The 110,801-nt window shown below is 59.8% G+C and carries 117 protein-coding genes, 1 tRNA gene, 1 other RNA gene and 1 pseudogene; 74 read left to right on the plus strand and 46 right to left on the minus strand.

Annotated features, from left to right (window positions below; genetic code table 11):
- Positions 1-153: 153 nt before the first annotated feature.
- Both Q1A07_RS13050 and Q1A07_RS13055 read right to left on the minus strand, forming a co-directional pair.
- Positions 154-756: a dihydroxyacetone kinase subunit L gene (locus Q1A07_RS13050; protein ID WP_299782002.1), complete on the minus strand. Its 603-nt coding sequence runs from the start codon at positions 754-756 to the stop codon at positions 154-156.
- A 2-nt stretch (positions 757-758) separates the two neighbouring features.
- Complete coding sequence (locus Q1A07_RS13055; protein WP_299782003.1) at positions 759-1,754, minus strand: dihydroxyacetone kinase subunit DhaK; 996 nt, start codon at positions 1,752-1,754, stop codon at positions 759-761.
- A 165-nt stretch (positions 1,755-1,919) separates the two neighbouring features.
- Between Q1A07_RS13055 and Q1A07_RS13060 the strand changes: the two genes are divergently transcribed.
- The 12 genes and pseudogenes from Q1A07_RS13060 (at position 1,920) to Q1A07_RS13115 (ending at position 11,465) form a co-directional block, all read left to right on the plus strand.
- Positions 1,920-2,687: an IclR family transcriptional regulator gene (locus Q1A07_RS13060; RefSeq protein WP_299782005.1), complete on the plus strand. Its 768-nt coding sequence runs from the start codon at positions 1,920-1,922 to the stop codon at positions 2,685-2,687.
- A gap of 122 nt (positions 2,688-2,809) precedes the next feature.
- The gene (locus tag Q1A07_RS13065; RefSeq protein ID WP_299782007.1) at positions 2,810-4,126 is read left to right on the plus strand and encodes an FAD-binding oxidoreductase; all 1,317 of its coding nucleotides are present in this window, start codon (positions 2,810-2,812) and stop codon (positions 4,124-4,126) included.
- Position 4,127: 1 nt separating this feature from the next.
- Complete coding sequence (locus Q1A07_RS13070) at positions 4,128-4,475, plus strand: cupin domain-containing protein (protein WP_299782010.1); 348 nt, start codon at positions 4,128-4,130, stop codon at positions 4,473-4,475.
- A 25-nt stretch (positions 4,476-4,500) separates the two neighbouring features.
- Positions 4,501-5,517 (plus strand): sterol desaturase family protein, encoded by a 1,017-nt coding sequence (locus tag Q1A07_RS13075; RefSeq protein WP_299782012.1) that lies wholly within the window; start codon positions 4,501-4,503, stop codon positions 5,515-5,517.
- A gap of 8 nt (positions 5,518-5,525) precedes the next feature.
- A complete protein-coding gene (locus Q1A07_RS13080; protein WP_299782014.1) occupies positions 5,526-6,314 on the plus strand; it encodes a 3-methyl-2-oxobutanoate hydroxymethyltransferase in 789 nt (262 codons plus the stop codon).
- A 58-nt stretch (positions 6,315-6,372) separates the two neighbouring features.
- Complete coding sequence (locus tag Q1A07_RS13085; RefSeq protein ID WP_299782016.1) at positions 6,373-7,332, plus strand: PDR/VanB family oxidoreductase; 960 nt, start codon at positions 6,373-6,375, stop codon at positions 7,330-7,332.
- A gap of 102 nt (positions 7,333-7,434) precedes the next feature.
- Positions 7,435-7,569: pseudogene (locus Q1A07_RS13090) on the plus strand (transposase); the annotation flags it as partial.
- Positions 7,570-7,593: 24 nt separating this feature from the next.
- A complete protein-coding gene (locus tag Q1A07_RS13095) occupies positions 7,594-8,013 on the plus strand; it encodes a hypothetical protein (RefSeq protein ID WP_299782018.1) in 420 nt (139 codons plus the stop codon).
- Positions 8,014-8,874: 861 nt separating this feature from the next.
- Complete coding sequence (locus Q1A07_RS13100) at positions 8,875-9,519, plus strand: 1-acyl-sn-glycerol-3-phosphate acyltransferase (RefSeq protein WP_299782020.1); 645 nt, start codon at positions 8,875-8,877, stop codon at positions 9,517-9,519.
- Positions 9,516-10,463: a phosphatidate cytidylyltransferase gene (locus Q1A07_RS13105; protein ID WP_299782022.1), complete on the plus strand. Its 948-nt coding sequence runs from the start codon at positions 9,516-9,518 to the stop codon at positions 10,461-10,463. The genes Q1A07_RS13100 and Q1A07_RS13105 overlap by 4 nt, the downstream gene beginning before the upstream one ends.
- On the plus strand, positions 10,460-10,828 hold the full coding sequence (locus tag Q1A07_RS13110; protein ID WP_299782024.1) for a hypothetical protein: 369 nt from the start codon (positions 10,460-10,462) through the stop codon (positions 10,826-10,828). The genes Q1A07_RS13105 and Q1A07_RS13110 overlap by 4 nt, the downstream gene beginning before the upstream one ends.
- Positions 10,821-11,465, plus strand: a complete 645-nt coding sequence (locus Q1A07_RS13115) for a CDP-alcohol phosphatidyltransferase family protein (protein WP_299782027.1) — start codon at positions 10,821-10,823, stop codon at positions 11,463-11,465. Before Q1A07_RS13110 ends, Q1A07_RS13115 begins: the two co-directional genes overlap by 8 nt.
- Positions 11,466-11,890: 425 nt before the next feature.
- On the opposite strand, the gene Q1A07_RS13120 is transcribed toward Q1A07_RS13115, so the two are convergent.
- The 7 genes from Q1A07_RS13120 to Q1A07_RS13150 form a co-directional block, all read right to left on the minus strand.
- The gene (locus Q1A07_RS13120; RefSeq protein ID WP_299782029.1) at positions 11,891-12,793 is read right to left on the minus strand and encodes a sulfurtransferase; all 903 of its coding nucleotides are present in this window, start codon (positions 12,791-12,793) and stop codon (positions 11,891-11,893) included.
- 17 nt (positions 12,794-12,810) lie between these two features.
- Positions 12,811-13,467, minus strand: coding sequence for a peroxiredoxin (locus Q1A07_RS13125; protein WP_299782031.1), 657 nt, complete (start codon positions 13,465-13,467; stop codon positions 12,811-12,813).
- 127 nt (positions 13,468-13,594) lie between these two features.
- Positions 13,595-14,791, minus strand: coding sequence for a winged helix-turn-helix domain-containing protein (locus tag Q1A07_RS13130; RefSeq protein ID WP_299782033.1), 1,197 nt, complete (start codon positions 14,789-14,791; stop codon positions 13,595-13,597).
- A 278-nt stretch (positions 14,792-15,069) separates the two neighbouring features.
- Positions 15,070-15,480, minus strand: coding sequence for a glutathione S-transferase family protein (locus Q1A07_RS13135; protein WP_299782035.1), 411 nt, complete (start codon positions 15,478-15,480; stop codon positions 15,070-15,072).
- 40 nt (positions 15,481-15,520) lie between these two features.
- Positions 15,521-15,772 (minus strand): glutathione S-transferase family protein, encoded by a 252-nt coding sequence (locus Q1A07_RS13140; protein WP_299782037.1) that lies wholly within the window; start codon positions 15,770-15,772, stop codon positions 15,521-15,523.
- Entirely contained in the window at positions 15,769-16,206 is a 438-nt protein-coding gene (locus tag Q1A07_RS13145; protein ID WP_299782039.1) for a DoxX family protein, read from the minus strand. Before Q1A07_RS13145 ends, Q1A07_RS13140 begins: the two co-directional genes overlap by 4 nt.
- Before the next feature lie 144 nt (positions 16,207-16,350).
- On the minus strand, positions 16,351-16,782 hold the full coding sequence (locus Q1A07_RS13150) for a MarR family winged helix-turn-helix transcriptional regulator (RefSeq protein ID WP_299782041.1): 432 nt from the start codon (positions 16,780-16,782) through the stop codon (positions 16,351-16,353).
- Positions 16,783-17,289: 507 nt separating this feature from the next.
- Here Q1A07_RS13150 and Q1A07_RS13155 point away from each other — a divergent pair.
- From Q1A07_RS13155 to Q1A07_RS13215, 13 genes are all read left to right on the plus strand, one after another.
- On the plus strand, positions 17,290-17,493 hold the full coding sequence (locus Q1A07_RS13155) for a hypothetical protein (RefSeq protein ID WP_299782044.1): 204 nt from the start codon (positions 17,290-17,292) through the stop codon (positions 17,491-17,493).
- A 20-nt stretch (positions 17,494-17,513) separates the two neighbouring features.
- A complete protein-coding gene (locus tag Q1A07_RS13160) occupies positions 17,514-18,173 on the plus strand; it encodes a hypothetical protein (RefSeq protein WP_299782046.1) in 660 nt (219 codons plus the stop codon).
- Positions 18,174-19,352: 1,179 nt separating this feature from the next.
- Positions 19,353-20,243, plus strand: coding sequence for an SMP-30/gluconolactonase/LRE family protein (locus Q1A07_RS13165; RefSeq protein WP_299782048.1), 891 nt, complete (start codon positions 19,353-19,355; stop codon positions 20,241-20,243).
- Between the two features lie 22 nt (positions 20,244-20,265).
- A complete protein-coding gene (locus Q1A07_RS13170) occupies positions 20,266-21,114 on the plus strand; it encodes an FAD binding domain-containing protein (RefSeq protein WP_299782050.1) in 849 nt (282 codons plus the stop codon).
- 32 nt (positions 21,115-21,146) lie between these two features.
- On the plus strand, positions 21,147-21,650 hold the full coding sequence (locus Q1A07_RS13175) for a (2Fe-2S)-binding protein (protein ID WP_299782052.1): 504 nt from the start codon (positions 21,147-21,149) through the stop codon (positions 21,648-21,650).
- Between the two features lie 18 nt (positions 21,651-21,668).
- Positions 21,669-24,149: a xanthine dehydrogenase family protein molybdopterin-binding subunit gene (locus Q1A07_RS13180; RefSeq protein ID WP_299782054.1), complete on the plus strand. Its 2,481-nt coding sequence runs from the start codon at positions 21,669-21,671 to the stop codon at positions 24,147-24,149.
- A gap of 8 nt (positions 24,150-24,157) precedes the next feature.
- Entirely contained in the window at positions 24,158-25,084 is a 927-nt protein-coding gene (locus Q1A07_RS13185; protein WP_299782056.1) for a 3-keto-5-aminohexanoate cleavage protein, read from the plus strand.
- 2 nt (positions 25,085-25,086) lie between these two features.
- The gene (locus Q1A07_RS13190; protein WP_299782058.1) at positions 25,087-25,791 is read left to right on the plus strand and encodes a TetR/AcrR family transcriptional regulator; all 705 of its coding nucleotides are present in this window, start codon (positions 25,087-25,089) and stop codon (positions 25,789-25,791) included.
- 17 nt (positions 25,792-25,808) lie between these two features.
- Entirely contained in the window at positions 25,809-26,210 is a 402-nt protein-coding gene (locus Q1A07_RS13195; protein WP_299782060.1) for a hypothetical protein, read from the plus strand.
- Positions 26,207-28,600 (plus strand): transketolase, encoded by a 2,394-nt coding sequence (locus tag Q1A07_RS13200; protein WP_299782061.1) that lies wholly within the window; start codon positions 26,207-26,209, stop codon positions 28,598-28,600. The genes Q1A07_RS13195 and Q1A07_RS13200 overlap by 4 nt, the downstream gene beginning before the upstream one ends.
- Before the next feature lie 531 nt (positions 28,601-29,131).
- Positions 29,132-29,205, plus strand: a tRNA-Gly gene (locus tag Q1A07_RS13205).
- 133 nt (positions 29,206-29,338) lie between these two features.
- Positions 29,339-31,150, plus strand: a complete 1,812-nt coding sequence (locus Q1A07_RS13210) for an ABC transporter transmembrane domain-containing protein (protein ID WP_299782063.1) — start codon at positions 29,339-29,341, stop codon at positions 31,148-31,150.
- A gap of 177 nt (positions 31,151-31,327) precedes the next feature.
- Complete coding sequence (locus Q1A07_RS13215; protein WP_299782065.1) at positions 31,328-33,223, plus strand: acyl-CoA synthetase; 1,896 nt, start codon at positions 31,328-31,330, stop codon at positions 33,221-33,223.
- Here Q1A07_RS13215 and Q1A07_RS13220 read toward each other — a convergent pair whose 3' ends face one another.
- Both Q1A07_RS13220 and Q1A07_RS13225 read right to left on the minus strand, forming a co-directional pair.
- Entirely contained in the window at positions 33,224-34,060 is an 837-nt protein-coding gene (locus tag Q1A07_RS13220; RefSeq protein WP_299782067.1) for an alkaline phosphatase family protein, read from the minus strand.
- Positions 34,061-34,141: 81 nt separating this feature from the next.
- Positions 34,142-34,276: a hypothetical protein gene (locus Q1A07_RS13225; protein ID WP_299782069.1), complete on the minus strand. Its 135-nt coding sequence runs from the start codon at positions 34,274-34,276 to the stop codon at positions 34,142-34,144.
- Between the two features lie 230 nt (positions 34,277-34,506).
- On the opposite strand from Q1A07_RS13225, the gene Q1A07_RS13230 reads away from it, so the two are divergent.
- The gene (locus Q1A07_RS13230; RefSeq protein WP_299782071.1) at positions 34,507-35,115 is read left to right on the plus strand and encodes a hypothetical protein; all 609 of its coding nucleotides are present in this window, start codon (positions 34,507-34,509) and stop codon (positions 35,113-35,115) included.
- Positions 35,116-35,302: 187 nt separating this feature from the next.
- Positions 35,303-35,950, plus strand: a complete 648-nt coding sequence (locus Q1A07_RS13235) for a VPLPA-CTERM sorting domain-containing protein (RefSeq protein WP_299782073.1) — start codon at positions 35,303-35,305, stop codon at positions 35,948-35,950.
- A gap of 68 nt (positions 35,951-36,018) precedes the next feature.
- Here the strand turns inward: Q1A07_RS13235 and Q1A07_RS13240 are convergent, their stop codons facing one another.
- The 16 genes from Q1A07_RS13240 to Q1A07_RS13315 all read right to left on the minus strand — a co-directional run bounded on the left by Q1A07_RS13240 (position 36,019) and on the right by Q1A07_RS13315 (position 53,148).
- A complete protein-coding gene (locus Q1A07_RS13240) occupies positions 36,019-37,656 on the minus strand; it encodes an ABC transporter ATP-binding protein (RefSeq protein WP_299782075.1) in 1,638 nt (545 codons plus the stop codon).
- A 151-nt stretch (positions 37,657-37,807) separates the two neighbouring features.
- Positions 37,808-38,620 carry an ABC transporter permease gene (locus tag Q1A07_RS13245; RefSeq protein ID WP_299782077.1) on the minus strand — a complete coding sequence of 271 codons (813 nt, stop codon included), beginning with the start codon at positions 38,618-38,620 and terminating at the stop codon, positions 37,808-37,810.
- A 175-nt stretch (positions 38,621-38,795) separates the two neighbouring features.
- Positions 38,796-39,815: an ABC transporter permease gene (locus Q1A07_RS13250; protein WP_299782079.1), complete on the minus strand. Its 1,020-nt coding sequence runs from the start codon at positions 39,813-39,815 to the stop codon at positions 38,796-38,798.
- A 16-nt stretch (positions 39,816-39,831) separates the two neighbouring features.
- Positions 39,832-41,427 carry an ABC transporter substrate-binding protein gene (locus Q1A07_RS13255; protein WP_299782081.1) on the minus strand — a complete coding sequence of 532 codons (1,596 nt, stop codon included), beginning with the start codon at positions 41,425-41,427 and terminating at the stop codon, positions 39,832-39,834.
- Positions 41,428-41,545: 118 nt separating this feature from the next.
- On the minus strand, positions 41,546-43,537 hold the full coding sequence (locus tag Q1A07_RS13260) for a CocE/NonD family hydrolase (protein WP_299782083.1): 1,992 nt from the start codon (positions 43,535-43,537) through the stop codon (positions 41,546-41,548).
- Between the two features lie 115 nt (positions 43,538-43,652).
- Positions 43,653-44,753, minus strand: coding sequence for a DUF4147 domain-containing protein (locus Q1A07_RS13265; RefSeq protein WP_299782084.1), 1,101 nt, complete (start codon positions 44,751-44,753; stop codon positions 43,653-43,655).
- On the minus strand, positions 44,750-45,196 hold the full coding sequence (gene dtd, locus Q1A07_RS13270) for a D-aminoacyl-tRNA deacylase (protein WP_299782085.1): 447 nt from the start codon (positions 45,194-45,196) through the stop codon (positions 44,750-44,752). The genes Q1A07_RS13265 and dtd overlap by 4 nt, the downstream gene beginning before the upstream one ends.
- The gene (locus tag Q1A07_RS13275) at positions 45,193-45,864 is read right to left on the minus strand and encodes a nitroreductase (RefSeq protein WP_299782086.1); all 672 of its coding nucleotides are present in this window, start codon (positions 45,862-45,864) and stop codon (positions 45,193-45,195) included. Before Q1A07_RS13275 ends, dtd begins: the two co-directional genes overlap by 4 nt.
- Positions 45,861-46,967, minus strand: coding sequence for a TFIIB-type zinc finger domain-containing protein (locus Q1A07_RS13280; RefSeq protein ID WP_299782087.1), 1,107 nt, complete (start codon positions 46,965-46,967; stop codon positions 45,861-45,863). The genes Q1A07_RS13275 and Q1A07_RS13280 overlap by 4 nt, the downstream gene beginning before the upstream one ends.
- A complete protein-coding gene (locus tag Q1A07_RS13285) occupies positions 46,964-47,386 on the minus strand; it encodes a hypothetical protein (RefSeq protein ID WP_299782089.1) in 423 nt (140 codons plus the stop codon). The genes Q1A07_RS13280 and Q1A07_RS13285 overlap by 4 nt, the downstream gene beginning before the upstream one ends.
- A 1-nt stretch (position 47,387) precedes the next feature.
- On the minus strand, positions 47,388-47,789 hold the full coding sequence (locus Q1A07_RS13290; RefSeq protein ID WP_299782091.1) for a Rid family hydrolase: 402 nt from the start codon (positions 47,787-47,789) through the stop codon (positions 47,388-47,390).
- A gap of 1 nt (position 47,790) precedes the next feature.
- Positions 47,791-48,891 carry an SPFH domain-containing protein gene (locus Q1A07_RS13295; RefSeq protein ID WP_299782093.1) on the minus strand — a complete coding sequence of 367 codons (1,101 nt, stop codon included), beginning with the start codon at positions 48,889-48,891 and terminating at the stop codon, positions 47,791-47,793.
- A gap of 26 nt (positions 48,892-48,917) precedes the next feature.
- The gene (locus Q1A07_RS13300) at positions 48,918-49,865 is read right to left on the minus strand and encodes a DUF2927 domain-containing protein (protein WP_299782095.1); all 948 of its coding nucleotides are present in this window, start codon (positions 49,863-49,865) and stop codon (positions 48,918-48,920) included.
- Positions 49,866-49,871: 6 nt separating this feature from the next.
- A complete protein-coding gene (locus Q1A07_RS13305; protein ID WP_195818456.1) occupies positions 49,872-51,068 on the minus strand; it encodes a toxic anion resistance protein in 1,197 nt (398 codons plus the stop codon).
- 29 nt (positions 51,069-51,097) lie between these two features.
- On the minus strand, positions 51,098-51,985 hold the full coding sequence (locus Q1A07_RS13310; protein WP_299782098.1) for a 5-bromo-4-chloroindolyl phosphate hydrolysis family protein: 888 nt from the start codon (positions 51,983-51,985) through the stop codon (positions 51,098-51,100).
- A gap of 287 nt (positions 51,986-52,272) precedes the next feature.
- A complete protein-coding gene (locus Q1A07_RS13315) occupies positions 52,273-53,148 on the minus strand; it encodes a pseudouridine synthase (protein ID WP_299782100.1) in 876 nt (291 codons plus the stop codon).
- 63 nt (positions 53,149-53,211) lie between these two features.
- Between Q1A07_RS13315 and Q1A07_RS13320 the strand changes: the two genes are divergently transcribed.
- The 10 genes from Q1A07_RS13320 (at position 53,212) to rpmG (ending at position 60,537) form a co-directional block, all read left to right on the plus strand.
- Positions 53,212-53,661 carry a nucleoside deaminase gene (locus Q1A07_RS13320; protein WP_299782102.1) on the plus strand — a complete coding sequence of 150 codons (450 nt, stop codon included), beginning with the start codon at positions 53,212-53,214 and terminating at the stop codon, positions 53,659-53,661.
- Positions 53,662-53,710: 49 nt separating this feature from the next.
- Positions 53,711-54,367: a ceramidase domain-containing protein gene (locus Q1A07_RS13325; protein ID WP_299782104.1), complete on the plus strand. Its 657-nt coding sequence runs from the start codon at positions 53,711-53,713 to the stop codon at positions 54,365-54,367.
- Between the two features lie 30 nt (positions 54,368-54,397).
- Positions 54,398-54,685 carry an Asp-tRNA(Asn)/Glu-tRNA(Gln) amidotransferase subunit GatC gene (gene gatC, locus Q1A07_RS13330; protein ID WP_299782106.1) on the plus strand — a complete coding sequence of 96 codons (288 nt, stop codon included), beginning with the start codon at positions 54,398-54,400 and terminating at the stop codon, positions 54,683-54,685.
- Positions 54,685-56,172 (plus strand): Asp-tRNA(Asn)/Glu-tRNA(Gln) amidotransferase subunit GatA, encoded by a 1,488-nt coding sequence (gene gatA, locus Q1A07_RS13335; protein WP_299782109.1) that lies wholly within the window; start codon positions 54,685-54,687, stop codon positions 56,170-56,172. Before gatC ends, gatA begins: the two co-directional genes overlap by 1 nt.
- Positions 56,173-56,207: 35 nt before the next feature.
- Positions 56,208-56,927: a hypothetical protein gene (locus Q1A07_RS13340; protein ID WP_299782111.1), complete on the plus strand. Its 720-nt coding sequence runs from the start codon at positions 56,208-56,210 to the stop codon at positions 56,925-56,927.
- A 6-nt stretch (positions 56,928-56,933) separates the two neighbouring features.
- A complete protein-coding gene (locus Q1A07_RS13345) occupies positions 56,934-57,593 on the plus strand; it encodes an N-acetylmuramoyl-L-alanine amidase (RefSeq protein ID WP_299782113.1) in 660 nt (219 codons plus the stop codon).
- 97 nt (positions 57,594-57,690) lie between these two features.
- An RNA gene (rnpB, locus tag Q1A07_RS13350) (RNase P RNA component class A) lies at positions 57,691-58,090 on the plus strand.
- A gap of 22 nt (positions 58,091-58,112) precedes the next feature.
- Positions 58,113-58,820 (plus strand): SDR family oxidoreductase, encoded by a 708-nt coding sequence (locus tag Q1A07_RS13355; protein ID WP_299782116.1) that lies wholly within the window; start codon positions 58,113-58,115, stop codon positions 58,818-58,820.
- A 182-nt stretch (positions 58,821-59,002) separates the two neighbouring features.
- The gene (locus Q1A07_RS13360) at positions 59,003-60,184 is read left to right on the plus strand and encodes an ammonium transporter (protein WP_299782119.1); all 1,182 of its coding nucleotides are present in this window, start codon (positions 59,003-59,005) and stop codon (positions 60,182-60,184) included.
- A 185-nt stretch (positions 60,185-60,369) separates the two neighbouring features.
- A complete protein-coding gene (rpmG, locus tag Q1A07_RS13365; RefSeq protein ID WP_011454349.1) occupies positions 60,370-60,537 on the plus strand; it encodes a 50S ribosomal protein L33 in 168 nt (55 codons plus the stop codon).
- 70 nt (positions 60,538-60,607) lie between these two features.
- Here the strand turns inward: rpmG and Q1A07_RS13370 are convergent, their stop codons facing one another.
- The 3 genes from Q1A07_RS13370 to Q1A07_RS13380 form a co-directional block, all read right to left on the minus strand.
- Positions 60,608-61,069, minus strand: coding sequence for a cupin domain-containing protein (locus tag Q1A07_RS13370; RefSeq protein ID WP_299782121.1), 462 nt, complete (start codon positions 61,067-61,069; stop codon positions 60,608-60,610).
- A 113-nt stretch (positions 61,070-61,182) separates the two neighbouring features.
- Entirely contained in the window at positions 61,183-61,920 is a 738-nt protein-coding gene (locus Q1A07_RS13375) for a Bax inhibitor-1/YccA family protein (protein WP_299782123.1), read from the minus strand.
- A 173-nt stretch (positions 61,921-62,093) separates the two neighbouring features.
- Entirely contained in the window at positions 62,094-62,309 is a 216-nt protein-coding gene (locus tag Q1A07_RS13380) for a DUF1127 domain-containing protein (protein WP_299782126.1), read from the minus strand.
- 116 nt (positions 62,310-62,425) lie between these two features.
- Between Q1A07_RS13380 and Q1A07_RS13385 the strand changes: the two genes are divergently transcribed.
- The 5 genes from Q1A07_RS13385 to Q1A07_RS13405 all read left to right on the plus strand — a co-directional run bounded on the left by Q1A07_RS13385 (position 62,426) and on the right by Q1A07_RS13405 (position 66,865).
- A complete protein-coding gene (locus Q1A07_RS13385; RefSeq protein WP_299782128.1) occupies positions 62,426-63,301 on the plus strand; it encodes a LysR family transcriptional regulator in 876 nt (291 codons plus the stop codon).
- A gap of 520 nt (positions 63,302-63,821) precedes the next feature.
- The gene (locus Q1A07_RS13390) at positions 63,822-64,193 is read left to right on the plus strand and encodes a helix-turn-helix transcriptional regulator (RefSeq protein ID WP_299782130.1); all 372 of its coding nucleotides are present in this window, start codon (positions 63,822-63,824) and stop codon (positions 64,191-64,193) included.
- A gap of 100 nt (positions 64,194-64,293) precedes the next feature.
- Positions 64,294-65,106, plus strand: coding sequence for a histidinol-phosphatase (hisN, locus tag Q1A07_RS13395; protein ID WP_299782132.1), 813 nt, complete (start codon positions 64,294-64,296; stop codon positions 65,104-65,106).
- Positions 65,103-66,443, plus strand: coding sequence for an 8-oxoguanine deaminase (locus Q1A07_RS13400; protein WP_299782134.1), 1,341 nt, complete (start codon positions 65,103-65,105; stop codon positions 66,441-66,443). Before hisN ends, Q1A07_RS13400 begins: the two co-directional genes overlap by 4 nt.
- A complete protein-coding gene (locus tag Q1A07_RS13405) occupies positions 66,440-66,865 on the plus strand; it encodes a CAP domain-containing protein (RefSeq protein WP_299782136.1) in 426 nt (141 codons plus the stop codon). Before Q1A07_RS13400 ends, Q1A07_RS13405 begins: the two co-directional genes overlap by 4 nt.
- A gap of 45 nt (positions 66,866-66,910) precedes the next feature.
- Here the strand turns inward: Q1A07_RS13405 and guaD are convergent, their stop codons facing one another.
- Positions 66,911-68,215, minus strand: a complete 1,305-nt coding sequence (gene guaD, locus Q1A07_RS13410; protein ID WP_299782138.1) for a guanine deaminase — start codon at positions 68,213-68,215, stop codon at positions 66,911-66,913.
- A 108-nt stretch (positions 68,216-68,323) separates the two neighbouring features.
- On the opposite strand from guaD, the gene mgtE reads away from it, so the two are divergent.
- Both mgtE and Q1A07_RS13420 read left to right on the plus strand, forming a co-directional pair.
- A complete protein-coding gene (gene mgtE / locus Q1A07_RS13415) occupies positions 68,324-69,715 on the plus strand; it encodes a magnesium transporter (RefSeq protein ID WP_299782140.1) in 1,392 nt (463 codons plus the stop codon).
- Positions 69,712-70,272, plus strand: a complete 561-nt coding sequence (locus Q1A07_RS13420; RefSeq protein WP_299782142.1) for a 5-formyltetrahydrofolate cyclo-ligase — start codon at positions 69,712-69,714, stop codon at positions 70,270-70,272. The genes mgtE and Q1A07_RS13420 overlap by 4 nt, the downstream gene beginning before the upstream one ends.
- Here Q1A07_RS13420 and Q1A07_RS13425 read toward each other — a convergent pair.
- The 3 genes from Q1A07_RS13425 to Q1A07_RS13435 all read right to left on the minus strand — a co-directional run bounded on the left by Q1A07_RS13425 (position 70,269) and on the right by Q1A07_RS13435 (position 72,083).
- Positions 70,269-70,454: a helix-turn-helix transcriptional regulator gene (locus Q1A07_RS13425; protein WP_299783538.1), complete on the minus strand. Its 186-nt coding sequence runs from the start codon at positions 70,452-70,454 to the stop codon at positions 70,269-70,271. The two genes, Q1A07_RS13420 and Q1A07_RS13425, sit on opposite strands and share 4 nt — an antisense overlap.
- A 46-nt stretch (positions 70,455-70,500) precedes the next feature.
- A complete protein-coding gene (locus tag Q1A07_RS13430; RefSeq protein WP_299782144.1) occupies positions 70,501-71,064 on the minus strand; it encodes a DUF2975 domain-containing protein in 564 nt (187 codons plus the stop codon).
- 185 nt (positions 71,065-71,249) lie between these two features.
- The gene (locus Q1A07_RS13435; protein ID WP_299782146.1) at positions 71,250-72,083 is read right to left on the minus strand and encodes an SDR family NAD(P)-dependent oxidoreductase; all 834 of its coding nucleotides are present in this window, start codon (positions 72,081-72,083) and stop codon (positions 71,250-71,252) included.
- A gap of 126 nt (positions 72,084-72,209) precedes the next feature.
- On the opposite strand from Q1A07_RS13435, the gene Q1A07_RS13440 reads away from it, so the two are divergent.
- From Q1A07_RS13440 to Q1A07_RS13455, 4 genes are all read left to right on the plus strand, one after another.
- Positions 72,210-73,022, plus strand: coding sequence for a TIGR00282 family metallophosphoesterase (locus Q1A07_RS13440; RefSeq protein WP_299782148.1), 813 nt, complete (start codon positions 72,210-72,212; stop codon positions 73,020-73,022).
- Positions 73,019-73,930 (plus strand): DMT family transporter, encoded by a 912-nt coding sequence (locus Q1A07_RS13445; RefSeq protein ID WP_299782150.1) that lies wholly within the window; start codon positions 73,019-73,021, stop codon positions 73,928-73,930. The genes Q1A07_RS13440 and Q1A07_RS13445 overlap by 4 nt, the downstream gene beginning before the upstream one ends.
- Positions 73,931-74,047: 117 nt before the next feature.
- Complete coding sequence (locus Q1A07_RS13450; protein WP_366944111.1) at positions 74,048-75,763, plus strand: SLC13 family permease; 1,716 nt, start codon at positions 74,048-74,050, stop codon at positions 75,761-75,763.
- A 120-nt stretch (positions 75,764-75,883) separates the two neighbouring features.
- Positions 75,884-76,048: a hypothetical protein gene (locus tag Q1A07_RS13455; protein WP_299782152.1), complete on the plus strand. Its 165-nt coding sequence runs from the start codon at positions 75,884-75,886 to the stop codon at positions 76,046-76,048.
- 102 nt (positions 76,049-76,150) lie between these two features.
- On the opposite strand, the gene Q1A07_RS13460 is transcribed toward Q1A07_RS13455, so the two are convergent.
- Positions 76,151-76,399, minus strand: coding sequence for a hypothetical protein (locus Q1A07_RS13460; RefSeq protein WP_299782154.1), 249 nt, complete (start codon positions 76,397-76,399; stop codon positions 76,151-76,153).
- Positions 76,400-76,491: 92 nt separating this feature from the next.
- Here Q1A07_RS13460 and Q1A07_RS13465 point away from each other — a divergent pair, with 92 nt between their 5' ends.
- Positions 76,492-76,878, plus strand: a complete 387-nt coding sequence (locus Q1A07_RS13465) for a hypothetical protein (protein ID WP_299782157.1) — start codon at positions 76,492-76,494, stop codon at positions 76,876-76,878.
- A gap of 34 nt (positions 76,879-76,912) precedes the next feature.
- Here Q1A07_RS13465 and Q1A07_RS13470 read toward each other — a convergent pair whose 3' ends face one another.
- From Q1A07_RS13470 to Q1A07_RS13485, 4 genes are all read right to left on the minus strand, one after another.
- Positions 76,913-78,109: a PQQ-dependent sugar dehydrogenase gene (locus Q1A07_RS13470; RefSeq protein ID WP_299782159.1), complete on the minus strand. Its 1,197-nt coding sequence runs from the start codon at positions 78,107-78,109 to the stop codon at positions 76,913-76,915.
- 263 nt (positions 78,110-78,372) lie between these two features.
- Complete coding sequence (locus tag Q1A07_RS13475) at positions 78,373-78,744, minus strand: c-type cytochrome (protein ID WP_299782161.1); 372 nt, start codon at positions 78,742-78,744, stop codon at positions 78,373-78,375.
- 377 nt (positions 78,745-79,121) lie between these two features.
- A complete protein-coding gene (locus Q1A07_RS13480; protein WP_299782163.1) occupies positions 79,122-79,835 on the minus strand; it encodes a response regulator in 714 nt (237 codons plus the stop codon).
- A complete protein-coding gene (locus Q1A07_RS13485; protein ID WP_299782165.1) occupies positions 79,828-82,059 on the minus strand; it encodes an ATP-binding protein in 2,232 nt (743 codons plus the stop codon). The genes Q1A07_RS13480 and Q1A07_RS13485 overlap by 8 nt, the downstream gene beginning before the upstream one ends.
- Positions 82,060-82,318: 259 nt before the next feature.
- Here Q1A07_RS13485 and Q1A07_RS13490 point away from each other — a divergent pair, with 259 nt between their 5' ends.
- From Q1A07_RS13490 to Q1A07_RS13505, 4 genes are all read left to right on the plus strand, one after another.
- Positions 82,319-83,158 (plus strand): alpha/beta hydrolase, encoded by an 840-nt coding sequence (locus Q1A07_RS13490; RefSeq protein ID WP_299782167.1) that lies wholly within the window; start codon positions 82,319-82,321, stop codon positions 83,156-83,158.
- A 44-nt stretch (positions 83,159-83,202) separates the two neighbouring features.
- Entirely contained in the window at positions 83,203-84,063 is an 861-nt protein-coding gene (locus Q1A07_RS13495) for a class I SAM-dependent methyltransferase (protein WP_299782169.1), read from the plus strand.
- 156 nt (positions 84,064-84,219) lie between these two features.
- Entirely contained in the window at positions 84,220-84,579 is a 360-nt protein-coding gene (locus Q1A07_RS13500) for a group 1 truncated hemoglobin (protein ID WP_299782171.1), read from the plus strand.
- Positions 84,580-84,582: 3 nt separating this feature from the next.
- Positions 84,583-85,605, plus strand: a complete 1,023-nt coding sequence (locus Q1A07_RS13505; protein ID WP_299782173.1) for an adenylate/guanylate cyclase domain-containing protein — start codon at positions 84,583-84,585, stop codon at positions 85,603-85,605.
- A gap of 227 nt (positions 85,606-85,832) precedes the next feature.
- Here the strand turns inward: Q1A07_RS13505 and Q1A07_RS13510 are convergent, their stop codons facing one another.
- Complete coding sequence (locus Q1A07_RS13510) at positions 85,833-86,714, minus strand: LysR family transcriptional regulator (protein ID WP_299782175.1); 882 nt, start codon at positions 86,712-86,714, stop codon at positions 85,833-85,835.
- 93 nt (positions 86,715-86,807) lie between these two features.
- Between Q1A07_RS13510 and Q1A07_RS13515 the strand changes: the two genes are divergently transcribed.
- Positions 86,808-87,641 (plus strand): alpha/beta hydrolase, encoded by an 834-nt coding sequence (locus tag Q1A07_RS13515; RefSeq protein ID WP_299782177.1) that lies wholly within the window; start codon positions 86,808-86,810, stop codon positions 87,639-87,641.
- A gap of 152 nt (positions 87,642-87,793) precedes the next feature.
- On the opposite strand, the gene Q1A07_RS13520 is transcribed toward Q1A07_RS13515, so the two are convergent.
- A complete protein-coding gene (locus Q1A07_RS13520) occupies positions 87,794-89,566 on the minus strand; it encodes an SLC13 family permease (RefSeq protein WP_299782179.1) in 1,773 nt (590 codons plus the stop codon).
- Positions 89,567-89,620: 54 nt separating this feature from the next.
- On the opposite strand from Q1A07_RS13520, the gene Q1A07_RS13525 reads away from it, so the two are divergent.
- The 4 genes from Q1A07_RS13525 (at position 89,621) to Q1A07_RS13540 (ending at position 91,692) form a co-directional block, all read left to right on the plus strand.
- A complete protein-coding gene (locus Q1A07_RS13525) occupies positions 89,621-90,127 on the plus strand; it encodes a hypothetical protein (protein ID WP_299782181.1) in 507 nt (168 codons plus the stop codon).
- 82 nt (positions 90,128-90,209) lie between these two features.
- The gene (locus Q1A07_RS13530; protein ID WP_299782183.1) at positions 90,210-90,614 is read left to right on the plus strand and encodes a helix-turn-helix transcriptional regulator; all 405 of its coding nucleotides are present in this window, start codon (positions 90,210-90,212) and stop codon (positions 90,612-90,614) included.
- Positions 90,611-90,880, plus strand: a complete 270-nt coding sequence (locus Q1A07_RS13535; RefSeq protein ID WP_299782185.1) for a hypothetical protein — start codon at positions 90,611-90,613, stop codon at positions 90,878-90,880. The genes Q1A07_RS13530 and Q1A07_RS13535 overlap by 4 nt, the downstream gene beginning before the upstream one ends.
- A 71-nt stretch (positions 90,881-90,951) precedes the next feature.
- Positions 90,952-91,692 (plus strand): YebC/PmpR family DNA-binding transcriptional regulator, encoded by a 741-nt coding sequence (locus Q1A07_RS13540; protein ID WP_299782187.1) that lies wholly within the window; start codon positions 90,952-90,954, stop codon positions 91,690-91,692.
- Positions 91,693-91,767: 75 nt separating this feature from the next.
- Here the strand turns inward: Q1A07_RS13540 and Q1A07_RS13545 are convergent, their stop codons facing one another.
- Together Q1A07_RS13545 and Q1A07_RS13550 are read right to left on the minus strand one after the other, a co-directional pair.
- Entirely contained in the window at positions 91,768-92,037 is a 270-nt protein-coding gene (locus Q1A07_RS13545; protein WP_299782189.1) for a hypothetical protein, read from the minus strand.
- A 90-nt stretch (positions 92,038-92,127) separates the two neighbouring features.
- Positions 92,128-93,030, minus strand: coding sequence for a LysR family transcriptional regulator ArgP (locus Q1A07_RS13550; protein WP_299782191.1), 903 nt, complete (start codon positions 93,028-93,030; stop codon positions 92,128-92,130).
- A gap of 89 nt (positions 93,031-93,119) precedes the next feature.
- Here Q1A07_RS13550 and Q1A07_RS13555 point away from each other — a divergent pair, with 89 nt between their 5' ends.
- The 8 genes from Q1A07_RS13555 to Q1A07_RS13590 all read left to right on the plus strand — a co-directional run bounded on the left by Q1A07_RS13555 (position 93,120) and on the right by Q1A07_RS13590 (position 100,968).
- The gene (locus Q1A07_RS13555; protein ID WP_299782193.1) at positions 93,120-93,719 is read left to right on the plus strand and encodes a LysE/ArgO family amino acid transporter; all 600 of its coding nucleotides are present in this window, start codon (positions 93,120-93,122) and stop codon (positions 93,717-93,719) included.
- A 39-nt stretch (positions 93,720-93,758) separates the two neighbouring features.
- A complete protein-coding gene (locus Q1A07_RS13560; RefSeq protein ID WP_299782194.1) occupies positions 93,759-94,664 on the plus strand; it encodes a DMT family transporter in 906 nt (301 codons plus the stop codon).
- Between the two features lie 77 nt (positions 94,665-94,741).
- Positions 94,742-95,314, plus strand: coding sequence for a transcriptional regulator BetI (betI, locus tag Q1A07_RS13565; RefSeq protein WP_299782196.1), 573 nt, complete (start codon positions 94,742-94,744; stop codon positions 95,312-95,314).
- The gene (betC, locus tag Q1A07_RS13570) at positions 95,314-96,822 is read left to right on the plus strand and encodes a choline-sulfatase (protein ID WP_299782198.1); all 1,509 of its coding nucleotides are present in this window, start codon (positions 95,314-95,316) and stop codon (positions 96,820-96,822) included. Before betI ends, betC begins: the two co-directional genes overlap by 1 nt.
- A 40-nt stretch (positions 96,823-96,862) precedes the next feature.
- Positions 96,863-98,320, plus strand: a complete 1,458-nt coding sequence (gene betB, locus Q1A07_RS13575) for a betaine-aldehyde dehydrogenase (protein ID WP_299782200.1) — start codon at positions 96,863-96,865, stop codon at positions 98,318-98,320.
- Positions 98,320-98,565: a DUF6552 family protein gene (locus Q1A07_RS13580; protein ID WP_299782202.1), complete on the plus strand. Its 246-nt coding sequence runs from the start codon at positions 98,320-98,322 to the stop codon at positions 98,563-98,565. Before betB ends, Q1A07_RS13580 begins: the two co-directional genes overlap by 1 nt.
- A 13-nt stretch (positions 98,566-98,578) precedes the next feature.
- Positions 98,579-100,237 (plus strand): choline dehydrogenase, encoded by a 1,659-nt coding sequence (gene betA, locus Q1A07_RS13585; RefSeq protein WP_299782204.1) that lies wholly within the window; start codon positions 98,579-98,581, stop codon positions 100,235-100,237.
- Between the two features lie 65 nt (positions 100,238-100,302).
- Positions 100,303-100,968 carry a thermonuclease family protein gene (locus tag Q1A07_RS13590; protein ID WP_299782206.1) on the plus strand — a complete coding sequence of 222 codons (666 nt, stop codon included), beginning with the start codon at positions 100,303-100,305 and terminating at the stop codon, positions 100,966-100,968.
- Between the two features lie 49 nt (positions 100,969-101,017).
- Here Q1A07_RS13590 and Q1A07_RS13595 read toward each other — a convergent pair whose 3' ends face one another.
- Together Q1A07_RS13595 and Q1A07_RS13600 are read right to left on the minus strand one after the other, a co-directional pair.
- Entirely contained in the window at positions 101,018-102,418 is a 1,401-nt protein-coding gene (locus Q1A07_RS13595) for a short-chain fatty acyl-CoA regulator family protein (protein WP_299782208.1), read from the minus strand.
- A gap of 267 nt (positions 102,419-102,685) precedes the next feature.
- A complete protein-coding gene (locus Q1A07_RS13600) occupies positions 102,686-103,915 on the minus strand; it encodes a multidrug effflux MFS transporter (RefSeq protein WP_299782210.1) in 1,230 nt (409 codons plus the stop codon).
- A 180-nt stretch (positions 103,916-104,095) separates the two neighbouring features.
- Between Q1A07_RS13600 and Q1A07_RS13605 the strand changes: the two genes are divergently transcribed.
- The 8 genes from Q1A07_RS13605 to Q1A07_RS13640 all read left to right on the plus strand — a co-directional run bounded on the left by Q1A07_RS13605 (position 104,096) and on the right by Q1A07_RS13640 (position 110,241).
- On the plus strand, positions 104,096-105,628 hold the full coding sequence (locus Q1A07_RS13605; protein ID WP_299782212.1) for an acyl-CoA carboxylase subunit beta: 1,533 nt from the start codon (positions 104,096-104,098) through the stop codon (positions 105,626-105,628).
- Between the two features lie 12 nt (positions 105,629-105,640).
- Complete coding sequence (locus Q1A07_RS13610) at positions 105,641-106,039, plus strand: RidA family protein (protein ID WP_299782214.1); 399 nt, start codon at positions 105,641-105,643, stop codon at positions 106,037-106,039.
- Positions 106,036-106,434, plus strand: coding sequence for a cupin domain-containing protein (locus Q1A07_RS13615; RefSeq protein ID WP_299782216.1), 399 nt, complete (start codon positions 106,036-106,038; stop codon positions 106,432-106,434). The genes Q1A07_RS13610 and Q1A07_RS13615 overlap by 4 nt, the downstream gene beginning before the upstream one ends.
- Positions 106,435-106,439: 5 nt before the next feature.
- Positions 106,440-106,811 carry a DUF6497 family protein gene (locus tag Q1A07_RS13620; protein WP_299782218.1) on the plus strand — a complete coding sequence of 124 codons (372 nt, stop codon included), beginning with the start codon at positions 106,440-106,442 and terminating at the stop codon, positions 106,809-106,811.
- Between the two features lie 214 nt (positions 106,812-107,025).
- Entirely contained in the window at positions 107,026-107,166 is a 141-nt protein-coding gene (locus tag Q1A07_RS13625) for a hypothetical protein (protein WP_299782220.1), read from the plus strand.
- Between the two features lie 66 nt (positions 107,167-107,232).
- Complete coding sequence (locus Q1A07_RS13630; protein ID WP_299782222.1) at positions 107,233-107,589, plus strand: hypothetical protein; 357 nt, start codon at positions 107,233-107,235, stop codon at positions 107,587-107,589.
- A 289-nt stretch (positions 107,590-107,878) separates the two neighbouring features.
- Positions 107,879-108,085: a hypothetical protein gene (locus tag Q1A07_RS13635; RefSeq protein WP_299782224.1), complete on the plus strand. Its 207-nt coding sequence runs from the start codon at positions 107,879-107,881 to the stop codon at positions 108,083-108,085.
- 110 nt (positions 108,086-108,195) lie between these two features.
- Positions 108,196-110,241, plus strand: a complete 2,046-nt coding sequence (locus tag Q1A07_RS13640; protein ID WP_299782226.1) for an acetyl/propionyl/methylcrotonyl-CoA carboxylase subunit alpha — start codon at positions 108,196-108,198, stop codon at positions 110,239-110,241.
- A 34-nt stretch (positions 110,242-110,275) separates the two neighbouring features.
- On the opposite strand, the gene Q1A07_RS13645 is transcribed toward Q1A07_RS13640, so the two are convergent.
- Positions 110,276-110,731 (minus strand): DUF4174 domain-containing protein, encoded by a 456-nt coding sequence (locus Q1A07_RS13645; protein WP_299782227.1) that lies wholly within the window; start codon positions 110,729-110,731, stop codon positions 110,276-110,278.
- Between the last annotated feature and the right edge of the window lie 70 nt (positions 110,732-110,801).

The raw sequence follows: 110,801 nt of genomic DNA on the forward strand, positions 1-110,801 counted from the left end.
GCGTGATCGGCTTCGGCATCGACATGCTCATGCGATGGGCCGAGCGCCTCCTCGTCCCATGGAAGGGAAAAGGGTGACGAAAAATAGATCTCCCCGAAGTCCCAGATGGGGCTTTGGATCAAACTGGCCGCGCGTTATGCGCGGCCTTTTTTCTTAGTCAAAGCAATCAATCATGCGGGCGATGGCCATCATGCCTGGGTCGTCCAATCCGATGGATTTCTCTGCGTAAACCCGCGCGCGTCCGATTTTGTTGGGCTGGTCGCGGAAGGTTTTGAGCGTTTGCGCAGCGGCACTCTGCGCCGCTGCCAGCATCTCCTCCGGGGTCTGCTTGCCGCTCAGTGTGCTGATCAGGCTGTCCATCATGTCCAGCATGGTCTTGTCGCCAAGGTTGGCGCCGCCGCGTGCGATCATGGCCTCCTGTGCGGCTTGTAACAGCGCACGTACCTCGGACCATTCAACCTCCTCTTTGTCCTTGACCTGTTTGCCCGCCGCCATCAGTGCCGTGGCCAGCAATGTGCCGAAGCTTGAACCGGATACTGCCGTCACCGCCTTGGCCATGGCAAAGAACGCACGGCCCAGATCATCCGGCAGATCGTCCTTGATGCCCTTAAGGTTGTTGAACCCGTTGACCAGCGTCACGCCCAGATCGCCATCGCCCAACTGTCCGTCGAGGCGGTTCATTTCCGCGCCAATAGGGTCGATGCGATCCGCTATGCGCTCAATCGCCATTTTGAGAGTTTCTTTGCTAAAGCGCATGGTCATACCTTCCAGAAGGGGCAGTTTGCCGAGGCTTTCACCAGCGCTTCAAGGTCATCGTCCAGATGCAGAACGGTGAGGGAGGCCCCGGCCATTTCCATTGATGTGGCATAGTTGCCGACCATGTACTGCGCGATCACGGCACCAGCGGCTTCGAGGCGGGCCTTTGCCTGACGAAACACCAGATAAAGCTCTTCCACTGGTGTGGCCCCCAGACCGTTGACCAGCAGGGCGATCCGGCTGCCATTGCTGACCGGCTTGTCGGCAAGCAGCATGTCGACCATCTCGTCGGTGACCTCATCGACCGGGCGCAGCTTGCCACGGCGCACGCCGGGCTCGCCGTGGATACCCATGCCGATCTCCATCTCGTCATCTGCGATGTCAAATGTGGGCTGGCCCGCCTGGGGCACCGTGCAGGACGACAGCGCAACGCCGACGGAGCGCACGTTATCCGCCGCACGCTGGGTGACGGTTTCGACCTCATCAAGCGACTGACCGGCCGCTGCGGCTGCCCCAGCGACCTTGGTGACAAAGACAAATCCTGCCACACCGCGCCGTTTTTCGGCCTCTTCCCGGCCCGCCGCGGCCACGTCGTCAGACACGATCACCTTGCGCGCGACGATGTCGTCCATCTCGGCCATTTCACAAGCCATGTCGAAATTCATCCGATCGCCGCCATAATTACCCACGACGCAGAGCACACCCTTGCCCTGATCGGCGAATTGGATCGAGTCCAGCATCGGATTCATATCGGGCGAGGCGAAGACATCGCCTACGGCGCAGGCATCCAGGAGACCGTCGCCAACATAGCCCACAAAGACGGGGATATGGCCAAAGCCACCCCCCGACACCACGCCGACCTTGCCAGCAACCGGCTTGGGCCGGTGCAGCATGCGCCCCGTGGCCCCGCCGACCTGATAGGTCTCGGGGTGTGCTGCCTGCATGCCCGCTAGCACCTCGTCCACGTAGTTTTCCGGTTTGTTGATCAGCTTCTTCATTTGTTTCGTCCTCCCGCTTTGTTTGCATTCCAGAATCCCGAAATACAAAACTATGATTTCATAATGCGAGATATTTGCCGACTGGACGACTGTCAACATTGCGGTTGCTGCGCAGTTGAAAAGTCTGTCACATAGAGCCGGTGAGCGGATGAGGAGATCATAGGAATGTCGCGCGAGGTCCAAAGCTCGATCGTTCAGAAAAGCGTCACGGTGATCAATCTGTTGGCCAATCACAAAGGGCGGCTGTCCCAGACGGAAATCGCACAGGCGACCGGGTTCAACAAAAGCTCTACGCACCGCATCCTGTCCATTCTGATGGGTCAGGAGCTGGTCGAATATGACGAACGCGACCGTACTTATTCCACCGGGCCGCTTCTGATCAGCTGGGCACGTGCGGCTTGGGAAAAGATGGATCTGAGCCTCGTCAAGGATCAGGATCTGCGTGATCTCGCGACGGAGACCGGCATGAACGTCGCCCTTGGGGTGCGCATCGAACATACCGTGACCTTCATCCGCACCAATATTCCGCATCCCTATCGGCTGGCCGTCAAAGAGGGTGGGCAATCGGAGCTGCACAACACTGCCGTGGGCAAGGTGTTCCTTGCGCATATGACCAAAGAGGAGCGGGACGCCTATTTTAAAGTGGCCGAGTTGGAGAAGTTCACCGAGACGACCCTGACAAAAAGGCGGGATATCGAGGCAGTTCTTGAGGATATCCGGTCGAAGGGGTTCGCAGTTTCAGATCGGGAGGAGTTCTATCAGGTTGTCGGCATCGCCGCCCCGATCTTTGATCACGATGGCCGGATCCTGGCGGCAATCAGCCTCTGGATTCCCCTGCGCGTCTCTTCGCTGGACGATTTGCTGGCCTGCGCGCCGATCTTGCTGAACAAGACCAACGAGGTATCTGCCCGGTTCGGTCAACTCACCGGGTAAGGGCAGGACATACTCCGCCACGCATCTTTGGAAAAAGTTGTGTATTGTGGAACTAGAATTTTGTATTACAATCACATGAAGGGCGCGGTCTCGCGCTGAGTCTGTTATCCAAGGACCTGCATGTGATACCCGAAGACATCCATTGGCACCGTACCGCGCCGCCGCCTCCAACCTGTCACAAAGTGCAAGGTGATCTGACGGCCGATGTGGTGATCGTCGGGGCGGGGCTGACCGGCCTGCGTACCGCGATCACGCTGGCGGAGGCAGGCGTGGATACGGTGGTGCTGGATGCGGAGAAGATCGGCTTCGGGTCTTCCGGGCGCAGCGGCGGGCAGTGCAATCCAATCTGGAGGGCAACGCCGGATGATCTGCGCAAGAAGTTTGGCGCAGCGCAGGCCGAGCGGCTGATCAGGACAACGCTGACAGCGGCGGACGACCTTTTTGATGATATCCGGCGTTACAACGTCGATTGTGAAGCGGAGCAGAACGGCTGGATACAAGCGGCCCACACCCGCAGTGCAGCGGACGACTTGCGGCACCTGCACGCCGCCTGGGCCGAGGTCGGGGCGGATATCCGCGTGATGTCGACAGCCGAGACGCATCAGGCTGTGGGCTCTGACGCCTATGATTTCGCATTGCACCATGGCAGAGGCGGCTTTGTGCAACCGATGGCGCTGACGCGGGGTTACGCCAAGGCCGCAAAGGCCGCAGGTGCGCGGCTTTTTGAACAGGCCCCAGCGCAGAAGATCACGCAGCACGGCCAAAAGTGGCAGATCGAGACACCGCAGGGCATTGTGACCGCCGATCAGGTGATCCTGACCACCAATGCCTATACCGATGATCTCTGGCCGGGTCTGCGCCAGACGATGCTGCCGATGTATTCGATCTCGCTCGCCACGGCCCCATTAACGCCAGAGCAGCAGGCCAGTGCTTTGCCGGGGCGTAAGACGATCTCCGACACACGGCTGGCGATCTTTTATGCGCGCTATGATGCAGGCAACCGGCTGATCTTTGGCTGCGTCGGCAGCAATAACAGCGCGCGCACGCTGGGCGGCGTCGGGCGTCTCTTGAACGGGTTGCATACGGTGTTTCCGCAACTCAAGGGCATTGCCATTGAATGCACCTGGGCGGGCCGTATTGGTGTGACGCAGGACATGATGCCCCGCATGCATGAACCCGCCGCCGGTGTGCTGGCAGGTGTGGGGTTCAGCGGGCGCGGCATTGCCATGACCTCTGTCATGGGCCGCAGTCTCGCGCGCAAGGTTTTGGGCGGGCACAACGATGATTTGCCCTTCCCGGTGTCCATGATCAAACCCATTCCGTTTCACGAGGTGTCCCGACGGATGGTGCCCCTGATGGCTCCGTCCATGTCCCTGAAGGACCGCGCCAGTGTGGTCTGGGACCGCATGACCCCCGCCGCCTCCAAGAAAGAGACCTGATATGCAACTCGTCAACTTTGCCGAGCTCGATACGGAGCCTTTCAAAAAGGAGTTCCGGGACGACATCATCGACGGCACCCCGGAGCAAAACGTCTGGAGCCACTTTGTGGGGGCCAATGGCACCTTCAAATCCGGCATGTGGGACAGCACAGCGGGCGTCTTTCGCGGGCCCATGAACGATCAGATCGAGTTCTGTCACATCCTTGAAGGCGAAGCGCGGATCGAGACAGCGGATGGCGCGTCGCGCACCGTCAGAGCGGGTGATGCCTTTGTCATGGACAACGGGCTGCAGCCGGTCTGGCACGTCGAGACCTACATCCGCAAACACTACGTCATCGTCTCAGTCTGAAGCAGCGGCGCGAGGAGAGTTGCAGATGGCCAAGAGCGACACGAACACAGACATTGAGGTGCCCGCAGGCGCAAACCGTGCATGGAATTTTCACCCAAAGCTGCCCATCGCCATGTCGCCGGTCTTTGACATTCCGCCGCGGCCCAAGGCGGCTCTGACCTGGCTGATCGGAACCTGGTTTAAACTGGCCCCACCGCTGAGCCACATCCTTCTGGCAGTGATTACGGTGGCCTTTTTGCTGCCCGCCATGTCGGCGATGCAAACGCTGGACGCGAGCTGGATGCTGCAGATTGCCGCGATCAACTTCGGTTCGGCAATCCTTTTGGGGACCGCGCTGCATCTCTACCTCTATGTCTTTTCCGGTCAGCAGACGCGGCTGAAATTCGATATACGACCGATGGAGAAATCCAGCCGTTTCACCTTTGGTTGTCAGGTCTGGGATAACATCTTCTGGAGCCTGGCCTCATCGGTCGTGTTCTGGACGCTCTGGACTCTCCTCTATTTCCACGTGGCCGCGAACGGTTGGGTGCCGAAGATGCAGAGCATCGGCCAGTCGCCCATATGGTTCGTGCTCTTCTTCTTTATCCTCCGCTTCTGGCAGTCGTTCCATTTCTACTGGATCCACCGCCTGATCCACATGCCCTTGCTCTTCAAACACGTGCATTCGCTGCACCACCGGAATGTGAATGTCGGCCCATGGTCCGGCCTGGCCATGCATCCGGTTGAAGGATTCCTGTATTTCTCGGGCATCCTGATCCACTTTGTGCTGCCCTCGCACCCCATCCATGTGATCTTTCACATGTATTCTCTCAGCCTCGGCGCGCTCTATTCGCACGCGGGCTTTGACAAGCTGATCTTCCGCGACACCGAAGCGATGAAGGCGGGATCTTTCCACCATCAGCTGCACCACCGATATTTCGAATGCAACTACGGGTCCGAAGAAATGCCGCTCGACCGCTGGTTCGGCAGTTTCCATGACGGGACGGAAGCTGCCACCAAACGCATCCGCGCGCGCAAGAAGCTTATCTTTGCGCCGAAATAGGACGGGACATGAAACGTATCTACACTTATGGCGGTGCGCCCGCCACGCGGCATCTGACAGTGGGCTGTATCCTCAAGAACAAGGCAGCGGGCACGCGGATGACGCAGGTGACGGCCTTTGACGCTGAGGAAGCCGCCGCCGCCGCTGAGGCGCAGATCGACACGCTGACCGTGGGGTGTGACACGGTTGAGATGATCCGCGCGGCGGCCCCACATATCTTCATCACGGCTGCCCAGGCGATGCGCGAACATGTGACCGAGGATCACGCGCTGGCCGGGGCGATTGAGGCGATGGTGAAGGGGGCGGATGCGGTCTACACACCTCGATCTCTGCGCCACATTGAACGCATCGCGCGCGAAGGGATCAGCGTGCAGGGTCATTCCGGTCTGTTCCCGGCGCGCGCCACTCAGTTTGGCGGCCTTCGGACAGTGGGCAAGACCGCGCAAGAGGCGCTTGATCTGATGCGTTACTTTCGTCAATTGGAAGATGCAGGCGCTTACGCCGTCGAGGCGGAATGTGTGGCAGAGCAAGCTCTGGCCGAGATCAGCAAGCATTCCAATCTTGTGACCGTGACCATCGGGGGCGGTTCATCGGGTGACATCATCCTGTCCTACATGTCTGACCTCAGCGGCGACACCGACACCCCACCGCGCCACGCCCGTGCCTTTGGCGACGTGGGTCGCATCCGCAAAGAGCTCCGTGCCGAGCGGGCAAAGGCGCTGCAAGGCTACCGCGCGGCAGTCATGGACAGGTCATTCCCCCGACGCCGAAACCACGGTTTTCATGGCCGACAATGAGCTTGAACGGCTGCGCGAAGGTCTCGACAAGCTGCAACCGGTACACAGGTAGGCCGCGATGGTGCTGATCAACGTTGAGGTCAAGAAAATCACGCAGGAAGCGGAAGGCATACGGTCCTTTCTGTTGGCCAAAAAAGGGCTCTTCAGACTGCCAGCCTACACGCCCGGTGCGCATATCGATGTGCACTGTGGCGAGGGGATCATCCGGCAGTATTCACTCTGCGGCGATCCGACAGATCGGCGACATCTGTTGATCGCAGTGCGGCAGGTTGATCCGTCGCGAGGTGGGTCCGAACTGATGCACCGCGTCGTGCAGGAGGGCGATCGGCTTGAGATCGGCGCGCCGCGCAACACCTTTCCGCTGGATGAGACGGCCGCGCACAGTGTGCTGCTGGCCGCTGGCATCGGGATCACGCCCATCATTGCCATGGCCGACCGGCTGCATGCTTTGGGCCGATCATTCGAATTGCATTATTTCTCGCGTGCGCCCGAGCACACCGCATTTCGCGCCCGTCTGACGCAAGGCTCATTTGTGGGTAAGGTCACGCTCTACGAAGGGCTTGATGGGGCGGCAACAGGTCGGGCCCTTGAGGATATTTTGGCGCGGCCCGTCGCAGGCGGCAAAGTCTACATGTGTGGCCCCGGCCCCTTCATGGACCGCGCTGTGGCTGCCGCGCAGGTGCGCTGGCCACAAGACGCAATCAACCTCGAACGCTTCGCCGCCAAACCTGCCCTAGCGGGCGCGCCCACAAAGCCGTTCGATGTCGAGTTGGCGCGCACAGGGGTTACACTAAACGTCTGCGCAGAAGAAACCATCCTCGACGTGCTCGAAACCAACGAGATCGACGCGGCCTTCTCATGTGAACAGGGGGTCTGCGGCACCTGCGTCACGGATGTTCTGAGCGGCACGCCTGAACACCGCGACAGTTTCCTTTCCGCAGGTCAGCGGACCTCCGGGAACGTAATGTGCATTTGCGTGTCCCGGGCGGTAGGCGAAAAACTGGTGCTTGACCTCTAAGTTGAACGGTTGCGGTGGATATCCGCAGTGTCGATGAAACACCAGCAAACGCCGTGTACCCTCCCGCACTTGCTCCGATGGCAGCAACGAGGCCAAATTACTGGATACTGCGAAAGCTTCAATGCCAGGCTTCGGGATGAAATGCTGAACGGTGAGGTCTTCTACTCGCTAAGGGAAGCCCAAATCCTGATTAAAGAGTGGAGAAAACACTACAACACCAAGCGACCGAATAGTGCTTAGGGCTACCCCTCAGAAATGAGAATGGGGGACGCACTGATGTGGAGTGAGAAAGTTGAATATGACGATCCACAACCGTTTCTCAGAGATGAAAATGCGGCTTCCATAGAGCGCTTGCTGAAGCACGATATACCGCCCGCCCTTATCCAAACAGTGTTCCCGGCTGATCGAGAGGGTTACTTCGATCTGGACTCAAATTCCATGACAATGGAGATGAAGCCGCCCGGCCCCCATCAAAGTGCCCTACCATCTGTCGTGCGAATGACGAAGGAACAATACGACACTCTCTGTAGGCTGTCATATGGGCAAAACGAGCAAAGGGAGATGCTGGAGCGGCTACGAAGCCATGCCCAGGAAAACGAAGAACACATACTCGTGCAAGTCCTCTCAACCGATAGAGCCATCATCGATCAAGCGATCGAAAGAAATGAGGATGGGGAGTAGCAAAATCTATTCCGAGAAGTAATCAAGCCACCCGAAGAAAGTGGATCACAGTAAACCGTTGGTGGTGTTGCTCACTTCTCGAGCGAAGTACACCAAGCTGCCTTTCGAACCCATAGTTCGTGGACGCTTATCTCGCGTCTGACCAAGGTGTTTCGGAATGCAAGGAGGATGGCGCCGTCGTAAAAGGTTCGGGCCTAGACGATCTCGCCTCGAACTTCGTCAATTCCATTGTAGGCATCTCGGCGCTGCTGCGGGAAAACGCGACACCGGATCATTTGTGTGCTGCGGGCCGAAGCGCAACAAGCCTGCTTGTTGCTCGCTAGCCCGAAGGAAGCAGCCTAAAAGCCGATACGTCTGGATGCATCCATTAATATTTTGACCTTTGGCGCTCGCAGCGAATGGCAGCAAAGCGGGCTGCAACCGCGGCATCCGAGAGAGGGGTTGAGAGTCCGCTAAGGGCCGCGCATGACGGGGATCGGTGTCTGCCACTATCCGCATACTTCAGGTCGTGACGCGACCCGGCAAAGAAGCGGAGTTTGGACGCTTCTTCCACGAAACGGCAATCCCGTTAACTAGCAAAATCAACCTTTTTGTACATGTTGTCCAAGTGCAAACATTCGAGCAGCCGCAGCGAGAGGCTGCTTGGTCCGCGAACTCTGAGTTCTAACGGCCTTCTTCTTTGCAAGCGCAGCGAATGGCCGCAAGGCGGGCTGTGACAGCAGCATTCCGGACCAAGGTCGAACGGCAGGAATGGGCCGTCGTTATCGCCAGCCGGGTACTAAAAACCTGATGCACATAGGTTTTACTTTTCGGGTAAGTTTGGCAGTCTTGGCTCAGCATGCAGCATCCTCAGGACCAAGAATGACCGCCAACTCAGTTTTTGCCAACGTATCGGCCAATGTGATTGCGCTATTTGCGCGGCTTGTGACCGCCGTTCGGGCAATTTGGGATGGCGTTGAGCCTGTCCCATCCAAACGTGTCTACTTCGCAAATCACACCAGTAACGGTGATTTCGTTTTGATCTGGGCGGTCTTGCCGCCGAGCATCCGTCGGCGGACCCGGCCAGTGGCGGGAAGCGACTATTGGCTGACATCAAAACTAAAGACCTTTATTGGTCGCGATGTGTTCAATGCGGTTTTGATAGATCGTAACCCAGAGTCGCGTGAAGACGACCCGATTGCCCAAATGGCTGAAGCGCTGGACGGTGGAAGCTCGTTGATCCTTTTCCCGGAAGGCACACGAAACACGGGGGATGACCCACTTTTGCCCTTCAAGACAGGCCTATATCATCTGGCATCGCAAAGGCCCGATGTGGACTTGGTTCCGGTGTGGATTGAAAATCTCAATCAGGTCATGCCCAAAGGCGAAATCCTCCCGATCCCGTTGATCTGTACCGTGCGCTTTGGCGAAGCCTTGCGTCTGGAGGCAGGCGAAATCAAAGACGCATTTCTAGAGCGAAGTCATGCGGCCCTTCTTGCTCTGAAAGATTGCGGAGACGCCGCATGAGCGCGCCTTTCGAATTCATTTTGCTTTTGGGCGGCGTGTTTTGTGTGCTGATCCTTGCATCATTTGTTGCGTCGATTTTGAAAAAGCGCGTGAGCCCGGACGACACGGACCCCGTCATCGAAAACCTTGCTGCACGCATCAACGCCTGGTGGGCGATGGTTGCGCTATTGGCCATCGCAATGCTCTTTGGGCGGGCGGGAGCCGTGATCCTGTTTGGGCTACTGTCCTTTGCTGCGATGCGCGAGTTCCTGACGCTGACTGCAAAGTCCCGCGCCGATCACTATGCCTTGGCCGCTGCCTTTTTTGTTGTGCTGCCTGTTCAATACTACCTGGTCTGGATCGACTGGTACGGTCTCTATTCGATCTTCATACCCGTCTACGCTTTTTTGCTCCTACCGATCATTTCTGCGCTCCGAGGGGAAACAGAGAACTTCTTGACCCGCGTCTCAGAAACGCAATGGGGCCTGATGATCTGCGTCTTTGCGGCCAGTCACGTTCCGGCTCTGCTCACTCTGCAAATCCCCGGGTATGAGGGCAAGTCGATCTTGCTGATCGCGTTCCTGGTTGTGGTTGTCCAGGGATCGGATGTTCTGCAGTACGTCTTCGGCAAGCTTTTTGGGCGTCACAAGATCGCGCCAGTGTTGTCGCCGTCGAAAACCTGGGAAGGGTTTCTGGGCGGTGTCTTGTCTGCCAGCATTCTTGGCGCGTTTCTTTGGTGGATGACGCCCTTTGCTTTCTGGCAGGCCTTCCTTGTGTCCTTGTTAATTGCAGTCATGGGTTTCTTTGGCGGTTTGGTGATGTCGGCCATCAAGCGCGACAAGGGTGTCAAGGATTGGGGGCACCTCATTGCCGGGCACGGCGGCTTTGTTGACCGGCTCGACTCGGTTGTGTTCTCGGCCCCGATTTTCTTTCACGTCTTGCGCTACTTCTGGTCGACCGTATGAGCCTCTTGCAAAGCAAAGCCGTTCACGGGCTCGGAGGTTTTATGCTGATGGGAGGATGGGCCTTTTTTGCCAATCGCGCACATGAGATGCCAGCTCCGCTTGTTGCCGGTATTGTCCAGGGGCTGTTAACCGCCTCGATCACGCTTTTTCTGAAGCGAACGATTGAGAGCATCTTCCATCGCACAGCAGGATGGCTGCGTATAGTGTTGCCGCCACTCGCGGCTTTTCTGATCTCCCTTGTTTTACTGACATTGATCCACAGGCTTGCCGGAACGCCCGCACTGCTTGCCACGATCTCGGTTCCTCTCACCGTTTCGACGCTTTACGCGTTCCTCTACACAATTACACTGAGCCGCCATGCCTGAACGTCGCCCTATCGCCAGCCGAAATTCGAAACTCGCCGCACGCGTTGCCAAAGCACTGGCTGAGCGCGGCATCTCGCCCAATCTTATCTCCCAGTTCTCCATGGTTTTTGCGGCGCTGGCAGGGATGGCATTCTGGCTGTCGGGCACGACCAGCGGTTTCTTGTACGTGGCGTGCCTTGTCGGCGCGGCAATTGGATGCCAGTTCCGGCTGCTATGCAATCTCTTCGACGGGATGGTTGCGGTTGAGGGCGGAAGAGGTGCGCCTGACGGCCCGTTCTGGAACGAGGCGCCAGACCGAGGGGCAGACGCCCTCATCCTGGTGGGGCTTGGGTTGGGAACGGGACATCCTGGCCTGGGATGGGCAGCCGCCGCTTCTGCGATTGGAACCGCTTACGTTCGCGAACTTGGCAGCGCTCAGGGATTGGATGCAGATTTTCGCGGCCCAATGGCTAAGCCACAGCGCATGGCAGTCGCGACCGGGGCCGCGATACTTGCCATTTTTGTTCCGGAGATACTGGGGTGGTCCGTACTGCACCTTGCCCTGTGGATCATTGTTTTGGGCTCGGTGGTAACGATGCTTCGCCGCAGCCGGGGCATGATCACGTCACTCAAGTCCGCTTCGAAAGGCGATGAGTAATTGCTGGAAGGTTCGCGCGCAGCGATTTCGGGCTTTGTTGACTCGAAACGAACCGATCCGCCGGACCTCGCGACAATAAGTGTGAATTCGTAAATACAGCGAAGACCGGCTTCAACTGGCTAGGCTGCCGCAGGCGCTTGGCTGATTGCGCGGCAACTTTGGACCCATTTTGTAAGCTCACCTACACTAAAATATTGCCGACGATCTGCTCGCGTATTCGCTCTTGTGATTCCGTTCTTCGTTTTTCCCATGACCCAGTGTCCTTACTTCTGGATCTCCGGCAAACAAGGGGCGGTTCGCCGCGGTGCAACTTTCGCATTGTAGCCGTCCATGCACTGTTCGGCGTTCAGGACTGTAGATATGGGCGGACCGGGGATAAGTCGGCGAGGAGCAGTTCTCCGCGCCGACACTTCCGAAGATGGCGTTCAGCCTGTGGCGATCGGCAAGTCATCCGCCGATCCCCATTCCGCCCAGGAGCGGTGGTAAACCCGCACGCGCGGCACGTCGAGCAGGCGCAACGCGACGTAGCTGTGGGACGATGCAAGCCCGTTCTGGCAATGCATGATCACGTCGCTTTTTTGCGTAATACCATGGCGCTCGAAATGTGCGGCCAGTTCGCCTTCCGACCGAAAGCGGCCGCCCTCGTCGAGATTCTGGGACCACGGCACGTTGATCGCCCAGGGAATATGGCCCGCCGCGAAAAGTTTGGGAGGGCGGACATCGATCAGCACGGCGTCGGGCTGGCCCTTGTGGGCAAGCACATCCTGCGCGCTGGCATACCGGCGGGGCGTCACCGTGGCCTCGAAGCGGGCAGGTTTGACGCGTCCAAGATCGCGCGTGACCGTCCCGCCCGCCTCCAGCCAGCCTGACCACCCGCCGTTCAGAACCGAGACGTTTCGATGGCCAAAGTATTCCAGAAGCCAGAGCATCCGCGCGGCGTGGAATCCGCCGCGATCATCGTAGAAGACCACACGCTCGCCTTGGGCGATGCCCAACCGGCCAAGCATCGCCTCGATGTCTGCCACGGGGCGCAGCGCGCCCGCAACCGCACCATGTTCGGCAGCGACGGCGTCAGGCGGCAGATGCCGCGCCCCGGGGATGTGCCCGGCGGCAAACTCCGCTTCAGGACGCAGGTCGATCAGGGTGCTCTGGCGCAAGACAGCGCCCATTGCCTTGATCGTCATGTCCGACAACAAGCTTTGCGGCTCTTTCAGGAGCTGCGGATTCTGATATTCGTCCGACAATGCAAAGCTGATACTCGGTATGCAGGTCGCCGCAACGCCGAGTGCAAGCGTCAGAATGGAACGGCGTGAGAGGGTCGTGTTCATTTGATTTTTCCTTTCGTTCACGCTGGCATCTCAACGAGCCGCAGGTAGGGAACCGGCGCGTCCCAGCCGTCCGGAAAACGTTTGCGCGCGTCTTCATCTGAGACGGAAGAAGCGATCACCACCTCTTCGCCGTATTTCCAGTTCGCCGGTGTCGCAAGTTGCTGGCGCGCTGTCAGCTGCAGGCTGTCGATCGCGCGCAGGACCTCGTTAAAATCGCGCCCCGTCGTCATCGGATAGGACAGCGTGAGCTTGATCTTCTTGTCCGGCCCGATGACGAAGAGCGTCCGCGCCGTTGCGTTGTCCATGGCGGTGCGCGCTTCGGTGTCATCCGCATCTGCGGGCAACATGTCATAGAGTTTGGCCACTCGCAGGTCGACATCGCCGATCAGCGGATAGTTTGGGGCGTGTCCCGTGGCGGTGCGGATATCCTCCAACCAGCGGTTATGATCTTCGACCTTGTCGAGGGATAACCCGATGATCTTCACCCCCCGACGCTCGAACTCGGGCTTCATCCGCGCCATCACACCCATTTCCGTCGTGCAGACCGGGGTGAAATCCTTGGGATGCGAGAAGAGAACGCACCAGGCGTCCCCGATCCAGTTGTGAAACCAGATCATACCGTGCGTGCTGTGCGCCTTGAAATCGGGCGCGGTGCTGTTGATGGCTAATGGCATCTCAAATCCTTTTGTTGAATGCTACTTGGCACACCGCCGACCTTGGCAAGGGGCGGTGTATGAAGCAGTTTACAAAGCGTCAGCCGGGCGATCCTGAACGTCTTGTGAAACAGTTCTGAAAACCGCGTCAGGCGGACAGCAGCTCGCTGTGAAGACGCCTGAAACGCGCATCCGTCCGGGCTGCGCGGAAGCCTTCGTCGGCGGTGATGCTGAAATAGCCGCGCCAGCCGTGCGATGATAGGAAGGTAATCCGCTCCAGTGCTGCAGTGACATCACCGATACGGGCGAATCCGACCGCGCGGTAATATTCCAGCGGGCTATTGTGATGCGGCACCGCCTCAAGCGCGGCGCGTGCTGCATGTGCATCACCAAGCTGTGCCAGAAGCGGACCGAGTGCATAAAGCGCGCGCAGCGCGTTGGGGTCGATCTCCAGCTCGGTACGCACCGTGCGCAACGCACGCTCCGCATGAACGCGGGCACGGTCAGGTTCATCCCGTTCCAGATAGCGGGCGGCCAGCTGGTCACCGCGGAACCCGGTAGCTGCCAGCTCGGCCGCGCGGAGCGCCAATGCCGCTGCGCTCCGCCGGTCACCGGCAGCCATCACCCGCATGGCGGCCTCCAGATGCAATCCGGCATCGCCTCGCGCCAGCGACAGCGCCCTGGCGATCGCGCGAAGACCGGCGTCTTTCATGCCGGCCTCGATGCGCGCAGCTCCATCCGCAAGCAACGTCTCGGCATTGTCCGGGTTCACTGTGACGGCTTTTTCCGCTTCAGTTAGCGCCGCGTCCAACAAAGTGGACCCCTCGGACCAATAGATATGCTGTTTGAGCAACGCTGTTGCGTAAAATGCTCTGATCTCAGCATCCTCCGGGGCCCGCGCGACGGCCTGCGCTGCCAGCGCGGCGAAGGTACGCAGCGCGCCTTCATCGCCGCGCACGAGACAAGAGCGCGCTTCAAGAAACAGCGCGTAGGCATCGATCGGAAGAGAACCGTCCGGGCCATGGCTCGGCCCCGCTCCATTGGCAAGATCGCGCAAGATCGGCACGGTGAGCCGGTATCCGCCACGCGGGATCGTGGCGATCAGATCCTTACTTGCCAGCTTGCGCCGCAGTTCCGCCACCACCTGCGACAGGCTTTCATCGCTGACCGTGACATCGGGCCAGACCCGGTCCAAGAGCGTTTCGCGCGGGATCGTATCTCCGGGTGCCTCGGCAACGACCTGCAGGAACCGTATCGCGCGCGGCGAGAGCCGCACGCTCTGATCGCGGCGCTCCGCGCTCCGGGCGGGCACATCGATACGCCATCCATCCACGATCAAAATCATATTACGCGACCTGAAACTCGTAATCTACGTGCGACATTACTACGCAACCTGCATATCGCTGGCAAAGATCCACACCGGAGTGCACGGAAAAGTGAGAGCGGAAAATGCCCTCGACCGCGCGGCCGATGGCCAGCTCTTATCACAGGTTCAATCGAAAAAGCAGCTTCCAGAATAATTGTCCGTGAAGCTTGGCGGTGTCCATGTGCCGTTATGCATGTCCGTGTCCACTTGTGATCAACCACAGTACATCAGACCGGGCGCATAATCGGTCCGTGCGATCACGCCTCCAAAGGCTGTCCGGTGGCCCCGCCTGACGGTTCGCCGGTCCCGGCAGCGATCTTCCGGGCGAGGTGGCTCTTGCGCCGGGACAAGAATGCCATGAGCCGTTCCGGGTAGTCGGCACCAACAGCCGCGGCCACGGAGGGACGCACCGCCAGAGCCGCTCGCCACGCCGCGAGCTTCGGGCGCCCCGCGAGGATGCCGAACTCACCGATTTCATCGAACGTGTCAAAATACCGGAAGACCGGCCCGAGTACGGCATCGACGAGGCTGAAGGTCTCGTCCGCAAAGTAAGGTCCCTGCCGGAGTTCGCCCTCCAGCCGGTCGGCTTTGGCAGAGAGCGACGCAGTCTTTGCATCAAACGCCGCCGCATCGGGCGCGTTGTAGAATCCCGCGATGTCGTTCAGCATTGCTGATCCGAATTCTATCCACGCCCGGTGCTGTGCGCGCTCAAGCGGGATGCAGCGGATGTGGCTGCGTCTCTTCGAGATATTCGAGTATCGGCACTGATTCGAAGATCGGCTGACCGACTGAGATCAGCACCGGGGTCTTGCCCAGGGGCGAGATCTGCAGGAACCAGTCCGGCTTGTTCGCAAGGTCAATATCGGTGCGGTCGAAGAGAGCGCCTTTTTCGGTCAGTGAAATGACGGCCCGCTGGACGTAGGGGCAGAGCGCATGGCTCATCAGTTGAAGGTTGCTCATATGAACCGGCCTCCGACCCGCGGCATACGCACACTCTTCGCTAACCCGCTGAGGGCATAGGCCCCGTCTCCGAGCAGCGCCTGAACCAGAGCCAGGAGCGATAGATACGCCGGATACTCCCAACCACCATCAGGATAACCAAACATCCAACCATTGCCCGAATTGGCCCAGGTCGCGCCGACAAGGATTGGCAAACTTGCGAGTGCAGCCCATCTGGTCTGCACACCAAGGACCAGCAGGACCCCCACCAAAGCTTCGACGGCGAAGACGACGTAGGCCAGGATGCCGGGCAGGCCGATGCCGACGAAGAATTGTGCGGTGCCGGGCAAGGTGAAGATGAAGAGCTTGAGGATGACACAGTGGGCGAGAAACATCACGCCAAGGGCAATCCTCAGAAGAAACGTTGCGAATTCCGTACTTGATGGTCGTGTCATATCGGCGCCTCCAGGAACATGTAGTTGCATCTATTCACGCATTCTGTGAGTAGATGCAGTTACATATACCTGCCTTGATTCGTGCCGTGGAGTCAAATTAAATGCAGGTGCATGTTCCGGGCTGATAGGTCCAGCCCGATGCCTCTACGCCAGTTTTCTCAGGAGATCGCGCAGCGCGACGGCGTCTGTCTCGGACAACACGCCGCCAATGCGATCGGCCAGAAACCCGGCGTAAACCACCCAGATACGGTCACGCATGGCCTTGCCCTCGGGCGTCAGGAAAACACTTTGCCCGCGGCGGTCGTCACCAAATGTTTCGCGCTGGATCAAACCGGCCGTGTCCATACGGTCGAGCAGCCGCGACATGCCGTATTGCGGCAGCAAAAGACGTTCCTGTAACTCGAAGGGCCGGATGCCATCCTTGCCGGCCTTCTCGATTTCGAGGAGAACATCATACCAGGCAAGCGGGGCAAGATCCGCCGCCTTCAGGTCGCGCTCAATGCTTTCAACGAGAGATTTGCTGACGGACAGCAGCGCGCGCCATGCAGCCTGCGTTTCCTTTGACGGGGTTTTCACAAACGCCTCCCAATATGATGCAGGTGCATCTATATGCTGAATTGAGAGGGAGTTCCACCGGAAGGCCGAGCTTTTTTCCTAGAAAGGTGGTCTTGCGGTTGCCACGATAGATCGGATCCGGCAGATCGCTGGTCACCGACATACCCAGCAAAGCAATTGCGGCGATCTTCGCGCAACGCGAGGAGGCTCCACCGCTCTCTGATGAGCACATCTCGGTTGATGGCGCGCCGACCAATGAGGGGACCCCTAGGATAAGGTTTCAGCCGACGTGCTATGCGTCTTTAGCCGCTGTTCGGAGACTGCCAAAATCGTGCGGCGTGGGCCGGCGCGACTCGTGGCAAAGGAGACCACGATCTCTTTCAGTAAGGTTTCGGAATGATTTCAGGATCGCCCGCGCGCGGGGTGTTACCAGGCAAATTAGGCATAGTCGCACCACTGTATTTCCTTGAGGAATGACACCATGCCCACAATTCGAAACAGCGCACGTCCTTTGTCACAATTTTGGCCATGACCGCCCCGGCATCCTTCGCTGTCCTCGTCAACCTGACCGCGCCAGACTTGGACGTCACGCGCAAAGCTCGCGAGACCTCGACCCGATTTTTCCAGACGCAGGGTGGCTTTGTCAGTCAGAGCGGTCAGCGGGCGCAGACCGAGGGTTTCGGCGACCTCTCCAGCGGCATGCTGCGGCCAGTCCCGGCGCCGACCGTCTGACGGAATCGGCCCAGGCCAGCGTGTTCCTGAATGACCGCCTTACCTTCAGCTATTTTCGTGCTGGTCCGGCGCCGACGACCATTCCGGTGACATGGGTTTTCGATATCGACCGGTTTTTGAACGACGGTACCGTCGGCGAAGAGTGGAGCCAGAACGTGATCGACTTCAGCATCGGGAGTTCGAACATATTCGACGAACTACAGTTCGGCGTGAACCACACGCGCGAAACCAACGCCATGGTCTATAACAATGTTGAAACCGATAACTGCGGTATTCCGGGCGCCGCCCGGGAAGCCTTTCTACGCAAGGATGCCTCCGGCCATGAAGCCCGACTCCTGGTCACATTCGAATACATCCCTGGCGTGGCTTATGACACCACTCTGATGCTGATCGCCGCTGCTAACGAATCCCTCAGCTCAGGAGGCGCCGGCGCGAACGACCCGTTCACCAGCACCGATTACCGCAATACGGTCTACACCAGCCTGTTCCTGCCGGATGATGTGGCGATGTCGTCGGCCTCGGGTCAGTTTCTGGCGGGCACCTCGACACTCATAAGCCCCGTGCCGCTAAACTCCAGCCTGCTCATGCTTATTGCTGCCTTGGCGACACTCGGTGCGTTTGGTCTACGGCGGGCCAACCTAAACCACCGGTTTCGACCAACTGAGATCATGAAGTCTTGACTGTAGTCACATGCGCCCGTTGCATTAAGCCGACCCAGACAGTTGCAAGAGTTCCATATACCAATAAAATCTCAATCCTTCTGCACTGAAGTCTTGAGCGAGATTTAATGTCTTGAAAAAGTCCGCACACGCATGAAGGCACTGCGGATCAAGGGTAGTAGAAAGGTAGGCGTTGGGTTGCAGGCTCAACCTGACTCAACACTTCGGGAACGCGCGTTGACGGTGGTTTGCCCGGAATTCATTGTCACTGTTGCTCCTCCTTGCTGCTGGATTTACCCCCACAATGCATGAAAAGAATCTGCCCGCCTTTCACTTTACGAAATGCCATGTGCTGATTTTCGCCGTTTGGGAGAGGTGCAGCGAATTCGGACTTTGGCCTGCATCTTACAAGTTCAGGCACCATTCGGCGAAAGTACTGTTCGGGTGAAGCCACTGCAACCTTTCGACAATGACTGCTTCCGCGACTTAGGCTGCGCTGCAGCGTATAGCTCGCGGCAAATGCAAAGTGATGCTGCGTAAGCAAAGTTCGATAGTCCGAGGTCGGCTTAGTACCGCGTTACTTAAGTTCGCAGCACCCAAACATTGCACTCGCAGCGAATGTCCGCAAAGCGGCTGACCGCAGCATCGACGCGGCAGGCTGAAAGTCGGCAATGGGCCGTCTACATCGGCGTGCGCCGCCGTAATCTCAAGGATGCTGCGTTTGCTCAGACGACAGCTCAGAGCCCAACGGGGTCACTGCATTTTTTCGCTGCAAGCGTACGGAACGTGGAAAATGCGGCGGGAGCAAAAAGTGCAGGCTGCCTTGCAACAGAAGAACCAAGCATTCGTGTGAGCCGCAGCATGGAGCGAACTCGAATTCTCAGGCTGCGGGAGGTTCCGGTAGTTTGTCTGCCTTAGCTGTCATCCAATCCTGTTTTTCGACTGTGACGTCAGCGGGGCGCTGATGGCTGGGTTTAAAGAGGGGATCGGAGGAAAAACTATACCAAAAGGTCTAACCACCCGCTGTCACCCCGACACCTAGGTCAGCACGCATTTCAAGCGACAGCTTCATGAAGTGAGCAAGAAATTAACTATATTTATTTGTACGTATGTATAATTTAATGTATCTTAAGTCAGTAAGCGATTCTCTTAAGCCACAAGGATTTTGATGTGAACGCGGAATTCACGATTGAATGTCTATTGAACTGCGAAAATCATCTGGGTGAAGGCCCGGTTTGGGATGTTCAATCAGGGCTGCTCTATTGGGTGGACAGCACCGGCCCACGGGTCGGCAAGGACGCGATCTGGCGGCTGAATCCGGAGACGGGTGCGGTAAAAACTTGGACTCTAGACCAAGACGTGGGCGCAATGGCGCTGCGCAAAGATGGCGGTGCAGTGCTGGCGCTGAGCGATGGGTTTTACACCTTTGATTTCGACAGCGGCAAAACCGAGTTGATCGCGGCGGTGGACGATGATCCATCCCGCGCGCGGCTTAACGACGGCAAATGTGATCGCCACGGGCGTTTCTTTGCAGGCGGGATGGACGACAAAGAAGAGCTGGGCATTTGTGGGTTGTGGCGGCTGGACCCGGACCTGAGCCTGCGTAAAATCGAAGACGGGATCATCTGTTCCAACGGTCCGTGCTGGAGCCCCGACGACGCGACATTCTACTTCGCTGATACTTTCAAGAACGAGATTTGGGCCTATGACTACGATCTGGCCAGCGGAACACCCACCAACAAGCGGGTGTTCGCCTCGACCAAAAAAGACACGGGATTTGCAGATGGATCGACGGTGGATGCTGAAGGTTATCTGTGGAACGCGCAGGTCATTTCGGGCGATTTGATCCGTTACGCGCCCGACGGCAGCGTGAACCGCAAAATCTCGATGCCGGTGCGCAACATCACCTCCGTGATGTTCGGCGGTCCTGAACTGGAGGACATCTACGTCACGTCGATGGCGCGGGTGTCGCATCCCGCCACACATGACGGTTTTGAAAAACAGACAAAACCACAATTCGCCGCCGGCGGCCTGTTTCGCATTCGCGGACTGGGCATTCGCGGTGTGCCCGAGCCGCGTTTCGCGGGCTGAGGGCATCAAGGGAGGACACCATATGAAACCATCTGCATTCCGCTACGAACGACCCACTGATTTGCAAGCCGCCCTTGCGCTTTTGGCGACGGGCGGGGACGCACGTATCCTTGCGGGCGGCCAAAGCCTTGTTCCCATGATGAACTACCGTTTGGCGCAGCCTGCGTGCCTGATCGACATCAACCGGGTGTCGGATCTTGACTACATCCGCGAGGACGGCGACGTGATTGCCATTGGTGCGCTGGCGCGCCACGGGGCGATCAAATCCTCGGATCTGATCAAGGCCCATCTGCCCATCGTTGCCGAAGCCTATGACTGGATTGCACATGCCGCCGTGCGCAACCGGGGCACGCTGTGTGGCAACTTGTGTCATGCGGATGCGGCGTCCGAGATGCCAGCGATCATGCAAATACTGGAGGCGGAGTTGGTGCTGGCCAAGGTGGGGACCACACGGACGGTCGCGGCCACAGAGTTTTTCGTCGGAACCTATGAGACCGCGATTGCCGAGGATGAGATGCTGACCGAGGTGCGCATTCGCAAACCCGCTGCCGGGACCGGTTGGGGGTTTGAGGAAGTGGCGATGCGGCGCGGCGATTACGCGTGGTGCACGGTCGTGGCGACGCTTGAGATCAGCGACGGCAATATCGTCGCACCGCGCATTGCCATAGCGGGGGTCAACGATTGTGCCGCGCGTTTGGGGACTGTGGAGGGCGCCCTGACCGGCAAGAAACCCGACGCGTCTCTGTTCGCGGACGTCGCGGCGACTGCGGCCGAGGCGGCAACGCCGACCGAAAACGCGGCCTACAAACGCGACCTCATCCGGGCGTTGTTGCCACGGGTGCTCAACGATGCGGTGGAACGCGCGGGATAACGCGCAACCCCAACCACAGATGGAGGAAAAACATGACCAAGGTATCTTTTCAACTGACCGTCAACGGGCGCGTGCGGGAGGCGAGCGTGCCGCCGCGGATGCTTTTGTCGGATTTCATCCGTCACGAACTCGCCATGCCCGGCACGCATGTAGGATGTGAGCACGGGGTCTGTGGATCTTGCAACGTGATGTTGGACGGCAAGGCCGTGCGGTCATGTCTGATGTTTGCGATTCAGGCCGAGGGGTCAGAGATCACCACGGTTGAGGGCCTGGCAACGGGCGATGATTTGCATCCGATCCAACAGGCATTCTGGGAAGAGCACGGGCTGCAATGCGGCTTTTGCACGCCGGGCATGCTGGCCACGGCGCAGGAATTGCTTGCCGAGAACTCCGATCCCACGGACGACGAAATTCGCGAGGCGATTTCGGGGAACTTGTGTCGCTGTACCGGATACGAATTCGTCATCAGCGCCATTCGCTCCGCCTCCGTCAAGCTGCGCGCGGCTCAGGCCGAAACCACGCTTCAGCCCGTCTGACCCAGAAGGGAATCTCCCATGTCCAACCATCTCAAAAGCAACGTCATCCCTCCCAGCCGTCAGCGCGAGGCGCCACGTGCCGGGATGACCTGGATCGGCCAGAGCATGAAGCGCGTCGAAGACCCGCGCATCCTGTCCGGCAAGGGTGGCTATATCGACGATATCGCGGTGCCCGGTATGGCCCACGCCGCGATGGTATCAAGCCCCCATGCCCACGCGCGCATCGTCAGCATCGATACTTCCAAGGCCGAGAAGCTGCCCGGTGTGATTGGCGTCTACACAGGCGAAGACATGGCGCGCGTCGTGGACCCGTGTCCGAGCTTTGCGTCCCCTCCGATCACGCAGAACGCGATGTCCGTGGGCAAGGTACGCCATGTCGGCGAAGTCGTCGCCGCGGTCGTGGCAGAGGATCGCTATGTCGCCGAAGACGCCGCCGAACTGGTCGAGATGGAGTGGGACATCCTGCCTGCCTGCGTTGATCTGGAAGCCTCTGCCGCCGCAACCGGGGAGGCCGTGCTGCACCCCGATGACCGGGACGGCAATGTCGCACTGGATGAGAGTTTCAGCTTTGGCGATGTGGATGAGCATTTCGATGAAGCGCATACCATCGTGAAACGCCGACTGCGCTGGCGGCGGTCCTCGGCTCAAGCGATTGAAACCTGCGGTGTCGTCGCCCAGTTCGATCCGTTCAAGGGTGGCTACACGATCCATTCCAATTCAAACTTTTACAACTTTATCCCCTTCGTCATCGGTGGATCGCTGCGCGTCTCGCCCGGCGAATTGCGGATCATTCCCGTGCTGACAGGGGGCAGCTTTGGCTCCAAGGTGTTCAGCCACAAAATCATCATTCTGACGGCGGGCCTTGCCCGGCTGGCGGGCGTACCGGTCAAGTACATCGAAGACAGGCTGGAGCATTTCACCAACTCCGACAGCCACGGGTCGGACCGCCTTTATGATGCCGAGTTGGCAGTGACCGAGGATGGCACCTTTACCTCCCTGCGGTTCACGGTGATGGATGACTACGGCGCCTATTTGCAATTCGGGGTCGGCACCCATGGCAACGCCATGGCGCAGGTCACCGGACCCTACCAAATCCAGAGCTTTGGCATGCGGGTGATGGCGGTGCTGACAAACAAGACGCAACAGGGCCCTTATCGGGGATTTGGCTCTGAAGTCACCAATTGGGTGATGGAGCGCATGGTGGACGCCGCCGCCGAGGAATTGGGCCGCGACCCGGTTGAATTGCGCGTGCAGAACATGATCCAGCCGGATCAGTTCCCTTACATGATCCCGACGGGAAACATCTATGACAGCGGCAACTTCCAAAAAGTTCTGTCCGAGGCACAAACGATGTTTGATTTCGACGGCTGGCGCGACAAGGCGCGTGCGATGCGCGCCGAGGGGCGCTGTGTCGGGGTTGGCCTTGCCACCTGCATGGAACGCAGCGTCTACGGCCCAACCGAATGGTGGTCGCTCAACAACAAGGAGACGCCCGGTTTCACGCTGACCTCGACACCCGAAGGGATCACCGTACGGCTTGATCCGTCGGGCAAGATGTTTGTGACGCTGAACTCTCCCATGGTGGGCAATTCGCCCGAAACGGTGGTGGCGCAAATCCTTGCGGAGCGCCTGACCATCGCGCCCGAAGACATCGTGTTCAACTATTCCGACAGCCAGTCCGGTTTCAACGGGGTGGGGCCCCAAGGTAGCCGCTTCACGGCGATGATCGCGGGGGCCTGCGTCAGCGCGTCGATCAAGCTTGAGGAAAAGCTGAAGCGCTTTGGCGCGCATATGCTGCAACGCCGCCCCGAGGATGTGGAGTTGCGCAATGGGACGGTCGCTGTCAAAGGTCTGAAAGATCAGGAAAAACCCTTTGGTGAGATCGCGCTGACGTCCAGCTTCTTCCGGTTGAGCTTCCCTGATGGCGAGGAATTCGACAGCGGGATCGAGACAACGGCGGTCTACGATCACCCGCTGTCGACGGACCCGGCGGAAGATCGCAGCCATCTGGGGATTTTCTATCCCATCGTTGGCCATATCTGCCACATCGTGGCGGTCGAGGTTGATGCCGGCACGGGCAAAGTCGAAATCCTCGACTATGCTGCTGTGCATGACAACGGCACCATGGTGAACCCCCGCACGCTGGCGGGGCAGGTCTGGGGTGGGACGGCCAATGGCATTGGCACGACACTCAGCGAGGTGTTCAACTACGATGATGAGGGACAATTTACGAACCCCAACTTCGCCGAGTTCGCCATGCCCACAGCCAATGAAATGCCCCGCAATTTCAAGCTCGGCCATGTCGAAACCCCATCGCCCTTTACGGAATACGGGATCAAGGGTGGCGGCGAAGGGGGCAGACTTGGCGCGCCCTCCGCGTTGACCAGCGCGATCGAGGATGCATTGTCGGATCGTGGCGTTAAGATAACATCACTGCCTGTGACGCCACCGATCCTGCGTGGATTGATCCGTACGGCAGAACAGACGGCGGCAGAGTAGGAGCAAAAGTGTCGAAACGTCGTCCCGTCATTATCACCTGCGCGATCACCGGGGCTATTCACACGCCCTCGATGTCGCCGCATTTGCCCGCAACATCTGAGGCTATTGTCGCCTCGGCTGTGGCGGCTGCGCATGCGGGCGCGGCGATCCTGCATCTGCACGCGCGCAATGACGAGACCGGGCAGCCGGATCAAAGCGTCAAAGGCTTTGGCCGGATCGTGCCCCAGATCGCGGCACGCACAGATGCCGTGTTGAACCTGACCACGGGCGGTAGTCCCTACATGACCGTTGAAGAACGCGTGCGCCCGGCGGCGGAATTTGCACCGGAACTCGCCTCGCTCAACATGGGGTCGATGAATATGGGGCTGTTCCCGATGCAACAGCGCTTTCCCCAGTTGCCAGAGTGGGAACACGCCCATCTTGAAGGCTCAAAAGACCTGGTTTTCCGCAACAGCTACAAAGACATAGACTACGTTCTGGATACCTGCCGCAGCAACGGCACGCGGTTTGAGTTTGAGTGTTATGACACCGCGCATCTCTACAATCTCGCGCATTTTGCGGACAAGGGCGCGGTTGAGCCGCCGTTTTTCGTGCAAACGGTGTTTGGATTGCTGGGCGGAATAGGCGCGCATCCCGATGACGTTGCGCATATGCGCCGCACCGCGTTGCGGTTGTTTGGCGGTGACATGGTGTGGTCCGCGCTTGGCGCGGGCGCGCACCAGATGCGGGTCGCCGCCACTGTTGTTGCGGGGGGCGGTCATGTACGTGTGGGCCTTGAGGATTCACTCTGGGCCGGACCGGGCGAGCTGTCCGTGTCCAACGCCGATCAGGTGCAGGCGGCCAAAACCCTGATCGAAACGCTGGGCTGCCGAGTGGCCACACCAGATGAGGCGCGCAGGCTTTTGCAATTGGACCTCAAGCAGAAGGCGGTGTGACGATGCGACAGCAATTACGCAGTCTGACCCTGATCCAGGGCTCAGATATCAACCGCAAACCCGGACGCCCCAAAGGCGGCAAGTCAGAGCAGACCCGCGAGCGCATTCTTGACGCCGCAGAACAACTGTTTGCCGACCGGGGCTATGACGGTGCCTCAATCCGCGACGTGGCGGCGGCGGCGGGGCTGCAAATCCATTCCATCAGCTATCACTTCGGTCCTAAAGAACAGCTTTTTGATGCGGTGGTCGCGCGGCGTGCCGATATTATGACCGGGCTGCGCGGCGCGGCGCTGGAAACGGCGCGCCAGCAGGCAGGCGCGGCGGCGATCCCGATCAAGCAGCTGGTGCGGGACTACGCCAGCCCCTTCATTCAATCCGCCAGCCATGGCGATGTGGGTTGGCGAAACTACGCGGCCCTTATGGGACGGCTTGCCAATTCCCCTTTGGGCACGGAGATCATCGCGCGCCACTACGATGACATGGCACGCGAATACATCACTGAGTTGCAAAGGGCCCTGGCGGGGGCGGACCCGGAAGACGTGGTCGAAGGGTTCTCGGCCATGGTCGCCGCGATGCTTGGGATTTGTGCGGCTACGGGGCGTCCCGAACGGTTGTCAGGGCGCAACGCGCAACGCCCGCCCGAGGAGAGCTTTGAGGCGCTGGTGCGCTTTCACACCGCAGGATTTCTCGCGCTGACAATCGCTTAAGCGGAAAGGATGGCTACATGGGACAGACGCTGGAAAGCGGCGCAACATACGCATTGCGCGCAAAAGTCGATGATACACGCACTGCCGCATCATTGGCAGATATCGGTGAGGTTCTGCCGCCCGTGTTTGGAACACCGTTCATGATCGCCGATATGGAACGCGCTTGCGCGGCGTTACTGACGCCGCTCCTGCCAGAAGGTTGGGTTTCTGTCGGCGCAAAGATTGAAGTGTCCCATCTTGCGCCAACACCCGTGGGGGGCGAGGTCACAGCCACCGCGCAGTTCACGGCACAAGAGGGTCCGCTCTATTGGTTCGATGTCTGGGCAGAGGACGCAAGCGGACGCATCGGCAAGGGGCGCATTGCGCGCGCGATCGTGGATCAGAAGGCGCTCTTGGACAAAGCCGAGGGGCGCGCATGACCGATCTCAAGATGCTGAAAGAACTCGAGAAAAAAGTGCTCTGGCTGGCGTGCTGGACGATCCATAACGCCAATCACCTGCGCGAAAGCGATGAGATCAAGGTCGGTGGGCATCAGGCCTCCTCGGCCTCCATGGTGTCGATCATGACCGCGCTCTATTTCTCTGTTTTACGCCCCGAAGACCGTATCGCGGTCAAACCTCACGCCGGGCCGGTTTTCCACGCGATCCAGTATTTGATGGGCAACCAGACCCGCGAGAAGCTGGAGAATTTTCGCGGGTATGGCGGCGTGCAAAGCTATCCAAGCCGGACCAAGGACATCGATGATGTGGATTTCTCCACTGGCTCGGTTGGTCTTGGCGTGGCGATCACTGCTTTTGCCGCGATGGTGCAGGATTTTCTGATCGCCAAGGAATGGTCAGGTGTGGAGACACCGGGGCGCATGATATCCCTTATGGGGGATGCCGAACTGGATGAGGGAAATATCTACGAGTGCCTCCAAGAGGGCTGGAAGCATGGGCTACGCAATACATGGTGGATCATTGATTACAACCGGCAGAGCCTTGATGGCATCGTGCACGAAGGTCTCAAGGACCGGATCGTGGGCATATTCGAGGCGTTCGGTTGGCGGGTTGAGATGCTCAAGCACGGTGCGCTGCAGCGTGCGGCCTTCGCTGAGCCGGGGGGTGACGCATTGCGGGTCTGGATCGACACCTGCCCGAACTCGATCTACTCCGCGTTGACCTATCAGGGGGGTGGCGCGTGGCGCGCGCGGCTGCTCGATGAGATTGGCGATCAGGGCGACGTGACCGCGTTGATTGAACGCCGCAGCGACGATGAGCTTGCCAACCTGATGACCAATCTGGGCGGGCATTGTCTTGAAACCCTGACAACGGCATTCAACGGAGTTGCGGACGACACGCCCACCGCCTTCATTGCCTACACCGTAAAAGGCTGGGGAACACCGTTGGCCGGGCACAAAGACAACCACGCGGGCCTGATGACCAAGGACCAGATGGCGGCCTTTCAGAAGAAAATGCGCGTGCGCAACGGGTATGAGTGGGACCCGTTTGAGGGAATGGCAGACACGCCCGAAACGCTCAAGGAAGCCTTCGCACGCATCCCCTTCTTTGCCAAAGGGCCACGGCGCGCGTCCTCGGCCCATGTTGACGTGCCAAAGCTTCCGCCGGTGGGCGACAAGGCGATCTCGACGCAGGCGGCGTTTGGCAAGATCCTTGACGCATTGGCGAAGGGAGACACGGGCCTCGCGCAGCGCATTGTTACCATGTCGCCTGATGTCACAGTCTCGACCAACCTTGGCCCTTGGGTGAACCGGCGCGGTTTGTTTGGCCGCGCCGAAGTGGCTGATACCTTCCGTGCAGAACAGATCCCAAGCACGCAGAAATGGCGGTTCTCTCCGCAAGGTCAGCACATCGAGCTGGGCATCGCGGAGATGAATCTGTGCCTTTTGCTGGGTGCCGCAGGGCTGAGCCATTCGCTGTTTGGCGAGCGGCTTTTGCCGATTGGCACGCTTTACGATCCGTTTGTCAGTCGCGCGCTCGATGCGCTGAACTATGCCTGCTATCAGGACGCGCGTTTTTTGCTGGTAGGAACGCCTTCGGGGGTCAGTCTTGCCTCCGAAGGGGGCGCGCATCAGTCCATTGCGTCGCCTCTGATCGGGATGAGCCAGGACGGGCTGGCAAGCTTTGAGCCTGCGTTTGCCGATGAACTTGCGGTCATGATGGAGTGGGCATTTGATTACATACAGCGCGACGGTGACGCTGTACAGGATGAGCGTACGTGGCTGCGCGATGAAACGGGTGGGGCGGTCTATCTGCGCTTGTCCACCCGCCCGCTGGAACAGCCGGGGCGCGCGCTTGACCCGGAGTTGCGGCAAGGCATCGTTGATGGGGCCTATTGGCTTCGCCCACCGGGTCCGAATTGTGATCTGGTGATCGCGTATCAGGGCACCATCGCAACCGAAGCGATTGTCGCCGCTGGCCTATTGGCCAGCACCCGGCGCGACATTGGGGTGCTCGCCGTGACTTCGGCGGATCGGCTGAACGCGGGATGGCAGGCGGCACAGCGGGTGCGATCGCGCGGGGATGCTGGTGCCAAGGCATATGTCGAGCGGCTGCTTGGTGACGTGCCGCGCCATGCCATTATCGTGACAGTGATTGACGGACACCCTGCAACGCTCAGCTGGCTGGGTGGTGTTGCAGGGCACCAGACAGCGGGTCTTGGCGTTGAGCATTTTGGTCAAACCGGAACGGTACAGGACCTCTACCGGCATTTTGGCATCGACGCAGAGGCCATCGCCCGCACCGCCAGCGGCCTGTCACCGGGGCGTCCGTTTGGGCTACCCGAACTCAAACTCGACGCTGCCTCTTAGCCGAGCTACGGCTCGCTGATCGCTTGGCGAGAAGGGAGCCTGGCCTTGAACAGACAGATTTCAGAACGCTGGGTATGGCTCACCAAAAACGCAGACTTTATAGGAAACTGTGTATTTCGTCCCGAGTGTCGAAAGAGAAAGTAGCAGGTTTTGCGCAAGTCGCTCCCGCGAAGTGGTGCTGAGCGAACGTAATCCGAAATCAAAGCGTTAGTTTTGTTCGCGTCATACTTGTCCGGCCCGGGTGCCGTGAAAGCGCGCTATTGGTCCTTGGCAAAGTAGCGCCCATGAATGACAGCATCGACGACACACGCTGATGCACAACACGCACGTGCTGTAACAGCGAAAAATTGCTGCATCAGCAAGGACTGAAGACCGAATGTCGGCAATGCGGGCTGCGACCGCAGCATCCAGAACACCCGGTGAATGTCGGCTTTGGGCCGAATTCGTTGCCACTTGCTTCAGCCGTCAATGCCATTTGGCTGGATCTACTTGACGCTCATATGGGTATGAAATAGTACCTGATTTTGTTGAGCGGGCGTTGTGTAGTGGTAAGACCTTAGCCTTCCAAGCTAATGACGCGGGTTCGATTCCCGCCGCCCGCTCCATCTTTTCCATGGACATTTGCAATCCGTCGTTGGGACGCGGCATTTTGGCCCTATCGAGCCCTGAGACGGCGCGATCTCTTGACCCTTGCGGCGCAGGTCGCCATGACAGTGGGCAGACGACGAAGGATACGACATGGCCCGTGGCACGCCCCCGGCTCCCGCAGCGCCGGGGCAGACAGAAGAACGCGCAAAGTCGAAAAAGATCGGTGCGCTTACAGCCTTATTGCCTTTCATCTGGCCGTACCGGAGGCTGATGTTTGCGGCGGTCGCCGCATTGGTCATGACCGCCGTTATCTCGCTCACGCTTCCTTTGGCGGTGCGGCGTGTTGTCGACAATTTCGATACGGAAAACGCCTATATCCTTGACCAATATTTCGCTGCCGCCTTGGGTATCGCGGCGTTGCTCGCCGTTGGTACCGGGCTTCGGTACATGCTGGTGACCCGGCTGGGTGAACGCGTGGTGGCAGACATACGCAAGGCCGTCTTTGACCGCGTCATCGCGATGAGCCCGGCGTTTTATGAACAGGTGATGACCGGTGAGGTGCTCAGCCGCATCACGACGGATACCACGCTGATCCTGTCGGTTATCGGGTCCTCCGTGTCGATTGCCCTGCGCAATTTGCTGATCTTTGTGGGTGGCCTTGCCCTGATGCTGCTGACATCCGCGAAACTCACCGGACTGGTGCTATTGATCGTGCCAGCGGTCATCGTGCCGATCCTTGTGCTGGGACGCAGGCTGCGGGTGCTCAGTCGGGAAAATCAGGACTGGATTGCGGCCTCCTCCGGGAATGCCTCCGAAACCCTGAGCGCGGTTCAGACCGTTCAGGCTTTCACCCATGAAGCTGCAAGCCGCACGCAGTTTTCGGACGTAACAGAGCTGTCCTACGATGCGGCCCGTCGCCGGATATCCACACGGGCGCTGATGACTGTGATCGTTATTTTTCTGGTCTTTGCTGGCATCGTCGGCGTGCTCTGGATCGGGGCGCGGGATGTGCGCGCCGGCGACATGACCCAAGGCGCTTTGGTCCAGTTCGTGATCTACGCCGTGATGGTCGCCGGTGGCGTGGCCGCGCTGTCGGAAATCTGGGGCGAATTGCAACGTGCTGCAGGGGCGACGGAACGTCTGGTGGAACTGCTGCAAACCGAAGACACGGTCAAGGATCCTGACACCGTTCTCGACCTGCCGGAGCCCGTGACCGGGCGCATCGGCTTCGAGGATGTGACCTTCGCCTATCCGGCGCGCCCGGGGATCAACGCGCTGGAGCAGGTGACCCTTGAGATTGAACCCGGGGAAACCGTGGCCTTTGTCGGCCCGTCAGGTGCAGGCAAGACCACGATCATCCAGATGATCCTGCGGTTCTACGACCCGGATTCAGGGCGCATTACCCTCGATGGCGTGGACCTGTCGCACCTGCGGCGGGATGTGTTCCGCAAGGTCGTGGCGCTGGTGCCGCAGGACCCGGTGATCTTTGCCGCTTCTGCCAGGGACAACATTCGATTTGGCCGACCCGATGCGTCGGATGCCGAGATTGAGGCCGCTGCCAAGGCCGCGGCGGCGCATGAGTTCATCGAAAAGCTGCCTGACGGATATGACGCCTATCTGGGGGAGCGGGGCGTCATGCTGTCCGGCGGACAGAAACAACGGATCGCCATTGCCCGCGCGATCCTGCGGGATGCGCCCGTGCTCTTGCTGGACGAGGCCACCAGCGCGCTGGATGCGGAAAGCGAACGTGCAGTGCAAGCCGCCGTCGATACGCTCAGCAAAGGACGCACCACGCTGATCGTTGCGCACCGGCTGGCCACAGTCAAAAAGGCCGACCGGATTGTCGTGCTGGATCAGGGCAGGGTGGTGGCCAGCGGTCCCCATGACAAGCTGGTGGCCGAAGACGGGCTTTACGCCCGGCTGGCGCGGTTGCAGTTCACAGATGGCATCGCTGCAGAATAACCTGTGATTGCAGAGCTGCTGCGGCTACAGTTTCTTCGTGTCCTTACGTCACATGATTTGACGCAGCGTTCCGAAAGGCGCGCGACTGCCGGGAAAGCTTGCACAATCGGGTATTTGGCTCCATCTTTCTTGCCACTGAGAATAAGCTCGAAAATGGGCGTTTTGGGAGGAAACTGAATGACTTTTGCCGGGATCGAAGATCGCGATGCCATCGAGGCTGCAATGCCATGGGCGGACCGTCCGCTGCCGAATACCCTCTATGGTTTGCTGAGTGAAACGGCAGGGAAATTCCCCAACCACAACGCGGTGAGCTACCAGATCTTTTCCGGCCCGAAGGACAAGGCGGAAACCATCACTTGGTCGACGCTCAAGGATCAGGTCACCCAGACCGCCAATCTTTTCCGCTCCCTGGGCGTCAAGGAGACGGATGTCGTCGCCTATGTCCTGCCGAATGCCAATGAAACAGTGCTGACCTTCATGGGCGGGGCCGTGGCCGGGATCGTCAACCCGATCAACCCGCTGCTGGACGCGGAGCAGATCGGCTCCATCCTGCGCGAAACCAATGCCAAGGTGGTGGTGACCCTGCGCCCGTTCCCCAAAACGGATGTGGCTGATAAGACCGCCGAAGCGGTGGCTCTGGCTCCCAATGTGACCACCGTTTTGGAAGTCGATCTGCTGCGTTACCTGACGCCGCCGAAGTCCTGGATTGTGCCGCTCATCCGCCCCAAGCGCAGCGTGCAGAACCACGCGAAGTATCTGAATTTCCGCGAGGAGGTGGCCAAGCAACCGAAAACGCTCAGCTTTGAGGATATCGATGAGGATCGCGTTGCCTGCTATTTCCACACCGGTGGCACCACGGGCATGCCCAAGGTGGCGCAGCACCGCTATTCGGGGATGATCTACAACGGCTGGATCGGCACGGAACTACTCTTTAGCGAAGAAGACAACATCATGTGTCCGCTGCCGCTGTTTCACGTCTTTGCCTGCCATGTGATCTTCATGGCGGCGGTGACCTCTGGCGCACATGTCATCTTTCCCACCCCGCAGGGCTATCGCGGCGAAGGTGTGATGGATAATTTCTGGCAATTGGTGGAGCGGTGGAAAATCACCTTCATCATCACGGTGCCCACGGCGATTTCCGCCAAGATGCAGCGCCCGATCAACGCCGATGTCAGCACGGTGAAGACAGCGTTTTCCGGCTCCGCACCGCTGCCGCTGGAGCTGTTCCGCCGGTTCGAAAAGGCCACGGGCGTGACGCTGGTCGAAGGCTATGGGCTGACCGAGGCGACCTGCCTTGTCTCCTGCAACCCGGTGGACGGGGAAAAGAAGGTGGGCAGCATTGGCGTGCCCTTTCCCTATTGCAAAGTGAAGATCTACAAGACCACCAATGACGGCCCGGTCGAGGCGGATGTGGATGAAATCGGTGAGATTTGCGTGTCCAATCCGGGCGTTTTTGTCGGCCATACCTATACCGAGGCGGAGAAGAACAAGGACCTCTACTATGGCGACTACCTGCGCACGGGCGATCTGGGCCGCGTGGATCCCGATGGCTATCTGTGGATCACGGGCCGAGCCAAGGATTTGATCATTCGTGGCGGTCATAACATTGATCCAGCGGAGATCGAGGAAGCCTTGCTGCACCATGAGGCCGTTGCCTTTGCCGGCGCCATTGGCCAGCCTGATGCGCATTCGGGCGAGGTGCCCTGCGCCTTTGTCGAGCTGGTGGACGGCGCGAGTGTGACCGAGGAAGAACTGTTGGCTTTCTGCAAGGAACATGTGCACGAGCGCGCCGCACAACCCAAGCACATGACCATCATGGATGAGCTGCCCAAGACCGCCGTGGGCAAGATATTCAAGCCCGACCTGCGCAAGATGGCGATCACCCGCATTTACAATCAGGCGCTGGAGCAGGCCGGGGTTGCCGCGCGTGTTGTCTCGGTCGTCGATGACAAGAAGCGCGGGCTGGTCGCGCAGATCGACGCGAACGGGGCAGGGGAAGACGCCATCGCCCACGCGCTCAGTGCCTTTGTACGCCCTTGGGTCTTGGCCAGCACTGCTGTGGCGGCGGAATAATCAGCGCAGGAAGGCGCGTGCCTTCATGGTATCGGCAACTGGTGCCCCGAGACGTGTCAGGATCGTGGGCGCCAGTTGCAACTGGTCGATCACCGTGTCCGGGTCTGGCCCTTCCGCCGGGCCAAAGTAGTAAAGTGCGGCCTCTTGCTGCAGCGGGTCCCGCCCGCCGTGATGGCCGCGCGCGTCTTGCCCGTGATCAGCGGTCACGATCACCTCGTATCCAGCCTGACGCCAGCGGGTGATGTAGGGGGCCAGCATCTCGTCCAGCTTGAAACAGGCGTGATCCATCTCCTGGCACTCGTGGAAGAACCGGTGCCCCATACTGTCGAGCGTACAGCTGTGCAGCATGCCGTAGTCAAGGTGGTAGGTCTCGCACAGGCGGGTCAGCGTCGCAAAGAGGTCAGCATCCGACGGCGTCATCTGATTGGTCAATCCGTAGCCTGACATGGTGTGGAACCGCCCGTGGTTGATCGTGTCGCTCTCTGGTTCATCATATTCGATGTCCCGCACCGGGTCGAAGGGCGCCCGGTTGAAAAATTCCGACCAGTACGAATGCGCTACGGCGCCTGTGATGCCGCCGACCTTGCGGATTTGCCCAAACACATCTGGCTGACCCAGGCGAAAGACGTTGTCATTGCCGGTACAGCCATGCACGGCAGGGGCCACTCCGGTGTGGATCGAGGCATAGCAGCTGGCCGAGGTTGAGGGCAGCACCGAGCGGATTTTCCAGACACGGGCATCGCCACTATCCACCCAACCCTCCAGATTGCCAAATAGCCGACGCCAATTGCGCCAGGGCACGCCGTCGATGATGATCAGAAGTAGTTTGTTGTCCATAATTCGCTCCGTTCCGGCAGCTACTATCAGTAGCTGCTCGAAAGCTGTCTGCAACGAAGATTGCGACCTACTATGAAAAATTCACACCCGGCGTGTCAGCCGCTCGATTTCGGGCAAAACTCTTCCGTATGCGGACACGACAACGCGGGACATGATCGTCGCCTCAGCATCTACCAATGCACCAGATGATGTCGCGCCGACCAGATCACTGGTCACCGGCCAAGCGAAATCTGTTCAAGCATTCTGGAATTGGCATTTTTGAGCACTTGATCGTTCATCCGCACTGCAGCGATTTTAATACGTCATGTGCGCAGGCGACAATGTGCATCTCCTGCATTGACCACACTAAACCCACGGGATTGTGAAAGCCATTTCTTGGGAAAGTTTTTGCACGAGCTGTCGGGCACCCTCTAGGTTTCGCGTATTGGAACCGGAAGGAGCAGCACGTGAGCAAATCCCGCAAGTCACAGAAGCGAAAATCGAAAACCGGAACAACCATTACCACGGCGATGGCGGGGCCTTCTCGCCGGGATATGCTGAAACTGCTGCGCAATGGTGGCATTGGTGCGGTGATCCTTGCCGGGGGTGGTTATTTCGGGGTTGGATCATACCGGGCCTATGCCGCCGAACATGATCTTGGCCGTCTGGGGCAGGGCAAGCCAGTCGTCGTCCAGGTGCACGACCCGCAATGTCCGACCTGCACAGCGCTCCAAAAGCAGACACGCAAGGCCCTGAAGGAATTTGGTGAATGTGATCTGGTCTACCTGATCGCCGATATCAATGTCCAGGTGCACGACCCGCAATGTCCGACCTGCACAGCGCTCCAAAAGCAGACACGCAAGGCCCTGAAGGAATTTGGTGAATGTGATCTGGTCTACCTGATCGCCGATATCAATACGCCGGAAGGTCAGGCATTTGCCGTTCGGCATGGGGTTGGCAATGTGACCCTGCTTCTTTTTGACGGCGAAGGCGGGTTGCGTCACACGGTGCAGGGCATGCAGTCAAAGGACCAGCTTGTGCCGCTTTTTCGCGGGCACCATGAGATGGCTGGTTGAGTCGACACAATCAGGAGATGGGCGGATGACGTCTTGAGTGTGTCAGCTTAAAAAATCGGCGGTCGGCGAGATGATTCCTACGGGCGCCAATTTATGGCAGGATTCCCCCTATGGTAGAAATTTTGCAGGCAAGCGGATCGTTTCACTCTATTCTGACACCTGAAGTCACTATGAAACAGGAGTCACGATGTCCAAATTTGCGTTTTCTCTTGCGACCGCGACGCTGATCGCGGGTTCCGCCTCCGCCGCTACCTTTGATGTCTTTACTGATCGCGCTCTTTTTGAGGCGGCCCTGACTGGTCCGGTCACCCTTGAGACATTTGATGCGATAACCGAAGACGTCTCGTTTGCGGGCGGGTCAGCGACCGTAGGGGGGCTGACCATCATTGCCGATGATGATGGCTCCTTTGGGAACAGCATTATCGATGCGCCCCCCGTGCAATCCGAGATTGACGGAAACGGCACCACGGCACTGAACATTTTCACCTCTTCGGTGTTCGATGCGGCGATTGAGTTTGCATCGCCTATTCTGGCTGTTGGTGCGGATTTTTTCAACTTCAACGATGGGCAGCTGCGCACGGAAATCAATATTCTCGGCGAGACTTTCACACCGGACATCACGGCTGCAGGCAGTTTGAACTTCTTTGGTGTTATCTCAGATACGCCCTTCACCCGAGTTGATTTCGAAGGGGTCAACAATGATGTTTTCGGGATAGATAATGTGACATCTGCACAGGCAACGGATGTCCCAACCGTTGTGCCGCTGCCGGCGTCGCTGCCGTTCCTGGTACTGGGTGTTGTCGGGTTTGGACTCTTGCGCAGACGCAAATCCTGACAATGTGGGTAATGATGCGAAAGCTCCCGGCCTGAACGTCGGGGGCTTTTGTTTCTGCGGAAGCCGGATCAGTTCCCTGCGCTCTCCATCTTGCGATGGGCAAGCACGTCTTCCAGCCACCCCAATTTCATTTCCGGAACAGAACTCAGCAAGAGATCGGTGTAGTCGTCAAAAGGCGGGCTAAGCACTTGCGATTTAGGCCCGTAGCGCACCACAGAGCCCTGATACATTACCGCGATACTATCGGCGATGGCGCGCACGGTTGCGAGATCGTGTGTGATGAAGAGGTAAGCCACGTCTTCGATTTTCTGTAGTTCCAGCAATAGCTTGAGGATGCCGTCGGCCACCAGCGGGTCGAGCGCGGAGGTGACCTCGTCGCAGATGATCATCTTGGGTTTGGCGGCGAGTGCACGGGCGATGCAGACGCGCTGTTTTTGGCCACCGGAGAGTTCGGCCGGGTAGCGGTCCTGGAAGCCCTCGCCCAGTTCGATCTCGTCGAGCAACTCCTGGATGCGGCGTTGCTTTTCCGCGCCCTTGAGACCGAAGTAGAATTCCAGCGGGCGGCCGATGATGGTGCCCACGGTCTGGCGCGGGTTCATTGCGGTGTCGGCCATCTGGTAGATCATCTGCAGCTCGCGCAGGTCTTCGAGAGGGCGGGTGGCTAGGTCGGGTGTGAGAGGACGCCCATCGAAGGTGATGGAGCCTTGGCTTGGCGGCAGGAGCCCGGTGATAACGCGGGCGAGGGTGGATTTTCCGGAGCCGGATTCGCCCACCACCGCGAGGGTCTGGCCGGGGTGCAGCTCGACGTTGATGTCTTTCAGAACGTCGAAGTTGGTGCCGCTGTAGCGCGCGGTGATATTTTCGACCTTGAGGACCGGTGTGGCGGTGGGCTTCTTTTCCTCGTGGGTGATTGAGCGCACGGAGACCAGCGCCTTGGTGTAGTCTTCCTGCGGGTCATTGATGATCTGGTCGGTGGTGCCGTATTCGACCATGGCGCCCTGCTGCAGCACCATGATGTGGTCGGAGACCTGGGCCACGACGGCGAGGTCGTGGGTGATGTAGAGGGCGGCGACCCCGGTGTCGCGGATCGCCTCCTTGATCGCGGCGAGCACGTCAATCTGGGTGGTGACGTCGAGGGCGGTTGTGGGCTCGTCAAAGACCACGAGATCAGGCTCGGGGCAGAGGGCGAGCGCGGTCATGCAGCGTTGCAACTGGCCACCGGAGACCTGGTGGGGGTAGCGCGCGCCGATATTCTCGGGATCGGGCAGGCCAAGCTTTCGGAAGAGCTCCACCGCGCGGGCCTCGGCCTCGGCCTTGGAGAATTTGTTCTGGAAGATGGCCGCTTCGGTGACCTGCTCCATGATCTGTTTGGCGGGGTTGAAGGAGGCGGCGGCGGATTGGCTGACGTAGGTGACTTCGGCGCCGCGCAGGCGGCGCACATCGCGTAGACCGGATTGCAGGATGTCACGGCCGTTGACCTCGACTGTGCCGCCGGTGATTTCCACGCCGCCGCGCCCGTAGGCCATGGAGGCAAGGCCGATGGTGGATTTGCCAGCGCCGGATTCACCGATGAGGCCGAGGACCTTGCCCGGTTCCAGATCGAAGTCGACACCATGTACGATTTCGATGTCGCGGGATTTTTCGCCGGGCGGGTAGATCGTGGCGCCGATCTTGAGGCCGCGGACTTTCAGGAGGGGGTCTGTCATGGTCTGTCCTGTGATGTGTCGGCGGCTGGTCTGTTTGGCTGCGCCAAAGGCGCCCGCCCGCCGACCCTTTGGCCAGTAATGTGGCGACGGCCCCTCTCGCACAGTGCTGCGCACTGCACTGCCGGGCGTCGTTTGCGGGCAAGCGACGCGATCATCCGCGGCCTCCTTTCAGCGAGGTTGTACGGTTGAGGACCCAGTCGGCCACGAGGTTGATCGAGATGCAGAGCACCGCGATGGCATAGGCGGGGTAGAGGGCGGCGGAGATGCCGTAGTTGATGCCTTCCTTGTTCTCTTTCACGATGCCGCCCCAGTCCGCTTGCGGCGGCTGTACGCCGAGGCCGAGGAAGCTGAGCGTGGAGACGAAGAGCACGGCGAAGATGAAGCGCAGGCCCATTTCGGCCACCAGCGGCGAGAGCGCGTTGGGCAGGGTTTCGCGGAAGATGATCCAGCCGATTTTTTCGCCGCGGAGCCGCGCGGCCTCGACGTAGTCCATCACCGTGATGTCGACGGCCACGGCGCGGGCGAGGCGATAGACGCGGGTTGAGTCCAGCAGGCCCATGAGCACGATCAGGATGGTGATGGTGGTGGGCATCACCGAGAGCACGACAAGCGCGAAGATGAGGGTGGGGATCGACATGATCAGGTCGACGAAGCGGCTGATGCTCTGGTCGATCCAGCCGCCGGAGACGGCGGCGAAGAAGCCCAGCACGGAGCCGATCACGAAGCTGAGGATCGTTGCCGCGGTGGCGATGAAGATGGTGGTTTGACCGCCGTAGATCATGCGGCTGAGCAGATCGCGCCCGATACTGTCAGTGCCTAGCAGGAATTGGTCGGAAGGGGGCTCCCAGACATCGCCCACCACTTCGGCCATGCCGTATGGGGCGATCAGCGGGGCGAAAATTGCCAGTGCAAAGAAGAGGCCCGTGAAGAAGAGGCCGATGAGGGCGGCGAGGGGGATTCTCATGTCAGCGGCTTTCGGGGATGGCTGGATGGTGTTGTCGCGCTGGCGCGCAAGGCGCCGCGCCCGCTGGCTTGTGGTCGGTGCACTATCTGCGGCGGGGCATCAGCCTCCGCAAGTCTGTTTTGCAAACCCGCTCTGTCAGCGCGGAATGACCAGGTAAAATCGGAGACTTGTCTAGTCATTTCGGATGCCTCAATCTTGGATTGGCCAGGATCGAGACGATATCGGCGATCAGGTTTAGCCCGATATACACAGCAGCAAAGATCAGCCCGCAGGCCTGCACCACCGGTACGTCACGTTTGCTCACGTGGTCGACCAGGTACTGCCCCATGCCGGGGTATGCGAAGACGACCTCAACAACTACGACGCCCACCACCAGATAGGCGAGGTTCAGCATCACCACGTTCACGATGGGGGCGATGGCGTTGGGAAATGCGTGTTTACGGATGATTTTGAGCATGCCGAGGCCCTTGAGTTCGGCGGTTTCGATGTAGGCTGATTGCATCACGTTCAGGATGGCGGCGCGGGTCATACGCATCATGTGCGCCAGCACCACCAGTGTCAGCACCATGATCGGCAGGGTGATGGACTTGATCTTTTCTATCAGCGTCATGCTGTCGTTCATCAACGCAACGGAGGAAAACCGCAGGTTCGACAGCAGCCAGGACTGCAGGCCATCGGGTAGGAATTCCATGCCGCCGATCAGAAGCGGCAACTGGATCGATAAAAAGAAAATCAGGAGGTAGCCGATCATGAACTCGGGGATGGAGATGGTCGTCAGGGTGATTGCGGAGATCAGCTTGTCGGGCCAACGATCCTTGTAGCGCACCGCTAGCAGCCCCAGCGTGATCGCCAGCGGGACGGCGATGAGCGCGGCCCAGAAGGCGAGGAACAGCGTGTTGCCCAAACGGGTGCTGAGGCTTTCGGCGATGTCACGGCCATTGGTGAGCGCTGTGCCCAGATCGCCTTGCAGCACGCCCCCCAGCCAGCTGAAGTACCGGGTGATCGCGGGTTGATCCACGCCCAGTTCGGCGCGCAGATTGGCGAGCGCCTCAGGCGTTGCGGATTGGCCGAGGATGGATTGCGCCACGTCGCCGGGCAGGATCGCCGTGCCAACAAAGATCAGAATCGAAGCGGCGAAGAGCAGCAGGAGGCCCAACGCGAGGCGTTGGGCAACCAGTTTCAGGATCGGGTGCATCTGCCGGACCTACGCGTTACGCGTCTGTCAGCCAGCATTTGATCGGGGCCTTGTTGTTCATCAGTGGGCCGTTCGGATCATCCACCCAGCCGCCGACATTGGCGGCGATCGCACCGACAAAATCGTTGAACATCGGCAGGATCAGGCCGCCTTCGTCGCGCAGCATGACCGCCATCTTGGAGTAGATCTCCTTGCGCTTGACCTCATCGATCTCGGCGCGCGCGGCCAGCAGCATCTCGTCGAACTCGGGCCGCTTGAAGCGGGTGTCGTTCCAGTCCGCGGTGGAGAGATAGGCGGTGGAATACATCTGGTCTTGCACTGGGCGTCCGCCCCAGTAGGAGGCGCAGAAGGGCTGGACGTTCCAGACCTCGGACCAATATCCATCGTTGGGCTCGCGCTTGATTTCCAGCGGGATGCCCGCGGCCTGCGCGGATTGCTGGAAGAGCGCCGCGGCATCGACCGCACCCGGGAAAGCGCCATCGGCTGTGCGCAAGATGATCGGCGATCCATCATGGCCGGATTTCTTGTAATGCTCCGCCGCCTTGGCCAGATCATGGGCGCGCTGCGCGATCGAGGTGTCAAAGAGTGGATAGCCGGCGTTGATCGGGAAGTCGTTGCCGATCGAGCCATAGCCGCGCAGGATCTTGTCGACCATCTCCTGCCGGTTGATCGCGTATTTCAGCGCAAGGCGCAGTTCGTTGTTGTCGAAGGGGGCGGTGTCCACATGCATGATGAACACATAGTGGCCGCGCCCGGCGGTGGATTTCACGCTGAGGTTCGGCGCGCGGTCCAGCAGGCTCGCGACCTTGGGGTCGACCCGGTTGATCATGTGCACCTGGCCCGATTGCAGCGCCGCCGTCCGCGCGGTGGCGTCATTCAGCACCAGCTGTTCGGAGAATTCGGCAAAGCCGCGGTTCTCGGCGTCCCAGTAATCCTCGCGACGCTTGAAGCCGTGGCGCACGCCGGGTTCGTCGAATTCGATGGTGTAAGGGCCGGTGCCGATACCTGCGCCGGGATCGTCCATGCCGCCGCCGGGCTGGATCATCAGGTGGTAATCGGCCATCAGGTAGGGCAGGTCGGCGTTGCCGGTGCTGAGGTTCACGATGAAGTTGTCGCCATCGACCTTCATGTCTTCGATGCCGCGCATGATGCCGAGCGCGCCGGACTGGCTGTCCTCATTTGAGTGGCGCTGCATGGTCATCAGCACGTCTTCGGGTGTCATGTCCTTGCCGTTGGAGAAGGGCACGCCCTTGCGGATCTTGAACACCCACTGCTTGGCATCGGCGGAGCCTTCGACGCTTTCGGCCATGCGGTATTCGATATTGCCGTCCGCGCCCACGTCGACCAGCGTCTCGCCCCAGTGGCGCAGGTTGTAGAGCGGTACCTCGGAGGCGGTGAGGGCGGGGTCTTGTGTATTCGTGCTTTCGCCACCCGAGGCGCCGAGCTTGAGCGTGCCGCCGCGTACAGGGCCTGCAGCCTTGGCCGCACTTGCCAGCATCGAGTTTGCCACAGCGGCGGTGACGCCGAGGGCCGCGGCCCGGCCGACGAATTCGCGGCGGGTCATCAGGCCCTTGGTCACTTTTTCACTGAGGTGTTTGAGTTGATCGGTCATGTGGGTCTCCCGGTTGGAATCGTGCGTCTGAAGCGCATCTTTGTTCTGGTGATGCGTAAGGCTTGCGCATTTCGGGGCCTGTCGCAAGGTCTTTTGATCACATTCTGTAACGCCAGATTCACAGGTGATCGCGCTCGATTCTGTCGGAATGGTCGCGTTCGTAGATTAAGACGTCGTTTTCATAGGCTTCCAGCCGCGCGGTGAGGTGGAAATGCGTTGCATCTGCCCACATCCGGCAGCGGGTTTCAGTGCGCAGGCGGACGTCGTCCCGCTCCAATTCATCGGTCCAGTGACACGCACCGGTTGCGGAAAGCGGATCATCCGGGTGGATCGCCCATTCCTCACGCGCGACAGAGCCATTGATCAGCCCGTGGTCGCTGTCGCGGATCTTGCCGAAATCGTCTTCGATGCGCAGGGTGACAACCCCGCTGGCCATATCGACCTCGCGGGTGCGGGTGTTACTGGCATCGCGCAGGGTCTCGGTTTGCCAAGGGTCCGCAGCCGTGGGCGGCGGAAAGCTGACCTCGTCCTGGCGCGCTGTACGGCGCACGGGCAGGTGCAGGCTTCCGCCCAGCAGGGTGACGGTGGCGGCTTTCGGCGCGGGCCACAGCAGCGGCCAGTAGCTGGTGGAGACCGCGAGGCGCAGGCGGTGCCCTTTGGGCAGGCGGTAGGCGATGGTGTCGAGCCAGAGTTCGACCGGCACGGGCGCGTTAATGGGCATCGGCACCGGCTCCTCGGCGTCCTCGCGATGGCTGAGGTTCAGCACGCCGTAGGTTATGCGGGTGGAGGACCCGTCGGGATGCACGTCGCAGAGGCGCACCGCGATTCGCGCCTGCGCCTGATCCGAGGAGAGCTGCAGTCGCACCTTGGGCGCGCCAAAGATATCGGTGTCATGGTCTGCGGCCGCCGTGTCGAAACAGGCTGACATCGCATCATCGCCGCGCTGGTCGCCGGGCATCTCCGGGCCAAGCCAGATGGCGCAATACTCTCCGGCCTCCGCCCCGCAGTCCTGTGGTGAGTTGACCGGCACCGAAATCGGGCCGCGCCCGTCCGACAGCCCGTGTTTGGACAGGTACAGCGTGCGGTGCGGGATATGGCTGATTGCGCCATCGGCTTCGGCCACCCAGCGCCCTGGGCGCTCTGTGTACCAGCGCGCGGGCGGAACGGAGTCCATCAGGTAGGCGCGATAGTCGGGATCATCCGGCACGCCGGTGTCGATGCCCTTGAGCCAGTGATCCCACCACCGCAGCGCCTCCTGCAAAAAACCGATGCGCGGTTCCGGCACGGCGAAATGCGGGTATTTGTGCACCCAGGGGCCGACGATCCCCTTGGCCCCCGGCAGCGCCTGCACCAGTTGCGGCACGGCGTTTTTATACGCATCCCCCCAGCCGCCAATGGCCAGCACCTTGGCCTTGATCGCGCTGTAGTCCTCGATCACCGACCCGTGCCGCCAATACGCATCCCGGCGCTGGTGGCGCAACCAGACGGAGGGCAGGAAGGGCTCGTTTTCAAGGCGTTGCAACCAGAGCTCGCGCCAGTTTTCCCGCAAGGCCGGGTCGGGCGCGCGGGAGGAATAGGACCACATGGTTGCCCCCCAGCCGAGGTTCTCATTCAGCAGACAGCCGCCCTTGTAGTGGATGTCATCGGCAAAGCGGTCGACGGTGGAGCAGAGCGTGATGACGGCTTTCAGCGGCTCCGGCGCCAAGGCCGCCACTTGCAACCCGTTGAACCCGCCCCAGCTGATTCCCATCATGCCGACGGTGCCGGAACACCAGGGCTCCGCCGCCAGCATTTCGATCACCTCCACAGCGTCAGAGAGCTCCTGAGGCGTGTACTCATCCGCCATCACACCTTCGCTATCGCCATTGCCGCGCATGTCGACGCGCACGCAGGCGTAGCCCCGCGCGGCAAACCACGGGTGTGTCAGCGCGTCACGGGCGCAGGTGCCGTCGCGCTTGCGATAGGGCAGGTATTCCAGGATCACCGGCACCGGATCATCACCTGCATCCACTGGGCGCCAGACCCGGGCAGACAGGCGGCATCCATCGCCGAGGGTGAGGCCGAAATCCGGCACTTCTTCGATGTCGCGGAGGGTGTTATCGAGCGTCATGCGCAGACGGTTGCCCTGACGGCGAAAGTTGTCAAGCGGCAGCAACCCCGGATATATGCCGGAACTTCTGGATTGGCAGGTAGGGTGGGCTTTCAGGCCACCTTTTCTGCGATGCTCATGATTTCCGCGCGATCACCAGATCCATCACATTGGTGCCCGTGGGCCCGGTTTTCAGCAAAGCGCCGCGCGCTTGCAACCATGCACCAGCATCCGCGCGATCCAGCGCCTCCTGCCCGGAGGCCTCCCAGGTTGCACCGTCGATGATGGCCCCAGCCGCATCCGTGGGCCCATCCGTGCCATCTGTGCCCGCTACCAGGATTTGCAGACCGCTGACGCCCGCAATTTCCCGCGCCAGCAGGAGGGCCAGCGCCTGGTTGCGCCCGCCCTGACCGGGGTCGGGGGGCAGAACGACCGTGGGTTCACCGCCAAAAAGGTGTATCCCCGGTTCCGCGTCTTTCAGAGCGGCGGCAATCCGCCGCGCAACTACGTTCACGTCAGCATAGAGCGTTTCTTCATCGTGCCCCACGGCCAGCCCCGCATCGCTGGCCGTCTGGCGCACAGCGGCGCGGGCGATGGCATTGCTCGCCACGATGCGCGCCTCAAAGGTAAACGCAGACTCGACGGGGGCTGCGCCGATGCCGGAGCCGATCACCTGCAGGCTGTCGCCCTCCACGTCGGAAATCGCCAGTGTGGTCACACGTGCACCGCCGAATGCGCCCAGCAGTTTACCACCCTTGACCCGGCTGGTTTTTGTCCGCGCCGCGTTCATCGCGTGGATATCAGCGCCCGAGGCCAGCATCTGCTGCGCGCGGCTTTTCAGATCATCCAGGCTCAACCCACCCGCCGGAGCTTCAGCCAGCGCGGAGGCCCCGCCTGAGACCAGCAGCATCAGGTGGCTGCCTGCAGCCATATTCTGCACGGCCTCCAGGACCCGCGTGCCTGCGCTGATGCTGTTTTCATCAAGCACGGGATGCGCTGCTTCGATAACCTCCGCCGCCGCGGGGGCACCGTCTGCATGGTGGTACTTCGTCACGATCAACAGGGGCGTTTCAGGAAAGAGCACATGCGCGGCACGAGCCATTGCGGTCGCGGCCTTGCCCACGGCGATGATCCTATCCGGTGCCGCAACAGGCTTTGTCGCAAGGCTGGCCGTGACGGAGTTGTCACCGCGCACGGCAGCCACCCCGGCATCAAAGAGCGTTCGAAGGTCAGTCATGGTGTATCGGTATCCAGCCAGAGGGTCACGGGGCCGTCATTGGTCAATTGCACCTGCATCTCGGCTCCGAAACGGCCGGTTTCGGTGGCAATGCCAAGCCCCTTCAATGTGTCAGCGAAATGCAGATAGAGCGCCTCGGCGACATCCGGTTTGGCCGCGCCGGAAAAGCCGGGGCGGTTGCCCCGCGAGGTATCCGCCGCCAAGGTGAACTGGCTGACAACCAGCGCACCGCCGCCGGTCTGCGTAAGGCTGAGGTTCATCTTGCCCGCCTCATCTCTGAAAATCCGCAATTTCGAGATCTTGGTGGCGAGGGCGGTGGCGACTTCTTCATCATCGCCTGGCATGGCACAGACGAGAATCAGCAGGCCGGGCCCTGTGCGTCCGACCACGGCACTCTCCACCGTGACCTGTGCATCCCGTACCCGTTGAACAAGCGCTCTCATGTGCGCCACGCCATGATGTCCGCTACCTCGGCACGTGTGGTGCGGAAGCTGTTGGCGGGATGATCCGTATCGGCATAGCCGAAGGAAATCGCGCAGAGGATCATTCGATCATCGCTGATGTCAAAGTGCTCCCGCACCACATCCGGGTAAGAGGCGACCGCGGCCTGTGCGATGCTGTCCACGCCGAGCGCCCGCGCGGCCAGCGTGAAGGCTGTGACGAAACCGCCAGTGTCCATCGCGCCGTAGCCACTCAAGGCACGCGGGCTGGAGACCAGCGCCACATGCGGCGCGTCGAAGAGATCGAAGTTGCGCTTCATCTGCGCGGCGGAGGCGGCGCGGTCGCCTTTCTCGACGCCCACCGCGTCATAAAGCTGCCAGCCGCAGCTACGCCGACGGTCGCCGTAGACGCCCGGATAGCCGTCGGGCCATGCCAGATCGGGTGCCGCGCTGTCGTGTTCGGCGGCTTGTTGCAGTGCTGTGCGAAAGCGGTCGGTGGCCTCAGGCGTGGTCACCGTGACCTGCCAGGGTTGCGCATTGCACCACGAGGGTACGTGGCGCGCGGCACCCACGATCCGTTCGATCACTGCACGCGGCACCGGATCGGGCCGGAACGCGCGGCAGGAATAGCGTGCCTCGAGCAGGCGTGTGAGAACATCGATGTCACTCATTGGTTCATCGCCGCCAGATAGCCGACGCCTGCCGCAATCACGAGGCCCAGGATGACCGCCACAGCGATCTTGATGGTGGACCACGGGCGTTCTCCCTGCACCTTGCCGGAACGCCCGTTCACCACGAAGCGATACGTCTCCCCCCGGTATTTGTAGGCCGCCAGCCAGACCGGCAGCAGTACGTGTTTGAAGGTGATGTCCTGCATCTGCGTGTCCACGCTGTGGATGCGTTGCCGGTCGCCGCCAATGTCGAACCGGATGTCGCGAGCGATGATTGCATCCATCTTCTGGCGCGCCTCGACAAACCCTTCCTTGAGCGTCACCGCGTAGCCCTCGGCGCGAAACCCGGCGAGATACTCGGGCGCATAGGGTTCCATCCCGTCCAGATCCCAAGGCTCCAGCGCGTCGGTGAAGCGTTTGGGGAGCGAGTGCGAGGCCAGCACAAGCACATCATCGAAGAACCGCGCAACCCGGCCCCGCACGCCGCGCCAGCGGACTTTCGGCACCTGCACCCGTGTGCGCTTGCCGTCGCGCATGACGGTTCGGGTTTCGTAATAGACCGTGCCGCGTTCGCCGGTATAGGCAGATTTGGTATCCGCGTCGAAGGTCCAATAGGGTACGTAGATCCCCTGCATCCGGCGGCCCTTGCGCGCGTAGTCCTGCAACCCGTTCGGCGCGAACCATAGCCGTCCGAGCCAATCGGTCATTGCCACGCGCGCCGTTGCCTCATCCAGTGCAAAAGGCAGGACGCCCCGTGGTTTGATGTGCCGGTGCTTGCCCGTGTCTGTAACGACGGGTGTGGCGCAAAACGGGCATTCTGTGGCATGGATGTCCGGGTCGAATTCGACCTCTGCCGCGCAGTTCGGGCATTTGGAGACGCGCGTCTCCTCCATCTCCATCGCGGGCAGGGTCTTGTTCAGCGCCGCCTCGAAATCCAGTTCCCGGATCTGGGGACGGGTCCACGGGCCACCCGCGAGAGACTGGTGGTTGCCGCAGTGATCGCAGACGAGTTGCCGTTCCCCGGGGTCGAACCGCAGATCAGCGCCGCAATTGTCGCAGGGGAAATGATGTTCTGTCGGCGGCGCTTCGGTCTGTGTGGTCATAGCATGCCGTGCAGGAGTCTTGGCGTCATCCGCCGCAGCGCGCCGTCCCCGAGGGCGGTGTGGCGCCAGAGGTGAAAAATCGCGTGCAGCGCGGAGGCGGCAAAAAGCGCTACCATCAGATCGCGCGCGGTCGGGCCGGGAAGGACAGTGCCGAACGCAAGCAGGAGGGCGCTGAACGACGTCCATGCCAGCAATATGTACATCCCCCGGCTGAGCCAGGGGTGGGCGCTGCGCAAAACACCGTCGAGCTTGGGGCCGGGGCCGTTCATCAGCCCGAAGGCAAGCGCCAGCGCCGCCATGGCAAGACCCGCGAGCCCGAAGGCCGCATTGAGGGCACCGCTTTGCAGGCCGGAGGCCAGCACCAGCATCAGGAGGGTCAGCACCAGCCAGTGCAGCAAGATGGTTGCGCGGCGGCGCATCTCAGCGCGGCCCGCGTTTCGGGTGATGGGCAACGACACGGAACTCCACCCGCGCGCCGGGTCTGCGCAGCCCGGCGATTTCAACGGCTGTCCACGCGGGCAGTGGCCCGGTGAAGAAATCGTCCAGAACGCCCTGGATGCCGGAAAAATCGGCGTCGATGTCGGTGTGATAGCTTGTCAGCTCGACGATATCCGCCTCTGTTGCCCCCTCCTCGGCAAGCACAAGCTGGACTTTGCCGAGCGCATTCAGCGCCTGCTCCGGCGCGGTCGGCGGCATGGTGCCATCGGCGGCAGCACCGGTGGCGCCCGTGAGGAATAAGAAGTCACCGGCACGGATGGCCGGGGAAAACCCGGTTGCCCGGGCCGCCTCTGCCAGGCTTTCGGGGATGATCGCCTGCCGCATCTTATGCCCCGGGGGGCGGGGGTGGCGGCGGCAGCACGGTGAAGAGCTGCGCCAGTTCGGCCACATCCTCGGCGCGCATCCAGCCATCTTGTCCGGGCGTCCAGACCATGCTTTCGCGGGTCAGCGCGCCGTCGGTGGTCATGCGGCCCAGGGCGGCCTTGGAGTAGGGCCCCCTGGTCTGGCCGTTTTCGGCGACATGCCAGACATGCTCAACCGGCGGCGGGGGCGGTGGCACGGCGGCACGGGCACCCCACGGCCCCTGTTGTGCCGCAGCATTGCCGATCTGCATGCCAAGACCCGCACCGAGACCTGTCTGAATGGCCGCAGCACCTGCACCGTCACGCCCCAGCGCTTCGGCAGCCTGGAACTGCATGTATTCGTTGAGATTTCCGATAACACCCATGGAGGAGCGCTTGTCCATCACCTCCTCAACGGCGGGGGGCAACGAGATGTTTTCGATGTAAAGCTCCGGCATCGCGAGCCCGTATTCGGCGAGCTGCGCGGCGATCTCCTTGCCCACGAGCTGGCCCAGTTCGCGGGTATTGGCGGCCATGTCCATGACCGGAATACCCGCCCGTGCAATGGTGCGCGAGAATTCCTGCACGAGGATATTGCGGATCTGGAAGCTGATCTCATCCATGGTGAATTCGCCGTCCGTGCCGACGATCTCGACGAGGAATTTCGCCGGATCGCTGACCTTGATCGAATAGGTGCCGAAGGCGCGCAGGCGCACGGGCCCAAACTCCGGATCACGGCAGATGATGGGGTTTTTCGTGCCCCATTTCAGATCGTTGAACCGCGTGGTGTTGACGTAGTAGATCTCGGATTTGAACGGGCTTTTGAAGCCGTGATCCCAGTGCTGCAGCGTTGTCATGATCGGCATGTTGTTCGTCTCAAGCATGTAGAGACCGGGGGTGAAGACATCCGCCAGCTGGCCCTCGTGCACGAAAACCGCCGCCTGACCTTCGCGCACCGTCAGCTTCGCGCCGTATTTGATCTCGTGGCCCTCACGTTCGAACCGCCAGACCATCGTGTCGCGGGTGTTGTCCGTCCAATGGATGACATCGATGAATTCACCGGAAAGAAAGTCAAAAATACCCATATCGGTCAGTCCTTTACGTCGTAGTCTCAGATCGGCCCGTTTTTCAACTCGCGGGCAATGGTGCGGGTGATCGGCGCAGCCTCAGATGCTGACATGCCGGCCTCGAGGCGCGGATCATAAAGCATCTTTAGCAGCAGCTCATCATGGCGGGTCAGCAAGGCAAACTCGTCGTCATCGTTGAAAATCGACGGGCGCGCATCGCGGCTGTCATTGGCAAGGCCAAGGCCCTGTGCGAGTTCCTCGTGAATGCAGCTGAGCCGCAGCAGGCTGGGATTTTCTGCGCGAATCACAGCAACCGCTGCTGTGTAGGTGTTTGCATCGGAGCCCGCCGCATAGGCTGCGACCGCGCAATAGGTGTCGCGCGACAGGCTGCGCAGGGCGTTGAGGCTGTCCGGCGTGATGCCGGGCACACGGGCGGCAGCGGCATCCAGCGCGTCGCTGCGGTCATCTTCGCTGGCCACGATCACCACGAAATTCGGTGGGCCGAACGTATTGATCGGATGCCCGGTGATCTGACCCAGACGACGGGCATAGCCGCGAATAGCGGCACCATCGGCGCTGCGTTGCGAGGGTGGAATGCTGTTTCCGAAGATTGTGCTAATTCTGACCGGCCCGGCCCAGCGGCGCAGCGGGCTTTCGCCGCCGCGTCCCTGCAAGGCGCGATCATATTCGTTGAAAAACACGACCCGTTCAAAATTTCGCGCCAGCATTTCTGAGGTGAAGGGCGTGTCGGGTCCGCCACCATCCTGGCGTAGCAGCCCTTGGTTGAGTTGGGCCGCCTGCACCTGAACCAGATAGCTGCGCAGGGCCGCGCTGGCCTCCGAGGTGGGGCGCAGTTGGGTTTCGGCCAGAACGCTGGGCCGGGCGCGCGGTGTTTTCACCGCCGCCACGGGTTGCGGGATGTCACAGGCGATCAACGCCGCACCGGCAATGCCGAGCGCGCCCCAGCGCAGGAAGGTCTGGCGCCGCGCCACCGTGCCTCAGTTCGGCACGGAGGTGGCGGCGGTATCACCAAGGCCGGTGGCCTTGGCTTTGGCGCTGGCCAGCGTGTCGCGCAATTTCGCCTCCATCTCCTGCAGATCGGTTTCGGCAGCGGCACGCCGGGCCTTGCCCTCATCCGCGATCTGCAGCGACTCCTCGATGGTGCCAATGAGATCCGCGTTGGCCTGTTTCACGGCCTCGATATCGAATACGCCACGCTCCATCTCTTCGCGGATGATCTTGTTGCTCTCGCGCAGGTTCTTGGCATTGGCGGTCAGCAATTCGTTGGTCAGATCATTGGCCTGCCGCACGGCCTGTGCCGCCTCCGCTGACCGCTGGATCGTCACGGCCTGTGCCAGCTGCGTCTCCCAGAGCGGCACGGTGTTCACCAGCGTCGAATTGATCTTGGTCACGAGGCTTTTGTCGTTTTCCTGCACCAGCCGGATCGAGGGCAGGGACTGCATGGTCACCTGACGGGTCAGTTTCAGGTCATGCACCCGGCGTTCCAGATCATCACGTGCGGCGCGCAGGTCGCGCAGCTCCTGCGCGACCATGACCTGATCGTCTTCGGGGGCTTTTTCGACTTCTGCGGCCTTGGCGGGGATGATTTTTTCGTCCAGCTCGCTGAGCTTTTCCTCCCCCGCAGCGATATAGAGCGCCAGCTCGTCATAGAACTGCAGCGTCTTTTCATAGAGCATGTCGAGCGATTTGATGTCTTTCAGCAGCGTGTGTTCGTGCTTCAAGAGCTCGTCGGTGATGCGGTCGATCTGGTCCTGCACCTCTTCGAACTTGGCGGTGAACTTGGCAAAGGGTGCTGCCTTGCCCATCAGCTTTTCCCACCAGCTGCGCTTGCGCCGCACGTCGAGTTCGTCAATGGAAAAGCCACGAATGGTGGTCACGATGTTGCGCAGGCTGTCACCCGCTGGCCCCACATCCTTGTTGCGGACGCCGCCGAGCATCGCCTGGCTGATTTCCTGAAGTTCGACCTGCGCGCGGGAGCCAAAGGCGACAATGGAATTGGTGTCTTCCATGTCGATCTCGGCCATCCGCTTGGAAATCTCCGCACTCACGGGGGCATCGGCGTCGGCCAGCGGCACAATGGCGCCTGCATCCGCCGGTTCGGGCAGCACCACGGCGGTCACTTCCTCGACCATCTTGAGATCCTGGGCGGCTTTCTCGCGTATTGTCTCACTCATTCGTTTAAATCCTTTGTCCTTGGGCGACGTCAGTCCAGACGCACACCTTCGCGTTGCAAACGGTCCCTGAGGACCTCGATTTCGACCGTAAGATCGCTGTGATCATCCAGCATTAGTTTGGTGGTGCGGTCGGTGAAGTTGCGTTCCAGGTCGTCGAGCAGGGCGAGGTAGTCGTCGCGGGCTTTCATGTCCTGTGAGCGGACATAGATATCAGCGAATTTCACCGAGGCATCGCGCGCACCCAAGAGATAGACGCCGAGGTACCTGCGCGCCGCCGTCAGGTCACGGGGGTCCTCCTCAACCGTGCGGATAAGGTCGCGCACCACGTGCTGAAATTGCTGCATCCGGGTCATCACGCGCAGGTTGCCGGAGCGTTTGAGCGCGTCGTTCATCGCGGCCATATGGGCTTCGGCCTCATCGACCACGCGGGCTACGCGGTCCTGCTGGAAGGTGTCGATGCCTTCCATGCCCTTGCTGGTCAGCGGATCGATGCCGAAAGCAGCCAGATGCAAGCCGCCAGCCGCCGCGCCGAAGAGGATCGCGGCAATCAGATTGCCGTCATGGCTGAGCGCGGCGAGCGCGGTGCCAACACCCGCGAGACAGGCAGCAAGGATCTTGCGGGGGACAGCCGGGCGGCGCGCCACCTTACGGCCGCGCCATGCGGCTTCGGCCACCAGCCCGCCGCGCAGCATCCACGCTCCGAGGGCCAGAACGCCCGCACCGGCGAGGCCGAGGCTCATCCCCAGCGCCCCTTGGGTCAGCGATATGAACAGCAGCACCACGGCAGGCAGAAACATTAGGTTTGCACGGGCACCCACAGGGTCCACCTTGGCACCGCTATAGGCGGATCGCGCCGGCGGGTTCGCGGTTTCCGGGCTTCCGTGGGGGCTGTATTTTCCGCCGAACCGTTTCGCCATGCGTCAAAGACCGCCCAGAATGCCGGACGCCACGCCCGTCATCAGGACAAGCAGCGCCACATAGGCGAATTTTTGAAACGTACTCGGCGTCATTGTGTCTCCCCAGACCGACGTTATCGCAAATATAGGCGTATGCGCTGCCGCTGACCAGTTTTACCGATGCCCGGGCGTGTTCTGTGCCATTCTGACCACGCTCAGGCATCCTGTGCCATGGGTTTTTACATATTTGATGCCAGAAACGCGTCGTTGCGAGGGGGAATTATCGCGCGAATGCGTCAGCCGAGCGCCTAACGCTTGGGGCGTTGGGCGCGACGGGGGGGAGATTTGGGTTTGGATTGTGGCGGGCGGGACGTCCGTCTGCGCGTCGCCTGGGTTGGCTTTTTCGTAGCGGTGCCGGTGTCATCGCCCGCATCAAGCCCTAATTGATCGCGCATGATCTTGCGCCGGACTTCTTCGACGGCGCCGGGTTTCAGTTCTCCGAGCTGGAAAGGGCCATAACTGACCCGGATCAGGCGGTTCACGGACAGGCCAACGTCGGCCAGCGCCCGCCGGATTTCGCGGTTGCGTCCCTCGCGCAGGCCAATGGTCAGCCAGGCATTGGCCCCCTGTTGCCGATCCAGCGTGACCGTCATCGGCTGAAACGCCTCGCCATCGACCGTCACGCCCTTGCGCAGCGGCTCCAGCACGGCATCCGTGGGGCGCCCGTTGACCCGCACCCGGTAGCGCCGTAGCCAACCGGTCGAGGGCAGCTCCAGCCTGCGCTTGATGCCGCCGTCATTGGTCAGCAGCAAAAGCCCTTCGGAATTGAGATCAAGCCGCCCGACGCTCATCACCCGGGGCATGTCCTCGGGCAGGGCGGCATAGATCGTCTCTCGGCCTTTCTCATCGTGATCGGTGCTGACCAGCCCGGTCGGCTTGTGAAAAAGCCAAAGCCGTGGCGGTTCCGGGGCCGTCAGAGGTTTTCCGTCCACCGTGATCTCATCCGCGTCGGTCACGTTCAGCGCAGGCGAGGTGATCTGCGCCCCGTTCACACTAATCCGTCCCGCCTCAATCATACGCTCCGCCTCGCGCCTGCTGGCAACACCGGCGCGGCTGAGGATTTTCGCGATGCGCTCGCCGTCATGCGTTTTGGGAGCGGGCGTTTCAGGATCAGGCTTGGACATGCGCCTGCCATAGCCTCTTTGCGGGGCTTGCGAAAGGGCGCGCTTTGCGGGCACTCATGGGGCATGGAATTCAACACGCATATGCAGGCGGCGCTGTCCGAGGCCCGCGCCGCCGCCAAACGCGGCGAAGTGCCCGTGGGCGCGGTGGTGGTGGACCCCGCAGGGCATGTCGTTGCGGCGGCAGGCAACCGGACGCGGGAACTGAACGATCCGACGGCCCATGCGGAGATACTGGCGATCCGCGCGGCCTGTGCCGGAGCCGGAACCGAACGGCTGATCGACCATGCACTCTACGTCACGCTGGAACCCTGTGCGATGTGCGCCGCTGCCATCGCGACGGCCCGCGTGGCCCGGCTCTACTATGGCGCAAGCGATCCCAAATCCGGCGGTGTTGCCCAAGGCGCCCGCGTCTTTGCGCATCCGCAATGTCACCATGTGCCAGAGATCTTTGACGGTATCGCCGCCGCAGAATCAGAGGCCTATCTGCGCGCCTTCTTCACCGCCCGCAGGTAGGGTGGGCTTTCAGGCCACCTTGCCCGCCAACTGATGTAGAAAGACCCGAATGGACTGGACCCGGACCATCGACAGCTACTGCGAACGCATGGGGCCTGACTACTGGGCCGAACCAATCAACGCGGTGACCAACCTCGCCTTCATTCTGGCAGCCATCGCCATGTGGCAGCGCAGCCAGGGGGACAGGTTGGCGCAGCTTCTCTGCGCTACACTCTTCGCCATCGGGGTCGGCAGCTACCTCTTTCACACCCATGCGCAGACCTGGGCGGCCCTGGCCGATGTCTTGCCCATCGCAGCCTTCATTCTGATCTATATCTTTGCAATCAACCGTGTGGGCTGGGGCATGTCTCCTCTCATCGCGCTGGGGGCGACCGCGCTCTTCATCCCCTACGCCGCTCTCACCGTGCCGCTTTTCCAGAAGGTGCCCGGTCTCGGATCATCGGCAGGTTACGCGCCCGTGCCACTGTTGATTCTGATCTACGCGCTGCTGCTGTACCGCCGCGCACCGCAGCTCGCGCGCGGGCTGGCCATCGGCGCCGGCCTCCTGATCCTGTCGCTCACCTTCCGGACACTCGACATGCCGCTTTGTCCAAACTGGCCCCTGGGCACGCATTTCGCGTGGCATCTGCTCAACGGGCTGATGCTTGGCTGGATGATCGCGGTTTACCTGCGCGCCGCTCTTGGCAAGGCCCGCGCGGACCGCTAAACGCCGATGCCAAGCAGATGAGGAAACGCAATGTCCATTGACGAGACCACCGCCGCCCGCGTGGCCAAGCTGGCCCGGATCAAGGTTGAGCCCGAGGCGCTGCCCGCGCTTGCCGGCGAATTCAACACCATTCTGGGGTTTATCGAGCAGTTGAACGAGGTGGATATCGAGGGTGTGGAGCCGATGACGTCGGTCACCCCGCAGGTGCTCAAGCGCCGCGTGGACGCGGTCACCGATGGCAATCAGCAGGACAAGGTCCTCTCCAATGCGCCCGATGCCCGCGAGGGATTTTTTGCCGTGCCGAAGGTGGTTGAGTGATGAGCAAGCTGAACGAATTATCCCTGAGTGCCGCCCGCGATGCCCTGCGCGCGGGCGAGACAACGTCCAAAGAGCTGACCGAAGCCTGCCTGAGCGCCATCGAAAGTGCCGGCGCGCTCAACGCCTTCGTGCATCACACGCCGGATTTGGCACTGGAGCGTGCCGCGGCAGCAGATGCACGGCTTGCTCAAGGCGACGCTCCCGCAATGTGCGGCCTGCCCATCGGCATCAAGGACCTCTTCTGCACCAAGGGCGTGCCGAGCCAGGCAGGCTCACGCATCCTAGAAGGCTTCCTGCCGGAGTACGAATCCACTGTCAGTCAAAACCTTGCCGACGCAGGCGCGGTTATGTTGGGCAAACTCAACATGGACGAATTTGCCATGGGCTCGTCCAACGAAACCTCCACCTACGGCAACGCCGTGAACCCCTGGCGGCGCGGCAATGATGACGCGCAGCTGACCCCGGGTGGCTCTTCCGGGGGGTCTGCATCCGCTGTGGCCGCCGACCTCTGCCTTGCGGCCACCGGCACCGACACCGGCGGGTCGATCCGCCAGCCTGCCGCCTTCACCGGCACCGTCGGGATCAAGCCCACCTACGGGCGGTGTTCGCGCTGGGGCATCGTGGCCTTCGCGTCGAGCCTAGATCAGGCGGGGCCGATGACCAAATCCGTGCGCGACGCCGCGATCATGCTCGAAGCCATGTGCGGCCACGACCCCAAGGACAGCACCTCGGCCGACCTGCCTGTACCCAATTTCGAGGCGGCTCTAAGCGGCGACATCCGGGGCAAGAAAATCGGCATCCCCAAGGAATACCGAATGGATGGCATGCCGGAGGAAATCGAAACGCTCTGGTCCGACGGCATCGCGATGATGAAGGATGCAGGTGCCGAGATCGTCGATATCTCTCTGCCGCACACCAAATACGCCCTGCCTGCCTACTACGTGATCGCACCGGCCGAGGCCTCCTCAAACCTCGCCCGCTACGACGGCGTGCGCTACGGTCACCGCGCCAAGCTCGATCAGGGCGATGGCATCACCGAGATGTATGAGAAAACCCGCGCCGAAGGCTTTGGAGACGAGGTCAAGCGCCGCGTGATGATCGGCACCTACGTGCTCTCCGCAGGATTCTACGACGCCTATTACAACCGCGCCCGCCGGGTACGTACGCTGATCAAGAAAGACTTCGAAGATGTCTTTGCCCAAGGTATCGACGCGATCCTGACACCGGCGACACCTTCCGCCGCCTTTGGTCTGGGCGAAATGACGGATGCGGACCCGGTCGCCATGTACCTCAACGACGTCTTTACCGTCACGGTGAACCTCGCTGGTCTTCCCGGTATCGCCGTGCCCGCAGGGCTCGATAAACAGGGCCTGCCTTTGGGGCTGCAATTGATCGGTCAGCCCTGGGCCGAAGCCGATCTGCTGTGCACCGCTCATGTTCTCGAGCAGGCCGCTGGCTTTGTGGCCAAGCCTGCGAAATGGTGGTAATCTCGCGCAAACCAATAACAACAGGCAGACATCCCATGGCACCACGTGTCTTTTTCGCAGCAATCGCCTTGGCGGCGGTCTCCGCCTGTGCGCCACAGGTACCCGACAGCGGGCAGGGGGTCGGGTTCGACAATTCCTTCGAAGCGCAGCAGCAGCGCGATGCGGCCCTCTCAAGCGGTCAGACCCGCGTGCCTGATACCGTTGTACCCCCCACACCCGGCTCGGCAGAAGCAACTGCGGCAGAGACCACGCGTATTCTGGCCGAAACCCGCCCCGGTGCGCCGGACAGCCCGGAGCTGAACTCCGGCATTGCACCGGTACAGGCCAGCCCGTCCAACCCGGCGCCTGTTACACTCGATAACCCCGGTATTTCGGACGAGAATGATTTCGATGCGGTGGCAGAACGCGAGACCATCGAAAGCGATGCGGAGCGGATCGCCAACAACCGCGCGCAATACGAGGTGGTGCAGCCCGAAGCACTGCCGACGCGCCCCGGCAGTGAACAGCCAAATATCGTGGCATTCGCCCTCTCCACCAGTCACCCTAAGGGGCAAGGCGTCTATGCCCGTGCGGGCTTCGGTGGCGAATCCCGTGCCGCCCGTAATTGCGCGGCCTATGCCTCCCCGGATCTCGCGCAGATCGACTTCCTCGCGCGCGGCGGTCCAACACGTGATCGCAAAGGGCTCGACCCGGACGGCGACGGCTATGCCTGCGCGTGGGATCCTGCCCCCTTCCGCAAGGCGTCCGAAGGCTGAGACAGGGTGCTGTGGCATCCATCCCCGAATTTCGGACCGCGCAAGGACGGGCTGACCCCGACCCTTGTGGTACTACACTATACGGCGATGCAAACCGCTCAGGCAGCAGTAGATCGCCTGTGTGATCCGGCAGCAGAAGTCTCCGCCCACTACCTGATTTGCCGCAAGGGTGCTGTGATCCAGCTGATCGATGAAGATCATCGCGCCTGGCACGCCGGAATGGGGGAATGGCGCGGTCAGACTGACATCAACTCCCGCTCCATCGGCATCGAGCTCGACAACGGTGGGGATCACCCGTTCCCCGAACCCCAGATGGCCGCGCTTGAAACGCTGCTGCGCGCCATCCTTGACCGCTGGCAGATCACACCCGAAAACGTCATCGGCCACTCTGACATGGCGCCCGGGCGCAAGATCGACCCAGGCCCAAGGTTCGACTGGGCACGGCTTGCACGGAAAGGACTGGCCGCTCACGCCGGAGGCGACTACGGGATTGAAAACCCAGCACCCTCGGATTTCCGAACCCTTGCCCGGCAGGCAGGCTTCACAGCGGACGTCGACGATGAGACCCTTCTTGCCGCCGTCCGGCTGCGCTTTCGGCCTGGGGCCACCGGCCCTCTCACCGCTCAAGACTTCGCGCCCCTGGGTCCCAAAGCCCTCTCACGCTGATCCCCGGTTTCATTGTTCTCAAAATATGCCCGCCGGAGGCGTCCAGACGTGGATGAAATATTGACGCCGCCCGTATTTGCGCGCATCACCACCCGGCGCGGAAGGCCGGATGGCCGCGGCGCCGGGCAACCGGTGTCGAGGAAAGTCCGGACTCCAAAAAGCAACGGTGCCGGGTAACGCCCGGGCAGGGCAACCTGACGGAAAGCGCCACAGAAATGAAACCGCCAGCGGAGAGGTCGGGCAACCGAAACCGCCCGCGGGCAAGGGTGAAACGGTGGGGTAAGAGCCCACCGCGCCGCTGGCAACAGCGGTGGCACGGCAAGCCCCACCGGGAGCAATGCCAAATAGGGATCGCGTGTCGCAAGACAGGGCCGCTTTTGCCCCAGCAGATCCGGGTTGGCAGCTAGAGCCTGCCGGGCAACCGGCGGGCAAGAGGAATGGTCATCGAACCGGAGCAATCCGGGGAACAGAATCCGGCTTACAGGCCTTCCGCGCATAGACATTCGAGGGACAGAAATCATGCAACTGGACAACAAACTGGTGGTCGTCACAGGCGGCAGCGACGGCATCGGCCGGCACATTTGCCTGAAACTCGCAGCGGCGGGCTGCCGTCTGGCCATCCTGGGGCGCAACGCGGACCGGCTGGCCAGCGCCGCAGCGGATGCGCGCGGAGCAGGTGCATCAGAGGCGCAAAGCTACTCTTGCGACATGCAGGACCCGGCGGCGATTGCGGCTACCGTTCAGGCCATTCTGGACGGGCAGGGCGCGCCCGACATTCTGATCAACAACGCAGGCATCTGGCACAAGACCGGTCCGCTGGACAGCATTGACGACGCGATGATCGAGGCCACGATCCAGACCAACCTGACGGGCACAATCCAATTGACCCGCGCGCTCTTGCCGACGTTACGCGCGCAATCTGAGGCAGCCGTACTCAACGTCATCTCCAAATCCGGTGTCGTGGCCCAGGCAGGGCAATCGGTCTACACCGCGACGAAATACGGCATGCGCGGCTTTACCGATGTGCTGAAAGAGGATGAGCAGGAAAGCGGCGTGCGCATTGCCGGGCTCTATCAGTCGGGCACCAACACCGGCATGTTCGCAAAGGCGGGCGAAGAGGTCCCGAACCACATTTTCACCGAACCCGATGACCTCGCGGATGTGGTGGTTTTCATGTTGTCGCGCCCGGCGAAGCTCTGGATGCACGAGGTGCGTGTCGAGTTGTAGAGCGCGATAGGTTCAAACGCATTTCGCTTAAATTTGGGTCACATCGTGCCCTGAACCGCCTAATTTTATAGCGCTTTGTGAAACGCTCTCTTATTAGGCGGCGTATCGCCCTTTTGCTGTTTATTTCAGCAGGCCTTTGCACCACCCCGTTGCGCACTTGAATATGGGGAAGGATCAAAGACATGAACGGAGCGGATACCGCCTGGATCATCGTGGCCACGGCACTGGTGCTCTTTATGACACTGCCGGGTCTGGCGCTTTTTTATGGCGGGCTTGTACGCGCGCGCAACGTGCTCAGCGTTTTCATGCAGTGTTTCTCGATTGCCTGCCTGATGAGCATTCTTTGGCTGGCTGTCGGGTATTCCATCGCCTTTGGCGACGGCAACGCCTATTGGGGTGGTCTGGGCAAGGCTTTCCTGACCGGGGTCGACACGGACAGCCTTTCAGGCACCATCCCCGAAGTGCTGTTCTTTGCCTTTCAGATGACCTTTGCGATCATCACACCGGCGTTGATCGTGGGCGCTTATGTCGAACGCATCGGCTATGGATTCGTGCTGCTGTTCTCCAGCCTTTGGATGCTGATCTGCTACGCGCCTGTGGCGCATTGGATCTGGGGCGGCGGATTGCTGGCCGGGGCGGAATGGTCGCTGTTCGCCGACGGCGTGAATGATTTCGCGGGTGGCATCGTGGTGCACCAGACCGCAGGCATCGCCGCGCTGGTGCTGGCGGCAATGCTGGGACCGCGCAAGGGCAAACACCAGCCACCGCACAACCCGGGCATGGTGATGATCGGGGCCGCAATGCTCTGGGTCGGCTGGTTCGGCTTCAATGGCGGCTCGCAACTGGCCGCAGACGGCGGTGCCGCCATGGCGCTGACGGTCACGCATATCTCCGCGGCAACCGCGTCGCTGACATGGGCCGCGTGGGAGAAACTCCGCTATGGCAAAGCCTCTCTCGTGGGCATGGTCACGGGCACCATCGCAGGCCTCGCCTCCATCACACCCGCCTCCGGTTCCGTCGGTCCGGTTGAAGCGCTGTTCATCGGGGCCGTTGCGGGCGTCATGTGTCAGGAGCTTTGCGGGGTCGTGAAGAACGTCCTCAAGATCGACGACACGCTGGATGTCTTCGCTGTGCACGGGGTGGGCGGCATGTTCGGTATCATTATGCTGGCGGTCTTCGGTCACGCCTCATGGGTGGCGCAGCTGGGCGGGCTTGCGGTTGTGGGCGTCTGGACACTGATCACCACAGTTCTGATCATTCTGGTGGCGCGTGCAGTTATGCCGCTGCGAGTCAGCGACGAGGATGAAACCAACGGTCTTGACCTCTCCGCCCATGGCGAACGGGCCTACGACATCACGTCCTAGAACGATCAAACAATGGAGCCGTTCCGGCCAGCGCGCATATGTGTGCTGGCCATTTGACTTCCGACCGGTCGCAAAGCCCGAAATCCTGCCTTTTGCGGTTGACTCGGGGGGGCATCCGGGTAAAAGCCGGGCTTCAGGATTCACGTGGCCCCTCACCGGAGCAGGGCCGCAGCAGGAGAAGAAACATGGCCAAGCCAACCACGATCAAGATTCGTCTGAACTCCTCGGCGGGGACAGGCCATTTCTACGTCACCAAGAAAAACGCCCGCACCATGACCGAAAAGATGGTTGTGCGGAAGTATGACCCGGTGGCGCGCAAGCACGTCGAGTACAAGGAAGGCAAGATCAAGTAAGATCGCCTGAGATATATCTGCAGAAAGCCGCGCCGGAAACGAGCGCGGTTTTTTCATGGCACAAGCCGTTTCAGAACGGCTCCTCTGCCGGGGTGCCGTCCAGTGTCGTGTAATGCCTGGTTTCTGTTTCATGGTCGTAATGCATGATCCGGTCGAGCTCCGGATAGGTCACGGTATCGCGGGTCAGGCGGGTGCCGATCACAAGATAGCGGACAGGCTTCTGCGAGGTATTGATCAGGCAATGCGCTAAAGGGGTACCGGCCTTCCAGCAGGCAGTATCGCCCGGGTGCAGAATGTGTTCCACGCCGTCTTCGCGCAGGGTGACCTTGCCTTCGAGGATATAGACCATCTCATCCTCAGCAGCGTGCCAATGGTCGTAGGACGACGCAGCGCCGGGCATCAACTCTTCGATGAAAGCACCAAATTGTGTCAGACCGCCACTATCGCTCAGAAGGTCTGCCGCGTATTGACCCAGAGGGTCATCGGCTGCGCCTTCCTTCCGTTTCGCCTGTCCGTTTCTGATGATTGCCATGCGTTGCCCCCTGAGTGCGATTTACGACTACCGCGTATTTAATAGAGCAGTCTGACCCGCAAAAAAAAGGCCGATCCCCTGGGGATCGGCCCGATCATCTAGTGAGGCGTTGCCTATTCGCGATTGCCGAAGAGCGACAGCAGCATCATGAACATGTTGATGAAGTTCAGATACAGGCTCAATGCGCCCATGATCCCGGATTTCTGCAACCATTCCTGGTCGCCGTGATGGGCATGGGCCAGATAGGTGTTCTTGATGTTTTGCGTGTCATAGGCTGTGAGACCCGCGAAGATCAGAACGCCGATGGCTGAGATCGCAAACATGATGGCAGGGCTGCCAAGGAAAAGGTTCACGATGGATGCCACGACAAGACCGATCACACCCATGATCAGAAAGCTGCCCCAACCGGAGATGTCTTTCTTGGTGGTGTAGCCCCAAAGGGACAGACCGGCGAAAGCGATCGAGGTGATCAGGAAGATCTGCGCAATCGAGAAGCCGGTGAAGGCCACGAAAATCCACGAGATCGACAGACCCATGACCGCTGCAAAGGCGTAGAAAAAGAGCTGAGCCCCTGCCGCAGACAGGCGATTGATGGCTGCACCAAAGGCAAAGACCATGCCCAGCGGTGCGAACATGATGATCCAGCCCAGAATGTTGGGTTGCAGCGTGATCGGATCGCGGAAGACAGACAGCAGACCGGGTGCTGTGCCAACGGCCCAAGCCACTGCGAATGTGATCAACATACCTACGGACATCGTGCCGTAGACTTTGTTCATATGGGCGCGCAGCCCCTCATCAATCTGGGCGGCGCGGGATCCGGCTGTTGACCGGATTGTATTCACGTCAGCCATTAAGACCTCCACTTGAAACTCAATGCGCGTCAGACCTTCTGCGCGCTCTGGCACGAATATCGTGCTCAGACCTGTGCATTTCAAGGTTTTTCGGTCGGGAATGTGCTGGTTTGGCGCGATTTGGATAACAAAGTGTTAACATCGCACCAACCAAGGGACCAAACTGCGCGGTTTCAGCGGTTTATCCATGTACTGGGAACGTCCCAGAGGTGGCGCCGCGCTTCACGTTGTGCTGCTTCACTGTCAATACCAATGTCATCGAGCGCGCGCGCGTCCAGCCTGGCCAGGGCACGGCGTGATCGCCACACTGCCAGATAGGTTGTGAGACCAAAACGGTGCTTGCCCTGAGTAGTTTCGGTGCGGGTAGAAAAATGATCAATCAAAGCCATCGGTCAGTTCCTCTTGTGATGTGTTTAAGGTATTTCATCCGATTGCTTGATATATGGCGAAGGATCGTTCATATTGAAAACGAATGTTTGTGACGCGTTTAATCAAGGATGGTGATATGAGGAATCTCGACATCACGACGTTGCGGTCTTTTGTGGCGGTTGCAGATGCGGGCGGTGTTACCCGCGCCGCCGGTTTTCTGCATCTGACCCAATCCGCAGTGTCCATGCAGCTGAAACGTCTAGAGGAACTATTGGACGTGGAACTGCTTGACCGTTCCGGCCGAACCATTGCCTTGACCGCTTCGGGTGAGCAGCTCCTGGTCTATGCCCGCCGTATGGTTGCATTGAACGACGAGGTGATCGGGCGTTTGACTGATCAGGCCTATGAAGGGGAAATAACCCTTGGTGTGCCGCATGATATTGTCTACCCGGCAATCCCACAGGTCCTGAAACGCTTCCACGCCGCATTCCCGCGGGTCAAGGTGCAGTTGGTCTCGTCTTACACGCGCGCCCTGAAGGACCAGTTTGGTCGGGGCGAATGCGATCTGATCCTGACGACGGAGAATACACTCGAACCCGGCGGTACGACCCTCTGCCGGAAGCCTTTGCTCTGGATTGGGGCACCGGGGGGCGCTGCATGGCGGTGCCAGCCGCTGAACCTGGCTTTTGGCAGGCGCTGCACGTTTCGGCCCCGTGTTGTTGAGGCGTTGGATACGGCAGGCATTGAATGGGAAGTGATCGTGGAGACCGACAGTGATCGCACCATCGAGGCCACTGTCAGTGCCGATCTGGCGGTTCACACGATGATCGAAGGCACAGAGCCGCCGCATCTGGAGCGCATAGATCACGGGGGGGCGTTGCCAGAACTGCCGCATCAGTTGATCAATCTGTACGGGGCGCAGACCAAAAAGAGCGTCGTGCATGACACACTGGCGGATCTCCTGCGCCGGGCGTTCTCAGGTTCGGAAAGTGTGCGCTTGAAAATCGCATGATATTGCGTGGCAAATCTGAGGATTTTGAAATCAGATTCGGCTGGGCTTAATGGAACGCGAGGTCCCAAAAAAGCAGATTTTTTGCTTGGTTTGGCGATTTTCCGCCAATCCTGAATGGAATGGGTGATTTTCGCCGATCATTTTCTTTTGCTATGCGATGACCTACGAAAGGAGTAAACAATTCTAGTCTGCGGCGAAAAAGTTACCGCAAACAGGTCAAAAATCAACTTATAAGTGTATTTATCCAGATAAATTTGACCAAATATAAAAAATTTTAAACGAAAAGAGAATTGGCGGGATTTGAGACAAAAACCCCTGATTTGGAAGCAAAAGACGCCTTATGATTGATTTGATTGACGGTCTGCTCACTTTATTGGGAAGCGATTATTATTGATCGAAGAGTGAATTTCACTATTGTTCGCCAACATATCGGTTTTGTGGTGATCGCGGCTAGGTTGTGCCAAGGAGCAATCCGGTCGAAAGACCACCTTTTAACAAGGTAAATGCAAAGGATAAGCAAATGGTACATGTCGTAGATGTTCATGTCGGAAAACGTATTCGCCAGCGGCGCTGGCTCGTTGGAATGACACAACAGAAACTCGCGGAATGTGTCGGAATCAAATTCCAGCAAATCCAGAAATATGAAACAGGCGCCAATCGCGTCAGTGCGTCGCGGCTTTGGGATATCGCGGATGCATTGGAGGTGGACGTGGCCTTCTTCTTTGAGGGTTTGAAATCAGACGCCGAAAACACGACAGAGCACGATACGATTCCGGCGGATATGATGGGCGACAAGGAAGCGATGGATCTTGTGCGATCCTATTATGCGATCCCTGAGAACCAACGCCGCCGCCTGTTCGAACTGGCACGCGTTCTGAGCGACGTCGCCTGATATTTCTGGGACGTTCGTGAGACTGCGGCTTAGAGCGCTGCATGCATGAATACCGCGCGCAAGGCTTGCGCCGATGCGCGCGGACTGGCACCAGTCGGGTATGACCCTATCACCTGATACCGTTGAACTCGAAAACATCGACGCAATTGCGCAACGCATGGCGGATGCGGCACGCGCTGCCATCCTGCCGTACTTCCGGCAGTCGGGATTAAACTCCGAGAACAAACTGGCAGACGGGTTTGACCCGGTCACCGAAGCAGATCGCGCAGCGGAGCGTGCCATGCGTGCCATTCTCCAGAAAGACTGCCCAGATGACGCCATTCTTGGCGAAGAATACGGTCATTCCAATGGAACAAGCGGGCGCACCTGGGTGCTGGACCCGATCGACGGCACCCGCGGGTTTGTCAGCGGCACCCCGACCTGGGGTGTATTGATCGCCGTCTCGAATGCGCAGGGCCCATACTATGGCCTGGTGGATCAGCCTTATATCGCAGAGCGGTTCATTGGCAGCCCGGCAAAGGCCGAATTGACGGGACCATCCGGCACGTCGGTGTTGAAGACACGGTCGACCAAGGCGTTGCGCGACGCAATTGTATTCACCACATTCCCCGAAGTCGGCACGCCACAGGAAGCTGCCGCCTTTCGCGCCGTGGCGGAAAGGGCCAAGCTGACGCGTTATGGGATGGATTGCTATGCCTATGCCTTGTTGGCCGCCGGTCAGGTCGACCTAGTCATCGAGGCCGGATTGCAGGCGTATGACATCCAGGCGCCGATTGCGGTGATCGAAGCGGCTGGCGGCATTGTCACGAACTGGGAGGGCGGACCGGCACATGAAGGGGGGCGGGCCCTGGCTGCTGCGAACGCAGACATCCACGCGCAGGCGCTTGCCTTGTTGCAAGAGAGCGCTGCGTGACACGCCTTCTGCTGCGCGGTGCGGATCATCTGCTGACGATGGATGACGACCGCCGGGAGTTGCGCAGGGCGGACGTTCTGATCGAGGCCGGTGTCATCCGCGCCATCGGACAGAATCTGCAAAGCGATGCGCCGGTGATTGACGCCAGCGGATGCGTTGTAACGCCGGGCCTGGTGAACACGCACCACCATCTTTATCAATCCCTGACCCGCGCGGTGCCTGCCGCACAGGATGCGCTGCTCTTTGGGTGGCTGCAAACACTCTATCCGATCTGGTCGCGCTTCACACCCGATCATATGTTTACCTCCGCTCAGGTCGGTTTGACCGAGTTGGCCTTGTCTGGCTGCACGCTGAGCAGTGATCACCTTTACCTCTACCCAAACGGCGCAAGGTTGGAGGATACGATCCACGCAGCGGCGGAGGTCGGCGTCCGCTTCCAACCCACGCGCGGCGCGATGAGCATTGGCCGGTCGCAGGGCGGGTTGCCCCCCGATGACCTTGTGGAGCAGGAAGCCGATATTCTCGAGGACTGCATCCGGGTGATCGATGCCTTCCACGACCCGTCGCCGGAGTCGATGTGTCGCGTCGGCGTGGCGCCCTGTTCCCCGTTTTCGGTCAGCCGGGATCTGATGCGTGATGCCGCCCTGCTGGCGCGGGACAAAGGCGTGATGATGCACACGCATCTGGCTGAAAATGAGGAGGACATCGCTTATTCCCTCGAAACTTTCGGCTGCCGCCCGGGGCAATATGCCGAAGACCTTGGGTGGGTCGGCCGGGATGTCTGGCACGCGCATTGTGTGAAGCTTGATGCAGCTGAAATTGAACTTTTTGCCAAAACCGGCACCGGCGTTGCCCATTGCCCCTGTTCCAATTGCCGTTTGGGCAGTGGCATTGCACCGGTTGTCGATATGCGTGCGGCGGGTGTGCCTGTCGGGCTTGGTGTGGACGGATCGGCAAGCAATGACGCAGGCAATCTGGTGGCGGAAGCGCGACAGGCCATGCTGCTGCAGCGGGTTGCGCAAGGGGCGGACGCGATGAGCGCAAGGGCGGCGCTGGAGATGGCGACCCGCGGGGGCGCGGACGTGCTCGGGCGCCCGGAGTGCGGACGGATCGCGGTTGGATGCCGGGCGGATATTGCGATCTGGGACATGTCCGGGATCGAGACTGCTGGCAGCTGGGACCCGGCGGCCTTGCTGTTGGCGGGGCCGACAACAGTGCGGGATCTGATCGTGGAAGGCCGCCAGATTGTGCAGGACGGGCAGATTGTCACGCTGGACATGGCGACGCTGATCGCGCGTCAGAACCAGATGGCGCGCGGCTTGGGAGAAGCGGTGTGAGACACCTTTTCAGCATTCTTCTGTGGTGTGGGCTGACGACCGCTGCGGCCTCTGATCCAGCGGCCACCGATGCGCTGAATGCCTATCGCGCGGATAACGGACGCGCGCCGCTGACCTATTCGATGACGTTGCAGAGTGCAGCGGAAGCACATGCGCTGGATATGGCGGTGCGGGGGTTCTTCGATCATCGGGGCAGCGATGGCTCAAACGTGGGCGCGCGCGTGTCGCGGCAGGGGTACCGATGGTGTTTTGTGGCAGAGAACATTGCCAAGGGGCAGCCGTCGCTGGCGGATGTCATGCAGGCCTGGGCCGGGTCGCAGGGTCACCGCCGCAACATGCTCTCCCGTCAGGCACAGGAATTTGCCCTTGTCGAAGCACCGGGGCGCATCTGGGTCATGGTGCTGGCGGCACCTGGGTGCTGACACCGGTTGGGTGTGGCGCAGCCGGGCCCTCCGGGGGAGATATTTTCAGCCAGAAGAAGCCGCCCGGCGTTTTCCCGCGATCCAGACATCGGCGATGGCGCGGTCGTCCCCCATCATGAGCGTGGGGAAGAGGGTTTCCCAGACCGTGTTGGCCTCTGCCGACCGCTGCGCAATGGCGGGCGTCGAGGCGAGGTCAAGGATGGTCAGGTCCGCTTCGTACCCCGCTGCAAGCGTCCCGATTTTTGTGTGCAAATGCAGGCTGCGTGCGGAGCCGGCGGTGGCCAGCCACATCAGCTGCGCCGGATGCAGCGCGGTGCCCCGCAACTGCGCGATCTCATAGGCGGCAGCCATTGTGCGCAGCATGGAGAAGGACGACCCACCGCCGGTATCCGTGGCAAGCCCGAGCGGAATGCGACGGGTCGCGAGTCCGGCAACATCCATCAGGCCCGACCCGATGAAACTGTTCGACGTGGGGCAATGCACCAGTGCGGCCCCCGTTTCGGCGATGCGGTCGATTTCGCGGGGCTGCAGGTGGATGGCGTGACCATAAACGGCACGCGCGCCGATCAGCCCATGCGCCTCATAGGTATCCAGATAGTCTCGGGCGTCCGGAAAGAGCTGCCGCACCCAGTCGATTTCCGCGGGTTGTTCACTCAGATGCGTCTGCATCAGGCAGTCCGGATGCTCCGCCCAGAGGGCACCCAGGGCCTGCAACTGATCTGGCGTTGAGGTCGGTGAAAAGCGTGGGGTGATCGCGTATTGCGCGCGGCCCTTGCCGTGCCAGCGCGCCACCAGCGCCTTACTTTCGTCATAGGCGGATTGTGCCGTGTCGCGCAGGCCCTCCGGCGCGTTGCGGTCCATGCAGGTTTTGCCCGCGACGGTGCGCATGCCGCGCGTGGCCGCCGCCTCAAAGAACGCGTCCACGCTGCCGGGGTGGATGGTGGCGTAGGAACACATGGTCGTCGTGCCATGATCCAGCGCCAGGTCCAGATAGCGGGCCGCGATTTGGCGGGCGTAGGCCGGATCCTGCAGGCGCATTTCTTCTGGGAAAGTATAGGTGTTCAGCCAGTCAATCAGCTGCTTGCCCCAGCTCGCGATGATCGCTGTCTGCGGGTAGTGCACATGAGCATCCACAAAACCGGGGCAGATGAGATGCTGGCCGTAGTCATGCACTTCTGCCTGCGGGGCGTCGTGGCGCAGCGTGTCCCGATCTGCGACCCGGACGATCTGGCCATTTTCGATCAAAACGGCACCGGCGCTGTTGATCCGCACCGCGTCCTGCCACTGGCCGGTCATTGGATTGCCGGAGGTTTCGAACGTCTGGCCGAGGAGGAGTTTTTGCGTGTTCATGCGTCTTCTCTAGGCGCTTCGGGCGGTGGCGACAACGGGCAAGCGTGCCGGCATTGTGTCCAACGGGGCCGCCGCTTATGGTCCGATCCAAAGCAGGGGGACGCGCGCATGTCAGATCAGACCGCAGAGCTGGAGCCGGAAGGCGAGGACGACGCCTATCTCCTCGGTCCCAAGGCGATTGCTGCGATCCTCTACGCGGTGGATATTGAAGATTCCGCCAAGCTGACAGAGTTGATGGAGCCGCTGCACCCGGCGGATATCGCTGACCTTCTGGAGCAGATCAATGCATTTGACCGCTCCCGGCTGGTGCGGCTTTACGGGCGCGAGTTTGACGGTGAAATCCTTTCGGAACTCGATGAGTCGATCCGGGAAGAGGTCATCTCGGTCCTGACACCACAGGTCTTGACGCAGGCCGTGCGTGACATGGACAGCGATGACGTTGTCGATCTGGTCGAAGACCTTGAGGATCATCAGCAGGAAGCCATTCTCGAGGCGCTGGAAGATGTGGACCGGGCCGCCGTACAGCAGGCGCTGGGCTATCCGGAGTACTCCGCGGGCCGTCTGATGCAGCGCGAAGTGGTCATGGCGCCGGAGCATTGGACGGTGGGTGAGGCCATCGACTACCTGCGCACCACGCCCGAGGACGAGCTGCCCGCGCAGTTCTATCACATCGTGCTGGTCGATCCGCGGCTGCATCCCATCGGGAACGTTACGCTGGGCAAGGTGATGCGATCCAAGCGTGAAACCCGGCTGATGGACATCAAGGAAGAGACCTTTCAGGTCATTCCGGCGCTGCAGGACGAAGGTGAGGTGGCCTACGCCTTCAACCAGTACCACCTGATTTCTGCGCCCGTTGTGGATGAAGAGGACCGGCTGATTGGTGTGATTACCATCGATGACGCCATGGCCGTCCTGGATGAAGAGCACGAAGAGGACATACTGCGCCTTGCCGGTGTGGGCGAAGGGTCGTTGTCCGACCGGGTGATCGAGACCACCAAGCAGAGGTTGCCCTGGCTGGCGGTGAACCTCGTGACGGCGATTGCCGCAAGCCTGGTGATCGCTCAGTTCGAGATGGCGATTGCGCAGATCGTGGCGCTGGCCGTGCTGATGCCCATCGTGGCCTCCATGGGCGGCAACGCAGGCACCCAGTCACTGACGGTGGCAGTGCGCGCGATTGCCACCAAGGACCTGACCGGTGCCAATGTTTGGCGCGTGATCCGGCGCGAGGTGCTGGTGGGGCTGATCAACGGTCTGATCTTTGCCGTGGTGATGGGCGTGGTGGGCGTGATCTGGTTTGGCTCCCCCGCTCTGGGATACGTGATTGCGGTGGCGATGGTCATTAATCTTGTTGTTGCAGGGCTCGCCGGAACGGTGATTCCGGTTGTCTTGGAGCGTGCGGGCGTTGACCCGGCGCTGGCCTCCGGCGCCTTTGTAACCACGGTCACGGATGTGGTCGGGTTCTTTGCCTTTCTCGGCCTCGCGGCACTGGTGCTTTTGTGATCGATCTGGCGGAGGCGAAGGCACAGGCGCGGCGGGAGGGGTTTGCCCGGCGCAAGGAAGCGCATGCCGCCGATCCCGGGACCGGCGCAGGGGTTCTTTCCGGTTTTCTGGCAGGTCATCGGGGGGTGCCCTTGTCAGGCTATATGCCCATCCGGACGGAGATCGACCCGCGTCCGGCCATGGCCGAGGCCGCAGCCCATGGCCCTGTCGGCATCCCGGTCATTATCGGGGCAGGCCAGCCGTTGAAATTCGCCCGGTGGGAGCCGGACATGCCCTTGGTCGAAGGGGCCTTTGGCGCGCTGATCCCCGAGCAGCCGGATTACTTCGAGCCGGAAATCCTGATCGTGCCACTGGTGGCCTTTGACGGGCAGGGCGGACGGCTGGGCTATGGCGGGGGGTTCTACGACCGCACGCTGGAACAGCTGCGTGTGCGCCGCGGGACTCTGGCCATCGGCTTTGCCTATGCCGCACAGGAGGCCGCAGAACTGCCGTTGGAACCGACCGACCAGAAGCTCGATTTCATGGTGACCGAGACCGAGATGATCGACCTGCGCTAATCCTCGGCGTCCTTATAGGTCAGGATGTCACCCGGTTCGCAGGAGAGGGCTTCGCAAATCCGCGCCAGCGTGTCAAAGCGCACGCCTTTGACCTTGCCGGACTTCAGCAGCGATATGTTCTGTTCGGTGATGCCCACCCGTTCCGCCAGCTCCTTGGAGCGCATCTTGCGCCGGGCCAGCATCACGTCCAGCGTCACGACGATCCGCTTGCCGATTTCCTGTTCCGCATCAGACAAAGGCCTTGTTTTCCTCTGCCATATGGGCGGCGTCCACCATGATGTGACCCAGTGCCACCAGCATGAGACCCAGGATGATGGCGTAGATGTCGCCGTCCTCAAAGCCAATGCCGAAGGTGAGACGGGTGGGATCGGCCCAATACCGCAGGATTGCGCGCGCGATCCCATCGACGATCATGCTGACCGGGACGATCAGAACCAGCACCCAGCCGACCCGCCGGAGCCGGATGGCGGTCCTTTGCGTGAAGATCCCCGATCCTTCGCGGATACCTGCAAAAAGCTGCCGAATGAGCAGCATCATCGCAACCGCCATGAAGTCGGTTATCAGCCAGATCAGCGAGGCCAGCAGCGCGTTGGCCGTGGTCAGCTGCAGGACGCCGATGTCGAGGTTGAGTTCTTGCGCCAATTTCTGTCCCAGAAGCTGCGGATCGCTGATTGACAGAAAGACAAAATAGACCGCGACAATGATCGCGAGACCCAGGGCGAGTGTGCTGAACCACACGCCAGCGCGGGCGGTTGCCGCGATTTTCGATTGCCTGTCGAGGGGGTCGGACATGGGTGCATACTCCACATAAAATACTACGCTTAAAAATTATCGTAAAACAATAATTATTGCAATCCTAATGTGAATTTTGGTGTGTCTCCATCACGTGAAGCTACAAAGGTGCCTCCCGGAGTGGTTTCTGTGGGTCATTGGTTCCTGAACCGCACCTCCCGGCAGACCTTGCATGCCTCCAGTCGTCATCCTTTTTCGAAGGCGGTAAATGCCTCGGCCCAGTCCGGATGCCACCGGGACAGGGCCGGGCGGTTTTCCGCGATATCGCCTGCCGCCCAGAGCACGCGGCGCGCATCCACCGTCTCATCCACCATATTGTCGGGGCAGAGCACGTAGAAATCCCCGCGTCCGACACGGTCAAAGAGGTATTCCACACATTGCGCGCTGGTCCAGGCGCCCTCCGGTTTGTCCGGCATGATGGCCGCGATCATGCCCGTGTAGGTGAACCCCGGCACGAAGAGGTGGACGTCGATGGGGGCGCCTGCCTCACGCAGTTCGTGTGCCAGCTGTTCAGTCAGGACCTTCACGGCCGCCTTGGAGGCGTTATAGGCCGGGTTTCCGGGCGGGGTGGTGATGCCCTGCTTGGAGCCGGTATTGATGATCGCCGCAGGCTCGCCCGCGTCGATCAGCCGGGGCACGAAGGCCTGAACGCCATTGACGATGCCGAAGAAGTTGACATCGAAGGTCTTGCGCCACGCCTCGGGATCGTCCCAACAGGAGGAGCCGAGACCAATGCCCGCATTGTTCATGACCACCGTAACCCGGCCCATGGCAAAGGCCTGATCAGCCAGCGCGTTTACGGCATGCGCATCGGACACATCCACAACCCGCGTCTCAACCCGCGCTCCCGAGGCGCGAAGGTCTGTTGCCGCCGTTTCAAGAGCCTCCGCATTCTGATCGGCCAGCAGGAGGTGAAACCCCCACCCCGCCAATAGCTCTGCTGCCGCCAATCCGACGCCGCTGGCCCCGCCGGTAATGACGGCTAGCCCACCCCGTTTGCTGATTTCGGTCCATGACATCGTTTTGCCCTCCAGTATCTACATATCCCAACTTAACGCGAAATCGGTTTTCCGCCATGACGCTGTGCCGCATTATTATAAGGCCTGCCCCTTGCCCTGCCGGTGCCGGAGCCCTACCCATCAGACATGAAACTGATGTTCCTTGGCGATGTAATGGGGCGGGCCGGACGGCGCGCGATCACGGAAAACCTTGCGCGGTTGCGTACGGCGTGGAAGCTGGATTTCGTGGTGGTGAATGGCGAAAACGCGACCTCGGGCGTGGGTCTGTCGGGCGCGCATGCCAAGACGCTGCTCGAGGCCGGGGCCGATTGTATCACGCTGGGCGATCACGCCTTTGACCAGCGCGACATGCTGCAGTTCATCGAGCAGGAACCCCGGGTCATCCGCCCGCTGAACTTCTCCAAAACCGCACCGGGCAAGGGCGCGCGGCTCTTTACCTCGAAGAACGGGCGTAAGGTGCTGGTGACGCAGGTGCTGGGGCAAGTCTTCATGAAACGGCCCTTTGATGACCCGTTCTCGGCGCTGGAGCCGGTGTTGAAAATGCATCCCCTTGGCGGGCAGGCTGCCGCCGTGATCGTGGATGTGCATTGCGAGGCGACGTCGGAAAAGATGGCGATGGGGCATTTCGCCGATGGGCGGGCGAGCCTTGTTGTCGGCACGCATACCCATGTGCCCACGGCGGATGCGATGATTCTGCCCGGCGGCACCGGATATCTAACCGATGCGGGCATGTGCGGCGACTACAATTCCGTGATCGGTATGGACAAGGCCGAACCGCTGCGCCGCTTCATCACCGGCATGCCGCGCGACCGCTTTTCGCCCGCGAACGGCGAGGCGACCCTCTCCGGTGTCTACGTCGAGACCGATGATCGCACCGGCAAGGCTACCCGCATCGCCGCGATCCGCAACGGTGGTCTGCTTGAACCCGGTGCCCCGTGACCGTTCCCGCACGGTCTGACGTGGTGCTGTTGACCGGCGTGCTCATCCTTCTGGGAGCCGGTTGGGGCATGACGCAGCCCCTCACAAAGATCGCGGTTTCCACCGGGTACCAGCACTTTGGCCTGATTTTCTGGCAGCTCCTTATCGGGGCGGTCCTGATGGCGTCCATCTGTGCGATACGGGGTACCCGGCTGCCGCGCGGACGGCGTCAGATCGCCATTTGCCTGATGGTGGCGGCCATCGGCACGATGATTCCCAATTCCACCGCCTATCAGGCCGCGGTGCATCTGCCCTCGGGCATCTTGTCGATCCTGTTGTCGATGGTGCCGATGTGGGCCTTTCCCATTGCGCTGCTGATGGGGCTGGACCGGTTTTCTTGGCGGCGCTTTCTGGGACTGTCGTTGGGCCTCTGCGGCGTGTTGCTGATCGCGATGCCGGGGGCATCCGCGCTCAATCTCGCGGTTTTCTGGGTCGGCGTCGGGTTGATCAGCGGCATCTGCTACGGGCTTGAGGGCAATCTGGTGGCGAAATTCGGCACCGCGGGCATGGACCCGTTCCAGGTGCTCTACGGGGCGTCCCTGATGGGGGCGGTGATCATGCTGCCCGTGACGGTACTCTCTGGCCAGTGGATCCCCGTCGATGCCGCCCAGACCCGCGAGGGGCAGGCGCTGATCCTCGGCTCCATCATTCATGTGGTCGTCTATGCCGGTTATGTCTGGATGGTTGGGCGTGCGGGCTCCGTTTTTGCTGTGCAGGTGAGCTATCTGGTGACGGGTTTTGGCGTCCTCTGGGCCAAGCTGCTGCTGGACGAGGCCTATTCGACCGGTATCTGGGCGGCACTGCTGCTTATGTTTGCAGGCATGTATCTGGTGCAGCCGCGCCCGAAAGCGGCGCTTGCTCCTGCGTGAGCAATCGGCGTACCTTACCGCAGGTTGAACAACGACACAGGTCGCATCCCCTTGATCCCATTTGTTGAATTGTCATCTACCGTGAGTGCCGTGCTGACCCTCGCGGTGGTTGCGGTGATGTTCGCGCTCTTTGTGCGCGAGACCTTCCCGACCGAAGTGGTTGCCATCACCGGTGCGGCACTGATGCTGCTGCTGGGTGTTCTGCCCTATGAGAACGCGCTGGCCGTGCTCAGTAACCCCGCGCCCTGGACCATTGCCGCGATGTTCATCGTGATGGGGGCGCTGGTGCGCACTGGGGCGTTGGAGGTGCTGACCCAGCAGGCAGAACGCTATGCCAAGACCCACCCAAAGGCGGCGGTTGCGGGGGTCATCCTGTCGGTCATGGGCGCCTCGGCCATCATGAACAACACGCCCGTCGTCGTGGTCATGATCCCGGTGATGGTGCAGCTGAGCCAGACATTAGGGGCCAAGGCGTCGCGTTACCTGATCCCGCTCAGCTATGCGGCGATCATGGGCGGTTCGCTCACGCTGATCGGGACCTCGACCAACCTGCTGGTCGATGGGGTTGCCCGCACGCAGGGGCTCGATCCCTTCACGATTTTTGAGATCCTGCCGATTGGCCTAGTGGTCTGCGTCTGGGGGCTGATCTACCTGTCGATCTTTGCCAAGCATCTGCTGCCGGATCGCGACAGCATGGCGAATATGCTTTCGGACCGCTCGAAGATGAAGTTCTTCACCGAGGCCGTGATTCCGCCCGAAAGCAACCTGATCGGGCGCGAGGTGCTCAGCGTGCAGCTCTTCAAGCGCGAAGGCGTGCGGCTTGTCGATGTGATCCGCGGCGATGCCTCGCTCCGGCGCAACATGCAGGGCGTGACGTTACAGCTGGGGGATCGCGTCGTGCTGCGCACACAGATGACGGAACTGCTGAGCCTGCAGGCCAACAAAGAACTGAAACGGGTGGATCAGGTGTCCGCAGTCGAGACCACGACGGTCGAGGTTCTGATTACGCCGGGGTGCCGGATGGTCGGGCGCTCTCTTGGCAGCATGCGCCTGCGCCGTCGCTACGGTGTCTATCCGCTGGCCGTGCATCGGCGTAACCAGAACATCGGGCGGCAGTTGGACGATCTGCTGGTCAAGATTGGCGATACCCTTCTGCTGGAAGGAGCCCCCGAAGACATTCAGCGCCTGGCCGCGGATATGGATATGGTGGACGTGTCGCAGCCTTCCGCCCGCGCGTTCCGGCGCAGCCACGCGCCCATCGCCATTGCCGCTCTGGCAGGCATTGTCATCCTCGCCGCCCTCAACGTGGCGCCCATTCTGCTTTTGGCGATCATCGCTGTGGCGCTGGTGCTGGTGACGGGTTGTATCGACGCGGATGAGGCGTTTTCCTTCATCGACGGGCGCTTGCTTGCGTTAATCTTTGCCATGCTCTCCGTCGGTGCAGCGCTGCAGCATTCCGGGGCGATAGCGCTCATCGTCGATGCCGTCTCGCCGACGCTGATGGCAATGCCGCCGACGGTGGTGGTTCTGGTGGTATTCGCCATGACCTCGACCCTGACCGAGATCGTGTCCAACAACGCGGTCGCCGTCATCATGACCCCGCTGGCCATTGGCTTGGGCACGGCCCTTGGCCTCGATCCGCGCCCCCTGGTCGTTGCTGTCATGATCGCGGCGTCCTGCGCCTTTGCCACGCCCATCGGCTATCAGACCAACACGCTGGTCTACGGACCGGGGGGATACCGCTTCACCGATTTCATGCGCATCGGCGTGCCACTGAACCTCAGTATGGCGCTCATTGTCTCGATGATCATCCCGCTGATCTGGCCCCTCTGAGGCATATGCTGCTATGCAGCAATTGCAGGGCTGCTTTTCGTTTTTGAACGTTGTTTGTTAAGGGTTTCGATATCATGTTGGCGCTATCAGAACATCCGGTTTTGATGAAAGGAATGTCACATGAATGATATTATTAACCGACTGAAAAACGCGGCCGCGAAACGGGCCGAATTCAACCGCACCTATCACGAGCTGCGGTACATGCCACGCGATACGGCGATTGATCTGGGGATGTTCCCGGAAGATGCGTATCAAGTCGCGTATTCGCACGTCTACGGACGCTAACTGCGAAGGGCACCAAAAGGTGCCCGCCGAAATTCCTCAAGCCCGCGCCCGTCTCCTTTTGCAGGAGCGCGCGCGGGCTTTTCATTTTTACCGCTGCAGAAGCTAGAGTGGCCAGACAATCAGAATTCCCGTGACGTCGAGGCTGTAGCTAAGGCGGACGAAGTCGATGCGCCGAACGCCAGCTTGCGAAAGCTCGTCGACGGCAAAGGTCTTTGCGGAAAGTCCGACAATGACAGTCACCGGCACGGTGACCGCTTCACAAACCGCGCGAACCGCGTTGATGTCGGCAATATGACCGCCTCTCAGCTTTGCTCGGGGTGTATAAAACGGGCGTACAACAAGTCCCTTCACGCGAATTCAGTGGTCTATACAGCCTGGGTTCAGGGCCTTGCCGGAGGATTGATAGCTAGCGATACTACCGATGCAACCGTGGGGACACAGCGATGCGAAATGCACTACCTCTTGTACTCATCCTTACAGTGGCTTTGCCGGGCATGGTTTCTGGAGACGCAGCTGCGGTGAAAGACCGGGCCAGGTCGGGCAGTTTTGACTCAACGGGCGAGGTTCGCTGTGCGCAGGAGATTGGACAATCGCTGGGTGCGTGCAGCGCGGCTGTCGCCCGCACTGATGGATCTGCTGCGATTGTCGTGACCTTCGCAAACGGCTTTGCAAGGACTCTGCTGTTCTCGGACGGGGAGTTCTTGCGCGGCAACGCGACCATGTCTGGCGCGGGGACTGATACGGATTGGCAGCTGTCCCATGGCATTTATCACGTGAGGGTGGATGACCAGCGCTATGAAATTCCAGATGCACTGATCATCGGAGATTAGACCGCGCGACATGAGCGCGCGGCCACAAAGCCAATCAGCCGCCGGGGGTCAGCTTGTAGATCGTGCCTTCGTCGATGGATGTGTAAAGACTGCCATCCGGCCCCATGACAACCGAGCGGAAGCGTCCCGACTCCATGGGAAGGGTCATCTCCGTCACGTCCTCGACGTCCGTGTTGTCGTCGTTGAACTGTATCACGTCGATCCGCTGACCGATTGGTGTTCCGCCAAAGCCAATGCCCATAATCCCGACGACCATCGCGCCGTCCCAGTCCCCCCAGGCGTCCCCTTCGAGAAAGGCCGCTGATGAGGTGCCCTGCGACCAGCCGTTGTTGTTCCAGATCGGCGGCATCGCATCAGGGTAGGTGTCGAAGTCCGTCATCGACATGAAGGCGGCCCGCTCATAGCGGTTCATGCCGTCTTCCTGGTTCGGACTATACCCACAGTAATCGTCGGGGCAGTCGCCACGCCCTGCCATGTTAGGCCGCGGGTCCCATCCGGCGTTGCCGCCGTTCTGCAGGATCGTGATTTCATCGGAATGCCAGGGGCCGTGTTCTGCCGTGATCGCAGCACCTGTTTCCGGGTGAAAGGCGATACCCTGAACGTTCCGGTGGCCATAGGTGTAGGTTCTGGCGTCGAAACCGTCCGGCGGGCTGTTTTCAGCATTGGCGTTGCCGTCGGTATCAATACGCAGAACTTTGGAGCCCATCATCGTCGGGCTCTGCGGCACCTGGCCATTATGCGTATCGCCCGTCGTCAGAAAGAGGTGGCCATTTGCATCAAAACGCACGCGTCCGCCGTTGTGAGCACCGGGGCCACCGAAGGGATGGTTCGAGGCTGCCATCTTGTAGGGCACGTCATCGACAATATCCGTCCTGTCCGCGACGCCGGTGAAGTCCTCACTGAGCGTGAAACGCATCAGCCGGTTGGTGTGGGGGTCCGACATGTTGGACGTCGAATAGACGTAGATGCGGCGATTGCTATCGAAGTCCGGATCGAAGGCCACACCCATCATGCCTGCTTGACCTTCGCAGAACAAATCCGAACCATTCGATGCATAGCCTTCGGTTTCACCGACACCGTAAAGCGCATTCACCGTGCCGTCTGGCAGGCGCACCGAAAGGCCTGAGCACTTCTCAGTGAACAGCATTGTGCCATCTGCCAGAAATGCCATGTCCCACGGATTATCCAAACCCTCGAGTACGACCTCATGTTGCAGGCTGGTGGTGTTCATTCCATTTTGTGCGAAGGCAGGCGACGATAGTAGAGCCGTGCCAGCAAGAAGCGCGGCACCCATCCGCAGTGCGGAAAAAGACGTGACGTGAGACATGATTTCCTCCCAAAAATCGATTTGAAAGTCGACCGGGAAGGCCTTCCGGCTCATAGTCTGCCCAAGCCGACCGAGACGTTAACCATAGTTCTCGGTCCATCAACGGGTCAACGAATTTCTCGTTTGACTAGAGTCCCTTGGCGCAGCAGTACTTTCTGATTGTCGTCTCAGTCGAAGGCTGTGGCCACGTAGACGGAGATGTTGGCGATATCCTCATCTGAGAGTTTTTTTGCATGACTGATCATGAGAATGGAGTTCGGACCAATCTTCTTGCCGGACCTGTAGATTTTCAGCTTCTCCGCAATATACTCCGGCGTCTTGTCAGACAACTTTGGGTAGCTGGCTGCGCCCTGTGCCTTGTTCCCATGGCAGGCCCGGCACGATTTGCGAAATATTTTTTCTGCCGCCTCCAAATCCACCACGTGCTCTACTGTCGAGGTGTCGGAGTCTTCGGCCGCCGCGTCAGTTGCATGATTGTCTGCCCGCGCTGCGAAACCACAAATGATCATCAACATGGTCAGAACGCAGTTTCTCAGCATCAACACAATCCCTGTTGCTTGGTCGGCTTCAACCGTTCTAGACGGTCTTCTCGACAAGTCCAATGTTTCGTAATGATCGAAGGATGTCCCATTGCTTCGATTACTGCTGCTGCACGGGCAAGCAGCGAGCATTGCAAACGCGGCCTCGAACGGACAATCGTGCTGGGCGCGTCGATCGACCGCTTGTTCCTGCCGTAGACAAATCGCGCTTGAACGTCCCCGCCACGCTTGGGCTCACCCCCGCGATACGATGGAGTGCAGCATGTTCTTGGCCACCTCAAAACTGTCCGCCCCCGCTGCCCGTTCCTGATATTCGTTGGAGCAAGCGCATTGCTGAAAGCTTCCGGGCTTACATAAAACAGCATATTGAAGTGGTCTCATTTTGGATCGTAAAGGTAACCGATGCCGCGCACGGTTCTGATAACTTCGGGTTTTTCAGGGTTGGTTTCCAGTTTCCGGCGCAGTCGGGAGATTCTGATATCGACGCTTCGGTCAAACGGGTCCCAGGATCGGTCATGAGCTTGTTCCAAAAGCTGATCCCTGTTGAGAACGCGCCCCCTGTTTGCCGCAAAGACCTTGAGCAGACTATACTCCATCGCCGTCAATTGAACTTCGGACCCATCCGCCGCACGGAGCTTTGCGGCGACTTTGTCCAAAAGAAAATCTCCAAATGGAGCGCAGTCCCAATCAACCTTTTCCGCCTTTGCTGAGCTACTGATGGTTTCACGGCGAAGTATCGCTTTTATCCGGGCTTCGAGCTCTCGAAGATCAACGGGTTTGCCTAGATAATCATCCGCCCCCATTTCAAGACCAATGATACGATCAACCACGTCACCGGCTGCGGTCAGCATGATGATGGGGGTCGTGTCCTCTGGGCGCAGTGATCGTAGAATGGAAAGACCATCTTCCTTTGGCATGTTGATGTCCATGATGATGACATCCACAGTATTGGTCGACAGGATGTCCCGAAGTTCATCGCCACCTGCGGCTCCGGATACCTTGTATCCACGTTTGCCAAGGTATTCCTGGAGCATTTCACGCAGGTCGATTTCATCATCGCAGACTAGGATGTGGGCATTCTGGCTATCCATCTGGCATTTCCTCCTGCTCGGCGAGTAGCTGTCTGACGAGGTCTCTGAGCTCTGCCGGCGAAACCGGTTTCTCCAAATATGGAAGGCCAGCCTCCTTTAGAAGTCCCAGGGAAGTCTGTCCCATCGTATCACCGGTGATATAGGCCGTCCTCTTCAACATCTCTGGAAAACGGGCCACCAAAGCTTCGTATATCTGGCGCCCGTCGACACCCGGCATGTTCAAATCACTCAAGAAAACGTCGTACCTGGTTGAGTGAAGGCGGTTTAACGCTTCCTCCCCTGAGGCGACGAAATCGACTTCGAACCCTTCTTTTCTGAGAATTTCGGCGTTCAACTGGCCCACTTCAACCTCATCATCCACAATCAGTGCTCTCAGGTTTGCAGGTGCCGTGACCGGGTTGGTCGGCGCGTCCACTTCTGATCTGTGATCACTGGCGACGGGGAGCGTGATACGAAAACATGTGCTGGCTGCGCTGCTCTGATCCAGCCTGATCTGTCCGCCATGCGAAAGAATGATCCGGTGGCAGAATGCCAGACCGATGCCAGTTCCCTCGCCGACTTCCTTGGTGGTGAAAAAAGGCTCAAATATCCGCCCCCGAATGGCGGTGGGAATGCCGGGGCCGTTGTCTTGAACGGTCACTTCGACCATGCTCATCTCCGGCTTTGAGATGGCCGACAGTTCAATGCGATCGCCACGACCAGACGCGTTCAAAGCCTGTTCGGCGTTGATGATCAGATTAATGATAACCTGCGTAATCTGATCCGCATCGGCGGCAATAGGTGGCAGATCTTCCGGAATCTTGAGCGAAATACTGATGTCACCTGACGTGCTTCCATAGGCAGCGACATCTGCAGCCGTTTCGATCACGCTGGCAACATCAACTGGCTCGATCTTGCTTGGCTGCTGGCGTGCCATGGCAAGGAAGGTCTTTACGATCTTGGCACACCGCTCTGCTGCTGTACTGATCTTGTCGATCCTTGCGGTGAGATCAGGATCTGTGATCTCCTCTTTCAGCATCAGCGAATGACCTACAACAACGGAGAGGGGGTTGTTGAGCTCATGGGCAACACCGGCAAGCAATTCACCAAGTGCGGACATCTTTTCATTCTGGAACAGCAACTCTCTTTGCTTCGCAAGCTCTTCAGAAAGCGCCAATTCATCCGTCAAATCGCGTGTGTTTGAGACGATGACTTCTTCGCCATTGAATTCTATGAGGCGCGAGGAATCCGCCCCCCAGAACTTTCGCCCCTTTGCATCAATGAACTCCATCCGCCGATCCTTGAGCGTCCCGGCCTTTCGCAGGTCTTCAAGATAGCGCTCGCGCTCTGTTGGGTCCGCATAGTAGGATTTGGAATTGTTGGACGGGCCAAAAAGCTCCTCAAGATCTGGCGTCGCAAAAAGAACTTTCCCGGTTTCTGCGTTCGTCATGTTAATGGCGGCCGGATAAGCTTCCATGACTTGCCTGATGAGCGCGTCAGTTTCTTTTTGGACGGTTAGATCAATGGTACTGGTCACGATGACTTCTTCGCCCTTGAAATCGATCAACTGCGAAGAAATGGTCGCTGGAAAAATGTTTCCGTCAGCATTCAATAGATCAAGTTTGAAGTCATCCACACGTCCATCCGCCAAAAGCTGCGTGACAAAATCTGCCCGGCGCTCCGGACTGACATAATGTTCCCGCGCAGACTTGGTGGGTCCAAACATCTGCAGGGCGGCAGGTGTGCGGTAAAGAATCTGACCATCACCGATACGGGCCATGGTGACCGCGGCAGAACTGGCGTCCAGCACTTTTCTGATCAGAAGATCCCCGTCGCGTTCCTCGACCTCGGCTTGTTTTCTGGCTGTGATATCCTCGCGGGTTACGACAAAGCCGCCTGAGCAGGTCGGGTGAACAGACACCAGATAGGTCCGCCCGTCCGTTTCTTTCAGTTCAAAATCCTGAATGAACTCGATGCCATTGGCCAATCTGTCAGAAACCCATTTCTGTTCATCGCCCACAGCATCGGCATATATTCCGCGGCGGGCTGTCTCGCGCATCAGTATTTCCCAGTCCAGACCGGGTTTGAGGAGATGGGAAACCCCTTTGTTCATCTCGGCATATTTTTGATTGAACATCACAAGGCGCCGGTCGTCATCGTACAGGGCGAATCCTTCCTTAAGAGACTCGATAGCGTCCCGCAGAAGGCCCTGCGCATTGTCGATGTCTTCCAGATCGTTCGTCATGCCCGTCGTCATCCCGATTTTCTAAGACAGCATTGTTTCAATGCCATTTCAAAATTCGCATCTAGTGTTTCAATTGTTTCACAGGCTGCTGCGCCAAACCAGAGACAGCAAAAAAATCCCATATTTTGAAGGTTGCTGGCGGGGGATCAGGTGAAACTGGTCGTGCAACAACTGAAACACGGCACGCCTCATTCAGACATCGCAATGAAACAATCGGACGCCAATTGTCGTTCACCACCAACGCTTTTGGATTAGAACAATGACCTTTTCATCTCAGCCAACGCAACAAGGCAATGCGCCTATTGTTGCATTGCATTCCTCGGCATCAAGCAGCGGCCAATGGAGCCGATTGTCAGCGGATATGGAAGGCCGGTTTGACGTCCATGCATTTGATCTTCCCGGCTACGGGCGCGCGCCTTTGAGCGCCGATCATTCTCAGAAAGGGGCCGCCCGTTCCGCTGTTCCTGTTCTTCAGGAAATCGAAAAGATAGGGGGGCCCGTTCACCTTGTCGGCCACTCAAATGGAGGTGGCATTGCGATCAAGGTGGCATTGATGCGCCCTGACCTCGTGAAAAGCCTGACCGTCTATGAACCGGCAACGTTCCACTTTCTGAAGAATGGAAACAGCAAGGAAAAGCGCCTGTTTCAGCAGATCCAGACCCTTTCTGCTCTGGTGACACGTGCAGCAGAGGAAGAAGAAGTACCGACGGGAATGCGGCACTTTCTGGACTTCTGGAATGGTGAGGAGTTCTGGGACCAACTTCCCGACGTCGCCAGGCAGCGGTTTGCGGGCATGATCTCTTCGATCATGGCAGATTTCTCCAACGGAGTCGCGGAAACCTGGGAATTGGCAGATTTGTCCAAATTGGAGACGCCGACATTGGTGATGACGGGTCTGGAGTCCCCGGAAATCACGCAGCATGTGTCGATCGCCATTGCAAAGGCGCTTCCCAACGCACGCCTCGCACTGTTGCCCGAACTTGGACATATGGCGCCCGTCTTCCAACCAGAGTGGGTGAATTCACGCATTCTCGAACACGTGGCCAACGTTGAACGGCCCACCCCAATCTGCAGTTGGCCAAACCAGGTGGCGGCCTAACCCAACCACATTCACCCGACCCAACAATTTACAAAACGCTGGTGATGGACCAGCAAACCCCAAAGGAGAAAATCATGGGCTCTCACACAACAATCAATCCTTCAACCGACTACACGGCGATCAAAGCCAAGCAAAACGCCGCATGGGGGGCAGGAGACTACAGCAAAGTTGGCGTAACCCTCCAGATCACCGGTGAAGAACTTGCCGAAGCCATGGACATAAATGCAGACGCCAAGGTTCTGGATGTGGCAGCGGGCAATGGTAACGCAACGCTGGCCTTTGCACGGCGCTTTTGCAACGTCACCTCAACAGACTATGTATCGGAGCTTTTGGAAGCCAGCGGCACGCGCGCAAAAGCCGAAGGTCTCTATGTCAACTACAAGGTTGCCGACGCAGAAGACCTGCCATTCACAGATCAGTCTTTTGACGCGGTCGTATCCACTTTCGGGGTGATGTTCACGCCAAATCAACAGCAGGCAGCCGCAGAGCTTCAACGCGTCGTCAAACCCGGTGGCAAGATCGGGATGGCCAACTGGACACCGGAAAGTTTCATCGGCCAGCTCTTCAAAACAATCGGAAAGCATGTTCCACCGCCTGCCGGCGTCGGCTCTCCTGCCTTGTGGGGCAACCAGGAGTGGGTTGAAGAAACCTTTGGCGCCACTTGCCAAATATCTTCCTTCCAGCACAAGACCTTTTTGTTCCGCTACCGCTCTGCTGAGCATTTCCTGGAGTACTTCCGCGCCTTCTATGGCCCCATGCAAAAAGCGTTCGAAGCGCTGGATGAGGTCGGGCAAACAGCCCTGCGGAACGATATCATGACGCTGATTGAGACGTTCGACATCTCAACCAACGGTTCATTGTGTATCTCTTCAGAATATGCCGAAGTGATCGCAGTGCGTCACTAAGGTCATGATCTCAAATCACAAATCCCTTCGGCGTTTCAGCCGGGGGGCGCACTCATGTTGCGGGCGGTAGACAGGCTTAACTTGGTCAAAAAGAATTTGTAGTCTTTGGCCGGGGTGAGGCACTTTTGATCCTCCTCAACACGAAAGGAACCTACAATGGCTGAACGCACGCTCTATGAAGAGTATGGGGGGTTTTCAAAGGTCAGCAAGATTGTACTTTCCTTCTACGACAGCCTTTTGGACAATGATGAGGTAGGCCCGTTCTTCGACGATGTTGAAATGTCTCGGATCGTGGATCACCAGACCAAGTTCATTGCTTCGATCCTTGGTGGCCCGGCGTCCTACACAGACAATCAGTTGCGCCAATTGCATTCTCATCTGACCATCACCGACGGCCATTTCGATGAACTCGAAACGGTGCTTCGCGGCACATTATTGCAGCATGGGATGGCCAGTGAGGACGTTGACCTTGTTGTTGCGGAATTCGAGAAACGCCGCCCCCTTATTGTCAGGTGAGTTATGACTATTGAAGCGATAAACGAGCAACTTCTCCGTGCGATCGGGGTTGGTGTCGCGCTACTCGACCGCCAAACGCTGCAGTTCGGCTTCCGAAACGATACGTTTGAAGAGTGGTTCAGTGCCGAAACTCAGCCAGCTCAACTGCAGCAATTGTTCCCGGACCTGGACGTCAGCGCGATGCAGGAAAACCTGACCGGATCCGGACGTTATGCATCCGAAATCAGGTTCAAGAAGAAACGCAGAACGCTGGTGATTGCCCTAGATTTCACCGCCGCGGATGAGGACGTCCTTGTCCTGGTCTGTCAAAACATCACGCGCATTAAAGAACTGGAATCGATGATCGATTCCTATTCGATGATGGTTGAACGCAACACGCGAGAAATCAAACGAGAGAAAGAGCAGGTTGAAAAATTATTGCTCAATATCATGCCTCGCTCTGTATACGAGGAGTTCAAGACCTTCGGTGTTGTAACGCCGCAGATGTATGATCCGGTGTCCGTCCTGATGCTCGACTTTGTCGGGTTTACAGATATGGTTGCGTCGCAAGACCCCAGCGTGACCGTCACCGAACTGAACGATATCTACAGTGCGTTTGACCGCATCGGCGAACAATTCGGGTGTGAGCGCATCAAGACGATTGGTGATGCCTATATCACTGTTGCAGGCCTGCCTGACCCCACCCCGGATCACGCAAAGGCAATCGCCAACACCGCCATCCGGTTTGTGCGGTATTTGACGCGGCGCAATCTGAGCCATCCGCATCAGTGGCACTGCCGTATTGGCCTGTCCACAGGTTCAGTTGTTGGCTCTGTTGTGGGCATCCAGAAGTATGTCTATGATATTTTCGGTCCTGCCGTGAACCTCGCCTCTCGCCTGCAAGAGTTTTCTGAACCGATGCAAATCACAGTCCAGGACGATGTTGCAACTGTTCTGAAAGACCAGTTTGATCTTGAGAATGTTGGCGCGCGGACCATCCGCGGGTTTAGCAAGCAAGATGTCTGGCGGCTTTCCGACAGCAATTGAAATCAACGGTGAATTTCAGGCTTTAGTCGAGGGGCAGATTTGATTTTTGGGACTAGGGCCCGATACAGTAGATTTGCTGGTAAATTGGCCAGCCCGATGCATATCTTGGAAGGGTGCCGCAGCCACGCAAAGCTGGAGTTTCGGATTCAGCACGGACATCCAATGGTTTTGGTCGGTTAATGGTTTCCAGCCCTTGGCAGAATTCACGCCTGTCGACGATCTTTAACTTAAGTAAGTTGACCCGGCTTCACCTGGCGCAACCATTTCAAAAATGCGCGCTGAGGGGAATGCATCTTGCGATCCGAGGGCCAGACAAGCAGGTAGGCCTGTGTTTTGCAGCTTTGATGTCCAATCCGATGAAGGCGGCCATCGGACAATGCCTCCAAACAGAGCGGCGTGCGTGCCATGCCGATCCCCAATCCGTTGACGACTGCGGCTTGCACCTGATCGTAAGAACTCAAGCGACGTATCTTCGCATATCCAGGCAAAGGCGATTGGGCTTGCACACTCCATCTTTCCCATTCATCTTCATGCGCTTCATTCAAGATGATCGGAAATCTTCGAAGCGCCTGATCCCATCCAATTTGAGCCACTTGAGCGCTCAATTCTTTTGTTGCCACCGGGAATATCTCTTCGAGACAAAACAATTCCTGATCGTATCCACTCCACTCGGCGTCACTCCTGCGCAGCGCGAGATCGACCCCTTCGTTTTTTAGATCACAAACCCGATCGGTGGCGAACACCCGGAGTTCGACAGTTGGATTTGCCTCATAGAATGCAGCCAAATTCGGCGCGAGCCAAAGCGACGACAAAGTCTGCGGCGCGGAAATCGTGACCACGTTACTTTTGCTGTGTTTGACAGCTTTTAGCCCGCGTTCAATTTCTCGCAGACCAACGGAAACTTGTAAGTAGAATGCCCGCCCGACATCCGTAAGCTTTGCCCCGTTCCGGCCCCGCTCCAACAACTGAACGCCCAGCTGCGCTTCCAAGCGCGCAATCTGATGACTCACAGCTGACTCGCTCACGCCGATTTCTTCAGCCGCTATCCGAAACTGACCCGCGTCGGCAACCGTCACAAAAGCACGCAGGTTCTGGATGGGCGGATACATGACAAATCCTCTTCTAAAGATGACAACACTTCGTTCGACATAAAAGAAAACAGGGTTCACCTATGCAAAAAATAATCATGATGAGAAAGTAATATGACGGAATTTGACCTAAAGCAGAGCTTTGAATCGAGCTGTGGAAAGATCGCTCATGATGTGTTCGGCGAGGGTCCAGATGTGGTTTTGGTCCATGGCACCCCCGTGAGCTCGGTGATCTGGCACGGAGTTCTCAAGCGTTTGCAACATCGCTATCGGTTTCATGTACTTGATCTGCCCGGATATGGTTCGTCGGCCAAGTTTGACGGCCAAGAAGTTCGGCTGAGGTCGTTCGCGCGCGTGTTGGCCGAATGGCTCGCCTCTAAGGAGCTATCGCGCCCCGCTCTGGTTGGTCACGATTTTGGTGGTGCGACTGTGATGGGCGCGTATCTGATCGAGAAGGCGGATGTGGCAGCTATTTGTGTCAGCGATGGCGTTGTGTTGTCTCCCTGGGGCACGGCATTTTCGAGACATGTGAAAGAGAACGAGGAGGTCTTCGCCAACGTGCCGGAGTACATCCACCACGCGGTTCTGGAGGCACATCTGAAAACAGCGATGTCACGCACTCTGGATCAAGCAGTTCTGGACAGGTTGACTGCACCCTGGTTGAGCGAAAGCGGTCAGCGCGCATACTATCGGCAGGTTGGCCAATACGATTATGAATACACTGAACAGCTCGAACAATTGTATCCGACTACCTCAGTTCCGACTACAGTCTTCTGGGGTGAAGAAGATCGTTGGGTCGACAAGTCGGAAGGGGAACGGTTTTCGCAAATGTTGCCCGATGCAACCCTAAGAATCTTGCCGGATGCCGGCCACTTTGTGATGCTTGATGCCCCGGGCCTCTTCTCAAGATATCTGGATGAATGGTTGAGTGCATTCTTTCATGTGTAGTCGACCTCGCCTTCCTTGTGGCACGTATCGTTTCTCGCCTTGGGGAGATCTGGGTGGTACCCTGCTTTAAAAATCCGCGCCCTTGTTTCATGGGTCAATTAATTCAATAGAACCAATGTGTTTTGTGCGGTTTGCGGCTGTGACAAGCCTTGCTACAAGGGCCATACGATAAGGATCATGGGTATACTCACAGCCACGATGAGCACCTCCAAGGGTAGCCCCATACGCCAATAGTCGCCGAAAGAATATCCACCCGCAGATAGAATTAACGTGTTGTTCTTGTGCCCGATGGGCGTAAGAAACGCGGAAGAGGCCGCCACCGCTACGGCCATCAGGAACGGATCGGGTGACACATTCAGGCTCTGCGCCATCTGGATGCCAACGGGCGCGGCCACGATTGTTGTTGCCGTGTTGTTGAGCACATCTGACAGGGTCATCGTCACGATCATCAATACGGTGAGGACAGCCCAGGCGGGCAGTCCGCCGGTCCAGGAGACAAGCGCGCCTGCGATCAATTCGGTGCCGCCGGAGCTTTCCAGCGCCGCGCCAAGGGGGATCATCGACCCCAGGAGTACCACCACCGGCCAGTTGATGTGATCGTAAAGCTCACTGAGCGGGACAATGCGGGTCAGGACGTAGGCAACGACCACCAGCCCCAGCGCGATAGGCAGGTAAAGCAGCCCGACGCTGGCTGCGGCCACGGCTGCGGCAAAGAGGCCTATCGCCAGCCAGACCTTCCGGTTTTCGGTCACAGCCAATCCGCGGTCGGCCAGCGGTAGGCATCCCAGCCAGTCGGTGACATCCGGTCCGGTGTCGCGGGGCACCAGCAGCAGCAGGATGTCACCGGTTTTCACAACCGTCTTGCGCAGATGTTTGGTGATCCGCGTGCCCTGGCGCGAAATGCCCAGAAGCACAGTGCGCTGCCGCCATGCGAGACCGATGGATTGCGCCGTCTTGCCGTGGATGCGCGCGGCTTCCGGGACTACGACCTCGATGATCTCGACGCCTTCGCCATCGGCGCGCAGGGCCTCTTCGCGCTTGGCATCGGCCACGGCAAGATCAAGACTGGTGCGGAACTCGTCCAAGGCATCAGGTGTTGCTTCCAGAACCAGTGCGTCACCCGCCTGCAGCAGCGCATTCCGGGCCTGACCGTAGCGGCGCTTGCCATCGCGGATGAGACCGAGGATGGCCACATCCGCCTTGTCCGCCGCGTTATCCAGTTCCGCCAGACGTCTGCCAAGGTGCTTGCTGTCCTCGGGCACGGTCAGTTCGGCAATGTATTGCGACAGGTCCGCTTCCGGGGTTGTTTGCGTTGTGTCTTGTGGAATGAGCCGCCAGCCGATCAAGGCCACGAAAATCAGGCCTGCAATGGCTGCGGCCCCGCCGACAGGGGCAAAGTCGAACATCGCAAAAGGCGCGCCCAGAGCCTCCTCGCGGATCGACGCAATGATGATATTGGGCGGCGTGCCGATCAAGGTGGCCATGCCCCCGAGGATGGTGGCAAAGCTGAGCGGCATCAGGCTGAGCCCCGGCGCGCGGCCCGCTTTGCGCGCGGTTTGAATGTCCACCGGCATGAGCAGGGCAAGGGCCGCGACATTGTTCATGAAGGCGGAAAGCACCCCGCCGATGGCGCCCATCAGGGCTATATGGGTGCCCAGGGAGCGCGTCGCATCTACCAACGTACGGGTGATGAGGAAGACTGCTCCGGAGCGCACAAGCCCGGCGGAAACCACAAGAACAAGGGCCACTACCAGCGTCGCGGGATGCCCAAAGCCGGAAAACGCATCCCCGGTCGGGACCACGCCCAGAACCACACCGACCATAAGGGCGGTAAAGGCCACGATATCGTACCGAAAGCGCCCCCAGAGCAGCAGCGCAAAGACAGCCCCAAAGAGCGTGAAAAGGATAATCTGATCTGTTGTCACGGGGGCCTGCTCCACGCTCTTGATTTTGCGAGTTGTTTTACCTCAACTGCGGTTATGTCTGATTTGAACTTTTTAATCACCAACGGATTTCTGACGGCACTCGACAATGCGGGCAAACTGGCACCAAGGGCGGCGGCCAGGGCCAAGGTCCGTATTTTCAAGCTCAGGAAGTATCTGGATGGGGTCGAATATAGCTGGCGCAACCCTGACCATTTGCGCTGGAGCCATATAGATCAGGCGCAGCATGTTAAGAACAGCTATCCGCCCCCAGAATTCGGCGCATTCCTCTGCGAGATCGAAAAACCGCTTCTTTTTCAGAACATTGCGGGGCTGAACGATCCGGACCCCGAAGGATACTTCGCACGGTTCCGGTCCCGCAGATTCGAGCTGGCCTGCGTGGTTGTCTATACAGAAGAGCCCGACCGGCGTCTGGCTTTCCCCATGGTCGGGACACTGGCCGAGTGCAACAGACACCTGACTGCCCTGCGCGACAAAACACATGCCAAAAAGCTCATTGCAGACGTGCGGACCTTGCCGAAGCCTTCGACCACCGCGCGGTGAAACCTTGACAGACGGGGTGCTATTGCCTAAGTGTTGCTTTGTAAGACAACAGTTTTCGACCGCTACAAACGGATGATGACCCATGACTGATGTACAGATCAACGCAGGGGCCGAGGCCAAAGCACCCAAACGGGCGGGCGCCCGCTCGGCTGCACGCACCTCGAATAAATCGGCACCACCGGTTGCTGCTCTGGATGAGGTGGCCTTTGATGCCGCCTTCGACGCGCTTGACCCGGCAGAGAAACATGCCGTGTACCGCGATGTCGGCGAGGAATTGGCCCGCACGCTGGGCGCGCAGGTGATTGCCCAGATGCTGAACGGATCCGACCTCAGCATGCGCGAGATTGGCACGAAGTCCGGGTTTGACCATACCGCGTTATCGCGGATTGCCCGTGGCGCCTCCAAGACAGGCCCTACCTTGTGGAAGGTTTTCGCCCTTGCCGAGGCGCTGGGCTACCGGATTGAGCTGAACGCCGTCAAAAAGTGACCAAAGCCGGTCTCGTCTCCGACGCGCTGATCCTGGCCCCGGCGATCTGGGCCTGTTCTTTCCTGTTGCGGTCGCGTTGGTACGAACGCGAGGCCGACCGGCTGTTGGCGCGCAACGCCGATGAACACACTGTCCAGCTCAAACGGGAAGAGGCGCGATACTATCAGGATTTCGCGCGCGTCATGCCCAACTATATGCTGGCCGCGCTGACGCTTGGTCTGGCCATCCGCGCTTTTCTGATCATTGCTGCCATGATGGCGGGGTAGGCTGAGGGGTTGAGCGTCCTGCGCGTCACGGATACACATCGCCAAACTCAAAGAATGAATGGAGGGTGCCAATGGCCGGACACTCAAAATGGGCAAACATCCAGCACCGCAAGGGGCGTCAGGACGCCGTGCGGGCCAAGCTGTTTTCGAAGTTCAGCAAAGAGATCACTGTCGCTGCCAAGATGGGCGACCCTGATCCGGATAAAAACCCGCGTCTGCGCCTGGCCGTCAAGGAAGCCAAGGCACAATCCATGCCCAAGGATAACATCGACCGCGCAATCAAGAAATCGCAGGCGGGCGAGGGGGATGATTACGAAGAAATCCGCTACGAAGGCTACGGCCCCAACGGCGTGGCGGTGATCGTCGAGGCGATGACCGACAACCGCAACCGAACGGCGTCAACCGTCCGGTCGACCTTTACCAAGAACGGCGGCAACCTCGGAGAGACCGGTTCCGTCGGTTTCATGTTCGACCGCAAGGGCGAGGTGACATACCCGGTTGATGCGGGGGATGCGGACACCGTCATGATGGCCGCGATCGAGGCAGGCGCCGAGGATGTCGAGAGCTCGGAGGACGGTCACGTGATCTGGTGCGCGGACACCGATCTCAATGATGTGGCCACGGCGCTGGAGAAGGAACTGGGCGAGTCCGAGAGCACCAAGCTGGTGTGGCGTCCAACGACGACCACCGAGATGGACCTCGACAGCATGCAGAAACTGATGCGGCTCATCGAGGCGCTTGAAGATGACGACGACGTGCAGCGCGTCACCACGAATTTTGAGGCCAGCGATGACGTGATGGAACAGCTCTGAGCCGTTGTCACCTGCTACAAAATCAAAAGCCGCCCCGGGGTCATGGGCGGCTTTTGACGTCAGATCAACACCGGATCAGCGCGGTTGATTGCAATCCGTGCAAAAGAGGGACCGCGCAAATTGTCCCCAGCCAAGACGCTGCACGTCGGGGTGGCCCGCCGAACGGCGCGACGTGCTTCGGTTGATCCGTTTCATGAGATGTTTTAGATCGGTCAGTCGCTTGCGGGCACCGCTGCCGCCAGCCTCGCTTTGCACGGACAGGATCTTCTTTTGAGTGTGCAGCGCGGACTCGATCAATTCGATGTCTTTTGCCGTAAGATCTAGGTTGTGTAAATTGTCCAGCATCTGAGCGCATCCTTGTTACATCCCTATCATATGGGGAACATAGAGAGATACGCCAATCATCCCGGATAAGATTTCTGTGATTTTATTTTTTCACATCACACCTGCGTGAGGAACATTAACAAGATGTGATCTTGCGGCGGCTTTGATCCCCCGGCTGAGCGGGGTCAAAGCGTCGCTCATCAGGCGGCTGGTTTGCCAGTATAGCTTTACATCCAAAGGCTTTTCCGGAACGAGCGCGACCAGGGACCCGCGTTGCAAATGGGTTTTGACAAGGGGCAGGGGATTAAGACCCCACCCCAGCCCGGCCAGTGCCGCATCGACAAAGGCGTGGGTGGACGGCAGCTGATGCGCGGGCGGGGTCAGCCGTTCACCTGTCTGTTGCGTGATCCACCGGTGTTGCAGGGCGTCCTTGACGTTGAAGGTCATGACCGGTGCAGCGGCAAGGCTTGCGGGGGTGACGCCCTCGCTGAACCATATGTCATAAAACGCCGGGCTTGCGGTCGCGATGTAGCGCAAGGCACCGAGAGGGGTGCAGGTGCATCCCGACACCGCCTGGGCCTGCCCGGTGACCGCAGCACTCACCGCGCCGCGCAACAGCCAATCGGTCGAGGTGTCCTGATCGTCGATCACCAGATCGAAAAGCACTCCTTGTGCCAGCGTCAGCCCGGGCACGAACCATGTCGCAAGGCTGTCGGCGTTGACCGCAACCCGCACCCGCGGGGCCTCCTGTGCCAGATCGGGCGACAGATCGCGCAGGACGTGCGATTCCAGTAGGGCGACGTCATCGGCGTGGCGCGCCAGACGAGTGCCTGCGTCGGTGGGCGTGCAAGGCTGGCCCCGATAGATCAGCGCAGCCCCCATCCGCTCCTCCAAAGCCTTGATCCGCTGCGAAATGGCCGAAGGCGTCACGCCCAGATGTGCGGCCGCCGCATCAAAGCTGCCTTGGCGGACGATGGCAGCAAGGGCTGCGAGCTGGCTTGGGTCAATGGACATTAGATCATCTTAATCAAGCTTCATATGTTTAATTTGAGTAATGTCGCGAGGCACGCTAGTCAATGCGGCATCCCAAAAGGACTAATCGCGTGCTTGATACTTTCCTCCCCGGCTACCTGTTAAGCCTGTCTCTCATTCTGGCCATTGGTGCACAAAATGCGTTTGTCCTGCGGCAGGGTCTTCGACGTGAACATGTCTTTTGGGTCTGCCTGACCTGCGGGGTCTCCGATGCTGTTCTGATCGCGGCGGGGGTCGCGGGGTTCGGCGCTCTGGCAGAGCGTATGCCCTGGTTCGAAACCGCGATGCGCTTTGGCGGGGCCGCGTTCCTGCTCTGGTATGGATGGCGCAGCGCGCGGTCCGCCTGGCGAGGCGGGCAGGCGCTGCAGGCGGACGGCGGTGCAAAGCGCGCGTTGCTGCCGACGATTCTGACCGTGCTGGCGCTGACCTGGCTCAACCCGCATGTCTATCTTGATACGGTGGTCCTGCTGGGCTCCATCTCGGCGCAATACGACAACCGGCTGCTCTTTGGAGCTGGTGCTGTCTCGGCCAGCCTCACCTTCTTCTTTGCCCTTGGCTATGGCGCGCGATTGCTCGCGCCGCTTTTTGGACGCCCCGCCAGCTGGCGCGTGCTGGACGGGTTGATCGCGCTCACCATGTGGGCCATCGCCGTGGGATTATTGTGGCCCTAGCCCCTTGCGGCGCGCGGCAAAACACGCTGTCTATGGCACATGGTCACCCGCACCCCCCATCGCCCGGTTGTCGGTATCTTCTGGATGCTTCTCACGGGGCTGTGTTTCATCGCGGTGACGGCCTTGGTGAAACACATGGGCACCCGCGTACCACCCGCTGAATCCGCCTTTTTACGCTACCTGATGGGGCTGATTTTTCTGATCCCCGCCATCGGTGCCTTGCGCGCGGCACATCTGACACCCCGGCAGTGGCGTCTCTTTGGTCTGCGCGGGGCGATGCACGGGATCGGCGTGATCCTGTGGTTCTACGCCATGGCCCGCATTCCAATCGCGGATGTCACGGCGATGAATTATCTGGCACCGATTTACGTTACCATAGGGGCTGCCCTCTTTCTGGGCGAGCGGCTGGCCTTCCGCCGGATCGCGGCCATCCTTGCCGCCCTCATCGGAGCATTCCTGATCCTGCGCCCGGGCTTCCGTGAGATCAGCAGCGGTCATCTGGCCATGCTGGCCACCGCCATTGCCTTCGGGGGGTCTTACCTGACGGCCAAGGTCATGGCGGATGAGGTCAAGCCCGCCGTGGTCGTCGCCATGCTGTCGATTTTCGTGACGATCACCCTGGCGCCTTTTGCCCTGGCGCATTGGGTCACGCCCAGTCTCGCCGATCTTGGCGTTCTCTTCCTGGTCGCCTGTTTTGCAACGGCTGGCCACTACACGATGACGCTTGCGTTTGCCGCTGCGCCCTTGACCGTCACGCAGCCCGTGACCTTTGCCCAGCTGATCTGGGCCGTGTTGCTGGGCTATCTGGTCTTTGACGAAGCCATTGATATCTGGGTGGTTCTGGGCGGTGTGGTTATTCTGGGCTCGGTGATTTTCATCACCTGGCGAGAGGCCGTGTTGAAGCGGGGCGAGACCACGCCGCCTGTAAACGCGACCAAGGTTTGAACCCGTTATTTTTATTGATTGACTGGTCAATAAAAAACCCGCTACTGCATGCGAAATGCCACCGATAGGGGAGTCGCATGCCAAAACTGGGAATGGAACCGATCCGCCGCACCGCTTTGGTGGAGGCGACAATCGCTGAACTTGCCTCCAAGGGATCGCTGGACGTGACCGTTGGCCAGATCGCCAAACGTGCAGGCATGTCCACCGCCTTGGCGCACCATTACTTCGGCGGCAAAGACCAGATTTTCCTCGCAGCCATGCGCCAGATCCTGCGTGACTTCGGCGCAGAAGTACGCCAGGGGCTTGCCCAGGCCACGACCCCCAAAGCCCGTGCTGTGTCGCTGATCGAGGCCAGCTTTTCGCATACATGTTTCTCGCCCCAGACCGTCAGCGCGTGGATGACCCTTTATGCGCAGGCCCAGACCAACCGTGAGATGTTGCGTCTGCTGCAGCTTTACCAGCGCCGTCTGAAATCGAACCTCAGCCATGCGCTGCGTCCGCTGACTGTGCAGCCCGAAGCGCATGCGGAAACACTCGCCGCCCTGATCGATGGCCTCTACCTACGCGCGGCCCTCTCGCGTTCCCAAAGCCCCGATGCCGCGCGCCGCACGGCTTTGGAAACGCTGAACATGCTGCTGGAGGCGCGCTGATGTCCCGTCCGAATATCCTGATCCTGATGGTCGATCAGCTCAACGGCACCCTGTTCCCGGATGGCCCTGCCGACTGGCTGCACGCACCCAACCTGAAAAAACTTGCCGCGCGCTCGACGCGGTTTCGCAATTCCTACACTGCCTCGCCACTTTGCGCACCCGGGCGCGCCGCCTTCATGTCGGGCCAATTGCCCTCGGCCACGGGTGTCTACGACAATGCTGCCGAGTTTCCCTCCTCCGTCCCCACCTACGCGCACCATCTGCGCCGCGCCGGATACCAGACTTGCCTCTCGGGCAAGATGCATTTCGTGGGCCCCGATCAGCTGCACGGCTTCGAGGAGCGCCTGACCACCGACATCTACCCTGCCGATTTCGGTTGGACGCCTGACTACCGCAAACCGGGCGAACGCATCGACTGGTGGTACCACAACATGGGGTCGGTCACGGGTGCAGGCGTCGCCGAGATTTCCAACCAGATGGAATATGACGACGAGGTCGCCTTTAACGCAATCCGCAAGATCTATGATCTGTCGCGGGGTGCCGATGCGCGCCCCTGGTGCCTGACAGTCAGCTTCACGCACCCGCATGACCCTTACGTGGCGCGCAAGAAGTACTGGGACCTCTATGAGGACTGCGACCACCTGCTGCCAGAGGTCCCGGCCTTCGCCTATGAAGACCAGGACCCGCACAGCAAACGCATCTTCGATGCCAACGACTGGCGCAGCTTCGAGATCACCCAAGAGGATATCCGCCGCTCCCGCCGCGCCTATTTCGCCAACATCAGCTATCTCGACGACAAGATCGGAGAGATCCTGCAAACCCTTGAAGACACCCGGCAAGAAGCAATCATCCTCTTCGTCTCGGATCACGGCGACATGCTGGGCGAACGCGGCCTCTGGTTCAAGATGTCCTTCTTCGAAGGCTCCTCCCGCGTCCCGCTGATGATCTCTGCGCCGCAGATGCAACCGGGGCTGCAGACCACACCCGTCTCCAACATCGACTTCTGCCCGACGCTCTGTGACCTCGCAGGCGTGTCCATGGAGGAGGTGAAGGACTGGACCACAGGCGTGTCCCTCGTCCCGATGGGCCAGGGGGTGGAGCGCGGCGAACCGGTTGCCATGGAATACGCTGCCGAAGCTACCTATGCCCCCATGGTCTCGCTGCGCTACGGCAAGTGGAAATATAACCGTTGCGCGTTGGATCCCGATCAGCTCTTCGATCTGGACGCCGACCCGCATGAGCTCACCAATCTCGCAGAGGTCCCCGCCCATCAGGGCACCCTCAGCCAGCTCAAGGCGAAGTCCGAAGCCCGCTGGGACCTCGATGCCTTCGATGCCGACGTGCGCAAAAGCCAGGCCCGTCGCTGGGTTGTCTACGACGCGCTGCGGCAGGGCGGTTACTACCCCTGGGATTACCAGCCGCTACGCGATGCCTCTGAGCAATACATGCGCAACCACATGGACCTTAACGTGCTGGAAGACGCCAAACGCGCGCCCAAAGGCGACTGACCCTTTCATTGTTCTTCAAATATGCCCGCCGGAGGCGATCATGACCTATCCAACCCAACCTACTGCCAGCCATTTCATCAACGGTGAATACGTCGAGGACACCGCAGGCACGCCCATCGATGTGATCTACCCCGCCACAGGCGAGAAAATCGCAATCGTGCACGCTGCCACACCGGCTCTGATCGAACAGGCCATCGAAAGCGCGCGCGCCGCCCAAGGCGCATGGGCCGCCATGACCGGCACCGAACGAGGCCGCATCCTGCGCCGCGCCGCAGATATCCTGCGGGAACGGAACCACGACCTGTCCGTGCTGGAAACCTACGATACCGGCAAACCCTATCAGGAAACCAGCGTCGCAGACGCCACCAGCGGTGCGGATGCGCTGGAATACTTTGGCGGCATGGCCGCAACGCTGACCGGCGAGCATATCCAGCTGGGCGATGATTGGGTCTATACCCGCCGCGAACCACTGGGCCTCTGTGTCGGTATCGGCGCCTGGAATTACCCGACCCAGATCGCCTGCTGGAAAGGCGCGCCCGCGCTGGCCTGCGGCAACACGATGATCTTCAAACCGTCGGAAACAACTCCGCTCTGCGCCCTGAAAGTGGCAGAAATCCTGCACGAGGCAGGGTTGCCCGCCGGGGTCTACAACGTGCTGCAAGGTCTGGGTGGCGTCGGCGGCGCATTGGTCACCGACCCGCGGGTCGACAAGGTTTCGCTGACCGGCTCTGTGCCCACCGGGCGCAAGGTCTACGCCGCTGCCGCGGAAGGGATCAAGCACGTCACCATGGAATTGGGTGGCAAGTCCCCCATCATCGTTTTCGAAGACGCAGATATCGACAACGCTGTCAGCGGCGCGATCCTCGGCAATTTCTACTCCTCCGGTCAGGTGTGCTCGAACGGCACGCGTGTCTTTGTGCACAAGGACATTAAGGAGGCGTTTCTCGACCGGCTGAGCACGCGCCTCAAGGCCGCGGTCATCGGCGATCCGATGCGGCCCGAGACAAGTTTCGGCCCGATGGTGTCTGAGCGACAGATGAACATCGTGCTCGACTACATCGCAAAAGGCACAGCCGAGGGCGCGCGACTGGTCTGTGGCGGCACCCGACTGGACCGCGATGGGTTCTACCTCGCCCCGACAGTCTTTGCCGATGTTGCGGATGACATGGTGATCGCGCGCGAAGAAATCTTTGGCCCCGTCATGGCGGTCCTCGATTTCGAGGAAGAAGCCGATGTGATGGCACGTGCGAACGACACCGAATTCGGGCTGGCCGCCGGTGTCTTTACCCGTGATCTGGCCCGCGCGCACCGTGTGGCTGCCGGGTTCGAGGCCGGTACCTGCTATATCAACACCTACAATGACGCGCCAGTCGAGGCGCCATTTGGCGGCACCAAAGCCTCCGGCGTGGGGCGGGAAAACTCGAAAGCGGCCATAGCGCACTATAGCCAGCTTAAATCCGTATACGTCCGAATGGGCGATCTCGAAGCGCCATTCTGATGGCGACATCTGTACAGGAATCGAAGGGGTTTCAACCCGTCGACATCCTCAAGTGGGTGGCAACCGCGATCCAGCTTGTTGGCTACGGGCTGACCGGTCTGAACATCGTCCCGTGGAACGTCTTTGCCTTTTTCGCAGGCATCGTTCTGTGGTTCGCGGTGGGTGTGATGTGGAAGGACAAGGCGATCATGGTGGTGCATGTCGGGGCATTTGTCTCGCTGCTCATTGGCTATCTGAACGCCTGAATGGACAAGTAAAATGCAAGCAGATTTTGTGATTGTAGGAGCGGGCAGCGCAGGCTGTGCCATGGCCTACCGGTTGAGCGAGGCAGGGGCCTCTGTCATCGTGATCGAACACGGCGGCACGGATGCGGGCCCCTTCATCCAGATGCCAGCGGCACTGTCCTATCCAATGAACATGAAGCGCTATGATTGGGGCTTCACCTCCGAGCCTGAGCCGCATTTGAACAACCGTCGTCTCGCCTGTCCCCGCGGCAAGGTGATTGGCGGTTCCTCCAGCATCAACGGCATGGTCTATGTGCGTGGACACGCGATGGATTTTGACCATTGGGCAGAGCAGGGGGCCGACGGCTGGTCCTATGCCGATGTGCTGCCCTACTTTAAACGGATGGAGAATTGGCACGACGGCGGCCATGGCGGCGATCCGAATTGGCGGGGATCGGATGGTCCGCTGCATGTCAGCCGCGGGCCCCGGCAAAACCCGCTCTATCACGCCTTCGTCGAGGCGGGACGCCAGGCCGGATATCATACCACCGAGGACTACAACGGTCAGAAACAGGAAGGGTTCGGCCCGATGGAGCAGACGGTGTGGCAGGGGCGTCGCTGGTCTGCGGCGAACGCCTATCTGCGCCCTGCGCTCAAACGCGACAACTGCACGCTGATCAACGGGTTGGCGCAGCGGGTGGTCGTTGAGGACGGGCGCGCCACCGGTGTCGAAATCCGCCGTGGTGGCCGGGTGGAAGTAATCCGGGCCAACCGCGAGGTGGTGCTGGCGGCCTCCTCCATCAACTCGCCCAAGCTCCTGATGCTGTCCGGGATCGGGCCTGCCAACCATCTGGCGGAACACGGGATCGACGTGGTGGCCGACCGGCCGGGCGTCGGGCAAAATCTGCAGGACCATCTGGAACTTTACCTGCAGATGGCGGCGAGCCAGCCGATCACGCTCTACAAACACTGGAACCTTGTGTCCAAGGCGGTGATCGGTGCGCAGTGGCTTTTCACCAAGACCGGGTTCGGCGCCTCCAACCAGTTCGAAAGCACTGGGTTCATCCGCTCGCAACCCGGCGTGCAGTATCCCGACATTCAATTCCACTTTCTGCCGATTGCGGTGCGCTATGACGGCAAGGTGGCCGCCGAAGGGCACGGGTTCCAGGCGCATGTGGGGCCGATGCGCTCGCCCTCGCGTGGTGCCGTGAGCCTTGCGTCAGCCAATCCGGCGGATGCGCCACGCATTTTCTTTAACTACATGTCGACTGATGAGGATTGGGCTGACTTCCGGCGCTGCATCCGCCTGACGCGCGAGATTTTTGCGCAGGAGGCGTTCAAGCCCTTCGTCAAACACGAGATACAGCCCGGCGATGCGGTGCAATCGGACGCCGATCTGGATGACTTTATCAGGGAACATGCTGAAAGCGCCTATCACCCCTGTGGCACCTGCCGCATGGGCCGCGCGGATGACCGTCACGCCGTTGTCGACGCAGAGGCGCGGGTGATCAGCGTTGACGGGCTGCGCGTGGCCGACAGCAGCATTTTCCCGCGGATCACCAATGGCAATCTTAACGCGCCATCGATCATGGTCGGTGAGAAGGCCGCCGACCACCTGCTGGGCCGCGATCCATTGGCGCGGTCCAACGATGAGCCCTGGATCAACCCGGCATGGGCGACGGCGCAGCGTTAACCATCTGGTAACCTTAGTTAATGAATTTCCTTGCTTGACGGTCGGGGCGTCGTCATACCGCGCGGATGCGTAAGTTGATGATTTTGATGATTGTGTCTGGCCTGTGGTCGCCAGGTGTTGTGCTGGCCGGCAACGCTTTCTCTGGCGCGGTGCGTGTGATCGACGGCGACACGATAAACGTAGGCAGCGTTCGCGTCCGCCTCTACGGCATCGACGCGCCAGAGACCGACCAGACCTGCAAAACGGAGCAGGGTGAGGTTTGGGCCTGCGGCAAATGGGTGACCGATCAGGTGACCACACTGTTCGGCGGGCGGACCGCTCACTGTGCTGCGGTGACCAAGGACAAATACAATCGGACCGTCGCCCGCTGTACCGTGGCCGATCAGGATATCGGACATGAGCTGGTCAGCGCAGGACTGGCCTTTGCCTATCGGAAATACGCGCAGGACTATGTTTTTGCGGAGAAGGGTGCGGCCATCCGGGATATCGGGCTGCATGCCAGTCGTGTGCAAAACCCATCGCAGTTTCGTCAGACGCGCGCCGTAGGTCGGATCCCGCCTGACCGCGCGTGCCCTGTGAAGGGCAATATCTCAAGTCAGGGCACCCGAATCTACCATGTGCCCGGTCAGCACTATTACGAACGCACCGGCATCCGGACGGAACGGGGCGAGCGCTGGTTTTGCTCGGCAAGCGATGCGCAACGTGCCGGGTGGCGTGCGGCCAAACGGTAGCGGTTCCACAGCGATCTACGCGCCCGATACTGCGTCAGGAAAGGTCACGTTATTCAACCTGATAGGGCAGCACATCGCGCAGATTGGGATCGACTCGCAGCTTGCGTTCCAGCGGCGGCACCGCGCGTTGATGGCAATTCGTCCGCTCGCAAATCCGGCAGGAAATACCAATAGGCTCGAACGCGCCATCCCGGCTCAGGTCCATGCCGTCTGCATAAACAAGATCGTTGGCGTGCCGCACTTCGCATCCCAGGGCAATGGCATAGCGACGCACCGGCGCGCCGAACCGACCTGCGGGTTTCGACACGTCGCGCGCCAGGTTGATGTAACGGACACCGTCGGGGGTCTCGGCCAGCTGGCGTAGGAATTGGCTGGGCAGTTCAAAGGCCCGATGCACGTTCCACAGCGGGCAAGCCCCGCCAAATCGTGCAAATTGCAGCCTCGTGGCCGAATGGCGTTTTGTGATTGTACCCGCCTGATCGACCCGGACAAAGAAAAACGGGATGCCCTTGGCGCCGGGACGTTGAAGGGTCGACAGCCGATGCGCGACCTGCTCGATGGACGCACCGAAGTGGCCCGCCAGCGCTTCGACATCATGGCGGTAATTGCGTGCCTCCTGCTGGAATGCGGCATAGGGCATGAGCGCTGCGCCCGCGAAGTAATTCGCGAGACCGATCTTTGCAATCGCGCGGGCTTCAGCGCTGTGGAAGCGCGCCAGATCCAGCGTGGCTTCGAGCAATGCCTCCTGTTTGATCAGAGCGACCTGCAGTAGCAACTGGAACGTCTGGCTCTCGGGCGGCGCGCGACGTGATAGTGTCAGTTCGCGGGTGTCGGGGTCAAACCTGCGCAGCTTGTCGGTGTCTGCAAATTGCACTGAGACCTTTGCGTTTCCCAAGGCCGAAACGGCTGCGACCCGGATGTTGCGATGCCCGCCCTCCTTGTTTGCAAAGTGCTCGGCGGCCCGGTCAACAGCATCAATGTAGTTGTCGCAATAATGAAAGAAGTCGCGCACTTCTTCCCAGGGGCTTGGAGTAGATCGTGCATCTTCCCGGCCCAGTGCTTCGTCCAAAGACGCCAGTCGTTCCTGCATCTGGCGGTAGCTGCGATGCAGTTCGAGAAAGGCGCGCGCAAAGGCGGGGGCATTCGATGCTGCAAGGCGCAGGTCCGCGACCGGGGGCAGGGCGTCCGCAAAAAGTGGATCGGCCATGGCCTCACGCATATCGCTGACCAGCCGTTCACTGTCGCCCGTGCTCAGCTCGGTGACATCCAGCCCGAACTCCTGCGCCAGGGCCAGCACCACCGTGGTGGAGACGGGCCGGTTGTTGTTCTCCATCTGGTTCAGATAGGGCAGCGAAACCCCAAGCTTGGCGGCGAAGTCTTTCTGCGTCAGGCCAAGGCGCGTACGCAATTCGCGCAGCTTGGCACCCGCATAGAGTTTCTGTGTGGCCATCCCCCGCACCCTCCCGGCAGTTTGCAAATTTGCAGATTCGTCAAAGCTATCTTTGCAAATCACTGCGGACAAGGTGCGGCAATGTTGGTTAACAAATGGTTTTGCATCCTTGGGGCTTGTGAGTTTTTCTGGTGGTGCACCATACCATGTTGGCTGGACGGGCAGAGCCTCCCGATTTCTCACCATGCCCAGAACAAGCGCCGCCCTTCTGGGCTGGGCGTGGATAAGTTTGAGGGGCGGGCACCCTACCAAATCGACAGCGATGTGTCAGGTCAAAGGGTTCTGTAGCGCAATGCGTCTTTCGCGACGATAGACCATCAGAATTGAAACGACCGCCGCCGTTGATGTGGCCAGCATGATATAAAGCAGGGGAAAGGCCCCGGTTTCCGGGCTCAGTGACGCCCCGGCCAACACGCTGAGGCCAGCACCGCCGCCGATCATGATGGCGCCACCCAGACCAGACGCAGAACCGGCAAGATGCGGGCGCACGGAAAGCATGCCTGCGGTTGCGTTGGGGATGACCAGCCCATTGCCCAAACCCACAAAGGTCATCAGACCAAAAAAGCTGAGCGCGCTGCCCTGACCCACCAGAAAAATCAAGAGGGAGAGGAAAACCCCGAAGGCATTGATCAGGCTGCCAATCAGGACCAACTTGTTGATGCCGACGCGCTGCGCCAGCATGCCCGTGAACATATTGCCAAAGAAATAGCCCAGGGCGGGTGCGCCAAAATAAATGCCAACCCAGAACGGAGAGAGGCCGAACACGACGGATCCCACGAAGGGACCGCCGCCCAGGTAGGCAAAAAAGGCGCCGGAGCAGAAACCCGCAGCCAGCGAGTATCCCCAGAACCTCGGAGAGGTCAGCAAGGCTGGATATTCGCCGAACTGCTGTGTGAGTGTCTTGCCGCTCTTCGTGGCTGTTTCGCCCTGATCAGCCCAGGCGAGCCACAGCGTCATCGCGCCCATGATGAACAATGCCCAGAAATTGGCGCGCCAGCCGAAGAGCTCATCCAACACGCCGCCCAGCATGGGGCTGACCATGGGCACGATCGCCATGCCCATTGTAACGTAGCCGATCATCGACGCCGCTTTGTCTTGCTCGAACATGTCGCGGACGGCGGCACGGCTGAGAACCATGGCAACGGCGACCATCGCCTGACAGACGCGGAATACGAGGAAAATTTCGGCGGTCGGGGCGTAGATGCAGCCCAGGGTGGCGATGAGAAAAAAACTCAGTCCGAAAAGGATCACTGGTCTGCGGCCGAATTTATCGGAGATCGGGCCAATCAGGATTTGCAAAATCGCGCTGACCCCAAGATACAGCCCGACCGAGAGTTGCATTACACCGTATTCGGTCTGGAAGTATGCGGTCATATTCGGCAGGCTGGGCAGGAACATGTTCATCACCATCGCCGACATGCCGGACAGCAGGATCAGCGTCGCAATATGCGGCGGCGTGGTCCGATCCAGAAAACGAATGGTGGGAGGATTTTGCATCCGGCAACGCTAGGCCACGTCCGGATTGTTGTCCACGCATAGCTGCTATGCGTTTGGCGCTACTTTGCTGATTTGCAATTTGCAAAAGGCCAGTTGAATATAGTTTGCAAATTAACGAAATATCTCTTCGATCCTCAGTAATCCTTGAGTATGGTGCTGCAAACAACCAACGGGGTCGCCATGAAAGATATTCTGCACCAGCTTGAAGAGCGTCGTGAAACTGCCCGTCTTGGTGGGGGCCAGAGGCGAATTGATGCGCAGCACGGACGGGGCAAGCTAACAGCGCGAGAGCGGGTTGACCTTCTGCTGGATGAAGGCAGCTTTGAAGAGTTCGATATGTTCGTGACCCATCGGTGCACCGATTTCGGCATGGATCAGGAAAAGCCTGCCGGCGATGGGGTTGTCACCGGTTGGGGCACGATCAACGGGCGTCTGGTCTACGTCTTCAGTCAGGATTTTACAGTTCTGGGGGGCTCCGTCTCGGAAACCCACGCCAAGAAAATCTGCAAGATCATGGATATGGCGGTGCAGAATGGTGCGCCGGTCATCGGTATCAACGATTCCGGTGGTGCGCGGATTCAGGAAGGCGTGGATTCCCTGGCGGGTTACGGTGAGGTCTTTCAGCGCAACATCATGGCCTCGGGTGTGGTGCCGCAGGTCAGTGTGATCATGGGCCCCTGCGCGGGCGGAGCGGTTTATTCGCCCGCCATGACCGACTTCATCTTCATGGTCAAAGACAGCTCTTACATGTTCGTAACGGGCCCGGATGTGGTGAAGACCGTGACGAACGAGCAGGTGACGGCGGAAGAACTCGGAGGCGCAGGTACGCATACCAAGAAATCCTCCGTGGCTGACGCTGCATTCGAAAATGACGTCGAGGCCCTTGCTGAGGTGCGGCGTCTGGTTGATTTCCTGCCCTCGAACAACCGGGAAAAACCACCGGTGCGCCCCTTCTTCGATGATCCCGACCGGCTCGAGACATCGCTGGACACGCTTGTACCCGAAAATCCCAACACGCCTTATGACATGAAGGAATTGATCCTGAAGCTTGGCGACGAGGGGGATTTCTACGAGATACAGGAAGAGTTCGCCAAGAACATCATCACCGGGTTCATACGCCTTGAGGGGCGCACCGTTGGCGTCGTGGCCAACCAGCCGATGGTGCTGGCGGGCTGTCTGGACATCGACAGCTCGCGCAAGGCGGCCCGGTTCGTGCGCTTTTGCGATGCGTTCGAGATCCCGCTGCTGACGTTGATCGACGTGCCAGGCTTTTTGCCGGGAACCAGTCAGGAGTACGGCGGTGTGATCAAACATGGAGCGAAACTACTCTATGCTTACGGCGAGGCAACGGTGCCGATGGTCACGGTGATCACCCGCAAAGCCTACGGCGGTGCCTATGTGGTGATGTCGTCCAAGCATCTGCAGGCGGATTTCAACTATGCCTGGCCTACGGCGGAAATTGCCGTGATGGGGGCCAAGGGGGCGACCGAGATCATCCACCGTGGTGATCTGGGGGACGCGGAGAAAACGGCGAAGCACACGGCAGATTATGAGGAGCGCTTTGCCAATCCATTCGTGGCGGCGGAACGAGGTTTCATCGACGAGGTGATCATGCCGCGTACGACCCGCAAACGCATCGCCCGCGCCTTCGCTAGCCTGCGGAACAAGCAGGCGAACATACCGTGGAAAAAGCACGATAATATTCCGCTTTAGAAAGTCACTGACGTGCCGATCTTTCATAATGTCGATAGTGCCCCGGCCCATGTGGCGCCGTTTTCCCATGCCGTGGAGGCAGGGGGATGGGTCATGTTGACCGGGCAGATGCCGACCGTTCCGGGAGCGCCTGACGCCCCGCTGGCGGAAGGCATTGAAGCTCAAACCCGGCAGGTGATCGAAAACCTGACAACAGTGTTGACTGGGATCGATCTGGATTTGAGCGACGTGGTGCAATGCCGGTGCTACTTGACCGAGTTCGCCCGAGATTCCGCGCAGTTCAACGAAACCTATAAGGCGTATTTTCCTCAGGATCGGCTGCCCGCGCGCACGACCGTTGGGGTAACGGCGCTGGCGGTTGGCGCATTGGTGGAAATCGACTGCCTTGCCAAGCGGGAGGTTGTCGCATGACGCAGCGCTGGAAAAACCAGGCTTTCACGATCACACATGCGGATGACGGCAAGTTCGAGGGGGCGGGGTTGCGGCCTTTCTTCGAATACCGCGATCTGGGCATCAAAAACGCCACCAAGGGAAAATTCGGCGCGCATGTCATTCGGGCTGTACCAGGTATGGAGAGCCCCGCAACATGGCATTCGCATGATCCGGCGTTCCAGATGGTCTATGTCACCCAAGGTTGGGTGGTTTTCGAGTATGAAGGCACCGGAGAGCATACCTTGCGCGCGGGCTCCTGCGTGCTGCAACCGCCGGGGATCAAGCATCGAGAAGTGCGCCATTCGGATGACCTCGAATTGCTGGAGGTGATTTCGCCGGCGGATTTCGACACCCATGACGAGGTTGCGCCGTGAGCCTGATGACCGCCATAGCATTTGCGACCGCCACGGCCTTACCCGTGCTCGATGTGCCGTCGGGCCAGCCGGTCGAGCTTTACGAGGTGCTGGTTGACAAGGTCGGTGCCGAGACATGGTTGCGCTTCCGTTTTCTGACCCCCGAGATCGCGCGCGATGGTGGCAGCATCACCTTTGCCGAGGCCGAAGCGGATCTGGAGCACCTTTGCGCCGAAGTTGCGCTGCCCTATCTCTCGGAATACGATCTCGCGCCCGAGATCGTGGCGGTCACATTGCTGGACCGCCCGGTGGAATTTGGGCTCGCTGATCCGGATGCCACGCAGTTCATCGATGTTTTCCGGGTTAGCTCGGGGTCCTGTATCTGGGAGGGGTTCTGATGTGGCCACTAGATGTTGACGTGCAGCCTTGCCTTCGGCGGAAATCTGCGGCTTTGGAGTCACAACGAAGCGGATTGGCGCTGCTCACATTTCTTTTATCACCGGCATTGCCTATGGTGACGCCGAGCGGCCGATTTGGCCGTCTCGTTCCAAGAACGGGCGAGGGCACCCAATATGTGCACCCGTCCGACAGACATTGTGACAGGAGATACAGATGTCTAAGAGCATCAAACTGCTGGCGACTTTGGGCTTCATCGCCCTCGTGGCCGCGTGCGCAAGAGAGCAGGAAGAATTCGTTGTGGTCGACCCTGAGCCGATCTCGACCGAGCCGACGTACACCGGCAAATACAAGTAACAGAACGGCGGGGCGGACTTTAGGGCCCGCCCTGACCGGCGCACCTCTGCTGCGGGGAGGAGCGTCATGCTGAAACACCGCGGATTTCCCGGTCGATTACCGGGCACGGATTTTCATTTCACCCTCAGACGATTCAATCCGCGCGGTGTCACGCCGCTCACAGAGCGCGCGCGTTTCAGGGATCGCAAGCCTGCTGACCGGCGCGCAGACGCGGCCTTTTTCCAGGCACTCTGGGATCACTTTGGCACCGAGCCGTTCGCGCGGGGCAACCTCGATGCGGGCCGGTTGTCCTGGCTCTTTGGCCGAGAAGTGGTTCCTGCCACTGATGCCTTTGATCCGGCGGACTACGAAGCGATGCTGGTCATCGATGAACGGGTTGCGCGCCAGTCGTTTCCCGAGGCTTTCGAAGGGGGGTCGGCGTGATTTCGCCAGTGTCGATACCAAAACGGCGAGTCATGGCCCATTTGCTGCCGGTTGCTCCGAAAACGGTAGAATATTCAACCAGTGCGAGTATTGTGATTGTTGCAGCCGCGCGCGAATATCCCCGCACCGTGTCTGTGTACACTATTCGTACCCCTTCCCCTGGCGGGCAGTTCAGCGCGGTTGCGCCCGAACTGCCCGCCTTTTTCTTGGGCCGGTCCAAGGCGTTGGAACAAAGAGGTGCGTTCGGTGTTGACCGGACGTCAGCAGCGAAAACAAAAGGATATCGATTATGCCAGTCAGAAAAGTCATGCTTACGCTCGCGGCCTGTGCGGGTCTTGCGGCCTGCGGCGACACGCTTGGTGAACAAGCGGTCGGTGGCGCGGCCATCGGCGCCGGCACAGCCGTGGTCACAGGTAACAGTGCCCTGCAGGGTGCCGCCATCGGTGCGGCAGGCAATGTGGCCTACTGCCAACTCAACCCAAGCAGGTGTAACTGACCTAAGGTCAGACACCCTCTATCCTGAATTCAACGCCGCGCGTGCAGCCCACGTGCGGCGTTTTGCGTGGATTGCCCCTTCAATATTCTGCACTGCCAAAAGGACCCCTCATGTTCACTAAGATCCTGATCGCCAACCGCGGCGAAATTGCCTGCCGCGTTATCAAATCTGCCCGCAAGATGGGGATCAGAACCGTCGCGATCTATTCCGATGCGGACAAGCAGGCGTTACATGTGCAGATGGCGGATGAAGCGGTGCACATCGGGCCACCTCCCGCGAACCAATCCTACATCGTGATCGACAAGGTGATGGAGGCGATCAAATCTTCCGGGGCCGAAGCCGTGCATCCCGGATACGGGTTCCTGTCAGAAAACGCCAAATTTGCCGAAGCGCTGTCAGAGGTAGGCGTGGCCTTTGTCGGACCACCCAAAGGCGCGATCGAAAAGATGGGCGACAAGATCACCTCCAAGAAGATTGCGCAGGAGGCCGGGGTCTCTACAGTGCCGGGCTACATGGGCCTGATCGAAGACGCGGATGAGGCCGTGAAAATTTCAGGCGAAATCGGCTATCCGGTGATGCTCAAGGCCTCTGCAGGCGGCGGCGGCAAGGGGATGCGCATCGCCTGGAATGATGAAGAAGCGCGCGAGGGCTTCCAGTCATCGAAGAACGAGGCGGCGAATTCCTTTGGGGATGACCGGATTTTCATCGAGAAGTTCGTGACCCAGCCGCGCCATATCGAGATTCAGGTGCTCTGTGATGCGCACGGCAACGGTATCTACCTGGGAGAGCGCGAGTGTTCGATCCAGCGCCGTAACCAGAAGGTTGTCGAAGAGGCGCCGAGCCCATTTTTGGATGAAGCCACGCGAAAGGCGATGGGGGAGCAGGCGGTCGCCTTGGCGCAGGCGGTGGGATACACCAGTGCAGGCACGGTTGAGTTCATCGTCGACGGTGACAAGAACTTCTACTTCCTCGAAATGAATACTCGTCTGCAGGTGGAGCACCCGGTGACCGAGCTGATCACCGGCGTCGACCTGGTGGAGCAGATGATCCGCATCGCCAATGGCGAGGCGCTGACCATTTCGCAATCGGATGTAACGCTGACCGGATGGGCCATCGAGAACCGGCTTTATGCAGAGGATCCGTATCGCGGGTTCCTCCCGTCGATTGGCCGTCTGACGCGCTACCGTCCACCCGCCGAGGTGGCCGCTGGCCCCTTGCTCGACAATGACAAATGGCACGGTGATGCCGAAAGTGGTCCGGCCGCGGTGCGCAACGACACCGGTGTCTATGAGGGCGGCGAGATCAGCATGTATTATGACCCGATGATTGCCAAGCTCTGCACCTGGGCGCCGACACGGGCGGAGGCCGTTGAGGCGATGCGGGTGGCGCTGGACAGTTTCGAGGTGGAGGGGATCGGGCACAATCTGCCGTTCCTGTCTGCGGTCATGGACCATCCGAAATTCATCTCCGGTGACATGACCACGGCCTTCATCGCTGAGGAGTATCCCGACGGTTTCGACGGGGTTGAATTGCCGGAAAGCGAATTGCTCCGCATCGCGGCGGCCTGTGCGGCCATGCACCGGGTGGCAGAAATCCGGCGCGCGCGTGTCTCCGGTCGGATGGACAACCACGAACGTAAGGTCGGATCGGAATGGAACGTGCGGCTGCAGGGCCAGTCCTATGACGTCACCGTCGCGGCGGATCAGGACGGGTCAACGGTGACCTTCGAGGATGGCGCGGAATTGCGGGTGTCCGGTGCCTGGACGCCCGGGGATCAGCTGGCGGAAATGACCGTGGCCGGCGCACCCCTGGTGTTGAAGGTCGGCAAGGTCAGTGGTGGCTTCCGCATCCGGACCCGTGGGGCGGATCTCAAGGTGCATGTGCGCACGCCGCGTCAGGCGGAACTGGCGCGCAAGATGCCCGAGAAACTGCCACCTGATACGTCCAAGATGCTGCTTTGCCCGATGCCCGGCCTGGTGGTGAAGATGAATGTCGCCGTTGGCGACGAGGTGCAGGACGGTCAGGCGCTCTGCACTATCGAAGCGATGAAGATGGAGAACATCCTGCGGGCTGAGCGCAAGGGCGTGGTGTCGAAAATCAATGCGTCTGCTGGGGACAGCCTGGCCGTGGACGACGTGATCATGGAGTTCGAATAGGCGCTATGCCCCGCCCCCTCCGTCATACGCGAGCCTATCGCTCAATCGCGCGGTCCTTCTGCTCGCGGATTTCGCGCTGGCGCATGGGCATCTTGTCAATGCTGCGGCTGATTTCGCGCACGTCCCAGGGAAAGGGCTTGCGCAGTTTCACGCCGCCGTCCTTGCCGATGATCACCAGCATGAACCCGCGCGGGCGGAGTTTTTTGCGCAGGTCCGACAGTGCATCGGGGTCGGTATCGGTGATCACAACCACGTCGCGCTCTGCCAATTCGCCCGGACGTTGCTGCAACAGGCGCATCTGCTCTGCGAAGGCAGGGTTATCTTCACTGTCGGCAAAAACGACGATGGGGCGATTTTTCCACTTAAATTGGTTCAAATCGACCTCTTCCATGGTCACGAACAGCTTCGCCTCAGGCTCTGCCTCGGCAGTTTGCGCGGCGGTGCCATTGGCAAAAAGGCAAGCGAGAACAAGGGGTAATATCGGTTTCATCGTGTCTCCTGTCCCGTCCAATATAGGCTGCTCATCCAGATATGCGATGGGTAATACCGGCAAATTTACC

This window comes from uncultured Roseobacter sp. (assembly GCF_947492555.1).
GTDB lineage: Bacteria > Pseudomonadota > Alphaproteobacteria > Rhodobacterales > Rhodobacteraceae > Roseobacter.

What these genes read in the sequence shown, in the direction of transcription:
- Q1A07_RS13050 (WP_299782002.1), bottom strand. Translation starts at nt 756, where the DNA reads ATGCGCTTTAGCAAAGAAACTCTCAAAATGGCGATTGAGCGCATAGCG.
- Q1A07_RS13055 (WP_299782003.1), bottom strand. Translation starts at nt 1,754, where the DNA reads ATGAAGAAGCTGATCAACAAACCGGAAAACTACGTGGACGAGGTGCTA.
- Q1A07_RS13060 (WP_299782005.1), top strand. Translation starts at nt 1,920, where the DNA reads ATGTCGCGCGAGGTCCAAAGCTCGATCGTTCAGAAAAGCGTCACGGTG.
- Q1A07_RS13070 (WP_299782010.1), top strand. Translation starts at nt 4,128, where the DNA reads ATGCAACTCGTCAACTTTGCCGAGCTCGATACGGAGCCTTTCAAAAAG.
- Q1A07_RS13075 (WP_299782012.1), top strand. Translation starts at nt 4,501, where the DNA reads ATGGCCAAGAGCGACACGAACACAGACATTGAGGTGCCCGCAGGCGCA.
- Q1A07_RS13080 (WP_299782014.1), top strand. Translation starts at nt 5,526, where the DNA reads ATGAAACGTATCTACACTTATGGCGGTGCGCCCGCCACGCGGCATCTG.
- Q1A07_RS13085 (WP_299782016.1), top strand. Translation starts at nt 6,373, where the DNA reads ATGGTGCTGATCAACGTTGAGGTCAAGAAAATCACGCAGGAAGCGGAA.
- Q1A07_RS13095 (WP_299782018.1), top strand. Translation starts at nt 7,594, where the DNA reads ATGGGGGACGCACTGATGTGGAGTGAGAAAGTTGAATATGACGATCCA.
- Q1A07_RS13100 (WP_299782020.1), top strand. Translation starts at nt 8,875, where the DNA reads ATGACCGCCAACTCAGTTTTTGCCAACGTATCGGCCAATGTGATTGCG.
- Q1A07_RS13105 (WP_299782022.1), top strand. Translation starts at nt 9,516, where the DNA reads ATGAGCGCGCCTTTCGAATTCATTTTGCTTTTGGGCGGCGTGTTTTGT.
- Q1A07_RS13110 (WP_299782024.1), top strand. Translation starts at nt 10,460, where the DNA reads ATGAGCCTCTTGCAAAGCAAAGCCGTTCACGGGCTCGGAGGTTTTATG.
- Q1A07_RS13115 (WP_299782027.1), top strand. Translation starts at nt 10,821, where the DNA reads ATGCCTGAACGTCGCCCTATCGCCAGCCGAAATTCGAAACTCGCCGCA.
- Q1A07_RS13120 (WP_299782029.1), bottom strand. Translation starts at nt 12,793, where the DNA reads ATGAACACGACCCTCTCACGCCGTTCCATTCTGACGCTTGCACTCGGC.
- Q1A07_RS13125 (WP_299782031.1), bottom strand. Translation starts at nt 13,467, where the DNA reads ATGCCATTAGCCATCAACAGCACCGCGCCCGATTTCAAGGCGCACAGC.
- Q1A07_RS13130 (WP_299782033.1), bottom strand. Translation starts at nt 14,791, where the DNA reads ATGATTTTGATCGTGGATGGATGGCGTATCGATGTGCCCGCCCGGAGC.
- Q1A07_RS13135 (WP_299782035.1), bottom strand. Translation starts at nt 15,480, where the DNA reads ATGCTGAACGACATCGCGGGATTCTACAACGCGCCCGATGCGGCGGCG.
- Q1A07_RS13140 (WP_299782037.1), bottom strand. Translation starts at nt 15,772, where the DNA reads ATGAGCAACCTTCAACTGATGAGCCATGCGCTCTGCCCCTACGTCCAG.
- Q1A07_RS13145 (WP_299782039.1), bottom strand. Translation starts at nt 16,206, where the DNA reads ATGACACGACCATCAAGTACGGAATTCGCAACGTTTCTTCTGAGGATT.
- Q1A07_RS13155 (WP_299782044.1), top strand. Translation starts at nt 17,290, where the DNA reads ATGACCGCCCCGGCATCCTTCGCTGTCCTCGTCAACCTGACCGCGCCA.
- Q1A07_RS13170 (WP_299782050.1), top strand. Translation starts at nt 20,266, where the DNA reads ATGAAACCATCTGCATTCCGCTACGAACGACCCACTGATTTGCAAGCC.
- Q1A07_RS13175 (WP_299782052.1), top strand. Translation starts at nt 21,147, where the DNA reads ATGACCAAGGTATCTTTTCAACTGACCGTCAACGGGCGCGTGCGGGAG.
- Q1A07_RS13180 (WP_299782054.1), top strand. Translation starts at nt 21,669, where the DNA reads ATGTCCAACCATCTCAAAAGCAACGTCATCCCTCCCAGCCGTCAGCGC.
- Q1A07_RS13190 (WP_299782058.1), top strand. Translation starts at nt 25,087, where the DNA reads ATGCGACAGCAATTACGCAGTCTGACCCTGATCCAGGGCTCAGATATC.
- Q1A07_RS13195 (WP_299782060.1), top strand. Translation starts at nt 25,809, where the DNA reads ATGGGACAGACGCTGGAAAGCGGCGCAACATACGCATTGCGCGCAAAA.
- Q1A07_RS13200 (WP_299782061.1), top strand. Translation starts at nt 26,207, where the DNA reads ATGACCGATCTCAAGATGCTGAAAGAACTCGAGAAAAAAGTGCTCTGG.
- Q1A07_RS13210 (WP_299782063.1), top strand. Translation starts at nt 29,339, where the DNA reads ATGGCCCGTGGCACGCCCCCGGCTCCCGCAGCGCCGGGGCAGACAGAA.
- Q1A07_RS13215 (WP_299782065.1), top strand. Translation starts at nt 31,328, where the DNA reads ATGACTTTTGCCGGGATCGAAGATCGCGATGCCATCGAGGCTGCAATG.
- Q1A07_RS13220 (WP_299782067.1), bottom strand. Translation starts at nt 34,060, where the DNA reads ATGGACAACAAACTACTTCTGATCATCATCGACGGCGTGCCCTGGCGC.
- Q1A07_RS13235 (WP_299782073.1), top strand. Translation starts at nt 35,303, where the DNA reads ATGTCCAAATTTGCGTTTTCTCTTGCGACCGCGACGCTGATCGCGGGT.
- Q1A07_RS13240 (WP_299782075.1), bottom strand. Translation starts at nt 37,656, where the DNA reads ATGACAGACCCCCTCCTGAAAGTCCGCGGCCTCAAGATCGGCGCCACG.
- Q1A07_RS13245 (WP_299782077.1), bottom strand. Translation starts at nt 38,620, where the DNA reads ATGAGAATCCCCCTCGCCGCCCTCATCGGCCTCTTCTTCACGGGCCTC.
- Q1A07_RS13250 (WP_299782079.1), bottom strand. Translation starts at nt 39,815, where the DNA reads ATGCACCCGATCCTGAAACTGGTTGCCCAACGCCTCGCGTTGGGCCTC.
- Q1A07_RS13255 (WP_299782081.1), bottom strand. Translation starts at nt 41,427, where the DNA reads ATGACCGATCAACTCAAACACCTCAGTGAAAAAGTGACCAAGGGCCTG.
- Q1A07_RS13260 (WP_299782083.1), bottom strand. Translation starts at nt 43,537, where the DNA reads ATGACGCTCGATAACACCCTCCGCGACATCGAAGAAGTGCCGGATTTC.
- Q1A07_RS13265 (WP_299782084.1), bottom strand. Translation starts at nt 44,753, where the DNA reads ATGACTGACCTTCGAACGCTCTTTGATGCCGGGGTGGCTGCCGTGCGC.
- dtd (WP_299782085.1), bottom strand. Translation starts at nt 45,196, where the DNA reads ATGAGAGCGCTTGTTCAACGGGTACGGGATGCACAGGTCACGGTGGAG.
- Q1A07_RS13275 (WP_299782086.1), bottom strand. Translation starts at nt 45,864, where the DNA reads ATGAGTGACATCGATGTTCTCACACGCCTGCTCGAGGCACGCTATTCC.
- Q1A07_RS13280 (WP_299782087.1), bottom strand. Translation starts at nt 46,967, where the DNA reads ATGACCACACAGACCGAAGCGCCGCCGACAGAACATCATTTCCCCTGC.
- Q1A07_RS13285 (WP_299782089.1), bottom strand. Translation starts at nt 47,386, where the DNA reads ATGCGCCGCCGCGCAACCATCTTGCTGCACTGGCTGGTGCTGACCCTC.
- Q1A07_RS13290 (WP_299782091.1), bottom strand. Translation starts at nt 47,789, where the DNA reads ATGCGGCAGGCGATCATCCCCGAAAGCCTGGCAGAGGCGGCCCGGGCA.
- Q1A07_RS13295 (WP_299782093.1), bottom strand. Translation starts at nt 48,891, where the DNA reads ATGGGTATTTTTGACTTTCTTTCCGGTGAATTCATCGATGTCATCCAT.
- Q1A07_RS13305 (WP_195818456.1), bottom strand. Translation starts at nt 51,068, where the DNA reads ATGAGTGAGACAATACGCGAGAAAGCCGCCCAGGATCTCAAGATGGTC.
- Q1A07_RS13310 (WP_299782098.1), bottom strand. Translation starts at nt 51,985, where the DNA reads ATGGCGAAACGGTTCGGCGGAAAATACAGCCCCCACGGAAGCCCGGAA.
- Q1A07_RS13315 (WP_299782100.1), bottom strand. Translation starts at nt 53,148, where the DNA reads ATGTCCAAGCCTGATCCTGAAACGCCCGCTCCCAAAACGCATGACGGC.
- Q1A07_RS13320 (WP_299782102.1), top strand. Translation starts at nt 53,212, where the DNA reads ATGGAATTCAACACGCATATGCAGGCGGCGCTGTCCGAGGCCCGCGCC.
- Q1A07_RS13325 (WP_299782104.1), top strand. Translation starts at nt 53,711, where the DNA reads ATGGACTGGACCCGGACCATCGACAGCTACTGCGAACGCATGGGGCCT.
- gatC (WP_299782106.1), top strand. Translation starts at nt 54,398, where the DNA reads ATGTCCATTGACGAGACCACCGCCGCCCGCGTGGCCAAGCTGGCCCGG.
- gatA (WP_299782109.1), top strand. Translation starts at nt 54,685, where the DNA reads ATGAGCAAGCTGAACGAATTATCCCTGAGTGCCGCCCGCGATGCCCTG.
- Q1A07_RS13340 (WP_299782111.1), top strand. Translation starts at nt 56,208, where the DNA reads ATGGCACCACGTGTCTTTTTCGCAGCAATCGCCTTGGCGGCGGTCTCC.
- Q1A07_RS13355 (WP_299782116.1), top strand. Translation starts at nt 58,113, where the DNA reads ATGCAACTGGACAACAAACTGGTGGTCGTCACAGGCGGCAGCGACGGC.
- Q1A07_RS13360 (WP_299782119.1), top strand. Translation starts at nt 59,003, where the DNA reads ATGAACGGAGCGGATACCGCCTGGATCATCGTGGCCACGGCACTGGTG.
- rpmG (WP_011454349.1), top strand. Translation starts at nt 60,370, where the DNA reads ATGGCCAAGCCAACCACGATCAAGATTCGTCTGAACTCCTCGGCGGGG.
- Q1A07_RS13370 (WP_299782121.1), bottom strand. Translation starts at nt 61,069, where the DNA reads ATGGCAATCATCAGAAACGGACAGGCGAAACGGAAGGAAGGCGCAGCC.
- Q1A07_RS13375 (WP_299782123.1), bottom strand. Translation starts at nt 61,920, where the DNA reads ATGGCTGACGTGAATACAATCCGGTCAACAGCCGGATCCCGCGCCGCC.
- Q1A07_RS13380 (WP_299782126.1), bottom strand. Translation starts at nt 62,309, where the DNA reads ATGGCTTTGATTGATCATTTTTCTACCCGCACCGAAACTACTCAGGGC.
- Q1A07_RS13385 (WP_299782128.1), top strand. Translation starts at nt 62,426, where the DNA reads ATGAGGAATCTCGACATCACGACGTTGCGGTCTTTTGTGGCGGTTGCA.
- Q1A07_RS13390 (WP_299782130.1), top strand. Translation starts at nt 63,822, where the DNA reads ATGGTACATGTCGTAGATGTTCATGTCGGAAAACGTATTCGCCAGCGG.
- hisN (WP_299782132.1), top strand. Translation starts at nt 64,294, where the DNA reads ATGACCCTATCACCTGATACCGTTGAACTCGAAAACATCGACGCAATT.
- guaD (WP_299782138.1), bottom strand. Translation starts at nt 68,215, where the DNA reads ATGAACACGCAAAAACTCCTCCTCGGCCAGACGTTCGAAACCTCCGGC.
- mgtE (WP_299782140.1), top strand. Translation starts at nt 68,324, where the DNA reads ATGTCAGATCAGACCGCAGAGCTGGAGCCGGAAGGCGAGGACGACGCC.
- Q1A07_RS13425 (WP_299783538.1), bottom strand. Translation starts at nt 70,454, where the DNA reads ATGCTGGCCCGGCGCAAGATGCGCTCCAAGGAGCTGGCGGAACGGGTG.
- Q1A07_RS13430 (WP_299782144.1), bottom strand. Translation starts at nt 71,064, where the DNA reads ATGTCCGACCCCCTCGACAGGCAATCGAAAATCGCGGCAACCGCCCGC.
- Q1A07_RS13435 (WP_299782146.1), bottom strand. Translation starts at nt 72,083, where the DNA reads ATGTCATGGACCGAAATCAGCAAACGGGGTGGGCTAGCCGTCATTACC.
- Q1A07_RS13440 (WP_299782148.1), top strand. Translation starts at nt 72,210, where the DNA reads ATGAAACTGATGTTCCTTGGCGATGTAATGGGGCGGGCCGGACGGCGC.
- Q1A07_RS13450 (WP_366944111.1), top strand. Translation starts at nt 74,048, where the DNA reads ATGTTCGCGCTCTTTGTGCGCGAGACCTTCCCGACCGAAGTGGTTGCC.
- Q1A07_RS13455 (WP_299782152.1), top strand. Translation starts at nt 75,884, where the DNA reads ATGAATGATATTATTAACCGACTGAAAAACGCGGCCGCGAAACGGGCC.
- Q1A07_RS13465 (WP_299782157.1), top strand. Translation starts at nt 76,492, where the DNA reads ATGCGAAATGCACTACCTCTTGTACTCATCCTTACAGTGGCTTTGCCG.
- Q1A07_RS13470 (WP_299782159.1), bottom strand. Translation starts at nt 78,109, where the DNA reads ATGAACACCACCAGCCTGCAACATGAGGTCGTACTCGAGGGTTTGGAT.
- Q1A07_RS13475 (WP_299782161.1), bottom strand. Translation starts at nt 78,744, where the DNA reads ATGCTGAGAAACTGCGTTCTGACCATGTTGATGATCATTTGTGGTTTC.
- Q1A07_RS13480 (WP_299782163.1), bottom strand. Translation starts at nt 79,835, where the DNA reads ATGGATAGCCAGAATGCCCACATCCTAGTCTGCGATGATGAAATCGAC.
- Q1A07_RS13485 (WP_299782165.1), bottom strand. Translation starts at nt 82,059, where the DNA reads ATGACGAACGATCTGGAAGACATCGACAATGCGCAGGGCCTTCTGCGG.
- Q1A07_RS13490 (WP_299782167.1), top strand. Translation starts at nt 82,319, where the DNA reads ATGACCTTTTCATCTCAGCCAACGCAACAAGGCAATGCGCCTATTGTT.
- Q1A07_RS13495 (WP_299782169.1), top strand. Translation starts at nt 83,203, where the DNA reads ATGGACCAGCAAACCCCAAAGGAGAAAATCATGGGCTCTCACACAACA.
- Q1A07_RS13500 (WP_299782171.1), top strand. Translation starts at nt 84,220, where the DNA reads ATGGCTGAACGCACGCTCTATGAAGAGTATGGGGGGTTTTCAAAGGTC.
- Q1A07_RS13505 (WP_299782173.1), top strand. Translation starts at nt 84,583, where the DNA reads ATGACTATTGAAGCGATAAACGAGCAACTTCTCCGTGCGATCGGGGTT.
- Q1A07_RS13510 (WP_299782175.1), bottom strand. Translation starts at nt 86,714, where the DNA reads ATGTATCCGCCCATCCAGAACCTGCGTGCTTTTGTGACGGTTGCCGAC.
- Q1A07_RS13515 (WP_299782177.1), top strand. Translation starts at nt 86,808, where the DNA reads ATGACGGAATTTGACCTAAAGCAGAGCTTTGAATCGAGCTGTGGAAAG.
- Q1A07_RS13525 (WP_299782181.1), top strand. Translation starts at nt 89,621, where the DNA reads ATGTCTGATTTGAACTTTTTAATCACCAACGGATTTCTGACGGCACTC.
- Q1A07_RS13530 (WP_299782183.1), top strand. Translation starts at nt 90,210, where the DNA reads ATGACTGATGTACAGATCAACGCAGGGGCCGAGGCCAAAGCACCCAAA.
- Q1A07_RS13540 (WP_299782187.1), top strand. Translation starts at nt 90,952, where the DNA reads ATGGCCGGACACTCAAAATGGGCAAACATCCAGCACCGCAAGGGGCGT.
- Q1A07_RS13545 (WP_299782189.1), bottom strand. Translation starts at nt 92,037, where the DNA reads ATGCTGGACAATTTACACAACCTAGATCTTACGGCAAAAGACATCGAA.
- Q1A07_RS13550 (WP_299782191.1), bottom strand. Translation starts at nt 93,030, where the DNA reads ATGTCCATTGACCCAAGCCAGCTCGCAGCCCTTGCTGCCATCGTCCGC.
- Q1A07_RS13560 (WP_299782194.1), top strand. Translation starts at nt 93,759, where the DNA reads ATGGTCACCCGCACCCCCCATCGCCCGGTTGTCGGTATCTTCTGGATG.
- betI (WP_299782196.1), top strand. Translation starts at nt 94,742, where the DNA reads ATGCCAAAACTGGGAATGGAACCGATCCGCCGCACCGCTTTGGTGGAG.
- betC (WP_299782198.1), top strand. Translation starts at nt 95,314, where the DNA reads ATGTCCCGTCCGAATATCCTGATCCTGATGGTCGATCAGCTCAACGGC.
- betB (WP_299782200.1), top strand. Translation starts at nt 96,863, where the DNA reads ATGACCTATCCAACCCAACCTACTGCCAGCCATTTCATCAACGGTGAA.
- Q1A07_RS13580 (WP_299782202.1), top strand. Translation starts at nt 98,320, where the DNA reads ATGGCGACATCTGTACAGGAATCGAAGGGGTTTCAACCCGTCGACATC.
- betA (WP_299782204.1), top strand. Translation starts at nt 98,579, where the DNA reads ATGCAAGCAGATTTTGTGATTGTAGGAGCGGGCAGCGCAGGCTGTGCC.
- Q1A07_RS13590 (WP_299782206.1), top strand. Translation starts at nt 100,303, where the DNA reads ATGCGTAAGTTGATGATTTTGATGATTGTGTCTGGCCTGTGGTCGCCA.
- Q1A07_RS13595 (WP_299782208.1), bottom strand. Translation starts at nt 102,418, where the DNA reads ATGGCCACACAGAAACTCTATGCGGGTGCCAAGCTGCGCGAATTGCGT.
- Q1A07_RS13600 (WP_299782210.1), bottom strand. Translation starts at nt 103,915, where the DNA reads ATGCAAAATCCTCCCACCATTCGTTTTCTGGATCGGACCACGCCGCCG.
- Q1A07_RS13605 (WP_299782212.1), top strand. Translation starts at nt 104,096, where the DNA reads ATGAAAGATATTCTGCACCAGCTTGAAGAGCGTCGTGAAACTGCCCGT.
- Q1A07_RS13615 (WP_299782216.1), top strand. Translation starts at nt 106,036, where the DNA reads ATGACGCAGCGCTGGAAAAACCAGGCTTTCACGATCACACATGCGGAT.
- Q1A07_RS13620 (WP_299782218.1), top strand. Translation starts at nt 106,440, where the DNA reads ATGACCGCCATAGCATTTGCGACCGCCACGGCCTTACCCGTGCTCGAT.
- Q1A07_RS13625 (WP_299782220.1), top strand. Translation starts at nt 107,026, where the DNA reads ATGTCTAAGAGCATCAAACTGCTGGCGACTTTGGGCTTCATCGCCCTC.
- Q1A07_RS13630 (WP_299782222.1), top strand. Translation starts at nt 107,233, where the DNA reads ATGCTGAAACACCGCGGATTTCCCGGTCGATTACCGGGCACGGATTTT.
- Q1A07_RS13635 (WP_299782224.1), top strand. Translation starts at nt 107,879, where the DNA reads ATGCCAGTCAGAAAAGTCATGCTTACGCTCGCGGCCTGTGCGGGTCTT.
- Q1A07_RS13640 (WP_299782226.1), top strand. Translation starts at nt 108,196, where the DNA reads ATGTTCACTAAGATCCTGATCGCCAACCGCGGCGAAATTGCCTGCCGC.
- Q1A07_RS13645 (WP_299782227.1), bottom strand. Translation starts at nt 110,731, where the DNA reads ATGAAACCGATATTACCCCTTGTTCTCGCTTGCCTTTTTGCCAATGGC.